The sequence below is a fragment of the Bacillus sp. YKCMOAS1 genome (assembly GCF_030268125.1).
Classification (GTDB): domain Bacteria; phylum Bacillota; class Bacilli; order Bacillales; family Bacillaceae; genus Bacillus; species Bacillus safensis.
The window spans coordinates 229,121-344,463 of record NZ_BSEI01000003.1; the positions used below are offsets into that span (position 1 = coordinate 229,121).

Annotated in this window: 118 protein-coding genes and 1 pseudogene (2 of these 119 running past the window's edge); 5 read left to right on the plus strand and 114 right to left on the minus strand. The window is 40.7% G+C overall.

Annotated features, from left to right (window positions below):
* Nucleotides 1-1,465 carry the 5' portion of an ABC transporter ATP-binding protein gene (locus QSJ46_RS10220; protein ID WP_285604691.1) on the minus strand. 305 nt of this gene lie to the left of the window's left edge, so 1,465 of the gene's 1,770 nt are visible here — the first part of the coding sequence; its start codon is at nt 1,463-1,465; the stop codon falls past the left edge of the window.
* 173 nt (nt 1,466-1,638) lie between these two features.
* Nucleotides 1,639-2,559, minus strand: a complete 921-nt coding sequence (locus tag QSJ46_RS10225) for an aminoglycoside phosphotransferase family protein (protein WP_269773510.1) — start codon at nt 2,557-2,559, stop codon at nt 1,639-1,641.
* 170 nt (nt 2,560-2,729) lie between these two features.
* On the opposite strand from QSJ46_RS10225, the gene QSJ46_RS10230 reads away from it, so the two are divergent.
* Entirely contained in the window at nt 2,730-2,993 is a 264-nt protein-coding gene (locus QSJ46_RS10230) for an acyl carrier protein (protein ID WP_048654556.1), read from the plus strand.
* 51 nt (nt 2,994-3,044) lie between these two features.
* Here the strand turns inward: QSJ46_RS10230 and QSJ46_RS10235 are convergent, their stop codons facing one another.
* The 19 genes from QSJ46_RS10235 to QSJ46_RS10325 form a co-directional block, all read right to left on the minus strand.
* A complete protein-coding gene (locus QSJ46_RS10235; protein ID WP_285604692.1) occupies nt 3,045-4,277 on the minus strand; it encodes a M16 family metallopeptidase in 1,233 nt (410 codons plus the stop codon).
* 33 nt (nt 4,278-4,310) lie between these two features.
* Complete coding sequence (locus QSJ46_RS10240; RefSeq protein ID WP_047202193.1) at nt 4,311-5,264, minus strand: polysaccharide deacetylase family protein; 954 nt, start codon at nt 5,262-5,264, stop codon at nt 4,311-4,313.
* Nucleotides 5,265-5,388: 124 nt separating this feature from the next.
* Complete coding sequence (gene pnp / locus QSJ46_RS10245; protein WP_024424134.1) at nt 5,389-7,506, minus strand: polyribonucleotide nucleotidyltransferase; 2,118 nt, start codon at nt 7,504-7,506, stop codon at nt 5,389-5,391.
* A gap of 181 nt (nt 7,507-7,687) precedes the next feature.
* Complete coding sequence (gene rpsO, locus QSJ46_RS10250) at nt 7,688-7,957, minus strand: 30S ribosomal protein S15 (RefSeq protein WP_008354438.1); 270 nt, start codon at nt 7,955-7,957, stop codon at nt 7,688-7,690.
* A gap of 140 nt (nt 7,958-8,097) precedes the next feature.
* Nucleotides 8,098-9,063: a bifunctional riboflavin kinase/FAD synthetase gene (ribF, locus tag QSJ46_RS10255; RefSeq protein WP_047202192.1), complete on the minus strand. Its 966-nt coding sequence runs from the start codon at nt 9,061-9,063 to the stop codon at nt 8,098-8,100.
* Nucleotides 9,064-9,080: 17 nt separating this feature from the next.
* Nucleotides 9,081-10,010 carry a tRNA pseudouridine(55) synthase TruB gene (truB, locus tag QSJ46_RS10260; protein WP_285604693.1) on the minus strand — a complete coding sequence of 310 codons (930 nt, stop codon included), beginning with the start codon at nt 10,008-10,010 and terminating at the stop codon, nt 9,081-9,083.
* A gap of 68 nt (nt 10,011-10,078) precedes the next feature.
* Nucleotides 10,079-10,429 carry a 30S ribosome-binding factor RbfA gene (gene rbfA / locus QSJ46_RS10265; protein ID WP_007499525.1) on the minus strand — a complete coding sequence of 117 codons (351 nt, stop codon included), beginning with the start codon at nt 10,427-10,429 and terminating at the stop codon, nt 10,079-10,081.
* Between the two features lie 17 nt (nt 10,430-10,446).
* Nucleotides 10,447-10,725, minus strand: a complete 279-nt coding sequence (locus QSJ46_RS10270; RefSeq protein ID WP_024424137.1) for a DUF503 domain-containing protein — start codon at nt 10,723-10,725, stop codon at nt 10,447-10,449.
* Nucleotides 10,722-12,842: a translation initiation factor IF-2 gene (infB, locus tag QSJ46_RS10275; RefSeq protein ID WP_047202190.1), complete on the minus strand. Its 2,121-nt coding sequence runs from the start codon at nt 12,840-12,842 to the stop codon at nt 10,722-10,724. The genes QSJ46_RS10270 and infB overlap by 4 nt, the downstream gene beginning before the upstream one ends.
* A gap of 19 nt (nt 12,843-12,861) precedes the next feature.
* The gene (locus QSJ46_RS10280) at nt 12,862-13,164 is read right to left on the minus strand and encodes a YlxQ family RNA-binding protein (RefSeq protein WP_039178647.1); all 303 of its coding nucleotides are present in this window, start codon (nt 13,162-13,164) and stop codon (nt 12,862-12,864) included.
* Nucleotides 13,157-13,441 (minus strand): RNase P modulator RnpM, encoded by a 285-nt coding sequence (gene rnpM, locus QSJ46_RS10285; RefSeq protein ID WP_024424139.1) that lies wholly within the window; start codon nt 13,439-13,441, stop codon nt 13,157-13,159. The genes QSJ46_RS10280 and rnpM overlap by 8 nt, the downstream gene beginning before the upstream one ends.
* A gap of 15 nt (nt 13,442-13,456) precedes the next feature.
* Nucleotides 13,457-14,572 carry a transcription termination factor NusA gene (gene nusA / locus QSJ46_RS10290; protein ID WP_024424140.1) on the minus strand — a complete coding sequence of 372 codons (1,116 nt, stop codon included), beginning with the start codon at nt 14,570-14,572 and terminating at the stop codon, nt 13,457-13,459.
* 32 nt (nt 14,573-14,604) lie between these two features.
* Nucleotides 14,605-15,078 (minus strand): ribosome maturation factor RimP, encoded by a 474-nt coding sequence (gene rimP, locus QSJ46_RS10295; RefSeq protein WP_003211398.1) that lies wholly within the window; start codon nt 15,076-15,078, stop codon nt 14,605-14,607.
* A 522-nt stretch (nt 15,079-15,600) separates the two neighbouring features.
* Nucleotides 15,601-16,407, minus strand: a complete 807-nt coding sequence (locus QSJ46_RS10300; protein ID WP_047202189.1) for a class I SAM-dependent methyltransferase — start codon at nt 16,405-16,407, stop codon at nt 15,601-15,603.
* A gap of 25 nt (nt 16,408-16,432) precedes the next feature.
* The gene (locus tag QSJ46_RS10305) at nt 16,433-17,098 is read right to left on the minus strand and encodes a CPBP family intramembrane glutamic endopeptidase (RefSeq protein ID WP_224928282.1); all 666 of its coding nucleotides are present in this window, start codon (nt 17,096-17,098) and stop codon (nt 16,433-16,435) included.
* 13 nt (nt 17,099-17,111) lie between these two features.
* Nucleotides 17,112-17,921 carry a SagB/ThcOx family dehydrogenase gene (locus QSJ46_RS10310; protein ID WP_285604694.1) on the minus strand — a complete coding sequence of 270 codons (810 nt, stop codon included), beginning with the start codon at nt 17,919-17,921 and terminating at the stop codon, nt 17,112-17,114.
* A gap of 24 nt (nt 17,922-17,945) precedes the next feature.
* Nucleotides 17,946-19,292, minus strand: a complete 1,347-nt coding sequence (locus tag QSJ46_RS10315; protein WP_047202186.1) for a YcaO-like family protein — start codon at nt 19,290-19,292, stop codon at nt 17,946-17,948.
* Nucleotides 19,293-19,294: 2 nt separating this feature from the next.
* The gene (locus tag QSJ46_RS10320; protein ID WP_212039824.1) at nt 19,295-20,281 is read right to left on the minus strand and encodes a TOMM precursor leader peptide-binding protein; all 987 of its coding nucleotides are present in this window, start codon (nt 20,279-20,281) and stop codon (nt 19,295-19,297) included.
* Between the two features lie 14 nt (nt 20,282-20,295).
* Nucleotides 20,296-21,003 (minus strand): Rossmann-fold NAD(P)-binding domain-containing protein, encoded by a 708-nt coding sequence (locus QSJ46_RS10325; RefSeq protein ID WP_285604695.1) that lies wholly within the window; start codon nt 21,001-21,003, stop codon nt 20,296-20,298.
* Between the two features lie 427 nt (nt 21,004-21,430).
* Here QSJ46_RS10325 and QSJ46_RS10330 point away from each other — a divergent pair, with 427 nt between their 5' ends.
* The gene (locus QSJ46_RS10330) at nt 21,431-21,556 is read left to right on the plus strand and encodes a plantazolicin family TOMM peptide (protein WP_080701195.1); all 126 of its coding nucleotides are present in this window, start codon (nt 21,431-21,433) and stop codon (nt 21,554-21,556) included.
* Nucleotides 21,557-21,786: 230 nt separating this feature from the next.
* Here the strand turns inward: QSJ46_RS10330 and QSJ46_RS10335 are convergent, their stop codons facing one another.
* From QSJ46_RS10335 to QSJ46_RS10645, 63 genes and pseudogenes are all read right to left on the minus strand, one after another.
* Nucleotides 21,787-22,506 carry a pentapeptide repeat-containing protein gene (locus QSJ46_RS10335; RefSeq protein ID WP_047202183.1) on the minus strand — a complete coding sequence of 240 codons (720 nt, stop codon included), beginning with the start codon at nt 22,504-22,506 and terminating at the stop codon, nt 21,787-21,789.
* Nucleotides 22,507-22,611: 105 nt separating this feature from the next.
* Entirely contained in the window at nt 22,612-23,397 is a 786-nt protein-coding gene (locus QSJ46_RS10340; protein ID WP_285604696.1) for an ABC transporter permease, read from the minus strand.
* 207 nt (nt 23,398-23,604) lie between these two features.
* Entirely contained in the window at nt 23,605-24,498 is an 894-nt protein-coding gene (locus QSJ46_RS10345) for an ABC transporter ATP-binding protein (protein WP_047202181.1), read from the minus strand.
* Nucleotides 24,499-24,519: 21 nt separating this feature from the next.
* Nucleotides 24,520-24,813, minus strand: a complete 294-nt coding sequence (locus QSJ46_RS10350) for a winged helix-turn-helix domain-containing protein (protein WP_047202180.1) — start codon at nt 24,811-24,813, stop codon at nt 24,520-24,522.
* On the minus strand, nt 24,806-25,399 hold the full coding sequence (locus tag QSJ46_RS10355; RefSeq protein ID WP_285604697.1) for a hypothetical protein: 594 nt from the start codon (nt 25,397-25,399) through the stop codon (nt 24,806-24,808). Before QSJ46_RS10355 ends, QSJ46_RS10350 begins: the two co-directional genes overlap by 8 nt.
* 306 nt (nt 25,400-25,705) lie before the next feature.
* Nucleotides 25,706-26,839, minus strand: coding sequence for a glycoside hydrolase 5 family protein (locus tag QSJ46_RS10360; RefSeq protein ID WP_224928269.1), 1,134 nt, complete (start codon nt 26,837-26,839; stop codon nt 25,706-25,708).
* A gap of 24 nt (nt 26,840-26,863) precedes the next feature.
* Nucleotides 26,864-28,093: an endo-1,4-beta-xylanase gene (locus QSJ46_RS10365; protein ID WP_285604698.1), complete on the minus strand. Its 1,230-nt coding sequence runs from the start codon at nt 28,091-28,093 to the stop codon at nt 26,864-26,866.
* Nucleotides 28,094-28,184: 91 nt separating this feature from the next.
* Nucleotides 28,185-30,290 (minus strand): glycoside hydrolase family 48 protein, encoded by a 2,106-nt coding sequence (locus QSJ46_RS10370; protein WP_260775935.1) that lies wholly within the window; start codon nt 30,288-30,290, stop codon nt 28,185-28,187.
* A gap of 32 nt (nt 30,291-30,322) precedes the next feature.
* On the minus strand, nt 30,323-32,173 hold the full coding sequence (locus tag QSJ46_RS10375; protein ID WP_285604699.1) for a glycoside hydrolase family 9 protein: 1,851 nt from the start codon (nt 32,171-32,173) through the stop codon (nt 30,323-30,325).
* 424 nt (nt 32,174-32,597) lie between these two features.
* Complete coding sequence (locus tag QSJ46_RS10380; RefSeq protein ID WP_483298733.1) at nt 32,598-36,911, minus strand: PolC-type DNA polymerase III; 4,314 nt, start codon at nt 36,909-36,911, stop codon at nt 32,598-32,600.
* A gap of 73 nt (nt 36,912-36,984) precedes the next feature.
* Nucleotides 36,985-38,682, minus strand: a complete 1,698-nt coding sequence (locus tag QSJ46_RS10385; RefSeq protein WP_107163670.1) for a proline--tRNA ligase — start codon at nt 38,680-38,682, stop codon at nt 36,985-36,987.
* Nucleotides 38,683-38,762: 80 nt separating this feature from the next.
* Entirely contained in the window at nt 38,763-40,028 is a 1,266-nt protein-coding gene (gene rseP / locus QSJ46_RS10390; protein ID WP_087975441.1) for an RIP metalloprotease RseP, read from the minus strand.
* Nucleotides 40,029-40,034: 6 nt separating this feature from the next.
* Entirely contained in the window at nt 40,035-41,186 is a 1,152-nt protein-coding gene (gene dxr / locus QSJ46_RS10395) for a 1-deoxy-D-xylulose-5-phosphate reductoisomerase (RefSeq protein ID WP_047202172.1), read from the minus strand.
* A 39-nt stretch (nt 41,187-41,225) separates the two neighbouring features.
* Nucleotides 41,226-42,020, minus strand: coding sequence for a phosphatidate cytidylyltransferase (locus tag QSJ46_RS10400; protein WP_024424148.1), 795 nt, complete (start codon nt 42,018-42,020; stop codon nt 41,226-41,228).
* 12 nt (nt 42,021-42,032) lie between these two features.
* Nucleotides 42,033-42,815 (minus strand): undecaprenyl pyrophosphate synthase, encoded by a 783-nt coding sequence (locus tag QSJ46_RS10405; protein WP_039178577.1) that lies wholly within the window; start codon nt 42,813-42,815, stop codon nt 42,033-42,035.
* Between the two features lie 129 nt (nt 42,816-42,944).
* Nucleotides 42,945-43,502 (minus strand): ribosome recycling factor, encoded by a 558-nt coding sequence (gene frr / locus QSJ46_RS10410; RefSeq protein ID WP_269773506.1) that lies wholly within the window; start codon nt 43,500-43,502, stop codon nt 42,945-42,947.
* A gap of 1 nt (nt 43,503) precedes the next feature.
* Complete coding sequence (gene pyrH, locus QSJ46_RS10415; RefSeq protein ID WP_008344767.1) at nt 43,504-44,226, minus strand: UMP kinase; 723 nt, start codon at nt 44,224-44,226, stop codon at nt 43,504-43,506.
* Nucleotides 44,227-44,361: 135 nt separating this feature from the next.
* Complete coding sequence (gene tsf, locus QSJ46_RS10420) at nt 44,362-45,243, minus strand: translation elongation factor Ts (RefSeq protein WP_034281801.1); 882 nt, start codon at nt 45,241-45,243, stop codon at nt 44,362-44,364.
* 91 nt (nt 45,244-45,334) lie between these two features.
* Entirely contained in the window at nt 45,335-46,069 is a 735-nt protein-coding gene (gene rpsB, locus QSJ46_RS10425) for a 30S ribosomal protein S2 (RefSeq protein ID WP_007499561.1), read from the minus strand.
* Nucleotides 46,070-46,224: 155 nt separating this feature from the next.
* Nucleotides 46,225-46,764, minus strand: a complete 540-nt coding sequence (locus tag QSJ46_RS10430; RefSeq protein ID WP_285604700.1) for a Swarming motility protein SwrB — start codon at nt 46,762-46,764, stop codon at nt 46,225-46,227.
* A gap of 21 nt (nt 46,765-46,785) precedes the next feature.
* Nucleotides 46,786-47,553 carry a FliA/WhiG family RNA polymerase sigma factor gene (locus QSJ46_RS10435; RefSeq protein ID WP_024424154.1) on the minus strand — a complete coding sequence of 256 codons (768 nt, stop codon included), beginning with the start codon at nt 47,551-47,553 and terminating at the stop codon, nt 46,786-46,788.
* Between the two features lie 24 nt (nt 47,554-47,577).
* On the minus strand, nt 47,578-48,078 hold the full coding sequence (locus QSJ46_RS10440; RefSeq protein ID WP_039178568.1) for a chemotaxis protein CheD: 501 nt from the start codon (nt 48,076-48,078) through the stop codon (nt 47,578-47,580).
* Nucleotides 48,078-48,704 (minus strand): chemotaxis protein CheC, encoded by a 627-nt coding sequence (locus QSJ46_RS10445; RefSeq protein ID WP_024424156.1) that lies wholly within the window; start codon nt 48,702-48,704, stop codon nt 48,078-48,080. Before QSJ46_RS10445 ends, QSJ46_RS10440 begins: the two co-directional genes overlap by 1 nt.
* Nucleotides 48,705-48,716: 12 nt before the next feature.
* Nucleotides 48,717-49,178, minus strand: coding sequence for a chemotaxis protein CheW (locus tag QSJ46_RS10450; protein ID WP_024424157.1), 462 nt, complete (start codon nt 49,176-49,178; stop codon nt 48,717-48,719).
* Nucleotides 49,179-49,202: 24 nt separating this feature from the next.
* Nucleotides 49,203-51,230 carry a chemotaxis protein CheA gene (locus QSJ46_RS10455; protein ID WP_039178565.1) on the minus strand — a complete coding sequence of 676 codons (2,028 nt, stop codon included), beginning with the start codon at nt 51,228-51,230 and terminating at the stop codon, nt 49,203-49,205.
* A 5-nt stretch (nt 51,231-51,235) separates the two neighbouring features.
* Nucleotides 51,236-52,309, minus strand: a complete 1,074-nt coding sequence (locus tag QSJ46_RS10460) for a protein-glutamate methylesterase/protein-glutamine glutaminase (RefSeq protein WP_107163666.1) — start codon at nt 52,307-52,309, stop codon at nt 51,236-51,238.
* Nucleotides 52,306-53,211, minus strand: coding sequence for a MinD/ParA family protein (locus tag QSJ46_RS10465; protein WP_212039931.1), 906 nt, complete (start codon nt 53,209-53,211; stop codon nt 52,306-52,308). The genes QSJ46_RS10460 and QSJ46_RS10465 overlap by 4 nt, the downstream gene beginning before the upstream one ends.
* Nucleotides 53,205-54,323, minus strand: a complete 1,119-nt coding sequence (flhF, locus tag QSJ46_RS10470; protein WP_285604701.1) for a flagellar biosynthesis GTPase FlhF — start codon at nt 54,321-54,323, stop codon at nt 53,205-53,207. Before flhF ends, QSJ46_RS10465 begins: the two co-directional genes overlap by 7 nt.
* Nucleotides 54,323-56,356: a flagellar biosynthesis protein FlhA gene (flhA, locus tag QSJ46_RS10475; protein WP_039178556.1), complete on the minus strand. Its 2,034-nt coding sequence runs from the start codon at nt 56,354-56,356 to the stop codon at nt 54,323-54,325. Before flhA ends, flhF begins: the two co-directional genes overlap by 1 nt.
* Before the next feature lie 29 nt (nt 56,357-56,385).
* Nucleotides 56,386-57,474, minus strand: a complete 1,089-nt coding sequence (gene flhB / locus QSJ46_RS10480; RefSeq protein ID WP_107163663.1) for a flagellar biosynthesis protein FlhB — start codon at nt 57,472-57,474, stop codon at nt 56,386-56,388.
* Entirely contained in the window at nt 57,471-58,250 is a 780-nt protein-coding gene (fliR, locus tag QSJ46_RS10485; protein WP_024426982.1) for a flagellar biosynthetic protein FliR, read from the minus strand. The genes flhB and fliR overlap by 4 nt, the downstream gene beginning before the upstream one ends.
* Nucleotides 58,251-58,256: 6 nt before the next feature.
* On the minus strand, nt 58,257-58,526 hold the full coding sequence (fliQ, locus tag QSJ46_RS10490) for a flagellar biosynthesis protein FliQ (protein ID WP_003211206.1): 270 nt from the start codon (nt 58,524-58,526) through the stop codon (nt 58,257-58,259).
* 16 nt (nt 58,527-58,542) lie between these two features.
* The gene (gene fliP, locus QSJ46_RS10495; RefSeq protein ID WP_008354479.1) at nt 58,543-59,208 is read right to left on the minus strand and encodes a flagellar type III secretion system pore protein FliP; all 666 of its coding nucleotides are present in this window, start codon (nt 59,206-59,208) and stop codon (nt 58,543-58,545) included.
* Nucleotides 59,201-59,860: a flagella biosynthesis regulatory protein FliZ gene (fliZ, locus tag QSJ46_RS10500; RefSeq protein ID WP_047202166.1), complete on the minus strand. Its 660-nt coding sequence runs from the start codon at nt 59,858-59,860 to the stop codon at nt 59,201-59,203. The genes fliP and fliZ overlap by 8 nt, the downstream gene beginning before the upstream one ends.
* 18 nt (nt 59,861-59,878) lie before the next feature.
* The gene (locus QSJ46_RS10505; protein WP_007499584.1) at nt 59,879-60,241 is read right to left on the minus strand and encodes a chemotaxis protein CheY; all 363 of its coding nucleotides are present in this window, start codon (nt 60,239-60,241) and stop codon (nt 59,879-59,881) included.
* A 27-nt stretch (nt 60,242-60,268) separates the two neighbouring features.
* On the minus strand, nt 60,269-61,387 hold the full coding sequence (gene fliY, locus QSJ46_RS10510) for a flagellar motor switch phosphatase FliY (protein WP_224928250.1): 1,119 nt from the start codon (nt 61,385-61,387) through the stop codon (nt 60,269-60,271).
* Complete coding sequence (fliM, locus tag QSJ46_RS10515) at nt 61,377-62,375, minus strand: flagellar motor switch protein FliM (RefSeq protein WP_024424167.1); 999 nt, start codon at nt 62,373-62,375, stop codon at nt 61,377-61,379. Before fliM ends, fliY begins: the two co-directional genes overlap by 11 nt.
* 32 nt (nt 62,376-62,407) lie before the next feature.
* Nucleotides 62,408-62,836, minus strand: coding sequence for a flagellar basal body-associated protein FliL (gene fliL / locus QSJ46_RS10520; RefSeq protein WP_107163661.1), 429 nt, complete (start codon nt 62,834-62,836; stop codon nt 62,408-62,410).
* Nucleotides 62,833-63,048, minus strand: coding sequence for a swarming motility protein SwrD (swrD, locus tag QSJ46_RS10525; protein WP_285604792.1), 216 nt, complete (start codon nt 63,046-63,048; stop codon nt 62,833-62,835). The genes fliL and swrD overlap by 4 nt, the downstream gene beginning before the upstream one ends.
* A gap of 37 nt (nt 63,049-63,085) precedes the next feature.
* Entirely contained in the window at nt 63,086-63,880 is a 795-nt protein-coding gene (gene flgG, locus QSJ46_RS10530) for a flagellar basal body rod protein FlgG (protein WP_107163660.1), read from the minus strand.
* Between the two features lie 17 nt (nt 63,881-63,897).
* A complete protein-coding gene (gene flgD / locus QSJ46_RS10535) occupies nt 63,898-64,344 on the minus strand; it encodes a flagellar hook assembly protein FlgD (RefSeq protein ID WP_039178531.1) in 447 nt (148 codons plus the stop codon).
* Nucleotides 64,344-65,684: a flagellar hook-length control protein FliK gene (locus QSJ46_RS10540; protein ID WP_285604702.1), complete on the minus strand. Its 1,341-nt coding sequence runs from the start codon at nt 65,682-65,684 to the stop codon at nt 64,344-64,346. Before QSJ46_RS10540 ends, flgD begins: the two co-directional genes overlap by 1 nt.
* Nucleotides 65,685-66,386, minus strand: coding sequence for a MotE family protein (locus tag QSJ46_RS10545; protein WP_058837704.1), 702 nt, complete (start codon nt 66,384-66,386; stop codon nt 65,685-65,687). It abuts the gene before it with no gap.
* A 12-nt stretch (nt 66,387-66,398) separates the two neighbouring features.
* A complete protein-coding gene (gene fliJ / locus QSJ46_RS10550) occupies nt 66,399-66,842 on the minus strand; it encodes a flagellar export protein FliJ (RefSeq protein ID WP_024424173.1) in 444 nt (147 codons plus the stop codon).
* An 8-nt stretch (nt 66,843-66,850) separates the two neighbouring features.
* Nucleotides 66,851-68,167 carry a flagellar protein export ATPase FliI gene (gene fliI, locus QSJ46_RS10555; protein ID WP_047202160.1) on the minus strand — a complete coding sequence of 439 codons (1,317 nt, stop codon included), beginning with the start codon at nt 68,165-68,167 and terminating at the stop codon, nt 66,851-66,853.
* Nucleotides 68,164-68,928, minus strand: a complete 765-nt coding sequence (gene fliH / locus QSJ46_RS10560; protein WP_047202159.1) for a flagellar assembly protein FliH — start codon at nt 68,926-68,928, stop codon at nt 68,164-68,166. The genes fliI and fliH overlap by 4 nt, the downstream gene beginning before the upstream one ends.
* Nucleotides 68,921-69,937, minus strand: a complete 1,017-nt coding sequence (gene fliG, locus QSJ46_RS10565; protein WP_107163657.1) for a flagellar motor switch protein FliG — start codon at nt 69,935-69,937, stop codon at nt 68,921-68,923. Before fliG ends, fliH begins: the two co-directional genes overlap by 8 nt.
* A gap of 11 nt (nt 69,938-69,948) precedes the next feature.
* Nucleotides 69,949-71,541, minus strand: coding sequence for a flagellar basal-body MS-ring/collar protein FliF (gene fliF, locus QSJ46_RS10570; RefSeq protein ID WP_039178517.1), 1,593 nt, complete (start codon nt 71,539-71,541; stop codon nt 69,949-69,951).
* 49 nt (nt 71,542-71,590) lie between these two features.
* On the minus strand, nt 71,591-71,908 hold the full coding sequence (gene fliE / locus QSJ46_RS10575) for a flagellar hook-basal body complex protein FliE (protein ID WP_039178515.1): 318 nt from the start codon (nt 71,906-71,908) through the stop codon (nt 71,591-71,593).
* 11 nt (nt 71,909-71,919) lie between these two features.
* A complete protein-coding gene (gene flgC / locus QSJ46_RS10580; RefSeq protein WP_024424179.1) occupies nt 71,920-72,372 on the minus strand; it encodes a flagellar basal body rod protein FlgC in 453 nt (150 codons plus the stop codon).
* Nucleotides 72,372-72,761: a flagellar basal body rod protein FlgB gene (flgB, locus tag QSJ46_RS10585; RefSeq protein WP_039178512.1), complete on the minus strand. Its 390-nt coding sequence runs from the start codon at nt 72,759-72,761 to the stop codon at nt 72,372-72,374. The genes flgC and flgB overlap by 1 nt, the downstream gene beginning before the upstream one ends.
* A gap of 288 nt (nt 72,762-73,049) precedes the next feature.
* Nucleotides 73,050-73,829, minus strand: coding sequence for a GTP-sensing pleiotropic transcriptional regulator CodY (codY, locus tag QSJ46_RS10590; protein WP_007499612.1), 780 nt, complete (start codon nt 73,827-73,829; stop codon nt 73,050-73,052).
* A 34-nt stretch (nt 73,830-73,863) separates the two neighbouring features.
* The gene (gene hslU, locus QSJ46_RS10595; protein WP_047202158.1) at nt 73,864-75,264 is read right to left on the minus strand and encodes an ATP-dependent protease ATPase subunit HslU; all 1,401 of its coding nucleotides are present in this window, start codon (nt 75,262-75,264) and stop codon (nt 73,864-73,866) included.
* Nucleotides 75,265-75,280: 16 nt separating this feature from the next.
* Nucleotides 75,281-75,826, minus strand: a complete 546-nt coding sequence (gene hslV, locus QSJ46_RS10600) for an ATP-dependent protease subunit HslV (protein ID WP_024424181.1) — start codon at nt 75,824-75,826, stop codon at nt 75,281-75,283.
* Nucleotides 75,827-75,840: 14 nt separating this feature from the next.
* Nucleotides 75,841-76,758, minus strand: a complete 918-nt coding sequence (xerC, locus tag QSJ46_RS10605; RefSeq protein ID WP_212042671.1) for a tyrosine recombinase XerC — start codon at nt 76,756-76,758, stop codon at nt 75,841-75,843.
* A gap of 62 nt (nt 76,759-76,820) precedes the next feature.
* Nucleotides 76,821-78,125, minus strand: coding sequence for an FADH(2)-oxidizing methylenetetrahydrofolate--tRNA-(uracil(54)-C(5))-methyltransferase TrmFO (trmFO, locus tag QSJ46_RS10610; RefSeq protein ID WP_034317774.1), 1,305 nt, complete (start codon nt 78,123-78,125; stop codon nt 76,821-76,823).
* Nucleotides 78,126-78,195: 70 nt separating this feature from the next.
* Nucleotides 78,196-80,271, minus strand: a complete 2,076-nt coding sequence (gene topA, locus QSJ46_RS10615; RefSeq protein ID WP_039178505.1) for a type I DNA topoisomerase — start codon at nt 80,269-80,271, stop codon at nt 78,196-78,198.
* A gap of 193 nt (nt 80,272-80,464) precedes the next feature.
* Nucleotides 80,465-81,367 carry a DNA-processing protein DprA gene (gene dprA, locus QSJ46_RS10620; protein ID WP_039178503.1) on the minus strand — a complete coding sequence of 301 codons (903 nt, stop codon included), beginning with the start codon at nt 81,365-81,367 and terminating at the stop codon, nt 80,465-80,467.
* 63 nt (nt 81,368-81,430) lie between these two features.
* On the minus strand, nt 81,431-82,333 hold the full coding sequence (sucD, locus tag QSJ46_RS10625) for a succinate--CoA ligase subunit alpha (RefSeq protein ID WP_007499624.1): 903 nt from the start codon (nt 82,331-82,333) through the stop codon (nt 81,431-81,433).
* Nucleotides 82,334-82,355: 22 nt separating this feature from the next.
* Nucleotides 82,356-83,516, minus strand: coding sequence for an ADP-forming succinate--CoA ligase subunit beta (gene sucC, locus QSJ46_RS10630; protein ID WP_024426972.1), 1,161 nt, complete (start codon nt 83,514-83,516; stop codon nt 82,356-82,358).
* A gap of 176 nt (nt 83,517-83,692) precedes the next feature.
* The gene (locus QSJ46_RS10635) at nt 83,693-83,968 is read right to left on the minus strand and encodes a FlhB-like flagellar biosynthesis protein (protein ID WP_003211418.1); all 276 of its coding nucleotides are present in this window, start codon (nt 83,966-83,968) and stop codon (nt 83,693-83,695) included.
* Entirely contained in the window at nt 83,965-85,704 is a 1,740-nt protein-coding gene (locus tag QSJ46_RS10640) for a glycosyltransferase (protein ID WP_285604703.1), read from the minus strand. Before QSJ46_RS10640 ends, QSJ46_RS10635 begins: the two co-directional genes overlap by 4 nt.
* A 26-nt stretch (nt 85,705-85,730) precedes the next feature.
* Nucleotides 85,731-86,259, minus strand: a pseudogene (locus QSJ46_RS10645) (ribonuclease HII); the annotation flags it as partial.
* Nucleotides 86,260-87,109: 850 nt separating this feature from the next.
* On the opposite strand from QSJ46_RS10645, the gene QSJ46_RS10650 reads away from it, so the two are divergent.
* Nucleotides 87,110-87,448 carry an ArsR/SmtB family transcription factor gene (locus tag QSJ46_RS10650; RefSeq protein ID WP_107163654.1) on the plus strand — a complete coding sequence of 113 codons (339 nt, stop codon included), beginning with the start codon at nt 87,110-87,112 and terminating at the stop codon, nt 87,446-87,448.
* Between the two features lie 17 nt (nt 87,449-87,465).
* Nucleotides 87,466-88,410, plus strand: a complete 945-nt coding sequence (locus QSJ46_RS10655; RefSeq protein ID WP_107163653.1) for a cation diffusion facilitator family transporter — start codon at nt 87,466-87,468, stop codon at nt 88,408-88,410.
* A gap of 338 nt (nt 88,411-88,748) precedes the next feature.
* Here QSJ46_RS10655 and QSJ46_RS10660 read toward each other — a convergent pair whose 3' ends face one another.
* The 25 genes from QSJ46_RS10660 to QSJ46_RS10780 all read right to left on the minus strand — a co-directional run bounded on the left by QSJ46_RS10660 (nt 88,749) and on the right by QSJ46_RS10780 (nt 111,354).
* Nucleotides 88,749-89,024, minus strand: coding sequence for a class I SAM-dependent methyltransferase (locus tag QSJ46_RS10660; RefSeq protein ID WP_285604704.1), 276 nt, complete (start codon nt 89,022-89,024; stop codon nt 88,749-88,751).
* 270 nt (nt 89,025-89,294) lie between these two features.
* Nucleotides 89,295-89,873, minus strand: coding sequence for a ribonuclease HII (gene rnhB / locus QSJ46_RS10665; protein ID WP_107163652.1), 579 nt, complete (start codon nt 89,871-89,873; stop codon nt 89,295-89,297).
* Between the two features lie 403 nt (nt 89,874-90,276).
* Nucleotides 90,277-90,525, minus strand: a complete 249-nt coding sequence (locus QSJ46_RS10670) for a hypothetical protein (protein WP_224928220.1) — start codon at nt 90,523-90,525, stop codon at nt 90,277-90,279.
* 76 nt (nt 90,526-90,601) lie between these two features.
* Nucleotides 90,602-91,450 (minus strand): ribosome biogenesis GTPase YlqF, encoded by an 849-nt coding sequence (gene ylqF / locus QSJ46_RS10675; protein WP_024424188.1) that lies wholly within the window; start codon nt 91,448-91,450, stop codon nt 90,602-90,604.
* Between the two features lie 90 nt (nt 91,451-91,540).
* Nucleotides 91,541-91,888, minus strand: coding sequence for a 50S ribosomal protein L19 (gene rplS / locus QSJ46_RS10680; protein WP_008354510.1), 348 nt, complete (start codon nt 91,886-91,888; stop codon nt 91,541-91,543).
* Between the two features lie 137 nt (nt 91,889-92,025).
* Nucleotides 92,026-92,760, minus strand: coding sequence for a tRNA (guanosine(37)-N1)-methyltransferase TrmD (gene trmD, locus QSJ46_RS10685; RefSeq protein WP_047202152.1), 735 nt, complete (start codon nt 92,758-92,760; stop codon nt 92,026-92,028).
* Nucleotides 92,757-93,281 (minus strand): ribosome maturation factor RimM, encoded by a 525-nt coding sequence (gene rimM, locus QSJ46_RS10690; protein ID WP_047202151.1) that lies wholly within the window; start codon nt 93,279-93,281, stop codon nt 92,757-92,759. Before rimM ends, trmD begins: the two co-directional genes overlap by 4 nt.
* A gap of 8 nt (nt 93,282-93,289) precedes the next feature.
* The gene (locus QSJ46_RS10695) at nt 93,290-93,676 is read right to left on the minus strand and encodes a YlqD family protein (RefSeq protein WP_024424191.1); all 387 of its coding nucleotides are present in this window, start codon (nt 93,674-93,676) and stop codon (nt 93,290-93,292) included.
* Between the two features lie 103 nt (nt 93,677-93,779).
* Nucleotides 93,780-94,025 carry a KH domain-containing protein gene (locus QSJ46_RS10700; RefSeq protein ID WP_024424192.1) on the minus strand — a complete coding sequence of 82 codons (246 nt, stop codon included), beginning with the start codon at nt 94,023-94,025 and terminating at the stop codon, nt 93,780-93,782.
* Entirely contained in the window at nt 94,025-94,297 is a 273-nt protein-coding gene (gene rpsP / locus QSJ46_RS10705) for a 30S ribosomal protein S16 (RefSeq protein WP_008344841.1), read from the minus strand. Before rpsP ends, QSJ46_RS10700 begins: the two co-directional genes overlap by 1 nt.
* A 105-nt stretch (nt 94,298-94,402) precedes the next feature.
* Nucleotides 94,403-95,743 (minus strand): signal recognition particle protein, encoded by a 1,341-nt coding sequence (gene ffh / locus QSJ46_RS10710; protein WP_024426967.1) that lies wholly within the window; start codon nt 95,741-95,743, stop codon nt 94,403-94,405.
* A 13-nt stretch (nt 95,744-95,756) separates the two neighbouring features.
* Nucleotides 95,757-96,089, minus strand: coding sequence for a putative DNA-binding protein (locus tag QSJ46_RS10715; RefSeq protein WP_012009935.1), 333 nt, complete (start codon nt 96,087-96,089; stop codon nt 95,757-95,759).
* Nucleotides 96,090-96,232: 143 nt separating this feature from the next.
* On the minus strand, nt 96,233-97,219 hold the full coding sequence (gene ftsY / locus QSJ46_RS10720) for a signal recognition particle-docking protein FtsY (protein WP_024424194.1): 987 nt from the start codon (nt 97,217-97,219) through the stop codon (nt 96,233-96,235).
* A 21-nt stretch (nt 97,220-97,240) separates the two neighbouring features.
* On the minus strand, nt 97,241-100,801 hold the full coding sequence (gene smc, locus QSJ46_RS10725; protein ID WP_285604705.1) for a chromosome segregation protein SMC: 3,561 nt from the start codon (nt 100,799-100,801) through the stop codon (nt 97,241-97,243).
* 105 nt (nt 100,802-100,906) lie between these two features.
* On the minus strand, nt 100,907-101,650 hold the full coding sequence (rnc, locus tag QSJ46_RS10730; protein WP_008344850.1) for a ribonuclease III: 744 nt from the start codon (nt 101,648-101,650) through the stop codon (nt 100,907-100,909).
* 181 nt (nt 101,651-101,831) lie between these two features.
* The gene (acpP, locus tag QSJ46_RS10735; protein ID WP_008344853.1) at nt 101,832-102,065 is read right to left on the minus strand and encodes an acyl carrier protein; all 234 of its coding nucleotides are present in this window, start codon (nt 102,063-102,065) and stop codon (nt 101,832-101,834) included.
* Nucleotides 102,066-102,146: 81 nt separating this feature from the next.
* On the minus strand, nt 102,147-102,890 hold the full coding sequence (fabG, locus tag QSJ46_RS10740; protein ID WP_024424196.1) for a 3-oxoacyl-[acyl-carrier-protein] reductase: 744 nt from the start codon (nt 102,888-102,890) through the stop codon (nt 102,147-102,149).
* Nucleotides 102,890-103,834, minus strand: a complete 945-nt coding sequence (gene fabD, locus QSJ46_RS10745) for an ACP S-malonyltransferase (RefSeq protein WP_107163649.1) — start codon at nt 103,832-103,834, stop codon at nt 102,890-102,892. Before fabD ends, fabG begins: the two co-directional genes overlap by 1 nt.
* A gap of 15 nt (nt 103,835-103,849) precedes the next feature.
* Nucleotides 103,850-104,848 (minus strand): phosphate acyltransferase PlsX, encoded by a 999-nt coding sequence (gene plsX, locus QSJ46_RS10750; protein ID WP_024426965.1) that lies wholly within the window; start codon nt 104,846-104,848, stop codon nt 103,850-103,852.
* A 15-nt stretch (nt 104,849-104,863) separates the two neighbouring features.
* Nucleotides 104,864-105,430 (minus strand): transcription factor FapR, encoded by a 567-nt coding sequence (fapR, locus tag QSJ46_RS10755; protein WP_024424199.1) that lies wholly within the window; start codon nt 105,428-105,430, stop codon nt 104,864-104,866.
* Nucleotides 105,431-105,542: 112 nt separating this feature from the next.
* Nucleotides 105,543-107,591 (minus strand): ATP-dependent DNA helicase RecG, encoded by a 2,049-nt coding sequence (gene recG, locus QSJ46_RS10760; RefSeq protein WP_041084874.1) that lies wholly within the window; start codon nt 107,589-107,591, stop codon nt 105,543-105,545.
* A complete protein-coding gene (sdaAA, locus tag QSJ46_RS10765) occupies nt 107,569-108,471 on the minus strand; it encodes an L-serine ammonia-lyase, iron-sulfur-dependent, subunit alpha (RefSeq protein WP_024424200.1) in 903 nt (300 codons plus the stop codon). The genes recG and sdaAA overlap by 23 nt, the downstream gene beginning before the upstream one ends.
* 20 nt (nt 108,472-108,491) lie before the next feature.
* On the minus strand, nt 108,492-109,154 hold the full coding sequence (sdaAB, locus tag QSJ46_RS10770; protein WP_024424201.1) for an L-serine ammonia-lyase, iron-sulfur-dependent subunit beta: 663 nt from the start codon (nt 109,152-109,154) through the stop codon (nt 108,492-108,494).
* 148 nt (nt 109,155-109,302) lie between these two features.
* A complete protein-coding gene (locus QSJ46_RS10775; protein ID WP_107163647.1) occupies nt 109,303-110,976 on the minus strand; it encodes a DAK2 domain-containing protein in 1,674 nt (557 codons plus the stop codon).
* 15 nt (nt 110,977-110,991) lie between these two features.
* Nucleotides 110,992-111,354 (minus strand): Asp23/Gls24 family envelope stress response protein, encoded by a 363-nt coding sequence (locus QSJ46_RS10780; protein ID WP_008344871.1) that lies wholly within the window; start codon nt 111,352-111,354, stop codon nt 110,992-110,994.
* Between the two features lie 271 nt (nt 111,355-111,625).
* Between QSJ46_RS10780 and rpmB the strand changes: the two genes are divergently transcribed.
* Entirely contained in the window at nt 111,626-111,814 is a 189-nt protein-coding gene (rpmB, locus tag QSJ46_RS10785) for a 50S ribosomal protein L28 (protein ID WP_003212514.1), read from the plus strand.
* A gap of 69 nt (nt 111,815-111,883) precedes the next feature.
* Here the strand turns inward: rpmB and spoVM are convergent, their stop codons facing one another.
* From spoVM to pknB, 5 genes are all read right to left on the minus strand, one after another.
* On the minus strand, nt 111,884-111,964 hold the full coding sequence (gene spoVM, locus QSJ46_RS10790; protein ID WP_008354550.1) for a stage V sporulation protein SpoVM: 81 nt from the start codon (nt 111,962-111,964) through the stop codon (nt 111,884-111,886).
* Between the two features lie 71 nt (nt 111,965-112,035).
* Nucleotides 112,036-112,680, minus strand: coding sequence for a thiamine diphosphokinase (locus QSJ46_RS10795; protein WP_047202145.1), 645 nt, complete (start codon nt 112,678-112,680; stop codon nt 112,036-112,038).
* Nucleotides 112,681-112,740: 60 nt separating this feature from the next.
* On the minus strand, nt 112,741-113,391 hold the full coding sequence (gene rpe / locus QSJ46_RS10800; protein ID WP_047202144.1) for a ribulose-phosphate 3-epimerase: 651 nt from the start codon (nt 113,389-113,391) through the stop codon (nt 112,741-112,743).
* A 3-nt stretch (nt 113,392-113,394) separates the two neighbouring features.
* Nucleotides 113,395-114,291 carry a ribosome small subunit-dependent GTPase A gene (rsgA, locus tag QSJ46_RS10805; protein ID WP_212039812.1) on the minus strand — a complete coding sequence of 299 codons (897 nt, stop codon included), beginning with the start codon at nt 114,289-114,291 and terminating at the stop codon, nt 113,395-113,397.
* Nucleotides 114,292-114,303: 12 nt separating this feature from the next.
* On the minus strand, nt 114,304-115,343 hold the 3' portion of the coding sequence (pknB, locus tag QSJ46_RS10810) for a Stk1 family PASTA domain-containing Ser/Thr kinase (protein ID WP_212039811.1). 916 nt of this gene lie beyond the right edge of the window; the window shows 1,040 of its 1,956 coding nt (coding positions 917-1,956); the start codon falls outside the window, past its right edge — the gene reads right to left on this strand; its stop codon occupies nt 114,304-114,306.

A 115,343-nucleotide genomic window follows, 5' to 3' on the forward strand; every position in this document is an offset into this window, starting at 1 on the left:
GTTTTTGCCCGCCGGAAAGTTTTAATCCCCTTTCCCCGAGTATGGTGTCGTATCCATCTTCTAATTCTTTTATAAATGAATCACAGTCTGCTTTTTTTGCGGCTTCAATGATCTGTTGATCTGAAAGACTTGTATCTCCAAAACGAATATTGTCCTTTACACTCATATTGAATAAGAACGTTTCTTGAAAAACAAATCCCATCGCACCTCTTATTTGACTAGTAGGTAAATGGCGCAAATCTACCCCATTCAGTGTAATCATCCCAGCTGAGGGATCATAAAAGCGTCCCATTAGCTTAAGAAGTGATGTTTTCCCTCCGCCGCTCGTACCGACAAGCGCTACTTTTTCACCCTTCCGAATATGTAGATTCATCCCTTTTAATAAAGGAGGATGATTTGGATAATGAAAACTGACGTCATGAAACTCGATATCGCCTTCTACATGATCAAGGTGCACCGGCTGCTGAGGCTCTCTAATATCAGGTGTTTTTTTCATAAAATGATATAAAGGCTCAATTTGAAAGGTTAATATCCGTTGTTCTGTTAAAAGTGTGACAATGGAAGTAAGCATATGCATCGCTGAAAAATAATATAGGATATATGCTACAAAACCACCTGTCGTCAGCTGTCCAGTCTTTACAAGGTGGATACCAATACCAAAAGTGGCAATAGCGCCAATATAATAAGTCAGCCTGCGATTGCTTCCTCGTAAATAGGCGAAAAACACATTTTTCTCATGATCTTGGCGCACTTTTTCATGCAGTCGTTGAATTCGTTCCATATCCCATTTCATATAGCCTAAAATTCTAAGCTCTTCCATCGAAGCAAGACTTTCGTATAATTTTGTTTGTAGCGTGCGAAAACCTTCTGCACTTTGTCTACCGTAGATTGTTGCCTTTTTTTCAAGCCATGGTCCAAAGACATAGTAGAGAATAAAACTTGGAATGATGATGAGTGTGAGAAAAATAGAAATGTTTATCATAAAGTAAAGTGAGATGGCGATAAATAATGTCTGATTGATAAATTGTGGGAAGTATCGTCTGTAAATTTCTTGTACAGCTCGTGTCTGTGTGTTAACAAAGGAGAGTGTTTCACTAACAGAATGTTGTTCGTAGTATGAGAAACCAAGTTGACGAATTTGCTGGAAGGCAGCAAATTGTGAATCTCTTGAGGCTTGTTCAATTAATTTTCTTTGCCATAAATTTCGTGCGGCGGTCAGTATAATGCCAAGTACAATTAAGCCAGTCAGTCCTAACAATAAACCATTCATTTTTGAAAAGTCTTTTGCTGGCAAAATGGTCTCAATAAAATATTGAATAAATTTAGGTATTATGAGCTCACTCAAAGTAATAACGAAACCACTCATAATAACTAGAATCACTTTACCTGTATAAGGCTTTAAGAATGAAAGTGTCCATAAATAAACACGCCATAACTGCTTTGAACCCTTGTCGATTTGTTTCAATCCATCACCAGCCTTTTGCTCTTTTTCAACAAAAAACGGAATTTTTTTACATCTTTTTCGATCCTTGTTTGGATTATATAAAATGTTTTTAGTCATGACAATGTGTAATTTGTATCATTATAACAAAAAAGACAGTGACTTCCATCACTGCCTAATCGTCCTATATTTCACTGTTATCTAGTGATACGCGTATACCACTCAGGCTCTATTTCATTAAAATAATGATGATCTTTTAGCACATTTTCTAGTCTTTCAATCATCTCATCCATTTGACCCGGATCGAATTTAATGACCCACATAATCGATGAAAAGATACTCATTGCGACATAAACAGAGTAAAGCAGCCAAAAGTCATCTGGAATGTTCCCATCAAAATATCCATTGATTTGACCAGCCGAAAAGGCTTCACTAGTTTCTCTGCTGAAAAGAGCTACTTTATAAAAATCGTGAATGGGATCTCCCCAATCAAAATTGTTAAAATCAATAACACCTGCATATTTATTATTGTTTACTATAATGTTCCCTAAATGAAAATCATCGTGCTGAAATTGATTAGGCCTGCCTTTCACAATATCTATGTGCTTTGCAATAAACTGAGCCACTTTTTCATCCCCTTCAAGGGAGATACCGCTTTCCCGATAAGCCGTTAAATATCGATGATGCTTTTTCATGACACGATCTTCCCAAGGTTCGATGTGTGATGGTGCCGGATATTTATGCATATTTCGTAAATCTTGACCTGCACTTACCCCGAGAGCATACTGCTTTTCTTCAGTTAACTGACTCATGATTTCTTTTGCTTCCTGGCCTTCTATAAACGATAAAATATAGTACACTTGCTGTTTTGCTTCTAGAACACCGATGTCCACTGGATCAGCACACTGAACACCGTGACGTCTTAATTCATATAGCAGTTCAAACTGCGTCTTTATTTTGTCATACTGGTCTTGATCTGTGAATCGAAGGACATATTTTTCACCTGATACCGTAGTCATGACCCATTTTTCATCCCGAGAATACCCTTTATCAATCTGGTCTATGCTGACCCCTTCTTTTAATAAGGGAATGTGCTGCATAAGGTCTGTTTTATTCATGGATTGATTCATCCTTCCCAGTCTCTTTTCTTCTCACTCTACCAAATATTTCATTTGAATAGAATGATCAACAATTCCTATTTATGTCGAAACTGCTTTACAATGTTTTTCCATTCTAATATAGTTAATTTATGTAAATGATAGAAAATTTGTAAAAGGGAGCGTTGCAGATGAAAGAAACGACGGATGTCCTTTCACTTTCAAGTCAAGTAAAAGATTTGGTTCTGCGTTCTTTGGATGATAGCAGCAAGGTTTCTATTGGTGCAGATGAAGAATTAACAAATCACGGTCTCGATTCGATTAAAGCAGTTTCACTCATTTTGGAATTAGAAGAGGTTTTTGATATTCAATTTGCAGATGAGGAATTACTAACAGAACACTTTTCGACAATCAATAAAATTGTTCATCAGCTGCAAAACAAGTTAGCTGATTAATCTTTTTTGCATGAAAAAAAGGCATCTCTTTAAAAGACATGCCTTTTTTGTTTAAGCAGAAGGTACATCACCCGTTGGACTAATAAGCGAGAGCGCATAATCTTCTGTAAAGATGCGTTTAGATAAATTATTCACGCCGTCTAATGTGACGTGGTTGATTTCGTCAATAATTTCATCGAGTGTCCGATGTTTACCAAGGAGCAGTTCATTTTTACCGTTTCTGCTCATCTTGCTGTTTGTGCTTTCAAGGCTGAGCATAAGGTTGCCTTTCATTTGCTCTTTAGAGTTCTCTAGTTCTTTCTGCGTGATTCCCTCACGCTTTAAGACGTCTAATGTTTGTAAGATGGTCTCAGAGAGCAGGTTTAGCTGCTTCGCTCCAGTTCCGCCATAAATCGTCAGCATTCCATTATCTGCAAACGAACTGTGATAGCTGAAGACGGAATAAGCAAGTCCTTTGTCCTCTCTTACATCTTGGAATAATCGGCTGCTCATGCTTCCGCCAAGAACATTATTTAAGACGATTAAGTCATAGATGCCTTTATCTCCCGCTGGAAGGCCATTAAAGCCCAGGCATAGGTGCGCTTGTTCCGTTTCCTTTTTGCGTGTGAGCTTGTCATAATGAAATGCTGGAGCTTCGACAGGCTGCTTTTTCCCTTTTCCTTCATAAGAGCCGAATAGCTTTTCAACCTCACGAATAAAGGTGTCATCTACGTTCCCTGCAACAGAGATCACGACGCGGTCCGGCGTGTAGAACTCATCCATATATTTTCTAAGTGAGTCTCCGTTAAAGGTAGAAAGTGTTTCCTCTGTTCCTAAAATCGGATATCCTAATGAATGTTCACCATAAATGGCTTTGCTTAATAAATCATGAACGATGTCATCAGGTGTATCCTCATACATTTTAATTTCTTCGTACACCACATTTTTTTCTTTTTTCAGCTCTTCTTCATCAAAAGCAGAGTGAAAGAACATGTCGCTTAATACATCGAGGGCGTAGCCAGCATGTGAATCAAGCACCTTTGCATAGTAGCAAGTGTATTCTTTTGATGTAAAGGCATTCACCTGACCACCAATGCGGTCAAAGGATTCTGCGATATCACGTGCAGATCTTGTCTTTGTCCCTTTAAAGAACATATGCTCTAAAAAGTGTGAGATCCCATTAATTTCAGGTGTCTCATGTCTAGAGCCTGTTCCAATCCAGACGCCAATTGCGACAGACCTTACAGTGGGATTGTTTTCGAGTACAATTCTTACTCCGTTTTGGCAAGTATACGTTTTGACCAAGTTTTGCTCCTCCTATTCAACAAACAGATCGCATCACGGATGTCTTTTTTCACTTAGGAGGTCAGAAACCGTCCCTAATTCATATCCTCTTTCCTTGATTTGAGTGATAAGTGCGTCAAGACTTTTCGCCGTTGCATCTGTTGGATGCATTAATATCATCGCCCCATTGTGAATTTTCCCAAGCACCCGCTTTTGTAAAACAGCCGGGGATGGTTTTTGCCAGTCGATGGTGTCTACTGTCCACATAATGGTTTCCATGCCTTCTTGTTTGGCAAGCTTGACTGTTTCATCTTTAAAGCTGCCGCTTGGAGGCGCAAACCATTTTGGTTTCTTCCCAAGGGATTCTTCAATTTGGCGATTTGTTTTCGTTATCTGCTCTAATGCTCGTTCTCTTGTCAGTGTGCGCATATCTGGGTGATTGTATGAATGATTTCCAATTTCATGGCCATCTGCCACGATTTTTTTAGCAAGCTCTGTGCTTTTTTTCACCCATTTGCCCTCTAAGAAAAAGGTCGCCTTTACTTGATGCTTTTCCAGCGTCTTTAACATGTTGATTAAATGCTCGTCACCCCAAGCTACGTTGATGAGGAATGCATTCATTTTTTTATCTGGATGGCCTTTATAAATTGGCTCAGCACCAAGTTCATGTAAATGAATAGATGGTTTTGTTTCATTCAAAACAAGCAGCTTTTCATCGAATGACCCCTGTTTCTTCATTTTTTCATAAGAGGCATCGATATCAACTGTCTGTCCATTTAAGCCAGGTATCTTTTTCCACACTTTATCAATCTTAGCATTTTGCGCCTTTACTTCATAGTCAGAAGACTTCGATTCAATCTCCTGATATAAAATATCTTTGGAAACAGATGCTACCTCGGCATGCTCTTTCATTGATTCAATATATGTAACAGCAGCCGGCTGCTTCATCGTTTGATATGACACGAGCAGTAAAAATACAAACACAATGAATGGTAACGTTTTTTTCAATGGTTGTCCCTCCCCTTTACCACAAATTATGATGGGGAGAAACAAGCTAGAACTATTGTTAGCGCAAGAAAAGAAAGAAGCCTGGCACGGATACCTGGCTTCTAACACATTTTATTTGATCTCATTAAGACTGCTTTTCTTCTTTTTCCTTTTCTTCACGTAAAACAGCTTTCCGAGAAAGGTTCACACGGCCTTGTTTATCGATTTCAGTGACTTTGACAAGTAATTCATCGCCAAGTTTCACAACATCTTCTACTTTGCCCACACGCTCAAGCGCAAGCTCAGAAATATGAACAAGCCCATCTTTTCCGCTGAAGATTTCAAGGAAGGCACCGAATTTTTCAATGCGTTTGACTTTACCTAGGTAAAGCTGTCCTACTTCAACTTCTCTCACAAGATCTTCAATGATTTTCTTCGCTTTTTGGTTCATATCTTCTTCTGTAGAAGAAATAAAGATTGTACCATCTTGTTCAATATCGATTTTTACACCGGTATCTTCAATGATTTTATTGATTTGTTTACCGCTTGGTCCAATAACATCGCGAATTTTATCTGGATTGATTGTCATCGTTAAGATTTTTGGTGCATAACGAGACAATTCTCCTCTAGAAGCAGGAATCGTTGACAACATGCTGTCTAGGATTTCCATTCTTCCTTTTTTTGCTTGTTGAAGAGCCTCTTCTAAGATGTCTTTTGATAGACCATCGATTTTGATGTCCATTTGAAGGGCTGTGACACCTTTTGATGTACCTGCAACTTTAAAGTCCATATCTCCAAGTGCATCTTCCATTCCTTGAATGTCTGTCAGTACTGTGTAATATTCCCCTGATTTCACAAGTCCCATTGCAATCCCTGCAACTGGTGCTTTAATTGGAACACCCGCATCCATCATCGCAAGTGTGCTTGCGCAAATACTTGCTTGTGAAGTAGACCCGTTTGATTCTAATACCTCTGAAACAAGGCGAACCGTATAAGGGAAATCTTTTTCGGATGGAATCACAGGTTCTAGTGCACGTTCACCTAGTGCGCCATGTCCAATTTCACGGCGGCCTGGACCACGCATTGGACCTGTCTCACCAACACTGAATTGCGGGAAGTTGTAATGGTGCATGAAGCGTTTTGATTCTTCAACACCTAGACCATCAAGAATTTGCACATCGCCAAGTGCACCTAATGTACAAATACTGAGCGCCTGTGTTTGTCCTCTTGTAAATAAGCCTGAACCGTGCGTTCTTGGCAGGAGTCCTACTTCTGAAGAAAGTGGACGGATTTGATCTACACCGCGTCCATCTGGACGTACTTTCTCTTCAGTGATCAGACGGCGAACTTCGTTTTTGACAAGCTTATTTAATACATCTTTCGCTTGTTTAATCGTTGCTTCGTCACGTTCTTCTGCTTCAAACTTCTCGACTACAGCTTTTTTCACAGCACTGATTGCATCCTCACGCGCATGCTTCTCATGTACTTGAATCGCTTTCAGCAGGTCTGCTTCAGCAAGGGCTTTTACTTCGTCTGCTAACGTTTGATCTACTTCATATAAAGGAATGTCGATTTTTTCTTTACCGACTGCCTTCACAATTTCTTCTTGGAATTCAATTAAGCGTTTGATTTCTTGGTGACCGTACATGATCGCTTCAAGCATTGTTTCTTCCGGTACTTCATCAGCACCAGCTTCTACCATGTTGATCGCATCTTTTGTTCCAGCAACTACAAGATTGATGTCACTTTGCTCAAGCTGCTCCACATTTGGGTTAATGATCAGCTTTCCATCCACTCGTCCTACTGTAACGCCGGCGATTGGTCCCTCAAATGGAATGTCAGACACACATAAAGCTAAAGATGAGCCAAACATTGCAGCCATTTCAGATGAGCAATCTTGATCCACACTCATGACGATGCTAATAACTTGTACTTCGTTTCTAAATCCATCTGCAAACAGCGGACGAATTGGTCTGTCAATTAAGCGGCTCGCAAGGATAGCCTTTTCACTTGGGCGGCCTTCTCTTTTAATGAAGCCGCCAGGAATTTTACCTACTGCGTATAGTCTTTCTTCGTAGTTCACAGTGAGCGGGAAGAAATCAAGTGGTTTTGGTTCTTTAGAAGCTGTTGCTGAGCTAAGCACAGCCGTATCTCCGTAGCGTACGAGGACCGCTCCGTTTGCTTGCTTTGCAAGCTGGCCAGTTTCAACAGTCAGTTGACGTCCAGCCCAGTCTATGGTGAAGACATGTTTCTCTTGTCCCATTCTGAGATAAACTCCTCTCTTATCGTAAAGTTTTAGTTAGTTCTTATTATGAACAAAATGATTTTCACATATCAATGTGAAAGCTGTATGTAGAAGGGTTTTTGCCATTCTTTCAACATTTTAACCATAAAATATTAGTGATTATACGATAAAAAAGCGGGAATCCTCCCGCTTTTTACGATTATCGACGTAAGCCTAGTTTGTTAATTAACTCACGGTAACGAGTTACGTCTTTATTACGTAGATACGTAAGAAGATTACGACGTCTACCTACCATTTTCAAAAGACCGCGACGTGAGTGGTGATCTTTCTTATGAGTACGTAAATGCTCGTTCAAGTTGTTAATTGATTCTGTTAGGACAGCGATCTGAACTTCTGGAGATCCAGTATCAGATTCGTGTGTTTTGAACTCATTAATTAATTGCGTTTTACGCTCTTGAGTAATTGCCATCCTGTTTCACCTCCAAATCATGTTAGCCCCATCTACCTCGCAACCGTCGGTGAAGTCGGTTTGCCAAGTAAGTGGTTTTAAAGCTACAGGAATAATCATACTAAAAATATGCTGAATTTGCAAATGGTAGAGCAGTTTTTCTATGATTTTTTTGTTTGTTTGAGCTGATCTTGAAAAAACTGAATCGCTTCTTCTTTATCTTGACTGATTTGAGCCGTCAGCTCCTGGATTCCGTTAAATTTTCGTTCACTGCGAATGCGCTTGAACCATTGTAATTTAATCGGCTGGCCATAGATTTCTTCGTTAAAATCAAAAAGATTTACTTCAATGGCAGGCTGATCAGGACGCTTTTCATAGAATGTTGGTTTATAGCCAACGTTGCAAACGCCGTCATATTCTTTGCCTTTCACTTCTGCTCTTACTGCATATACCCCTGTTGGCGGAATAATGTATTCAGCTGATAAGCCGACATTAGCTGTCGGAAAACCGATCGTCCGTCCGCGTTTGTCTCCATGGATGACAATACCGCGAAGCTGATAAGGTTTTCCTAATAGCTCGCTCACATATTCAACATCCCCATTTTTTAATGCGGAACGGATGAGAGTAGAGCTGACTTTTCGGTCTTGATTGGACAGCTTAGGTACAATAGTTGCCGTGATACGCCCTTTTCCGTATTCATCGAACGTTTCCATTGTGCCTGCACCAAAACGGCCAAACGTAAAATCAAACCCCGCTACTGCGTGCTTCACATTCAATTCATCCAAATATTGATCCACAAACTCTTGAGGAGATAGAGCTGCAAAGCTCTCGCTGAATTGTACGATGTATAAATAGTCAGCGCCCAGCTGCTTGATAAAATCAATTTTATCCTCAAGCGGTGTAATTAAGTCTTTTGGTTCCCGTGCCTTTTGCAAAACATGTGAAGGATGCGGATGGAATGTCATGACCGCTAAGGCCAATCCTTCTTTTTTCGCAATGCTTTTTGCTTCGTCAATGACTTTTTGATGCCCGAGGTGAACACCGTCAAAGTACCCTAAAGCCATGACAGATGGGACTTGATCCTTTTGATTCAATGTATGTGGGTGTGAAATATGTATAGTCTTCACGAGATGTCACCTTTTCTTTAAGATTGCTTGTCCTGAGATAAGATCTTCGCCGGCTTGATCAGGTTCTGTTTGGTCGGGTGCTTCATATATATCGCCAGACAACGACCTGAAGGAGCAAATACAGCGACACGATCCTCCTCTGCGAAATGAGCAAATTCATCAGGCATTGGCAGGACTGCACCGTTTTCCACTTTACTTGCTAATGTATCATTTATCTCCCATTTCGGCAAATGATTGAGCGCACGCTCGATCGGGACAAGGTGCTCATCTACAGTTCCTTCCTCGCTTATCTCTCGCAGCTCATCCAGCGTGATACATTCATCAAGTGTAAAATCACCAGATCCTGTACGAATGAGATGTGACATGTGGGCTGGAAACCCTAGTTTCTTACCGATATCAACCGCTAAAGTTCTCACATATGTTCCCTTTGAGCATAGTACGGTGAATCTAAATGACACCCTGCCATCCTCATATGTGACAGGTGTAGTCCGCTCGATACGGTGAATGGTAATTTCACGGCTTGGCCGTTCAATTTCAATGCCTTCTCTAGCATATTCATAGAGCTTTTTCCCGCCAATTTTCACAGCAGAAAACATGGGAGGAATTTGTTCAATGGTTCCTTCAAACTGCTTCAGCGCTGCATCAATGTCTTTTTCTGAGATCGGTTTTACCACTTTTTTTTCTTCTACGATCTCACCTGTCTGGTCTTCTGTTGTTGTAGAAAAACCAATCGTGATTTCTGCATCATATGTTTTCGATTTATCTGTTAAGTATTCTACAATCTTCGTTGCTCTTCCGATACAAATAGGCAGAACACCTGAAACCTCTGGGTCGAGGGTGCCTGTATGTCCTACTTTTTTTGTATGCAAAATTTTTCTTACCTTAAACACACAGTCGTGAGAGGTCATACCTCTTTCTTTATGTAATAAAAGAACACCATTTATCATCTGCGTTCTCTCCTTTCATAAACGATGAAAAAGGACAGACGATCATCGCCTATCCTTATTTCAACGTCTTATTCGTGATCTTTTGTGTTTAATTCAGCAATCAGGCTTTCAATCCGGTTTCCGTAATCCACGGATTCATCGAATTCAAAATGCAGTTCTGGTGTTTTGCGAAGTCTAATTCGATTGCCAATTTCAGAGCGGATGTACCCTTTAGCCTTTGCAAGGCCTTTTAAGGTTTCCTCTCTTTTCTTCTCGTCGCCAAGAACAGAAATGTAGACTTTGGCAATTTGCAAATCACCGGATACTTCGACATCGGTTACAGTCAAAAAGCCGATTCTTGGATCTTTTAGCTTTCTGCCTAGAATGTCGCCCAATTCTTTTTTCATTTGCTCACCCACACGGGTTGCTCTCATACTCATGATCTTATCACCTCTAATTAAAACCACTCAGTTTTCGTGATCGTTCGTTCAATTTCTGGAAAAGAATCGATAAAGCTTAATACACGCTGAAGTTCCTTTTCCACTTGAACCCGAGATGAGGAAATCACGGCGATTCCAATTGATGTACGCTGCCATGTATCCTGGTAATCCATTTCAGCAATGGTTACATTGAATTTATGACGCGTTCTTGTCAATATACGCTGAAGAACCGCACGTTTTTCCTTCAGTGAGGATGCATCATAGATCATGCACTCACATTCGGTATAACCGATCATTTTCTTTCGATTTCTTGCATAACGAATGATTCCATAACATCACCTTCACGGATATCATTGTATTTCTTAATGGTAATACCACATTCATAGCCTTGTGAAACTTCTTTCACATCATCTTTAAATCGTTTTAATACGTCAACTTCGCCTTCGAAAATAACGACGCCGTCACGGATTAAGCGGATTCCGCTATCTCTTGTAATCGTTCCTTCAGTTACATAGCCACCCGCAATTGTACCGATTTTAGATACTTTGAACGTTTGACGAACTTCAACTTGACCGATGACTTTTTCTTCATATTCAGGGTCAAGCATTCCTTTCATCGCTGCTTCAATTTCATCGATGACTTTATAGATAATACGGTGCAAGCGAATATCAACGTTTTCAGTCTCAGCTGTGCTCTTCGCATTTCCATCAGGACGTACGTTAAAGCCGATCACGATGGCATTAGAAGCACTTGCTAAAATGATATCTGATTCTGTAATCGCTCCAACACCCGTATGGATGATTTTCACTTTTACGCCTTCGACTTCAATTTTTTGTAGAGCTGCCGTTAATGCTTCAGCAGAGCCTTGCACGTCTGCTTTCACGATCAAGTTAATATCTTTTACGTCACCTTGTTTGATTTGCTCAAATAGGTCGTCTAGAGATAATTTTGCTTTGTCTGAACGCTGTTCGTCCAGCTGTTTAGAAGCACGCGCCTCACCAACTTGACGAGCTGTTTTTTCATCTTTGAATACGAGGAACTGATCCCCTGCATTCGGTACATCGTTTAAACCAGTGATTTCAACAGGTGTAGATGGTCCTGCTGTTTTCACACGGCGGCCGATATCATTGACCATTGCACGTACACGGCCAAATGTATTTCCGACAACGATTGGGTCACCTACTTGAAGGGTACCTGTTTGAACAAGAAGGGTTGCAACAGAACCTCTTCCTTTATCAAGCTCAGCCTCGATAACAGTCCCTTTTGCCGCACGATTTGGGTTGGCTTTCAATTCTGCTACTTCGCTGACAAGAAGGATCATTTCGATCAATTCGTCAATGCCTTCACCTGTTTTTGCAGATAGTGGCACGAAGATCGTTTCCCCGCCCCAAGCTTCTGGTACAAGACCATGCTCAGTTAATTCCTGCATCACGCGGTCAGGGTTTGCTGTTGGTTTGTCAATTTTATTGACAGCGACAATGATTGGCACTTCTGCCGCTTTCGCATGGTTAATCGCTTCAATTGTTTGCGGCATGACACCATCATCTGCTGCAACAACCAGAATTGTCGTATCGGTTACTTCGGCACCACGTGCACGCATCGTTGTAAATGCTGCGTGTCCAGGTGTATCAAGGAACGTAATTTTTTTGCCGTTTTCTTCGATTTGGTATGCACCGATATGCTGCGTAATTCCACCTGCTTCGCCTTCGACGACTTTTGTCTTACGAATGCTGTCAAGAAGAGTTGTTTTCCCGTGGTCAACGTGTCCCATGATCGTTACAACTGGAGGGCGTACTTGCATATCTTCTTCTTTATCTTCAACTTCATACTTTTCAAGTTCAGTTTCTTCTAAAATAATGACTTCCTCTACTGGAACACCATATTCAGAAGCGATTAATTCAACTGTATCTTTGTCAAGTTCTTGGTTGATCGTTGCCATAACACCAAGCATCATCAGCTTTTTGATGATTTCAGCTGTTTCTTTTCCAAGCTCATCAGCCAGCTGGCCGACGGTCATTGAATTTGTAAATTCAATTTTTTCAGGAAGCTCTTTTTTAGGCTTCACAGGTCTAGCTTGCTGATGCTGCGGTTTGTTATTTCCACCGCGTTTATTTTTGTTTTTATTTTGGTTGTTGTTTTTTTTGTTTTTATTAAATTGATTATTCTGCACGTCATTCTTCTTTCTATCATTGTTTTTGTTAGATGATTGTTTTTTTTGTTCTGCGGGTTTCTCGTTAGCTGTCTCTTTTGCTTTGGCTTTTTTATAGATAGCGTCTAGCTTTTTCACAGTGTCGTCTTCAAGCGTCGCCATGTGGTTGTTCACTTCCACATTCATATCCTTAAGCGCTGCTATAATATCTTTACTTGAAACATCTATGGCTTTTGCGTATTCATATACTCTCACTTTAGCCATTCGTTCACCCCCAAATAAATTAATCGAGCAAGCTTATGAGCTTCTTAGCGAAGCCTTGGTCAGTGACAGCGACAACTACGCGAGCTTCTTTCCCAATAGAACGTCCGAGAACGGAACGGTCTTCAACTTTTCTAACCGGAACATTATAAAATTTGCATTTGTCAGATACCTTTTTTTCTGTGTTAGGTGAGGCATCTGCTGCAAGAAGAACCAGCTTGGCACGCGCATGTCTAATTTCTTTGATCACCAGATCTTCTCCTGACACGACTTTACGAGCTCGATTTGCTAGACCAAGCAAAGGATACCATTCAGATTCATTCATTAGGTTTTTTCACCTTTTCAGCTAGTTCTAGTAATTCTTCAAATATGTGTTCGTCAATCTGTGTCTGAAATTGCTGCTGTAAACTGCGTTTGTTCTTTGCCGCAAGAATGGTTTCTTTATCGAGAGAAAGGTAAGCTCCGCGTCCGTTCATTTTTCCGGTAGCGTCAACAGACACTTCTCCTTCTTTCGAACGAACAACACGGATCAGTTCTTTCTTTGGTTTCATTTCTCCCGTCACGACGCATTTTCTAAGCGGGATTTTTTTTCGGCTTTTCACCTTTTATATCACCTCTTATTCGTCAGATTCCTCAGCTACTGGTTCAGCCTCTAAGAAAAGAGATTCAGAGTCTTCAGTTCTTGGGAAAATACCGAGTTCCCTTGCATCTGTTTCGCTTTTAATGTCAATTTTCCAGCTGGTCAGCTTTGCTGCAAGACGAGCATTTTGACCTCTTTTACCAATCGCTAATGACAGCTGATAATCAGGGACAATGACTGTTGTCGCCTTGTCTTCTTCATTCACAATGACATCAAGTACTTTTGATGGACTCAGCGCATTGGCAACAAATTCAACCGGGTCATTAGACCAATGGACAATGTCAATTTTTTCGCCTTTTAGCTCATTGACAATTGCTTGTACACGCTGACCTTTTGGTCCAACACAGGAGCCAACTGGATCAACATCAGGATCATCTGTACGAACAGATATTTTAGAACGGTCTCCAGCTTCTCTAGCAACCGATTTAAGCTCTACAGTACCATCATAAATTTCTGGTACTTCAATTTCAAATAAACGCTTTAAAAGACCTGGATGTGTTCTAGACACATAAATTTGTGGTCCTTTTGTTGTTTTTTCTACTTTTGTAATGAACACTTTAATGCGGTCATGCGGTTTGTATTCTTCATTTGGCATTTGTTCATTAACAGGAAGAAGGGCTTCGATTTTGCCAAGTGACACGTAAATAAATTTACTGTCAATTCGCTGAACGATTCCCGTCATGATGTCTTCCTCGCGGTCGATGAACTCAGTGTAGATCACACCACGCTCTGCTTCTCTCACTCGCTGCGTCACAACTTGTTTCGCTGTCTGAGCTGCAATGCGTCCGAAGTCTTTTGGTGTGACTTCAATCTCAACGACGTCACCCACCATGTAATTCGGGTTAATATTGGCTGCATCATCTACAGAGATTTCAAGGCGAGAATCATACACTTCATCTACAACATCTTTTCTTGCGAACACACGAATCGTTCCCGTTTCGCGGTTTAAATCAACACGAACATTTTGTGCTTGATTAAAATTACGCTTATATGCAGAAATGAGTGCAGCTTCTATCGCTTCAATTATAATTTCTTTACTAATACCCTTCTCTTTCTCAAGAACAGTCAGGGCATCTAACAACTCACTACTCATTTTTATGGTTCCCCCTTATATCAATGAAAAGGTTAATTGAACGAAACTGCTAATCTTGCGTTAGCTATTTTTTCGTATGGAATATTGATCTCTTTCTTTCTTGTCTTGATCTTCACTGTCACTGTTGCAATCTCACCATCAAAGCTTGTAAGCTCACCTTCAAATGCTTTTTCACCATCAATTGGTTCATATGTTTTCATGAAAACATTTTTTCCAAGTGCTTTTTCAAAATCAGCTTTTTTCTTTAATGGGCGCTCCGCTCCAGGAGAGGACACTTCAAGAAAGTAGTTTTGGCTAATCGGATCTGCCTCATCAAGCTTTTCGCTCAAGGCTTCGCTCACTTTGGCACACTCTTCGATATCGACACCTTTATCAGAGTCAATAAACACGCGAAGGAACCAGTTTTGACCCTCTTTGACAAATTCAACATCAACGAGTTCAAGCTGTAAGCCATCTAAAATTGGCTGCACCATTTCGCTTACGACATCCACTACTTTTTTGCTCATTCTCTTCCTCCTTGTGCTTTCGATAAACGCTCTTATCAATCATTCTGCATAAAAACCCTGCTTTATGTGAGCAGGGGGAGCAGAAAACGGATGAATAATGTCGAGACAAAAATTGCCTGTTCAATACAAAAGAGCGGGTTTCCCCACTCTTGTCTCGGTAATCGTTAGCATTTCCATAAAAACTATACCATATCCAATTTTTTTATGCAAATGAAGTTCCTCCTTATAATAGGTACTCGTTCATCGATTACTACAGCATGTTCACTACGATTAATACCTCTCTCTTCCTTTATATATGAATGGAAACCACTCTGAACAGAAGGGGCTGGTCATAATGTAGCTGTAAGCAGTGAGCGAAGAACAGAGCTCACTATGAAAGAAAGTAGCATCTACACTAAGTCATTTCTATTTCGAAAAAACATTTTGTATGACACAGAATGGTTATTCATATAGAAGAAAAGAGTATAGCAGTGAACGGATAACCTCCACGCGAAAGAAAAAACCATGTTTATATGACGTTATTTATCCAGACTGTTTAATAAGCCATGCATGTAAAAGTAATGGCGCTTTCTGTGCTGAACTGCTATATTGACCTGGAACCTGTCTTAACGTTTGTTGTAAATTTTCATTTCCTATTAACGATAAAAATTCCATACTAAATGGGCTAAATCCTCCAATTATAGAAGTACCAATCTTATACATCATATCTTTTCTAGTTTTGGTCATATAGGTGAGTAACTGCTCGAACTCAGATAATGTCAATGAGGCGTGATATTGATCATATAAATACAGCTCTTCTTCTTTGTTCTGAACTGAACTCAATCCACTTTCTATACTATCTCGATTTAAATCAACTATATAAATAATCGATTCATTTGATAAATAAGGTATTAACTGTTCTAATAATGCTAAAGGATCTTCAAATAGCCCAAAACACAGATGTATTAAAATTACATCATAACTTTTCGCATGTGATGAAAAATTTTTGATATCTGTACAAATAAAATTAGCTTTTATATTCAATTTATTTGCACAATGTATGGCTTCTTCAGATGAATCAATTCCAGTCAAATCAGCTAGAGGTAATTGCTTAGATACATACTCAAGCATCTGCCCTTGTCCACATCCTATATCTAAAATAGAGGCAGGTGTTTTTTTGAATGTTAGTTGATAATAAGAAATCAAAGTTTCAGCTGATAGACATCGAGTAAATGGTGTTTCTCGATTATCATAATTTGAACTTATTTTTCTTTTTTCTGGATCCAAAAACCATGACTGAGCCAGAGCTCTTTTTTCTTTAAGCTCTTTCATCTTTTCTTGTATTATCACAGGGTTTACCACCTTTATTAAAGCCTCACCAATCAGTTTCAGATAATACGGGAGGCTTCGTTTTGAAGTTCTTTATTTTGAGAGGTTGAAAAAAATGAATGAACAGATTATGTGAAATATGAAATGCTATTGCTGCTAGAATACCGAATGTTAAGTATGATATAACTGTGATTAATGTAAAAAGCGACATATAAGCAATAGACTTAACACCGCCTATTGGTATATGCAGCAAGATAAATCCTATTGAACTGATACAGAAAGATACTGCTGCAGATTCCACAAAATTTGTTATTAATAATAACGGAAGAAAGAACCGCCAAATCAATTCTTCTGATAGAGCAGTTAATGGAAGAAAAAAGATTGAATCAACATTGACAACATATCTGCCTCTAAATGCAACAACTTTGTTTTTTAATTTCCATATAACTGACGGTAATAGGATACCTAATAAAAAGAAGAATAAAATACCATATACATTTTGTTTATGAGAAATTTCAGCTAAGAGCTCTTGAGAAAATGCTCCACAGCATATAGAAGCTCCAATAATCGTGAATCCATCATAGCTCCTCTGAGGAGTGATATATGTTATTAACTTTCGATCGGATATTGGTTTATCTCTTTTGATTTTGATAACCATTTTTGAGCTTAAGGGACCCAAAAAGTGAATGAGGATCCCTAAAGCTGCTACCATTGAAATCATCTATTTAAGTACCCGCAATCAATGTATAAATTGGGGCATCATCTACTCCATTAAATCCACCAATCAGTTCCATTAACTCATCATCGATAAACCCTCCGAATGGTCGACTATTAAGCTTCTGTGCAGTAGATAGCAAAATCATATTTTGCATGACATGTCCTGCCTCCATAAAAACGAAGCGATAAGAACGATGTCCATATTTAAATCGAGAACGCCAAAAATTAGCTGAAATGACTACAGCAAATGCAAAATCTTGAACGGATTCTTCTTGTAGCATTATTTTCTCAAATTCTTTTTCAGAGTAATCACCCATTTTAGTCAATCCTTTTCTATACGGATCGAAATGATAAACACCTTTGTCTAAAGAATCCACTTTGTTGGCTACAATAAATAGATCTAGAGGATAGAGTGCCCCGCCAGATGGTATGGGGCGTCTAGGTCCTTCTTTACGCTCTACCAATCCATAACTCTTCTGTAAAACTGTTGAGAGTTGTTCTAATGAAACACTCCCCCCGCTAAAATAATCTGCACTTCTTCGTCCCTTAATGACATCGTCTAAAGAAATATTTGTATTTAATGGTTTAGGTAGTGAAATTAAAGGTAGATCATCAAACCTTTTACTTGCATGTGTAGCAATCTTTTGCAAAGTTTGAGATCGAAGCAGCCCTGCAACACCAGGTGCGTCCCATGCCATTGAGCCTCTATAGATTTTTGTTGCCTCAAACCAATTTTCAGAAGGATCATCAAACCGTAATGCTTCGTTTCCATACACAACATCAGCCAAATTAGTAGCATGTCTTTCAATACTATTCATATATTTAATCACCTTTCTACGATATTAAGGAAATGGATGCGGAATTGGATTCAGTTCTTCTAACTTAAAAGGTTTATCTACTAAACCTAAATGATAAGAATGTTTTAAAATTCGTTCTCCGCCCAACATTCTACCTCTATAAAGAACGTCAATCGGTTTATATCCAGGAATAATTGATTTTACGACATAGGCACCAGCATCTTTTATATCAGGGCTGGTTAAATCAAAAGTTGCCACATGATATCCTTGGTTTGATAAATGACTGACAAGGTTAGTCCATAAAATGTCTGGAGAACGATCATCAAACGGTGCATAGTCTTTAACGTCCACTAACTTCTCACTCGCTGTTAAAAAATCAGCTTCTTTCACAATAGCTGTTCCCGCATAGAGTTTAATATGATCTTCAAAACTGTTAATATCACGATAATAATCTACATCCACTAAGGCGTTCCCTAATCGTTGTTCTGTTTTCACCCAAGTTCTTGTATACATTCCCTCTATTGCAGCTTTTTCACATGCTCTTTCAATTGAATGAGCAGAGGCAGCGCCAATAGCAAATGGAGCTAAATCTGTATGAGGATTTCTTATTACTGCCAAAATAGTAGGAACACCAGAAAAAATGCTCATGTCTACTAAATGCAAATCAAGAGAAGTAGGTTTAATATATCTTTCATAGAAATGTTTTAATCTAGGGGAAGTATTAATATCAATCTTGGGTAAACTTAACTTATTGTACCAAGTGAGCATAAATGCATCTCTTTCAATTGTTTCAAATAAACCTGAGATTGCCGCTTCTTGATATGTAATACCACAAGCTAGTCCATTACTAGTTGCATGACCAATATTGGGGTCTCCTGGCCACTCAGTATAGTTTGCAATATGAATTAATTGAGCAGGCGTCCAAACTTCTTCATTATTTTCAGCAATATGACCTTTTCTCCACCATAATTTTGTATCTTCATTCCATCTATCATGAGGGAAATTCGGATCTTCATATTGAGTGACAGCATACATCTCCCACTTATCAAAACCAATTACTGATTTGCCTTCTTTGATTAAGTCCTTTTGGGTACCAAAACATACAACATCAGAGTTTAAAGGTAAATAAGCGGCACTATATCTTTCCACCGTTTCACCTATTGCTGCTAATCTGGCTGCAGCTGGATTAGCAGATCCTCCCCCATTATAAGAATTCGATGGGACCCCGAATAAAATATTACTGTCTGTACCATGCGCTCCATATGAATGACCCCATATATCATCAACGTCTCTGAGTTTTCTATACTCTCTACGGACTATCCCAACATAAGGATCTGCCAATTGGTCGAGTATTTCCCATGACTCTTCTAACGTTGTCCATTTATTAGCCATAATTAATTATTCACCTCTCCATGAAACCAAACTTGAGGAAAACCTGTATCTGCAGCTGGGGAACACTTTGGGCATCTAGGAACTCGATAAACACGATGATGATTACATGAAACACCTTTATCATCTAAATTAATTGTTGTAAATCCACCTGGTGTTGCACTTGGTGCGTAATCTTTTAGTGTGAGCCATTCTAAAATTAAATTACTTGCAATTCCGACTTGAACTAAATTAATCGGCATATGATAAACCGGTTTCTTTTCAGGATTTATAGGTTTTATTTTCATTAAGTCTGATCGTAATACTTCGTCAGAAAAGTTTGCTGATTTTCGAAGGTTATAGCAATGTAAACAAGCTGATTGATGTGGCAAGAAAAATGGACCTACCCAAGATGTCTGTCCATCATATGGCACAATGCTTAACCAAGGGATGTGGTCTTCTAATGCCAGATCATTTATTTCTTCAAAAATCGGGTCTAAATGAGAGTTGCCAATAGCAACCCTGATATCTGGCTGCTTATTTAATTCTCCTTTAAGTTCTACTTGTAGCCCTGCCTCTTGCAAATGACGAATGAATTCAGCAGCAACTGGATTATGATCTCGCGTAATAACTTCAACAACCCCGGTTTTTAAACGATCTAGTATATCTTCAACCAACACTTGTCCACCGGCTCTTTCATAAGACAAAAGCGCAGTTAAATCAAAGGTCATATCCGTCTTAACACACATTCCGTTCGCAACTAAAAATTCGAGGACATGTTTTAATTGATCACTCTCTACTTCGAAATTCTCCTCAAGCTCTTTAATCGAAACTCCATTATCTTCCGTAAGATAATCAGAAATTTCTTGAATAAATTCAATAATTCCGTTACCTTCAATTTTGGTGACAGTTTGCGCTTTTAAACCAATCAAACTGTCTTCTAGTTTACCTAGCGTAATGTGTGGTGCTAATTTATACCTCGGCATTTCTTGGTCTTTGTCTTTGACAAACATATATTATTCCTCCTTTAAGAATAATTAATTTGTATTTTAGATAATTGTGCCCGATTTGGGGGGTGACCAATTATTTGTTCTAGCGTGTTCGTAAATGGCTGTAAATGTTTTGAAGAAGAAGCTTCTTGAAATTCGACTAACCATTCTAATACGTCTAAAGGCATATTGTTCTGGGACAAAATTGATATGACCTCTTCTTTACTTTTACAATACAATTCAATTTTCATGTTTAAATCCTCTTCAAAAATATCCTTCAGCCTACTCATACTTACTAACTCTGGTCCTGTTAAATCATATGCCTTTCCAGCACGATTCCTAACATCCTTTTTAGGGATCAAACATGCCTTTACAACATCTTTTGTATTGATCCAATTAACTCCCTCGGGAGAAAATGCAGTTATTAATTTACCAGTAGCACCTGCCCATCCTCTATAGAGTTCTATATTAATATCAAGCGGTGAAGTCCTATAAAGTATGCTATTCTGATAGATTTTCAATAATTCACTTTCAAGAGAACCTAGTTCATCCTCGACAGTATGCCTTCTATTAGATAAAATAATCGTTTCCGTTTGAAAATCAGTATTATTTATAAAGTAGTCTTTGTCATAACTAACAGCTCCGCCCAAATCAATTATTTGAACAGGATAGTCTTCATACTCAACTTTCATCTTCTCTAAATAGACTTTTATTGGTTCTCTAATCCCGACATAATGAATACTCATAAACAGCCCCCCTCTTTTCTCTTTCCTGACTCACCAGTAGAATAAAAAGGTTAAAATCTAAGCTAATCAACTTATATAGAAATTTTATTTTCTATTAGAGTTCTTCATAACTAGTAATCTCAACATTTACATACATTTACCTAACTTAATATCTAAATACCCAAAATATTTAACCCAAATAAACGCCACCCTTCAAACAAAAAACAACATTGAGACCATATAAAACCTTTAAATACATAAAATTTTAAATATAGTATTATTTTCCATAGTCATATTAAACCACACTCTCTTGGTCTTATCAACGCACTTTTCAGAAAATATAAAACTTTCAAACTTAATCATTGACAAATAAAGACTTATGAACCATCATATGTAATATATCAACTACATATCTATGTTGATAAATTTTTAATAAGGAGGTCTAAAGATGACTAAAATTACAATCCCAACTGCTTTGGCTGCTAAGGTACATGGGGAAGGTCAACATTTATTCGAACCAATGGCTGCACGCTGCACTTGCACAACAATCATCTCAAGTTCTTCAACTTTCTAATCAACTTTAGTATTTTCGACATATCATTGAAAAGATCGCTCGCCACCTAGCGAAGCAGACTTAGCTAGGTGTGTGGGCATCTTTTATTAGAAAATAAAAATTTTCCACATTTATCTTGCTTAACGAAAACCTTGCATTAAACTCACACATCATGTTAATTGAGCAGCAAGAGATAATGAATAAAACAAAAATAAAAGGCTATTGAGATTTTCTCAATAGCCCCTGCTGTATTACATATCGATTACTTCCACACCGCTTAAATCTGCACCTTCTCCTTCTAAAATATGATAAGTCATTTTATCCATTGTCACTCCAATAAAATTTAATTTTTTAATCGTACATGATTTAAAATTAACATTTATTAATTTAGAATTCTCAAAAGAAATATTTTTAAAATAACAATTTTCAAATGAAACATTTATTAAAGATGATTCATCAATACTAACGTTGGGTAAATGACAGCCATATAAAGAGGAATTCGTTATCTCACAATGTTCAAAATGAGATTGAGTCAAATCACACTTTTTAAAGGTAGATGAGGACATTTTAGAATCGCTAATATTCACTTTTTTCAGATAGCACCCATTAAACTCTGAATGACTCATCACTTTTTGTACAATCGATAGCCCCTTAAAATCGCACAACTTATATTTAACATTTATAAATGTTAACCAATCTAAATCAGCATTAATAAATATTTTTTTCACATGCTCAACGCGGTTATGATCATCAATTACTAATGTAAGATTATCAATGCTTATTTCGCCTGATTTCAGCTTTTCAATAAGCATTTCTTGAACTTCTGCCTCTTTTAATCCATCATTTTCGAGTTTTAATTTAATGTTGTCAAGCAGCTCTAATAATTCTTTTTTCTTTTCTTCATATGTTTTGTCTTTTTTATATGGCCGAAAACAACTTTCAACATACAGTTCTAACTCTTCACTTAACATTGCCTCACTCCTTTTTTTACAGCCGGCATACTTGAAATTTAGATAAATCCTTAAAATCAACATTTAAAGTTTAGGTATAAAACATTTAACTGAAATTTTTAGAGCCTAGCCTCTGGCTCTTTTTATAAATTTTTTATAGCCAACCAATGAAAGAATAAATCCTAACAGTGTATAGCCTATAAGAATTACTGTTACTAAGATTAAATTTTCTCCCCCGGGTAGTGTTGATACTGATTGCACTAAGCCTTGATGCGCCCAATACTGCGGGAAGAGCATACCAATTATTTTGAGATAACTAGGTAATTGATCAAATGGAGTCCATAAACCACAAGCAACTGCTGTCCCTAAAGCAATCATGTTTGTCATTACTAAGCCTGTATTCTCAGTTTTAGCAAATGCGGCGATGGCAACTCCCCATGAAGTCACTTGCATTGATAATAGAACCACTACTAAGAAATACGAGCTGTATTGTGTTATTTCAATACCATATAAATAAATCCCTAAAATGGTTAACAGCAAAACTTGAAATAAAATGATGATAAAAAACGGAACGCACTTTCCAAGAAAAAAATGATGCGGCTGTAAAGGAGTACTTGCTAGCCTTGCCACAATCCCTTTCTCACGATCTTTTACAAAACTAATGACAATTGAAATAATGACAAATGTGGAGAAAAACACGCTCATCCCTGTCACTGATTGAGAAGCAACCAATGTTTTTTGCGTTTGAGAACTACCTGTTGTAAATAATTCTATTAAAAGAATAATTGAAGCAACTGGTAATAAAATGGTCCAGAACAACAATGATCGATCTTTCACCTGTTTTATAGATTCGATGCGGACTAGTGGCCACATAAAAATCACTCCCGTTATATTAATTTGATTCCCTTTCATCTATCACTCTTAAATAATCACATTTTTTATTAATTTTACCATTTGCGGATGTGATGAATTATAATTAGCCAAAAAATATTGACTAATTACTGATGGTTTTAAATCTACGGTACACACAAATTAATTCTGATTTTGATGCTCTTTCTACATCAGTAACTCTTATAAGTAATTGAAATACGAGAGTGGCTTTCATTCATAAAGACATTTTTATTGTAATTGATCACGTAAATCTGTTCCTGTTAATTGAAAAAAAACATCTTCAAGTCTCGGTCTGTACAAAGATAATTGTTGGGGAACCAGCGATTCCTTTTTACTTAGTTTAGCCAAATCTTCTAATGTATCTAATGGTTTTGTTGTTTTAACTAACACTCCACCTTGATAGGTTACAAAATCATACCCGAGACTAGTTAATGTTTTACTAGGAATCTTAGATTCAAAAAAGACAGATGTTTCTGCGTAACGATTCAAAAGCTCACCTATTTTTCCTTCTTCAACAATTTTCCCTTTATCAATGAAAGCCACATAATCACATAAACTCTCTATTTCCTCCATATAATGACTAACATAGATAATAGTTCTACCCTCTTCCTTCAATTTGTTAATGATATCGAAAATATAACGTCTTGATTGAGGATCTACCCCCACTGTCGGTTCATCTAAAAGAATTAACTGAGGAGCGTGCATTAGAGCGCAGCCAATATTCAAACGACGTTTCATTCCTCCTGAAAAGCTTTCAACTATATCATTTGCTCTTTCCCATAATCCTACATCTTTTAGTGTTTTTTCTACTCTTTCATCTAATGTTTTCCCCCTTAAACCATAAATTTGTCCAAAAAACTCCATATTTACTTTAGCTGTTAATTTTTCCTCTAAGCTGATGTCTTGCGGGATGTAGCCGAGCGCACTTTTAGACTCACCAACATGCTCAACTTTGCCTTCATATGATTTAATGATATGAGATATAATTTTCATCAAGGTTGATTTACCAGACCCGTTTGGACCTATTAATCCATAACAAACTCCTTCTGGAATCGTTAATGTAACACTATTTAATGCTTGGGAATTTCCATACTTTTTACTAACGTTTTCTATTTTCAACATTCGGCACCCTTTCCTTCCACCTCATTTATTTTTTAAAATAGCTTCAATAACACTCAAATATTCTTTGTAGGCGTGCTCTCCCAAATCCGTTATACTGACTATTGTTTTTGGTTTTTTATCCACAAAGGTTTTTGTAATTAGCACATAGCCTGCTTCTTCTAATTTTTTTAAATGCGAGCCCAAATTACCGTCTGTTACAGATAAAGAACTTTTTAAGAAGCTAAAATCACATTTTTCATAAATCATTAATAAACTCATAATACCTAACCGAACTTTTGGATGGATTAAATCATTTAAACTATTGACATTACTCATTTCCTTGTCCTTTTCTTTTTAAAATCACACCAGTTAATAACAAACTTCCTCCACCAATAAAAGCGAAGATAATGTTCATTAAACTAGGAAATAATAAAAATGTAGTTACACCTAAAACACTTAACCAGAACCCCATAATAAAGATCTCTTTAGCCAGAACAATACCTAAGAGTAAATACATAATAGAAACCAATAAAACAATATAAAAGGGTAAATTATTTAATGTATATGGTAATAAACCAACACATATTAAAAAAATAAAGATACCTAAAATGATTCCAAGACCAAGCCATGTGTATTGCAATTGAGTTCTTAAAAACAAGGGCATCGGTATCATTTTCTTTTGTTTAAAATATGTAGTTAAAGTGATAACCCAGCCTGCAATGCCTAAAATAAGCCAAAAGACACCTGTAGTTATTGAATTAGCAAAGAGTAAAGGGATTGAATATCCCATTATCCAAATAAGGCCCCAAATGATAAAATAAATACTTGTTTGTTTACAATACTCTGTTTTATAATTTGTAATCGTTTTGATATGAGATAAATTCTCTAATATTTCTGAATTATCATTTTTTTCATTAGACATAAATAAACTCCTCTTCCACAAAGAACTCTGTACTACAGAGTATAGAATTAAATTTCCATTTAGTCAAGTTATTGGAAATGTATTTTTTATGAATTAATATTAAAAATAAATAACCACCTCCTTCCTCAACGCAATCTCATAAATACCTCATGCTTGTTGATTCTTTCTGAAAACCTTGTTCATTGACTGGTCTCGTAACCGGTTCATATTTCAAAAAATTTAAATATAGTATTCTCATTCTCTATTTGGAAAGTGAACATACTAATTAAAGTTAGTTATATACACAGCTTTTTTCAGCAGGCATTGTCATCGGTTTTTTTCATTCATTCTTTTCGCATGTTCACTGATAAGTGCTGCCTCCCTGCTCCCTTTTATGATGCGGAATCCGTCATAATCCGGATAGAGCGAGTCATCGTCTTGAATGCTTGTTAAAATCCAAAATTGACTGCCAGCACCTCCAAGCCGCTCTACCGCTGACAGCCAGCTTTGATATACGTCGGGACGAGCTGATTGATTTTGGTAGCCAAACTCTTCTAACACAACTGGTTTTCCGATTGAATTTCCGCGAGTGATATGGTCTTCGATCCATTTCACTCCCCAGACAGCCGACTTGTTCCAGTGATCTGGGTACAAATGATAGGTTCCATAATCGATATTAGGAAGAGATGTTAGACGGTCCCAATCGACGCCTTCCCCTCCTCCGTAAAACCAATCTTCATGTCCTGGAATACGAAAGAATCCTTCATCTCCTACTGCAACAAGATGGTGACGATCAAGCGATTTGATCCATGTACTCATTTCATCTGCCCATTTGACTAGTACATTTCCCGTTGGATCTGACTGCATCCGCGGCTCGTTGGCTAATTCCCACGTCATAATAGCTGGATCGTCTTTATATTGAACACCTGTATACGTATTGGTTCTTTCTAATACATAGCGGACATAATTTTTGTAAGCCTTTTGAATACGAGGATCTGTATAAAAGGCATCATGCGATCCTGCCCCGAACCACTTCACATATTGATTCATACCGCCGAAGTCATCCCAATTATTCACTAGTGGGATGACAAGCTTTATTCCTTCCTGGCCTGCTTTATAAATCGCATAATCTAGTTTTTGAAAACCCGATTCTTCATAGACGCCTGGACTAGATTGTAAGACTGAGTTTTCTTGAGGGGCCCCGTCGTGAAAGCCCCAAATCCGTATGACCTTTAAATTCATTGCTTTCATATCATCGAACACAGCATCTACCATTTTTTTAGATTTGTAATGGAAATAGTAATTATTTGTGCCGGCGAAGTAAAATGGTTGATTGTTCAACGTAAATTGTGTACCAGACGTCTGCACATAAGCGGCCGCTTTAATCGTAAGAGAAAACCAGCCGGACCATATAGCGGCCACAAGTATGAAGCAAGACACTCTTTGAGCCCACTTTTTCATTTACATTCTCCTCACAATCTATCTCTATCCTTCTTGAGGTAGGATCACATCTAGTTGAAATGGAGTTTGTTCATTTGAATCAAGTTCTATCGTCTGCTGTTTCAACATTTTACTTTCTTTACCGATTCGAATCTCATATGTTCCATGAAATGCTGGGCATCTCACATGGCCATTAGCATCTGTTTTTTCAACTCTTTGGGTCGTCCACTCATTTAGAAGCTTTTCATAACGTCTTCCTGCTTCATTTAAAGACCAATCATAATTCACGATGGCTGCATTTTCCCCTCTCCAATGGGCACCTGCCCAAAATCCCCACATCAGCACTCCTTTTACGGCTGGATGACTAAATGCAACGCGATATAAAGCTTCCAGGTTATCCGCTCTTCTATTAGGGTCAGGGTGAACAGAGTCGTACTCTGTGACCCATATTGGAAGACCAAGCTCAGCAAGCACATCGAGTCTCTCTTTGACAATGACTGGATCAACCCGTTCTTCAAAATGGCCTTGAACTCCAATCGCCTCAATAGGTGCGCCTAACTGACGCAGTTCATTGATATGCGCTTTATAGGCATGGTGTTCACCATATGAGATGACATTATAATCATTTACAAACAATAGTGCTTGAGGGTCAATTTTTTTCGTTTCTTCATACATCCACTTCCAAATATTTTTCCCAAAGCGATCTTTAAAAAATGAACCATGCATCATTTCATTGTTTACATCCCAATGACGGAATTTTCCCTTAAAGTGATTGCCCGCATGCTCAAGCCGGTTTTTCATGGCTTCATATACTTCGTGATTTGGCAGTGACCTCAGCCAGTTTGGATTCGCATCCTCTACCTCCCAAAACAAAGCGTGCCCCCTCACTGGAAGCTGATGTCGATCTGCAAAATTCAGCATCGCATCTGCTTTTTCGTAGGTGATTCTCCCTCTTTGTGGCTCATTCGCATACCATTTCGCCTCATTTTCAAAAACAGCCCAATTAAAATACTTCACGAAAAAATCAGCATATTGTTGATTAAATAACACTTGGTCATTCATAGCTGAACCAAAAGCGAATTCATGCCTGATTTGCTTAATTTCAATCTCTATACCTGCTATTGGCTTTTTATCGCCGTTTGTTACGTTGATCACAAGATCTCTTTGTCTATGCTCTGAGATTCGATCATCCGCCTCTTTTTTCCACATCAGATTGTCCTGTCCATTTTCGCCTCTATTGAATGAATGATGAAGAAAACTTCTTTCTTTGACCATATAAACTCACCCTTATCTTCATTGGATTCTTGATATTTTCTATTCAAACTGCCGGCTAGAAGCCGACAGCTTGAATTTGACCTTTGATCTCTTAGTTGATCAGACGATGATATTCAGCATAGGCAGTGGCCATATCCACCTGAGACCAGAAGCGGTGATAAGTGAAAACTGGTGCGCCATTCTCCCATTTGCCTGTAGCTTCATTAAATGAAGACTGATATTTACTTTCGAGTGAAGACCACGCTGGATCTTGTTTAATCTTCGGACGAAGGTCAGCAAAACTCGTATAGACCCCATTCCCTCCTCGCTGCGGGTCAGAAGGAACGGTGCTGGCTCCAGGAATCTGATTTCCTTGACCAAATGTCCCGTTCCATCCATTTGGGAAATACACTTCTTTTCTAAAGAAACGGTCATAGTCTTCTCTATCTTCCTCGGTCACTATGCCGACGCCATCATTGTAATTCCATGCAACCTCTAGGAGCTGCGCGGCTGCATCTTTCGCTCTTGCACCAAGCGCTGTATAATCACCTGTTTCCAGCTTTGTGGCTGCAGCAAAGAATATTAAAGCTTTGGCTAGACTTCCTAATACGCCCGTATCCTGAGTCGGATCTTTAGTTACTGCTGTTAAATTTGGATTTCCTGTTGCAGACTGGAACCCATTCCAAGTATCCGGCTGTCCGCTCCAAGCAATATTTCCAGGAAGCCAAAACTCTCCAGGCGCACTTGTTGTAGCAACCGAAACATTTGTTCCTCCTAGAATTCTTTTTCCTTGCTCATCTAAGAAATAACCCTCTTCATCCGACACAGGACGGCTGCCGATAAAAATGTAATCTAATGCATAGTTGACCCATTTTGTTATGGCAGATTTGGCCATTTGGACATTTTCAGATGTTTTGTCGCCATCTTTGACAAAAATATAATAAAGCTCTGCTACGCGCTCCATTGGCCACGCCTGCATTCCAAACCAGTTATTTGATGGCGGATCAAGGTAAACTGGCGCATCTTCATATGCCATATCGTAAAAAGTACTTCTTCCCGCCGGATAAGCGCTATAGTCTCCATTCCAGCTATTGGTTGCGCCTCCTGCTATGGCTCCTTCTTTCGATTGAAGCCATACGTAAAATTCAAGCTGTCTCTTTAAAGTTTTTTCCCAATCGCTTGCTCCGGTAGCAGAAGATGGCTTTAAGCCTCCTTTATCTGAGGATAAAGCATAAGCGGCGACAGGATTTTGATATCCCTGATGACAATGGCTCGCTCCAATACGCCATGACCAGTTTGCATAATCCCCGAGTCCTCCGCCCCAAGAGGTATACCAAGCCATTAAGTAATGACAGGCACCCTTTCCGTTTCCAGGATATGGATTCCCCTGCTTCCCGCTTCCAATCGTTTGAAAATATTTATCGTACATACCGTAACGGAGGAAATCCCCCATTTTTTTCGCTTTATCAAGATAAGCTGTCTGATTATAGCCGAGCTCCTTCGCCCAATACATCGCTTGTATCGCACGTGCATCAGCATCTGTTGCATTCGTATAACGCCACTGAGCAGCTGGATCTTGATTTTCTTTTGTGAACAAGCTCATAAAGCCTTCATTCGGCTTACCAAAAGATTTATCGTCTTGTGATGGATGAGGGATGGACTCCCATACAGATTCCTGTGGACCACGCTGGAATGTGTTCACATATGCGGCTGTATGTGATGGGTTGAGCAAGTTCCCATAGCCATACCAGTTATCTACGTCAAGGAGCCAGTGCATTAAATACGTTTCATTCGATCCATAGGTTGATTTTAATTCACCATCAATTGGATCTTGACCAGCAGGACGGGCACCGGTTAATTGGCTTGGGTATTGATCCGGAAATGGTTTCTCTGCTGCGTATGTGGCTGGACTGGACGGATTATAAGCATTCATATGCGGCTGCTCATCATGCCCATCTTCATTGACTGGGATGATGTACTTCTCCATATTGTCCCAAGCTGCCTCTAATTTGCTCCAATCCCCTGTGTAATGTCCGTACAGCACCTCAAGCCATAGCCAATAGCTATACGCTTCTGAAGTTGTCATATGCCCGTAATCAGGCGCTTCACAAATGAGCGTTTCGATTGAATGATACGGAATTCCTTCTGGTGAAAAATATCCATTCGCATCGCTTTTGATTTGATGATAAAGCGTTAAAAACCGTTCTTTATTTGACAAGTCCTTCACCCTTTCAATAAAATCGTTGATTTTTATTTGTCTGGAAGTGTGCCAAATACTAAAGCACCATCGTCAAAGACAGGAATCTTCGTTGTTTTTTGCATAGTGGATGTTAATCCTTGATAGGAATAATCATTTGAGGCATCCCATATATTCGATCCATTTGGAGCAGATATTCGAAATTGTATTTCCTTCTTATGCTCAGATTCTCCTCTAGGAGAAATAGCTACTCCGGTAAAATCGATTTCTGCAAAATAGACGCGGGCTGATGCGTCATATACCTTTAAAGGCGATAAGGAAGCGCCTTCATTGTAGGCTGCTGTCACCTGAATATCCTTTTCAGTCAATCCCTTTGCAAAGACCTCGCTCAGATTAACGTAATATCTGAAGGAGAGTGTTTGACTGGTTCTTGCCGGCCAGCCGGACCTGTTGTACAGCACTGCTTTCACTTGAGTAGATGTTGTATCGTTATGCATCACAGCTGCCTCTACAAAAAACTCATCCTCCACCTGTTCTTTAGGCGGGAAATTTGGCAGCTTTGATTGGCCTTGACCAAAGAGCTGCACCATTTTGGCGATATTTCCAGTAAAGGCGGCATTATAATCAGTCGCCACTTCGTTAGATATATAATCAGAGATGTCATCGTCATATTGATCCTGTGCATTAGGGCCTCCAACAAGCGCTCCATAAAGTGTGTGCCGGTGATTTGGAGGGTTTGTCAGCTGGTTAGACCATGAGCCATGTGCAGTACGATGGTGCGGGTGCTTCGGCGGATTCTGGCCAAACCCAACGACGTAGCTTCTATTCAGCGGATTATCACCTAACATATAGTGAGTTTGCTTGATCGCAAACGATTGGTATCGATTCTTCTTGTCTTGATCAGATACCCAATCAGCATAAACAAAGGCTAAAAATGCTGCATTGGCGGCATAACGAAGTGAACCCCATTGATCTAGCCATGCCAAACCGCCAGGCGTATAGGTAATTCTTTCTACTTTTCCATTTTGAACAAGACCTGTGGTCCAGTAATCAAGATTGCGCTCAGTGGATTCTATAAATCTGTTCTCTTTCGTAATTCTTGCAAGTAAGATTTGTGAAGCAAAAAAAGTATTGTCCCATGACATGGTAAACGTATAATCCCAATCCTCCGGCCATTCCTCTACCGCTTTTAATGCTTGGTTTAAATAAGTTTCTTCATTTGTCGCCAAGTACAGCCAGATTCCGCCCCAAATAAGTTCGTCAACATAGCCGCTCCAGGAGTTGTAAAATGGCTGCGCATTGGTGACACAATCTGAATATTTGCCACGATACCTGTCAGCAAATGCATATAGCTGTTTGGCGTGCGTCAAAAGCTTTGCTGCATAGGACGCATCTGTTTCTTTAAAAATGATAGAGCCTGCTGCTAAAGCCGCCGCAGTTTGTGCAGCTACTTCTGTTCCAGGACAATGTTCATCAATTTTAAAAGCTGGCCGGTTCATCGGCATCACTTCTGCTGGCCCCCACCAAGCGTGATCAGCGTTTCCATCACCTACTTGCGCCCAAAATTCATTCGGTCCTGTATGTGCTTTCAAGAAATAATCCGTTGCCCACTTGATTTGATCTAGTATCTCATCAAGCAGCTCCGCCTCTTCATAAGCTTCCCGGTATTCATATACTGTCCATGCAAGCACGGCTGCTGAATAAGCCATCGGAAGTCCAAATTTCACATGATCTCCTGCATCATACCAGCCGCCAGTTAAGTCATACCCAACATCCTTCCCGTCCTCTAGTCCAGAATCTCCCCGCCAGTTAAGACGATTGTTTTCCGGAAGCCGGCCTGACCGCTGCGCTTCATAAAAAAGCATGGATTTTTGTAAAACCTCTACATAGTTGTAAGATGCCATTTCTCTATTGCTCACCCCTTCTTTTTAGTGAAACATTGATCAATAGACGCACCGCCTCCTTTTGATACTTCGTTTCGTGATCTGTACAGTTTTGAAAAGAATCAAATATGTTTCAAAAATAAGCATAGTAAACAGCAATCAGCCTTACGCTCATCGAAGTTTTCTCTTGATTCTCCTTCTGACTGTACCCAGAATGATCATATGTCGTTTGAGAACATTTCAGACGGCGAAATTCTCTTTTGAGCTCTATTTGGGTAGAAAGAATGACATACAATCTCTTCTCTTAAAACATCACGCTAAATCAAGATATATGAATGGATATGAAAATAATTCCATTTGGTGAAAAATCTTTATTAGTTAACATAATAATATTATTGTATATATAGAAAAGAACGCCCTTTTAAGGGCGCTCTTATTCATCACATTAGAATAAAGAAAGCTGATTTTGATCAGGAAGTGCTTCTAAACAGCCTTGACGATCTAAATATTCAAGAATAGTCTTTGAGACTTTTCCACGCTTTTGTAAATCTTCTTTTGAAAGGAATTCCCCATCTTGCCGCGCGCGGACAATATTTAACGCAACGTTTGTGCCGAGTCCAGGGATCGAGTTGAATGGAGGAATTAATCCGTCTCCATCTATGATAAACTCTGTTGCACTTGAGCGGTAGAGGTCAACTTTTTTGAAGTGGTAGCCTCTTTCACACATTTCAAGTGCAAGCTCTAGCACAGTTAATAGGTTCTTTTCTTTCGGTGATGCATCTAAACCTTTTGAATTAATATCATCCATAACGGCTCGAATTGCATTCGATCCTTTTGTCATCGTTTCAATATCAAAGTCATCCGCACGAACGGTAAAGTAAGCCGCATAGTACAGGAGTGCATGATGCACCTTGAAATAAGCAATACGAACAGCCATCAATACATATGCAGCAGCGTGGGCTTTAGGGAACATGTATTTGATCTTTTTACAAGAATCAATATACCAGTTTGGTACATTATTATTCTTCATTTCTTCTTCCCATTCAGGAGGAAGTCCCTTTCCTTTACGAACAGATTCCATGATTTTAAAGGCAAGTGACGGCTCTAATCCTTGATAGATGAGATAGACCATAATATCATCACGACACCCAATTACTTCACTTAGTTCACACGTTTTATTGTGAATGAGCTCTTGTGCGTTTCCGAGCCATACATCCGTACCGTGTGATAGCCCAGAAATCTGAACAAGCTCTGAAAAGGTCGTTGGTTTTGTATCCTCTAGCATTTGCCGAACAAATCTTGTTCCAAATTCCGGGATACCGAGTGTACCTGTTTTACAACCTATTTGCTCTTCTGTTACACCTAGCGGCTCTGTCCCTTGGAAAATCTTCATGACTTCAGGGTCATCTGTTGGAATCGTTTTTGGATCGATTCCGCTCAAATCTTGAAGCATACGAATGACCGTTGGATCATCGTGCCCAAGAATATCCAGCTTGAGCAAGTTATCGTGAATCGAATGGAAATCAAAATGTGTCGTCTTCCAATCAGAACCTGTCGCATCTGCTGGGTATTGAATAGGTGAGAAATCGTAAATATCCATATAATCCGGCACAACGATAATCCCGCCTGGATGCTGGCCCGTTGTCCGTTTTACCCCTGTACAGCCTTGTACAAGCCGGTCGATTTCAGCGCCTCTCATATGAAGGTTATGATCACCTGCATAGCCTTTCACGTAACCGTATGCTGTTTTTTCTGCAACGGTACCAATCGTCCCTGCTCGGTATACATACTCTTCTCCGAACAACTCTTTCGTATAGTTATGTGCTATCGGCTGATATTCGCCTGAGAAGTTCAAATCAATATCAGGAACTTTGTCTCCTTTAAAACCTAGGAACGTTTCAAACGGAATATCATGTCCGTCTTTTTTATACGGCGTTCCACATTCAGGACAGTCTTTATCTGGAAGGTCAAAGCCTGAACCAACAGATCCGTCATTAAAGAACTCAGAGTGCTTACAGTTTGGGCATACATAATGAGGTGCAAGTGGATTTACTTCAGTAATCTCTGTTAATGTCGCAACAAGAGATGATCCGACAGATCCCCTTGAACCAACAAGATATCCATCATCAAGTGATTTTTTTACGAGCTTATGAGAGATTAAGTAAATAACGGCGAAACCATGACCGATAATACTTTTTAATTCTTTCTCAATGCGGTCTTCTACGATTTTCGGCAGGTCATCTCCGTAGATACTGCGCGCCATTTGATAGCTCATTTCCCGTATTTCTTCATCTGCACCTTCAATTTTTGGTGTGTAAAGATCATCTTTGATAGGTTTAATGCTTTCGACCATCTCAGATACTTTTTGCGTATTTGTTACGACGATCTCTTTCGCTTTTTCGTCTCCTAGGAAGGAGAACGCTTCGAGCATTTCATCTGTCGTTCTAAAATGAACTTTTGGCAGTTCATGTCGGTTCAGCGGATTCGCTCCACCCTGTGATGAAATTAAGATTTTACGATAAATTTTGTCTTCTGGATGCAGGTAATGTACATTCCCAGTCGCCACAACTGGTTTATTCAGCTTTTCGCCAAGTTTGACAATGTTTGTGATGATTTCTTTTAACGCACGTTCATCTCGAACTAGCTCAAGCTGCAGCAGGTGCTGATACACTTCTGGCGGATGTACCTCTAAATAGTCATAAAATGCTGCAATGTCTTCCACCTCATCAGGTGACTTTTGCATCATTCCTTCAAATACCTCACCCTTATCACAAGCAGACCCAACAATTAAACCTTCTCGATATTTCTCAAGCTGTGAGCGCGGAATACGCGGAACCCGGTAGAAATAATGAATATGAGAAAGTGAAACAAGCTTAAATAAATTCTTAAGACCTGTCTCATTTTGAGCAATCAAAGTTGCATGGTAAGGACGTGAGCGCTGGTAAGCATTCGACTGCCCCATGTTTTCATTCAATTGATCGTGATAGGCAATCTCTTTTTCAGCCGCATCTTTTAGCATCTTCAGCATGAGATAGCCTGTCGCCTCTGCATCATAAATCGCCCGGTGATGCTGCGTTAGTTCTATATCAAACTTTTTACAGAGGGTGTTCAGCCGGTGATTTTTAAATTCTGGGTAAAGGAACCGGCCAAGTTCAAGTGTATCAATGACAGGGTTTGACGCTTTATCTGTTTTTAAGAGGCGTTTATACGCTGCATTTAAAAAGCCCATATCAAAGCTCGCATTGTGCGCAACAAGAATATCTTGTCCAATCCATTCTTTGAAATCCCGTACGACGTCGACGACATCTGGTGCATCTCTCACCATATCATCGGTGATACCTGTTAATTCGATGGTTGTCGCTGATAACGGGTGATGGGGATTTGCAAATGCCTCAAAGCGGTCAATGATTTCCCCGCCTTTGATTTTCACTGCTGCCAGCTCAATGATCGTGTCATAAACGGCTGAAAGTCCAGTTGTCTCTACGTCGAATACGACATATGTCGCATCCTCTAACAAGCGGTGCTCTGGATTATATGCAATCGGTACCCCGTCGTCTACTAAGTTGATTTCCACACCGTACATCATTTTGATGCCATGCTTTTTACTTGCTGCATACGCATCCGGGAAGGATTGTACAACGGCATGATCTGTCAGGGCAATGGCTTCATGTCCCCATTTTTTTGCTTGTTCAACAAGCCTGCCGATGCCAGTGACAGCATCCATTTGGCTCATAGGTGAATGTAAATGAAGCTCCACACGCTTTTCACCCTCAGGTGCTGTATCTTCTTTCAGCTGCGGTTTCATTTCATTGACATCATTAGCGATCATGACAAGATCTCTGACAAACGTATCATTTTGAATGCTTCCTCTTGCTTTCACCCACATGCCTTTTTTCAATGATTTCATCAGCTGAGCATCTTCTTTTTCTCTTGCAAACATTTTGATCAATATACTATTTGTATAATCAGTGATCTTAAAGATACAAAGCGTTCTCCCGCTTTTCAGCTCACGCGTTTCTGCATCGAATACGTAGCCTTGAACGGTGATTCTTCTTTCCTCGTCCATGATACTGTCAAGCGTACGAATTTCTTCATTGTCTTTGATTTGATAGCCAATCATGAGAGGGCCTGACGGAGCTTCATCCTGCTCCTCACTTTCTTTCTTCTCCATCTCAGTGAGGGCTTGCATGGCTCTTTCTTGATCTTCAGCAAGCTTTTGTTCTCTGAACTTCTGAATCTCTTGATCTGATACAAAAATTTCTGTATCGAATTGCAGCTCTGGAAAACCTACTTGTTTAAATGCGGACTGGAGCATCGGGCTGTACTTCTTCTTAATAGCGAGTGCCTCTGTTTCGCTTTTCGTTTTAATGATGATTTTATGACCAGACAGCGATGGCTTTTGCTGCTGAAGCAAACTGATGATTGGGGGAGAAATTCCTTGAAGTTCTTCCACACAATGTGACCAGTACGAGTGTACGAGTTCTTCAGAGATGTGCGGATCACTCACTTCAATCGTACAAGTAATTTGTGCAATATGAGAAAATGCATTTGTCAGTCTGCTGAGAAACATGGCGTATACTTTGTAAGGCAAAAGAGCCTTAAATTTAAAAAGGAAATGCCATGTTTTCGTCGCTTTGTGCACCGTCAATTTGACGATTTCCCCTTCTTCAAAGTAACGACTGAGGTCATCATCTGTCATTTGAATCTGATTGAGTAATATATGAAATTGCCGCCGTGTGATCGGTAATTGTTCATCCAAGACAGGACCCTCCTTTTGTCAATCAGAAAGGTACCTCTTTTCTACAGGAGGTACCTTCATTTTTTTGTTCGTTTTATGCTTGGCGTATAAATGAAATCAGATCATCAACAGATACTTCATGTGATTCACCTGATTTTCTAAACTTCACTTCAACAATACCTTCTTCTGAACGTTTACCGCAGCTAATGCGAATTGGCAGTCCAATTAAATCACTGTCTGCAAATTTCACTCCTGCACGCTCCTGGCGGTCATCGAAAAGTACGTCAAAGCCTTCATCTTCTAAGCGCTCGTACAACGTTTCAGCTAGTTCTTTTTGTGCATCGTTTTTCATATTTAATGCAAGGAGGTGAAGGTCATATGGTGCCACTGTTTCTGGCCAAATGATTCCTTTCTCATCGTGATGCTGTTCAACAATCGCTGAAAGAGTTCTAGAGATGCCGATGCCATAGCAGCCCATTATCATTGGCTGTGCACGTCCATTCTCATCAAGGTACGTTGCATCCATTGACTCAGAATAACGAGTGCCAAGTTTAAAGACTTGTCCTACTTCAATCCCTTTTGCAAACTGGATGGTGCCTTCCCCGTCTGGAGAAACATCTCCTTCTTGAATCAAGCGAAGATCTGTGAATTCTTTCACTGACACATCACGTGCAGGGTTGACATTGACATAGTGATAATCCGCTTCGTTTGCACCAGCGACTGCATTTGTCATTCCCTTCACAGCAAGGTCCGCATAAATATCGACTTCTGCTTCCAGTTTAACAGGTCCAACAAATCCAGGCTCAGTTCCAATGACTTCTAGCACTTCTTCGCGTGATGCTAGTTCGACAAGCTGTGCTCCTACTAAGTTTTTCACTTTCACATCATTTACTTCATGATCGCCTCTAGTAAGGATGAGAACATACGCATCATCTGCTTTAAACAAAACAGATTTAATGCATGCAGAAGGATCAACTTCTAAAAATCCAGCCACATCTTGAATTGTTTTCGCTTGCGGCGTGTGGACTTTTTCAAGCTCTTTGAAGTCCGCAGGATTTGCTTCATCTCCGTGATATACAGCCTCAGCCATTTCAATGTTCGCAGCATATGAGGAAGTATCAGAATAAGCGATGGTATCCTCTCCGACCTCTGAGAGTGCCATGAACTCATGTGTATCTTTTCCGCCCATTGCCCCAGAATCTGCAATGACTGGTCTAAAATTGAGACCTACTTTTGAGAACACATTAGAGTAAGCTGTAAACATTTTGTTGTATGTCTCGTCAAGGCTTTCTGGTGAAGAATGGAATGAGTATGCATCCTTCATAATAAATTCACGTCCGCGCAGCAGTCCAAAGCGTGGTCTCTGTTCATCACGGAATTTTGATTGAATTTGATATAGAGTTAAAGGTAGCTTCTTATACGATTTCACTTCGCTGCGTACTAGTGATGTAATCACTTCTTCGTGGGTTGGACCAAGCGCAAATTCGCGGCCATGGCGATCCTTCATACGCATCAGTTCTGGACCGTATGTATACCATCTTCCTGACTCTTGCCACATTTCTGCCTGCTGCAGCACTGGCATTAACAGTTCAGCTGCGCCTGCCTTTTCCATTTCCATGCGGACGATGGATTGAATATGCTGAATGACTTTATGCGCAAGCGGCAGATAATGATAGATTCCACTTGTATTTTGTCTAATAAATCCAGCTCTTACTAAGAGTTGATGACTTTTTGCCTCAGCATCTGCCGGCACCTCTCGAAGAGTTGGAATGAAAGTCAGGGATTGTCTCATGTCGTTACACCTCATTTATGAAATAGGACTTCTCACAAAAACTCTTGTTTCCCGGAATGAGAAACAAGAGAGAATGGTTTTTATAAAAATAACCGCTGAATGTCATTCCACGTTACCACTAACATTAACAGCATGAGGAAAGCAACACCGATAAAGACAACAAGTGCTTCTTTCTCACGATTAATTGGTTTACCGCGAATGGCTTCAACAAATAAGAATAGTAAACGTCCTCCGTCTAATGCAGGAATCGGTAACAAATTCACGATGCCTAGGTTGATACTGAGGAACGCCGCAAACTGCATTAATGTTAACACACCTTGTTTGGCTACTTCTCCTGTCATGTCATAAATTCCAACAGGCCCTGCTAGCATGTCTAGTGAAAATTGTCCTGTGACAATTTTTTGCAAGTTCGTTAAGATTAGACCTGCTGTTGATATGACAGTTGTTCCTGAAGAGGAAATGACTTTCAAGAATCCATTTTCCGTTGGTGGATATGATCCGAAACGGCCAATGCTTTTTCCGTCAGCTTTCACAGCTTCTGGTACAACCTGCACAGTGCTTTCTTTGCCGTCTCGATCAATGACGACATTCATTTTTTTCTCAGGGTTCTTTTGAACTGTTTGAACGACGTCTGTCCAAGAATTCATTTTCTCGCCGTTAATGGATACGATGTGATCTCCCTGCATGAGTCCAGCTTCCGCTGCTCGGCCGTCTTTCGTGAGCTTACCGAGTACAGGATCATCAACGGTTACCCCTTGAATAAAGCCTAAAGCAACCAAAATCACATACGCCAGGATAAAGTTCATAATTGGTCCAGCTGCGATGGCTTTAATTCGCTGCCATACCGTTTTTGAACCGAATTGACGATTGTATGGTGCGATTTGAATTTCTTCACCATCTGCAATATAGAAACTTGTTTGACTAACATTGTAGCCTGTCAAAATATCTTCATTTCCAGCTTCATATCCTGAGATTCTCATGGCATGATCTAAATCAATCTGCTCAACTTCGATGACAAGTGCATCAGGATATTTTTCTTTATCATTTAAAATGATCTTTTCTACTTCATTTTGCTCATTGAATAAGAGCCCCACTGTATGACCTGGTTTAATCTCTATGACTTCAGGGTCTTCTCCAGCCATTTTAACAAATCCGCCAATAGGGAGAAGTCTAATGGTATAAACGGTTTCTTTTCGTTTAAAGGAGAAAATCTTCGGCCCAAAACCAATTGCGAACTCGCGGCATAAAATCCCCGCGCGCTGCGCCATAATTAAATGGCCAAGCTCGTGGAAAAAAACGAGCGTTCCAAAAATAATAATAAACGCAATCACTGTATTCACGAACATACCACCTTATGTGAGGATTGATTGAACAAAGTCTCGTGTATCTTTGTCCACTTCATGGATATCTTGCAAACTAGGCGTTGAAATCACATGATGTCTAATTAGTGCCTTTTCAATCAATTCTTCAATTTGCAGGAACGTTACTTTGCCTTTCAGAAATGCATCGACTGCTATTTCATTTGCTGCATTAAGTACAGCAGGCATTGTCCCTCCTATTTTACCTGATTCATAAGCAAAATGTAAGCAGCGATACCTGTCAAAATCCGCTTTTTGGAAATTCAATTGTCCAATCTCCCAAAGGTTCAATGATTTCGCTTCTTGTAACGGCGCCCTGTCAGGGTATGTGAGTGCATATTGAATAGGCACTCTCATGTCAGGTGTCCCTAACTGAGCCATGACGCTTTTGTCGTGAAATTCCACCATCGAATGGATAATGCTCTCTTTATGTAGCAGCACATCAATTTGTTCATAAGGGATATCAAACAACCAATGTGCCTCAATCACCTCGAGCCCTTTATTCATCATCGTCGCTGAATCAATGGTGATTTTCGCTCCCATCGACCAGTTCGGGTGGTTCAGCGCTTCTTCAACCGTAACACCTTCAAGTTCAGTTCGTTTTTTATCTCGGAAACTACCACCTGAAGCTGTCACGATTAAGCGTTCAATATTTTTAGCTTGTTCACCTTGCAGGCATTGAAAAATAGCGGAATGCTCACTATCGACAGGAAGTAAAGGTACATCATATGTTTTAGCGTACTCTTTTACTATATGACCAGCTGTTACAAGTGTTTCCTTATTTGCGAGTGCAATCGTCTTTTTTTGTTCAATGGCCTTTAATGTTGGAACAAGTCCAACACTTCCTACAAGTGCATTTACCACTACGTCCACTGCATCATAGGTCGCTGCCTCAATGTTGGCTTCATCACCAGCAGCCAGCTTCACACCGTATGCAAATGAATGATTTTTTAGCATGTGATAGGTTTCTTCGTCTACACAGCCAACGAATTCAGGCTGAAAGCGCTCAATGATCGGAATCGCTTTTGATATATTTCTGCCAAAGGTCATGGCTTTCAGCTTAAATTTGTCCGGGTGCTGCCTGATCACATCTAACGTTTGTTCTCCAATTGATCCTGTTGCGCCTAATAGCGAAATATATTTCAAATTGCCACTCCTTCTCTCGTTCAATAAGTTTCTATGAGGTTAGCTGGCAAACGTTGCGAGCAGTAAGTATAAAAACGGCAGAACGAATAAAAAGCTGTCAAACCTGTCCAAAATTCCGCCATGGCCAGGGAGAATTGTCCCTGAATCCTTCACGTGATAATGACGCTTTAAAGCAGATTCCACTAGGTCGCCAAGCTGTCCAAAGATACTGAGTAAAAGAGTAATAAACATCACAAGCAGATATGATGGCAAAAATCCTGTAACCGCCTGAAACACAAGTGACAACACGACCGCTGTGACGATTCCGCCGATAAATCCTTCTACTGTTTTGTTTGGGCTGATTTCTGGCCAAAGCTTTCGTTTCCCCATAGATTTCCCAATAAAGTAGGCTCCTGAGTCAGTAGACCAAATAATCACTGCTGCGAAGAAAATCGCACTCATGCCATATAAGCCTCTAATTTGGATAAAATAATAGAAACTAACGCCAATATATAATGTGGCTAATACAACAAAAGCAACCTCATCGAATGTGAAAGAGTTTTTGCTCAAAACTGTATAAGTTAAAAGTATTAAGACTGCGAATAAAGCAATCTGCATTTTTGATGCGTCCACGTTTGGGAAGAAACTGTTGTCTCCGCCCATTAAAAGCCAAAGCAATATTAAGCTGACAATACCAGGAAAGCTGAAAATCGAGATTTTTTTCATTCTTAAAAGCTCAAAGAGAGCGACACTTCCCATTAAATAAATCAGCAGGGTAAATGGCATCTGTCCATATATAACAGCAAGTAAAAAGACTGCAGCTGCCAAAACACCCGTCAAAATTCTTTGTTTCATCTGCACCACCCTCTAAATTCCACCGAACCTCCGGCCGCGGCGCTGGTACTCTCCAATAGCGCCTATAAGGTGCTCATCAGAAAAGTCAGGCCAAAGCACATCCGTAAAGACAAACTCGCTGTAAGCAATTTGCCAAAGCATAAAGTTGCTTAATCTAATTTCTCCACTCGTGCGAATGAGCAAATCCGGATCTTGAAGAGATTCTGTCATTAAATAAGCTGAAAACATCTCTTCTGTGATGTCTTCTGCTTGAAGCTTACCTTCTTTGACCATTTCAGAAATTTGTCTGCATGCGGAGACGATTTCTGTGCGCCCCCCGTAGTTGAGCGCAAAATTCAAAACGAGTCCGTCGTTATTTGCCGTACTCTTTACTGCATTCTCTACCGCTTTTTTCGTATGCTGCGGGAGGCCGTCTGGATCACCTGTTAAACGCACACGGACATTTTCCTCGATGAGTTCAGGTAGGTAGATGTTTAAAAATTCTTCAGGAAGTTTCATTAAAAAGTCTACTTCTAGTTTTGGACGTTTCCAATTTTCCGTAGAGAAAGCATACAAAGTCAGCACTTTGACATTCAGCTCATTTGCAAGCTTTGTCATGCGCTTGACGACTTTCATTCCTTCATGATGACCTGCTACCCGTGGAAGAGCACGTTTTTTCGCCCATCTTCCGTTCCCATCCATGATAATGGCGATATGTTCAGGAATTTCTCCATTTAATATGTCTTCTTTTGTCAGGCTTTCTAAGTTGGAAGCTGCTGTTTGCTGATTCTTCCAATTTTTGAGTATATTGAGCATGAGATTCCTCCATCACCCAAAAAGGTTGCGTTCCCGCTAATAATATAGTCATCAACAGTATTAACAAAAAAACCCCCTGTAAACATGAAGAGGGTCTTTTCACTATTATCTATTGTACATAGTTTTTTCTTAAACTTCCATGATTTCTTTTTCTTTATCTTTCGTCACGTCATCAATTTTAGCGACATATTCATCTGTCAATTTTTGGACATCCTCTGTTGATGATCTTAATTCATCTTCAGTGATCTCCCCATTTTTCTCAAGCTTTTTCAAATCATCGTTTGCATCACGACGAACGTTACGAACAGCTACTTTTGCTTCTTCTGAGTATTTTTTTACTACTTTCACAAGCTCTTTACGTCTTTCTTCTGTCAGCGCAGGAATCGCAATGCGGATCACATTTCCGTCACTTGTTGGCGTGATGCCAAGATCAGACTTTTGGATCGCTTTTTCGATATCACCGATTGCTGTTTTATCGTAAGGTGTGATAATCAGCATACGTGCTTCTGGCACTGTGATTGACGCAATTTGGTTAAGAGGTGTTTGTGCACCGTAATAATCAACTGTCACTTTATCAAGCAGTGAAGCATTTGCGCGGCCTGCACGAACAGTTGCAAGCTCACGTCCGTATGCTTGTACAGCTTTATCCATTTTTTCTTTCGTTTGGTTCAACACTTCTTTTGACACGTTATTTCCCCCTCACGATCGTTCCGATTGATTCGCCATTTACGGCACGTTTAATATTTCCTTCTTCCATAATGGAGAAGACAATTAATGGAATGTCATTGTCCATACATAATGAGGACGCAGTAGAATCCATTACAGCAAGCCCTTCTTTAAGTACATCAAGATATGAAAGCTTATCATATTTTACTGCATCCGCATCTGTACGAGGATCAGCACTGTAGACACCATCTACATTATTTTTCGCCATTAAAATGACATCTGCTTCAATTTCTGCTGCTCGAAGTGCTGCCGTAGTATCTGTAGAGAAATAAGGGTTACCTGTTCCAGCAGCAAAAATGACGACACGTTTCTTCTCAAGATGACGGATCGCTTTTCTTCTTATGTATGGTTCTGCAACCTGTCTCATTTCGATAGAGGTTTGCACTCTAGACTGAATGCCAAGCGTTTCTAGGCTGTCCTGTAACGCCAGTGAGTTCATCACTGTTGCTAGCATCCCCATATAGTCTGCTGTTGCACGGTCCATTCCTAGATCACTGCCTGTCTTTCCGCGCCAAAGGTTTCCTCCGCCTACAACGACCGCAACTTCAACATCAAGCTCTGCAATTTCTTTTACTTGCTTAGCAATGGATTGAATGACAGTTGGGTTAATTCCATTTCCAGCATCACCCGCTAGTGCTTCGCCACTTAGCTTCAGTACAATGCGATTATATTTCGGTTTGCTCATGATAACCTCCAAGTGTAAACTATACCGTCTCTTATTATGCGTAAGAAACTGCCTTTTGTAAATCAATATCCTCTAAAAAATAGGGAACACAGTGCTTGTGCTCCCCTAAAAAAGCCCCAGAGAGCTTTTCAAACATTATTTTTTCACTTGGCTCATAACTTCTTCAGCAAAGTTGTCTTGACGTTTTTCGATACCTTCGCCCACTTCATAGCGAACATAAGTTTGAACAGTTGCGTTTTTCGCAGCTACAACTTGTTTCACTTTTTCATCTGGGTTTTTAACGAACGCTTGGTCAAGTAAGCAAATTTCTTCGAAGAATTTGTTTAGACGGCCTTCTACCATTTTAGCTACGATGTTTTCAGGCTTTCCTTCTTGAAGCGCTTGCTGAGTTAATACTTCACGCTCACGGTTTGCTTCTTCTTCTGACACTTGATCACGAGAAATGTATTTAGGGTTTACAGCTGCAACGTGCATTGCGATGTCTCTTGCAAGCTCTTCGTCAGTTGTTCCGTTAAGAACAGCTAACACACCGATACGTCCGCCCATGTGCAGGTAAGAACCGAATGCAGCATTATCTTCTTTTGTGATGACAGAGAAACGACGTAGAGTGATTTTCTCTCCGATTTTCGCAATTGCAGATGTGATATGCTCTTCAACTGTTGAACCGTTTTCCATTTTAGAAGCATGAGCTTCTTCAATTGTTGCAGGTTTAGCAGCTAGCAAATGATCAGCAAGTTCGTTAAGAAGTGCTTGGAATCCTTCGTTTTTCGCAACGAAATCAGTCTCAGAGTTCACTTCTAGGATGACGCCTGTGTTGCCGTCAGTTTTGATAAGAGTTAATCCTTCTGCCGCAATACGGTCTGCTTTTTTCGCAGCTTTTGCGATTCCTTTTTCTCTTAGAAGGTCGATTGCTTTCTCGATGTCACCATCAGTTTCTGTTAACGCTTTTTTACAGTCCATCATACCTGCACCAGTTTTTTGACGCAGTTCTTTAACTAATTGAGCAGTAATTGCCATTTTACATTTCCTCCTTCTATGTTAAAACACGGATTACTAGGTGAAAAAAAGGTGATAAAAGGCATTTCCCTCTTATCACCTTTTGAATAGGTTACGCAGTTGTTGTTTCAGTTTCTGTCGTTTCTTCTACAACAGCTTCTTCTTCGCCTTGTTTAGACTCAAGAATCGCATCTGCCATTTTAGCAGTTAGAAGTTTTACAGCACGGATTGCATCATCGTTTGCAGGGATCACAACATCAATTTCGTCTGGATCACAGTTTGTGTCAACGATACCGATGATTGGGATATTCAATTTACGAGCTTCTGCAACTGCAATACGCTCTTTACGAGGGTCGATAATGAAAAGTGCATCCGGAAGACCCTTCATGTCTTTGATTCCGCCTAGGAATTTTTCAAGACGTTCTAATTCTTTTTTCAGTTGAACGACTTCTTTCTTAGGAAGAACTTCGAAAGTACCGTTTTCTTGCATTTTTTCAATATCTTTTAAACGTTTGATACGTTTTTGGATTGTTTCAAAGTTTGTTAAAGTTCCACCAAGCCAGCGTTGGTTCACATAGAACATACCAGAACGGATTGCTTCTTCTTTCACTGAATCTTGTGCTTGCTTTTTCGTACCAACGAAAAGGATTTTTCCTCCGTCAGCAGCAAGGTTTTTCGTGAAGTTGTAAGCTTCCTCTACTTTTTTCACCGTTTTTTGAAGGTCGATGATGTAGATACCGTTACGCTCTGTAAAGATGTAACGCTTCATTTTTGGGTTCCAACGGCGAGTTTGGTGACCGAAGTGAACACCAGCTTCTAGCAATTGTTTCATAGAAATAACTGACATTTTGTTGCCTCCTAATATAATGGTTTTTTTTCCTCCGCTTAAGTCATGTTCACATAAAACTGCGCCACGGCAGCACCTTCATACGAATCATTAAGCGTGTGTATTTAACACCAAGAAATAATATAACACATGATGGACTGACAATCAAGAATCCTTTACAGCTTTCCGCTAAATTTTAATAAAAGCTCGATTTCTGTCTTGCCAGTTTTCATTTCTTTCGCTATTTCTTCTAGTGATCGCCCTTCATCATATAAGGTCTTCACTTGATCTTCGAATGTTTCTTCTATTTCACTTTTAGAAGGCAGAGAAGCCTCTGTTTCAAGTTGTGGAACGGGTTCGTTTACCTTCTCTTCCTGCACCTCAACTTCGCTAAGAAGAGCCGACAGGTGCTCTGGTACGGGTTCTTCACTTTCGACCGATTGCTGGGATTCAATTGGTGGTTGTGGCTGCTTTGGTGTCTGAAGATCCGATTTCAGCTCTTCAGCAGAAAAATCAGGGGAAGCGGCTGCCACTTTTGTTAGTTTGTCATTCTCTTCTTTGACTTCCATCAAAAATGCAGCCAGGGTATTTTCCGTTTCTTCTAGAAGTTCTCGCTGTTTTTGTTCTGTTGCCTTCAGCGAATTCATTCTCGTATATAAAATAATCACAAAATAAATAAGTGCAGCATGAAGCATGAAGCTAATCAGCCATAACATATTTTTTCACTCACTAACTCTTTAAGATTGAATGGCTTTATCAAGCAGATGCTTAAGCTTGAACAAGGCCTTTGAATGAATTTGCGAAATGCGCGAGGTAGATAAATTGAGCACCTGACCGATTTCCGTTAATGTCAGTTCTTCTTTATAGAAAAGACTGATCACAAGCTTTTCTTTTTCAGAAAGCTCAGTGATTTTTTCAGAAAGCTGTTCAATTAATTCATCTTTCAGCATTTTCTCTTCTGGAGTCACAGACTTCTCGTCGCGAATCATGACTTGGACGTTTTCTCCGTCTTCTTGATCATGCAGCTTCTCATCGATTGAGAGCAGATTTGCAAAGAATCCTTCATTCATCGTTGTGACAACATCTTGTTCACTCATGCCGAGTTCCTCAGCCACCTCTGTCGGCGTCACATTACGCAAATAACGCTGTTCAAGCTTTTCAATAGCCGCTTCTACTTTTTTTGTTTTTTCTCTTGATGTACGAGGCAGCCAGTCCTCTTTACGAAGACCGTCGATGATGGCCCCGCGGATTCTGAAGGATGCATATGTATCAAACTTCAGATCTCTTCCGGGATCAAATTTTTCAAGGGCATCATATAAACCGAGCATCCCTAGACTGATCAAGTCTTCTTTATGCACTGACTTCGGGAGACCGATGGAAATTCTTCCAACATGATATGTGACGAGCGGCATATAGCGGCGCATAAGATCATCTCCAGCAGCAGGGTCTTTCCACTCTTTCCATCTAGCCCATAGCGCCTGATCTTCGTAATTTAAGGATTGCATCTTTATCCCCCTATACTTCCTTAGTTATATCTTCATAATGCCTTGCTTCACAGTACGGATCTCAAGCTCTGCCGTAAGCGGATCGAATTCAATCGTACGGCCACTGTTTCCGCCTGTATCCTCACTAATAATCGGGATATGATGAAGAGACAGATGTTCTTTCACAGCTGAAACGTTTCTAGGTCCAATTCTCATAAGATCATTGGTTGACTTAAACTTAAACATTTCCGCCCCGCCAGCAAGTTTTGCCTTTAGCGCATGTTTGCGTGCGCCTGCTTTTAGGAGCAGATCAATTGTATGCTTGACACCTGTATCTGCATATTTAGCCAAGTTCTCCACCGTCCCTTTTGAAAGAGAGGAGTCTGGCAGCATAACATGGACAAGGCCTGCCAGCTTTTTCTCTTGATCAAACAAGACAAGCCCTACGCAAGAACCAAGACCGGATGTCCGAATGCGGTCCGGTGTTTTGACAAGCTGAACATCCGCAATACCAACCTTTACAACTGCCGGAATTTGCACGTTCATTATAGGTTACCTAATGCTTTGAATAGTTTTTCAAACGATTCAAAGTCTGGTAATAGAAACATATTTCCTTTCAGCTCTTGTTTATTTTGATCATCAAAAATAGATGTATCAATCACAATCGCCTGATCACCAAGAGGACTGAATTGCATTAACCCTTCACTAATGACAGCTCCGAACATATCGAGCGTGACATCTGGAACACTTGGGTAAAGCTGCAATTTTGTTAAATCGGCAAGGGCTGATAAATAAGAGCCCGCTAAAATATTTCCCAGTTCATGAAGTGCTGACGTCCCCATCTCATGTTCATGAATCGTATCAATATCAAATGCCGGATCCTGGACAAGCTCTCTTACAAATTGCTCCGCTTGCTCAAACGGCATAATGAAAAAGATTGACCCGGTTAAATCCCCTTCCATTCGCAGGAAAATGCTTGCAACGGGAAGGTCTGCACCGCCAAAGAAATCCATTAAATCTTCAAACGAGAGAACCTTGACAAAAGGAACAGCCATATCAATTTTGCGATCCAATAGGTTGGCAAGAGCAGACGCTGCGTGGCCTGCCCCGATATTCCCAACCTCTCCTAAAATATCTAGCTGTTCATCTTTAATTTCGTTGAAAATGCTCATTTCACATCCCCCTTAATGAACAGGTGCACCTTGAACGCTCTTGTCGAGGACAGCACCGGCATGAATGATATTGAAAAGACGCTGATCATGCTTAATAATACCTGTCACCCATGACTGTCCTTCTTTTTCAGCTGATTCAGGAGAAGATTCTACTTCTTCCTGATGGACGGTTATGACATCATTTGCTTCATCAACAATCCAGCCGACTTCAATGTCACCTACTTGTACAATGATCATTCTTGTTTCATCTGTAATCTCGTTGTCAGTAGAACCAAGTCTGACTCTCAGGTCAATGACAGGTGTCACGACACCGCGTAAATTAATAACACCGCATATATAAGGGGCAACGCCAGGAACTCTTGTCGGCTGCTGCCATTTTTCAATGGACTTTACTTCTGATACTGAAATGGCGTATTCTTTTTTGTTTACGATAAACACAATCATCTTTTCGCCAGTTTTGATATCTGTACTCATTTCAGACCGCTCCTCTATTGTTTTTTACTTGATCAGTGCATTACAGTCAACGATGAGTGCAACTTGACCGTCACCTAAGATCGTTGCGCCGGATATCGCAAATACGTTTGGCAGATAATCTCCTAGTGATTTCAATACAACCTCTTGCTGACCAATAAATGAATCGACCACAAATGCTGTCAGCTTGTCTCCTTTACGAACAACAATGATGTGCAGTTCTTCCTCTAATTCATTCGCATTTGGTACGTGGAATTGTTTCTTCAAGTACACGACCGGTACGATAAATCCGCGGAAATCAATCACTTCCCGATCATGCGTTTGCAAGATGTCACTTTTCTTAATGACAGCCGTTTCAATAATAGAAGAAATCGGAATCGCAAATGTTTCCTCTTCCAGTTTTACAAGAAGAACGGAAATAATCGATAGTGTCAGCGGAAGCTGGATCGAGAATAGTGAGCCCTGACCTTCTGTTGAGTTAATACTCACAGATCCGCCAAGTGATTCTAGTTTGTTTTTCACAACGTCAAGACCTACACCGCGGCCTGAGATGTCAGAAATCGTGTCAGCTGTAGAGAATCCAGCTGCAAAGATCAATGAATCAATTTGATGATCTTCAAGCGTTTCTGCTTCTCTTTCTGTAATAACCCCGCGCTCTAATGCTTTTTCAAGCACCTTTTTACGGTTAATCCCGCCTCCATCATCCTCTACTTCAATGAAGACATGGTTTCCGCTATGATACGCTTTTAATAGAACCGTACCTTTTTCCGGCTTGCCTTTTTTCACACGTTCTTCTGGTGATTCAATCCCGTGATCTAGACTGTTTCTAAGTAAGTGCAAGAGCGGATCTCCAATCTCGTCGATCACTGTTCGATCAAGCTCTGTCTCAGCACCCTCAATAATAAGTTCAATTTTCTTATTAAGCTCTTTCGTCAATTGACGAATCATACGCGGGAATCTATTAAAGACAGTTTCCACAGGTACCATTCTCATGTTCAGGATGATTGATTGCAGGTCTCCAGAAATACGTGTCATTCTTTCGACTGTGTCTGTCAGTTCGTTATTTTCTAATTCTTTAGCAATCTGTTCTAATCGGCCTCTATCAATCACAAGTTCTTCAAATAGATTCATTAGAGAATCTAGACGGTCGATGTTGACACGAATTGTTTTTGTTCCGCCGGCAGCTGCACCGTTATTGCCATTTGCTTTTGGTGCATCATTTGCTGGCGCTTTCGCAGCAGGAACGGAGACTTCTTCTTTTTTCTGTTCAGGCTGCGCCTCTTGTTTTTCAGCCGGAGCTGCTTCATCAAATGCGGAGACTTCAGAGATCTCAACCTTCTCAACCTCTGAGATCGCCGTGACGATTTTCTGCACTTCGTCCATCGGCAGTTTAGAAAGATAAGAAATGCTGAATTCTGATTCGAAATCTTCTGATTCTAACAGCTCTGCATTCGGAACGGTTTTGACAACCTCGCCTGCTTCATTTAGTCTTTCAAAAATCATATAGACACGAACGGCTTTTAGTAAGCACGCTTCGCTTAATGTCACGTTGAGTTCATAGCATTTGAAGCCTTGCTCTCTCGCTTCATCAAGAACCGTCCGTTCAAATTCGTTATAATCTAAGTCATTAGCAGCTGCTGATGCATCTGCTGTTTCAACGCTAGAAGCTGCCTCAGCATGGCTTCCTGTCACATCTAGCTTTTTACTAATCTCTGTGACATCACGTTTCCCGTCTCCTCCTTCTGCAATCGATTGAACCATTGCTTCAAGATGATCGAGTGCTTCGAACATCGTATCCATTGACTCAGGAGTGACAATCATTTGTTCATTACGGATAGCATCAAACATGTTTTCTAAATGATGCGTTAAGTGAGCCATATCATCAAAGCCCATCGTTGCACTCATGCCTTTCAATGTATGAGCTGCTCTGAATATATCATTCACTAGCTGCAAGTCGGTTGGGTTCTTTTCTAAATCAAGAAGTTTTTCATTACAAGTTTGTAAGTGTTCTCTGCTTTCATCTAAAAAGATATCTAAGTATTGGTTTACATCCAACGTGTTCACGCCCTCTCTTTTTTCATGGAGCTTATAATTGCATGTGCGATGTCATCCACATGCCTTGTCTCATGTGCAAGGCCTGCTTTAATGACTGATTTAGGCATTCCGAAAACAACACATGATTCTTCTTTTTCTGCAATGACTTTCGTATGACCGCTTGCGACCATTTTTTTGACACCTTCCGTACCGTCACTGCCCATTCCTGTCATAATGACAGCGATTTTCTCGTAACCCTTTATGCTGCTGATGGATTCAAATAAATAGTTAACAGACGGTTTGTGCCGGCTTTCCGTGTCTTCAGGGGACAGCCTGATAACAAGTGATCCCCCTTGGTCATGAAGTGACATATTCATTCCACCAGGAGCTATGTAAGCCACTCCATTTTTCGCGATGTCTCCATCTTGTGCTTCTTTAATCGTAATTTGTGATAAATGGTCTAACCTAGCAGCAAGTGATGCCGTAAATCCTGCCGGCATATGCTGCACAATCAATATAGGTGCCTCTATGTCCTTAGGCAGCTTCGTTACGACTCGTTGAAGTGCCCTTGGCCCTCCTGTAGATGTTCCAATAGAAATAATCTTTCGGAGTGAGGCGCCTTTTACTGTTTGCAGACGGGGTGCAGCCACTGGACTTGGCGGCTTTATCACCGGTTTAGGAGACATCTTCTCTTCAGTGCGTTTCCTTGACAGTCCTGCCGCAAGTACCCGCTCAACAATTTGCCCCCTCACTTTGTGCAAATCGAGCGAAATACTTCCCGAAGGTTTTGTCACAAAGTCGAAAGCACCGAGTTCTAAGCAATGGATGGTTAAATCTTTTCCTTGCTTTGTCTGGCTTGACACCATAATTACGGCAAGGTCGTGTTCAGCCAGAATTTGTTTTAATGCTTCTGTTCCATTTAAAACAGGCATTTCCACATCTAATGTGACAACATCTGGATTCAGTTCCTTGATCCGTTTTAAGGCATCTTCCCCATTTCGCGCCGTTCCGACGACTTCAATTTCTTGCTCAGCACTTAGAAAATCACTAATGAGTTTTCTCATAAAGGCCGAGTCATCTACTACTAGCACTCTAATCATGAGTCCACCTTCCTCCTTTTAAAAAAAGAGGACAACTTATCTATAAACGTATGCTGTTCTCTCCGTGCCTCTCTTATCTGCTGATGATATAGTGTTTCTGCCAGCATCTTAATGGTTTTACTCAGCCTTGAATGAGGCTGCTTCATATAAAATGGAATTTGTTCTGATACTGCTTTAGGAACCGCAGGATCATCGGGCACAGCGCCAGCAAATACAAGTTTTCTGTGAAGAAAAGATGTGACCACTCCTGCTAATTTCCGGTAGGTTTCAGACCCTTCTGACGGAGTTTTGCACCGGTTGACAATGATTTGCACAGACCGTTCAAACTGATGAATGGCTAAGTGTTTAATCGCGCTGTAGGCATCCATGATGGATGTCGGCTCTGGCGTAGTCACAACGACTACTTCCCCTGCTGATAAGACAAATGGCAGCTGATCTTTTGACAGGCCGGCACCCATATCAAAGAAAATACAATCGAAGCCCTGCATCATTTTTTCCATCTCTTCCAAAAAGAACGACCATTGATCTTTATCTAAAGAAAACAGCTGTTCAAGTCCACTTCCACCAGAAATGTAATATAGGTTATCCGTTCCTTTTGTCATAGCTGCTTGGAAGGATTTTTTTCTAACGAGAACATCTAATATAGAGCTAGCCGATGTTTTCCCTAGTAAAATATCAATATTCCCCATCCCAAAATCAAGATCGATCACTAACACTCTTTTGCCTGTGCTTGCGATAGACAGTGCCATATTCAGTGTCAAATTCGATTTACCTACCCCGCCTTTGCCGCTCATAACGGCAATGGTTTTTGCATGTCCGCTGACGTTAAGAGGAGCCGGTGTGATCATTTGACTCTGCTGAACTAGTTTTCTTAGCCCTTCTGCTTGGTCGGGCTTCATGATTGTAAAACCATCCTTGTAAGTTCACGAGGAGAACCTTCAAGAATATCTTCAGGCACATTTTGGCCATTTGTTAAAAAACCAAGTTTGATTTGAGAGTCAGCAATGATTTGAAAAATGGTTCCCATCGTGTCCGTTTCATCTACTTTTGTAAAAATGAATTGATCGATTGGAACGTGTTCAAAGCGCTTGACCATGGCTTTCATGTCTTGATACTTCGATGTAGCACTCATCACGAGAAAACTTTGAATGCTCTCATCAAATGGAATAATGTTGGTCAGCTCTTTGATATACGCTTCTTCTTTAAAGTTACGGCCTGCTGTATCGATGAAAATATGATCATACTCTTTAAAGGTCTCTTGAGCTTTTACAAAATCCTCTCTCGAATAACAAACCTCAAGAGGTGCATTCAGCAGTTCAGCATATGTTTTCAGCTGTTCGATCGCTGCAATCCGGTACGTATCGGTTGTAATAAAAGCGATCTTTTTTTGCTGCTGAATGGCCGTTTTAGCAGCCAGCTTTGCAATCGTTGTCGTTTTACCAGCTCCAGTTGAACCGAACAGTACAATGTATTTTGAAGAGATCATCGGCTCATCAGAGGTTTTAGCTGGCAGCATATCTGTCAGCAGTTGTTCAAGTTCTTTTTCTATGTGATCTTCTTTAACCGCGCCCTTTGTTAAAAGACCTTTCAGGCATTCGTCTCGAATGGCATCATCAAGACCTTGATCCTTTAGCTTTTGATCGATTGCTATGAGAGGTTCGGGTAGAATACCAGCATGCCGTTCATTCCTCACATATTCTAAAGGCTGAGTATGAGAAGTTGCTGGTTTCGCCGCTTTGGGAGCAAAGGATGGCTCTTCGGGCTGCTTTTGAACTTGTTCCTTTTTTGGTAACACTGGAAGAGGCGGCACAGGGCTTAACCCTTTACCAGCTCTTTCCTCGAAATCTTGATCCAGCACTGCAATCACTTCGACCATTTGCTGTTTCTTCAAACCGAACAGTTTGCGTTTAACAACGGTTTTGGAATTTAAAATAACGGCATCTTTTCCAAGCTGCTGCCTGATTTGAATCGTTGCCTCCTGCATAGAATTTGCTGTGATTTTTTTCATTTTCATTAGATATCCACCACTCCGATGCTCTGTACTTCCACATTCGCTTCTAGTTCGTTATAAGATAGTACCGGTAAATCTGGGAAATATCTTTCTAACAACTGCTTCACGTACATTCTTATAGGAGGTGAGCATAATAGAACCGGCGTTTCCTGACGAAGCGAAAGCTGTTCAATTTCTCTCGCCACTGATTGAATCACACTTTCAGAGGATTCTGGATCTAACGATAAGTAGTTGCCATGCTCTGTCTGCTGAACGCTGTCTGCAATCACTTTTTCTACTCGGCCTGAGCATGTCACGACTTTGAGTGATTCATCTTCTCTTGCATACTGTGCGGTAATCTGTCTTGCCAGCGCCTGTCTGACATACTCTGTTAATAAATCTGTATCAGTTGTTAATTTTCCGTAGTCTGCAAGCGTCTCAAAAATGGTGACAAGGTTTCGGATAGAGACCTTTTCTTTCAGCAGCTTCGCCAGTACTTTTTGAATATCACCGACTGCCAGCGGATTTGGCGTTACCTCATCCACTAAGACAGGATAACTTTCTTTCAGATGATCGATTAATTGCTTCGTTTCTTGGCGTCCGAGCAGTTCGTGTGTGTTTTGTCTAATCTTCTCTGTGATGTGAGTAGACACGACAGAGGCTGGATCCACAACCGTATAGCCTAGCATCTCAGCCTGATCTTTTTCTGCTTCGGATATCCATTTAGCCGGCAGTCCAAAGGATGGTTCGATTGTTTCAATACCTTCAATTGGATCATCATCAGGCGTTGGGGACATCGCTAAGTAGTGATCAAGCAGCAGCTCCCCTTTTGCTACTTCGTTCCCTTTAATTTTCAATCGGTATTCATTTGGGTTCAGTGCAATATTGTCCCGGATCCGGACGACTGGAATGACAAGACCCAGTTCGAGGGCAAGCTGCCTTCGGATCATCACAATTCGGTCTAACAGGTCACCACCCTGGTTTGCATCAGCGAGTGGGATGAGGCCGTAGCCAAATTCAAATTCAATGGCATCCATTTGCAGAAGATGAATAACGCTTTCTGGACTTTTCATCTCTTCTACCTCTGCCTGTTCCTCCAGTACCTCTTCAATTTCTTCTTGGTCTTGTTTGTTTTTCGACATCATGTATGCGCCAAGTGCAAGTAAACCTGCGATCGGTCCTGTCAAAAGTATGCCGATTGGCGTAAACAGCCCAAGAAGGAAGATGGTGCCCGCTGTCACATAAAGCATGGCCGGGAATGCGAAGAGCTGACCTGTAATGTCTGACCCAAGGTTTCCATTAGAAGCTGCTCTAGTCACAACAATCCCTGTGGCCGTTGAAATGAGGAGTGCCGGAATTTGCGAAACGATTCCGTCTCCTACCGTTAATAAGGTAAAGTGTGAGGCTGATTCTTGAATCGACATGCCTTGCTGAAGCATCCCGATAATGATTCCAAATATAATATTGATGATGACGATGATAATACCTGCGATGGCGTCCCCTTTTACGAACTTACTGGCACCATCCATCGCTCCATAAAAGTCTGCTTCTCTCGCTACTTTTTCACGGCGATTTCTTGCTTCACTTTCTGTCAGCATTCCTGCATTTAAATCTGCGTCAATACTCATTTGTTTACCTGGCATCGCATCGAGTGTAAATCTTGCCGCAACCTCTGATACACGCTCTGCCCCTTTTGTGATAACAATAAACTGAATGATGATCAGGATAAGGAAAACAACAAGACCAACGAGGATATTTCCTCCAACAACAAATGAACCGAACGTTTCGACAACTTTCCCAGCATCTCCTGTTGAAAGAATAGAACGTGTTGTAGAGATGTTAAGCCCTAAACGAAACAGCGTTAAGAGCAAAAGCAATGATGGAAAAATTGAAAATTGCAGTGGTTCTTGCATGTTCATTGTGGTGAGAAGCACGATAAGCGCAAGAGAAATATTAATAATGATTAAAATACTTAATAAAACGGGCGGAAACGGTATGACCAGCATCGCCACAATTAAAATAACACTGAATAAAACAGATAAATCTCTTGCTGACATGCCTGTTCTCTCCTTTTAAAACCAAAAATTCATAAAATCTTTTGTTTCGTTTTATAGACATAAGCTAAAATTTCTGCGATGGCCTTAAAGTATTCTTCTGGCACTGCTTGGTCGATGTCAACCTGATCATAAAGCGCGCGGGCAAGCGGCCTGTTCTCTACAGTCATGACATCATGTTCTTTCGCAATCGTTCTAATTTTCAAAGCCAAAATATCCGTTCCCTTTGCTACAACATAGGGCGCGTCCATTTTTTCTTCGTCATACTTTAAAGCAATGGCATAGTGGGTTGGGTTAGTAATGATGACGTCCGCTTTTGGGACTTCCTGCATCATCCGTCTCATGGCCATTTCCCGCTGACGCTGTTTAATCTTCGATTTGATGAGCGGGTCACCCTCTGATTTTTTATACTCATCTTTGATGTCTTGTTTAGACATCCGCAAGTTTTTTTCATAATCAAATTTCTGATACATATAATCAAGCCCTGCCAAGATCAGAAGAGCACCCGCAGCATACAGCCCCATAATCAAGGTCATATTTGCGACGAAATGAAGGGTTTCCTCTGCTGTTAATAAAGGAAGCCGCAGAATTTCATCAAAGTGCATCCAAAGAGCAATAAATGTCGCAAAGCCAACAAAGCCAATTTTCAAAATAGATTTTAATAGCTCTACGAGGGCTCGAATACTGTATATTCGTTTAAATCCTTTGATTGGGTCAAGCTTTTCTAATTTCGGTTGAATTACTTCTGTCGAAAAGAGAAAGCCGACTTGTAAATAGTTACTGATAACGCCCGCCAGCATGCCAACACCAAGGATTGGCATGAGGAGGAGCCCTGTTTCCTGAAGCAATTCCAAGAATAATTGATGAATATTAGATGTGCTAACCTTCATTAGCATGGTTGTTGAATAAAAACGTTCAATGAGCGCGATAATCCGCTCTTTCATAAAAGGCCCAATAAAAAAGAATGATAAAAAGATTAATAGAAATGAGATGGCTGTATTGACGTCGGTGCTTTTGGCAACCTGTCCTTTTTTACGTGAATCCCGTCTTTTTTTCGGCGTTGCTTTTTCTGTTTTTTCACCTGCAAAAAATTGCAAGTCTAGTCTAAGCCTTGTCATCATGACGAACCACCGACCAATGCTAAGAAATTCCTCATGGTGAGTACAATCGTTTCAAATGTATTTTGGACAACACCGAAGATGACGCCCATACAGATGATGATCATAATAAAACTCACACCCATTTTAATAGGAAGTCCAACCACAAATACGTTCATTTGTGGAACTGTACGTGCCACAATCCCCAGTGCCAAATCGACTAAAAACAGACTTGCCACTACAGGTGCCGAGATTTGAAAGGCAATGATAAACATTTGGTTGAAGCTCTTTGCGATAAAGTAAGCAAAGGATTCACTGCCGAAATTCAGCGCGTATTGATCAACTGCAATGTATTGAAAGCTGTAATAGATTCCATCAAGCAGCAGGTGATGTGCGTTTGTTGCCAGCATCAACAGCAATGTGACCGTATAAAAAAACTGTCCCATCAGCGGCGTCTGCGCCCCTGTTTGCGGATCGATAATATTGGCAATCGCAAAACCCATTTGAAAATCAATGAATGAGCCGGCAATTTGAACAGCGGACACCATGATGTATGCAATCAGCCCAAGCAGCAGACCGACCATTGCTTCTTTCACCGCAAGCATCATATAAAGACCGTCTATGTCGAGTGCTGGCGGTTCCTTTATGGTGCTAAAACTAATGACAGCTAAAAACAGTGAGAATCCAACTCTGTGTACAGCTGGGATCGTTCGATGCGCTAAAAGCGGTACTGTCACAAAAAAAGCGGTGATCCGAATAAAAACTAATAGAAAAGCAGGAAATAATTCTATGATTGACATCGCTGGTTAACCTGCAAATCGATCTAAATTCGAGAACAGCTCTGTCGTAAAGGACACGATTGTTGAAAGCATCCATGGACCAAACACAACAAGCCCAATGAGTACTGCAACAATCTTAGGAATAAACGCAAGCGTTTGTTCTTGAATTTGGGTTGTCGCCTGAAACACACTGACAATCAGTCCCACAATGAGCGCGAGCGCTAGAAGCGGCCCACTCACAAGCAATACTACATACACTGATCTTTCAGCCATCGTAATGACAAATTCTGAACTCATGTTTTAAGCACCTACTCTAAAAGCTTTGCAGCAAAGATTTAACTATCAAATACCATCCATCGACTAAAACAAATAACAATATTTTGAAAGGGAGTGATATCATAACCGGCGGAAGCATCATCATCCCCATTGACATCAGAACACTTGCGACCACCATGTCAATAATTAAAAATGGAATAAAGATCATAAAACCAATTTGAAATGCCGTCTTTAATTCTGAAATGGCAAAAGCGGGAACCATCGCCGTTAATGGAATATCTTTAATCGATTCAGGTGTATCCATTTTTGCGTAGCTAAGAAATAAAGCCAAATCTTTCTGTCTTGTATGTTTACTCATAAACTCTTTAATCGGCACTTCGGCTTTTTCATACGCCTGATTTAACGTGATGTCATCATTTAAAAGCGGCGTGAGCGCCTCTTTATTAATCTGTGAGAACGTGGGTGCCATGATAAAAAATGTGAGAAACAAAGCAAGTCCAACAAGCACTTGGTTTGGCGGCATTGAGTTGGTTGCAAGTGATGTTCTGACAAATGAAAGAACAATCACAATCCGTGTAAAACACGTCATTAAAATGAGAATGCCCGGTGCAACCGAAAATACAGTTAAAAGTAATAGAAGACGGACAGATGTGCTGATATTTCCTGCACCGCTGGAATTAAATAAATCGATAAACTCATTCATTTTGTTTCGGGCCTTTCTTTCTGACTTCTGATTGGGTCTTTTTCAATTCGGCTAGCTGCGCCTTTAAATTGGCTGAAAAAGAAGAAGTGGTCGGCAGATCATGTTTCTTTACCTGCGAGGTGAATTTTTTAACCATTTTTGGTAAATCGGTCTTACTCTCCATCGCTTCTTCATATTGTTTTACGATTGCTTCACATTCTTGTTCATCATCAATTTCTTTTAGCAGCTGGATTGAATCTGCTACGCCGACAACTAATACTCGTTTGCCCACCTTGATCAGCTGGACTGAACGGTTTTGTCCGACTGTCGTTCCCCCAATATTTTCAACATAGCGAAATGGTTTGAGTAAGCGGTTTTGCTTACCAACAAATCTCACCAATCCATAAATAAGCAGGATGACAAATAGTAAGGCACCAATCATTTTGACAAAATCCATAATGGAGACAGAAGAAGAGGGAACTTCTTCTGCCGGATTCGTTTGATTGTCAGTGGTTTTCTTCTCTGTATCCTTTTTGCTTTCTTTCTCATCTTTGATCCAGTCATTCACTGTGCCATTCTCAGGATCTTTCGTTTCAGCAAACAGTGAGGCAGGCTGCATCGTCAAGAAAAGCATAAAACTGATCATTGCTATACATATCAAACGTTTTTTCAACAAATCTTACACCCTTTTTTAGCCTAACGTTTTATTAATTGCTTCAAGTACACGGTCTGCCTGGAAGGGCTTCACGATAAAGTCTTTTGCGCCTGCTTGGATCGCGTCAATAACCATTGACTGCTGTCCCATTGCAGAACACATGATGATTTTTGCAGAAGCATCGATTTGTTTAATTTCTTTTAGTGCAGTGATTCCGTCCATTTCTGGCATTGTGATATCCATTGTGACAAGATCAGGAGATGTTTCTTTGTATTTTTCAACTGCTTGTGCGCCGTTTTCTGCTTCTCCTACTACATCAAATCCGTTTTTTACAAGAATATCCTTGATCATCATTCTCATGAATGCTGCATCATCTACGATTAATACCTTAGTAGCCATTTACTTATTCTCTCCCTGTATGTTTGTTTATTTTAAATTAGAAAGTCTTTCTGACTGGCTTAAAATGTCAGTCACACGAACACCAAAGTTCTCATCAATGACAACGACTTCCCCTTTGGCGACGATTCGTTTGTTAACTAGAATGTCTACTGGCTCACCAGCAAGTTTGTCCAGTTCAATGATACTTCCAGCTGAAAGCTCAAGAACTTCTTTCACACTGCGCTGAGTTCTTCCAAGTTCCACCGTAATGGAAAGCGGAATGTCCATCAGCATATCAAGATTTCCAAGCTGGCTTGTTGTATGCTGAGGCTCACTGAACGCTTCAAATTCGACTGGCGCCACATTTACAGGTGCTGCCGGCTTCGCCTGTCTTTTCGGCGGTGCTGCTTGTTGCGCTGGGGCAGACTGCGTTTGCGGTGCTGCCGGCTGAGGTTCAGGTATGCTCACTTGAGCTTCTTGAACAGGCTCTTCTTCATTCGCAGGGACTGTTAATTCTGCGATTAAATCCTTCGCAAATGTAATAGGATAAAGCTGCATAATATTTGAATCGATCAGTTCACCTATTGTTAATCTGAAGGATACTTTGACAAGCATTTCTTCAGCTGGAATGCGGTCTGTCCCTTCTCCTTCTTTCACATCAAGTAATTCGACGCGCGGCGGAGAAATATCAATCTTTTTATTAAAGACAGTCGACATAGACGTCGCAGCAGAACCCATCATTTGGTTCATCGCTTCTTGCACTGCACTTAAATGAATTTCGCTTAAAGAAGGGTCAGCATTTGTCCCGTCTCCACCCATCATTAAGTCCGCAATGACTGCTGCATCTGTTTGCTGAATAACAAGTAGGTTACTTGCGCTGAAGCCCTCCGTATAATTCACTTCAATAGCGACATACGGATGAGGAAATTCCTCATTCAGCTTACTTTTTTGAATTACTGTAACCGTTGGAGTTGTAATCTCCACTTTTTGATTTAATAGGGTTGAAAGTGCTGTTGCAGAGCTGCCAAATGAAATATTTCCGATTTCTCCAATGGCATCTTGCTCCATTGCAGAAAGGATTGTATCAGGCTCTATATCGTCATTGCTGCCTCCTTTAAGGAGCGCATCGATTTCGTCTTGTGATAATTTACTTCCGTTATTCTCCATCTTCTTCACCTCTTATGTCGTGATCTAGAATTTGAATCGCCTGTTTCCGATTCACGCGGCCGGCCTGTCCCAAGAATTTCGGTTTATTTCCGACCATAACAGTAAGAGGCGCATTTACTGGTTTGTCCAAGGCAATACAATCACCAATTTCCAAATTCAAAAACTCTTCCACCGTCATTTCCGATTGTCCCAGCTCTGCGACTACCGGTATTTTTGCCTTCATAATCCGTTTTTCAATGGCCTTTGTCTCTTGCTGTTTTGGTTCATTTCGTTCAGACTGCATCCAGTAGTGTACAGACAGCTTCGGAATAATAGGCTCTAATACAACGTGAGGAATACATAGGTTAATAACCCCGCTTACCTCGCCAATCTGTGTATTAAGAGAAATGACGACAACTGTTTCGTTTGGTGACACCATTTGAACAAACTGGGGATTTACCTCGAAATCTGCCATTTCAGGCTCGATGTCGGTTATGGACTGCCACGCTTCTCTGTAATTTTCCAAAGCTCCCTCAAACATGTTTGAGATAATCTTTGTTTCAATTTCTGTAAGTGATTCTGTCTTATTATGACTAATGCCAATCCCGCCCATCAGCCTGTCCATCATCGCATAGCCGATTGTTGGGTTCACTTCAAGCATGATTCTTCCTTCAAGCGGGCTGACATAAAATAAGTTTAATAATGTCATATTAGGAATCGAACGAATAAATTCTTCGTATGGTACTTGGTCAACCGAGCTGACAGTAATTTGAATATATGATCTTAGCTGCGCTGAAAAATGCGTGGTGAGCAGTCTAGCGAAGTTATCATGAATCCTTGTTAAACTTCGAATCTGGTCTTTTGAAAAGCGCAGTGCACGTTTAAAGTCGTACACTTTCACTTTTTTCGTCGTTTCTTCTTTTTTCAGCTCTTCTGCATCCATTTCGCCTGTTGAGATGGCGGATAATAATGCGTCGATCTCATTCTGGGAAAGCACTTCTCCTGACATTTCTTCACCTCCATCGCGTTAATTAATCGCCTCTATTGCAGATTAAAGGAGGTTATATATACTTCTTTCACCTTGCCATCTTGCAAATAGTTATTCACTTTGTTTTTGACTTGTGTTTTAAAATGTTCTCTGCCTTTTTTGCCATCAAGTTCATCTGCATTCGTGTCTGATAAAATGTCGATTACAGCATCTTTTACTTGGAAACTTCTTTTCTCAAGCTCTGATTTTGCTTTTTCAGAGTCCGTTTCAATATTCAGGACAAGTTTGACAGCATTTCCTTCAGACTTTAAATTGGTGATAATCTCAGGAATTTCAACAGAAGCTTTTACAACTTCATCTGCTGTTGGCTCTTTTTCAGCTTTTGCTTCTTCTGACCCATTCAGCAGAAAAACGATGCCTGCTCCAATTCCGACGATGGCAATAATCAAGATTAGCATTACTACGACTAATTTCTTCTTCATTCAAATTCCTCTATTCCTTGATTCAATGAAATGACTTGGATTTTTCTGTAGAAAGAAATGATTTTCTCTTGAAGCTGCTCTTCATCTTCTTTCACAACGAATTTCTTTCCATTGGCCAAAGTAATGGTCGTGTCTGGAAAACTTTCGATTTGCTCGATATGGAGAGCATTCAGCATAAATCTTTTGCCATTTAATCTTGTCACTTCAATCATATTGAGCAGAGAAGCGATCATCCGCTCCCCCTACCTCCTATCGTTTCAGATTCACAAGCTCTTGCAGAATTTCATCAGAAGTTGTGATCGTCTTTGCATTCGATTGGAATCCGCGCTGCGCGATAATCATTTCGGTAAACTCGTCTGTTAAATCAACGTTTGACATTTCAAGTTTACCTGTTTGAAGTTCACCTGTTCCTTGACTTCCAGGAGCGATGGCATTACTTGGCGCACCGGAACTGAGCGTTTGGCGGTATAGGTTATCCCCAATCTTATCTAATCCTCCTGCATTACTGAATGACACAAGTGATATTTGCCCAACAGTACGAGAAACGTTGTTCTCAACAACAGAAACGGTCCCATCTGGCCCTACACTAACACTTGACACATTGTCGCTTGGAACGTTGATTCTTTGCCCATCCATGCCAAGTAGATAGTTTCCATCAGGTGTTGCCAAATCCCCATTTGAATCAGGTTTGAAATTCCCTGTTCTTGTAAATAGGATTTCACCTTGCTTTTGAATACGGAAAAATCCATCTCCATTAATATAGAAATCAAATGGTTCGTCTGTATTTTGAGAAGAACCTGATTTCATGATTTTATCAATAGAAGATAAAGATGATCCTAAACCAATTTGTTTTGAGTTGATTGAGCCAGAGTTGTTCGTTGGTCCACCTGAGCTTGAAATGGTTTGACTGACCATATCTTTAAAAGTGATACGGCTTTTTTTGTATCCGTGTGTATTGACGTTGGCTACGTTGTTGGCTACCACATCTAATTTTGATTGGAAGTTTTTCATTCCGCTAATTCCTGAGTAAAGTGAGCGTAACATTTATTTTCCTCCTCGAATTACTTTGTTTTTTCTCCAACTGCTGTAACATCCCAAGGGCTGATTTTCGTTCCATCTTCCAAAATAAGCAAGTATTCATTGTCTATGTTTTTAACAGACTTCACAGTGCCCGATATCTCTTTATCATCCAGCTTGCCCGATACTTCTTTACCAATCCAGCCTACATACGTCGTAAACGGATCTTGGTGTGCAACAAATGTAGACATGAGCTGATTCAGCTTGGTGATCGAATCGTTCATATTGGTTTGCTGTTCTAAAGATGAAAAAGTGGCAAGCTGCGTGACAAACTCACGGTCATCAAGCGGATTTGTCGGATCTTGGTTTTGAAGCTGCGTGAGCAAAATCTTCAAGAATTGATCTTTGCCGAGCGTATCTGTTTTCTTTTCTGCTTTTGAAGAAGTGTCTGTTTGTGCGGCTGTTCTATTCGTAGCATCAACTGTTGCCATTAGATCTCCTCCTCTTCTTCATCTGACCCAACAAGAGCATCCAGAACATCTTGGAATTCTGCTTCCTGTTCATCAGTCTGCTGGAAATTCTGTCCTTTTGGCTGCTGCTGCTTGTTTTCTTCACTAAACTGTCCAAATAACGGCTGCTCATTTGATTGAAGCGGTATATGGAAACGGTCCACTTGAACCGACATATTCGGAAGCGCCTGCTTGAGCTGCGGAAGGTGATGCTCTAACAGCTCTTTTGCTGCTTGCGTTGAGGCTGTAATTTTACTCGCATACATACCGTTTTGTTTCGTTAGCTGAATGGTAATAAATCCAAGATTTTCAGGATTTAATCGAACGGTAAACCGTCCGCTTGAATTGCCAAACGGCGTGAATTTCATTTGCTTCCACGTGTTTAGAATTTGCTGATCAACTGTTCCTGGCTTTTCATCAGTCGTTTGTGTCTGCTGAACAGGAGCCGCTGACTGCAGTTGGAAAAGCTGCTTATGACCTGGCAGAAGCGAGTGGGTCATTATTTTTTCAGAAGCTGGCGCAGCAGTGCTTTGTCCTTTAACGACTTCTTTTTTGATGAGCCACTCAAGAGATGCATTCCCTTTTGCCGGAGAAGCGAGAGTAGATTCTTGTTTTGGAGAGACCAGATCCTTCAACTCTCCTAGTGAAATTTTCCACTCTTTGTCAGATCCTTTCGCACTCGCCATCATATGATCGATTAACTGATTAAAGTGCTTTAGCTCACTTTGAGTCATCGAATTCAGCTTTGGTGCTGAACCCTGCGAAAAGAACTGCTCTTTTACTTGTTGAATGAGTTTCTCATCTACCCCGTTTTTCGAAAGAAAGTGGATGAAGTCTTGACCTTTTCCTTCAATATCCTGCACAAGTTTCGCATCAAAACTGAGCGGCTGTTGATTGAGCAATTGATAGATGAAAAAGTGGACTTGTATGAGCTGTTCACTATGTTCAGAACCTGGCTTTTCAGCTTGATCACCGTAAATGGAAGATTCCATTTTTTGAAATAATTCTTCAAGTGACTTGAGATCAGTTGCTTCAAGCGTTTGACCTTGTAGTGTTTGACCTTGTAGTGTTTGAAGCGCATTTAGTAGATCTGCGCTCATTCCTTCTTCAGGTGATTGCATCCATTTTTCAATGATCTGCATCGCATCATTGATAGAAAGTGAGGCAGCAGCGGTTGTCTCAGCATGAACAGGACCGCTTTGGGCGCCTGCTCCGCTAAGTAATTGTCTAAACAAACCGCTGGCAGTTGCCGCGCCGCCTCCCTTTGTTCCCGAGAGACTTTGAGAAGATTGCTGTAAGGCTGCAATATCCAATAGCTTCACTTATTGTCCACCCCCATTTTCACGTTCTTCTTTTTTGGCAAGCTCTTTTGTAAACGTTGCTGCCTTCTGAGGTGTCAATTTTGCTAAAATGTCTGTCAGTTTATTTTTGCTCAGCTCTTCAAGGATTTTTAACGCCTCTTTATCACTTAGTTCTGATAAAATTTTGGCGGATTTCCCTGGGTCCATGCTTTCATAAATGCTGGCGATCTTTCCTTTTGTCTGCTGATTAGAGGATGCCGCTGCATCAGAGGACTCTGCTGCCGAGTTATTACCTGACGTATTATTTGATGAGCTGTTATTCGATGAACTGTCATTGGCTGGCGTATTCTTTGCATCATTTTCAGATGTTTTTTCAAGTGAGTTGATTTTTTGATTCAGTCTTTTAATCTCTTCATCACTTGTTTTCAAATCTTTTTGTGCAATTTCGAGTTCATTTTTTTGCTCTTTAATGGTCTTTTTCAGTTCTTTCAACTCTGCATCGCTTTGATCATTAGGTGAAGATGACGTTTTTGAGGTGTCATCTGAACCAACTAAGCTGCTGATCACCGGAATGTTTTGGAGCGGTTTCTTTAGATCAAAACCTGCCATATAAAGGATCGTGCCAGTGACAATCACAAGCACAATCAATGGGATGATGACAATAAACAAGATCCATTGAAATTTCCCGCCGCCTGATTCCTTCGTTTTTTCCTTCTTAGGCATTCTTCTCGACTCCTAATGTCCTTGAAACATGAATTGGCTGATAGAGATATCATCCATTTCTTTCATTTCAATTGCCTTATGTTCAAGGGAAAACTTTTCAAATTGCTTTTCTTTCATTTTTTCAAACTTTTTAAACTCAATGTTTTTTTCAGTTAAATCAGATTGTTTTTCATTCATTTGATGACGTTTCATGATCACAAGCTGCTGATAATGCTGAATGGTGTTATCTAAGTTGGTCACAAATTGCTGGTAATGACGCATTTCTTGAACACTCATTCCACTTCTCAGCTTTTCTTCTTTGCTTTTTTCCATTAGCTCTTTTTTACTCATATTTTCATAGAGTTTTTCAGCGACTTGCTCAAATGCCGAAACGGATTGTTGGTACGCTGCAAGTGACTTGTCTTTTTCACTTTCTTTCAGTTCTAAGAGCTTTTGAAATTTGTATTGATATCTCACTGTTTTTGTCAATCCTCTCTATTCATCAAACTGAGCAATAAACTCACACTGTCTTCAATAGATACAGCCTCATCTACATCCTGCTTCAAAAATGAAATCAGATGAGGGTAAGCCTGCATGGCCTCATCAATATCTTTGGAGGATCCTTTTTTATACGCTCCAATATTAATGAGGTCTTCAGCGTTTTGATAAGTGGATAAAAGCTGGCGGAACCGGTTAGCCGCTTCCTTGTGATCATGACTTGCGATATTGCTCATGACACGGCTGATACTTTTCAAAATATTAACAGCGGGAAATTGTCCTTTGTTGGCTAAAGCACGATCAAGGACAATGTGGCCGTCCAGGATCCCCCTCACCGTATCAGCAATCGGTTCATTCATATCGTCCCCATCAACAAGAACTGTGTAAAACGCTGTGATGGAACCAAGCTGATTTGTCCCAGTTCGTTCGAGCAATTTTGGCAGTATAGCGAACACTGATGGTGTATATCCTTTTGTTGTTGGCGGCTCGCCAGTTGCAAGACCTATTTCCCTTTGCGCCATGGCAACCCTCGTAACAGAATCCATCATGAACATGACATTTTTGCCTCTGTCTCTGAAATATTCCGCAATGGCTGTTGCAGTATAAGCAGCTTTCAGTCTCGTCAGTGCAGGCTGGTCAGAAGTTGCGACGACAACAATTGATCGCTTCAGTCCTTCAGCACCTAAATCCTTTTCAATAAACTCACGAACTTCACGGCCACGCTCTCCAACAAGGGCAATCACATTGAGGTCTGCTTCTGTCTGCTTTGCAATCATCCCCATTAAGGTACTTTTTCCAACACCACTTCCGGCAAAAATCCCGATCCTTTGACCAGTGCCAACTGTGAGCAGACTATCAATGACTCTAACGCCGACACCCATCTTTTCTCGAATAGGCGGTCTGTCCATCGGATTTGGGGGTGATTGATCTGTCGAAACAGGTGCAAGTCCTTTCGGAAGCATACTGCCATCAAGCGGATCACCGAAGGCATCAACGACTTCACCAATTAATCCAGTCCCTACTTTGACCTTCAGCGACTCACCCGTCGCTTCCACAAGACTTCCTGGTGAAATATTGGATGCTTCTACATAAGGCATGAGCAGAATGTTTTCATCTCTAAACCCTACGACCTCTGCTTTTATCGGATGGTGCTTGCTCCCTTTTTTATGAATGAGGCACACGTCACCGATCGAACTCTCCGGCCCCTTAGATTCAATCATCAGCCCAACCACTCGGTTGACTTTTCCAAATCGTTTATAAGGATCAGCGGTTTCAATCGTTTCTTTTAACACATCCATTTTCATTTGTGATCACCTGAATCAATGACTTCTAATAATTTTTCTTTCAGCTGATTCAATTGGGTATCAACACTCGCTTCCACTTTTCCAAAACTTGTTTCTACGTAACAAGTTCCTTTTGGCGCTTTTTCATCCGAGTAAATGGCAAGATGTGTATCCTTTTGAAGGATTCTAATCAATTCGTCTTTATATTCCATCACATGCTCGTAATGTTCAGGGTCAACATAGATGGAAATATCGTTATATTCTTTCACTTCTGAAATGACCTGCTTCACAAGAGCCAAAAATTGATCTTTCGTCTCCTCAGCTGCATTCCAAACGCGTTTAGCGAGTTCAAAAGCAAGTTCCACAATTTGCTCAGCAGAGCTTTCAATTTTTTCTTCGTAGTCCTGCCTTGCAAGACCGACGATGTCATTTGCTTGATCAAGAATAGCTTGGTACTGCAAATTCGCATCTGCTTCGCCCTTTTGAAAGCCGTCTTGATAACCTGCTTGTTTCGCTTCTTCAATGAGCTGTATTCTTTCTTCTTCAAAATCAGTTCTGCGCTGATTGATTTCAGCCATTGTTTTTTCCAGCTCACTGTTTGCTTGTTCTAATATGCGGCTCGCTTGATCTTCTGCATCACTAAGTACAAGCTGCGATGCTTCGGTTTCATTGACAAGCTCTTCTTCGTGATGTTCTCTTTTAAACTCCACTTGCTGTAAAGGAATCGTTTGCCGTCCTTGTTCAGGAATAACAGATGTTTCATGTTTGATAATCCTAGACAATGATATCGTCTCCTCCGCCTCGAGCTATGACGATTTCTCCAGCTTCCTCAAGTCGTCTTACGATGCTGACAATACGGGTTTGTGCTTCCTCGACATCTCTAAGCCGGACAGGCCCCATAAACTCCATTTCTTCTTTGAATGTTTCGACCATCCGCTGTGACATGTTGCGGAAGACAATTTCTTTGACCTCTTCGCTTGCCACTTTGAGTGCGAGCAATAAGTCATCATTTTCAACATCTCTGATGACGCGCTGAATCGCTCTGCTGTCAAGAGTGACAATATCTTCAAAGACAAACATACGTTTCTTAATTTCATCAGCAAGTTCAGGATCTTGAATTTCAAGTGTGTCTAAAATGGTCTTCTCCGTAGCACGGTCTACACCATTTAGCACTTCCACAACCGCTTCGACTCCGCCTGTTTGCGTGTAGTCCTGCGTAAAGGTTGAAGACAGCTTTTGTTCAAGAATGCGTTCCACCTCATTGATGATCTCTGGAGATGTGCGATCCATTAAGGCAATACGTCTTGCAACCTCAGTTTGTACTTCCTCGCCTAATTCAGATAAAATTTGCCCAGCCTGCACTGGATCCAGGTAGGAAAGGATGAGCGCAATCGTTTGTGGATGCTCATGCTGGATAAAGTTCAAAATTTGTTCTGGTTCAGCCTTTCGAGCAAAATCAAATGGTTTGACTTGAAGAGAGGATGTTAACCGGTTTAAGATGCTGTCCGCTTTTTCCTCACCAAGCGCTTTTTCAAGCACTTGTCTTGCGTACATAAGACCGCCCTGCGATATGTAGTCCTGCGCGATGGCAATGCTGTGAAACTCTTCGATGATTTCATCTTTTTTAGCAGTATCTACACTTCGTACATTGGAAATTTCTAATGTTAATTTTTCTATTTCGTCTTCAGACAGATGTTTGTATACAGATGCTGACACGTCTAGCCCTAAGGAAATCATTAGGATTGCTGCTTTTTGTCTGCCTGTTAGTCGATTTGGATCTTTTCTCGACATGTGTATTCCTCCTAATCCTCGGACAGCCAGCTGCGTAGCAATTTAGCAAAGTCTTCTGGTTTTTCTTTTGCCATTTTTTCAAGCTGATTTTTTCTCACCATTTCTTCTGTTTCTGGTTCAGTGTCGATATCAGGAACATCGATTGGTGTACGTTCATCAAACTCAAACTCTTCTTCCTCATCTCTTCTACGCTTGCGTACAAGAAGAATGATAAGAGCGATAATTGCAAGTAGGAGCACACCGCCTACAATATAAACCCAGATTGGAATATTGTTTGAAGGGTTATCTGCCGCAGTTTGCTGTTTACCGTCTAATTTTGATACAGATAAAACGATTTTGTTATCTAAGTCTGCTTGAGTGAGCGCTTGACCATTTGTGTATTCTTTATCAATCGATGTGCTAATGATCGTTGAAAGAATCTTTTTGATATCATCTTGTCTTTCAGCTGTTAAAGAGTTTGCATCGTTTGCAGTTGGTGGTTCGACCAACGCTTGAATGCCAACATCTCTAATTTTATAAGGGCTTTCTTTGATATCTTTATGAATGCGGTTGACTTCATAATTGATACGATCTTCACTCTTTTCGTAATCTCCGCTTCCATTCGCTCCATCGGCACCTTGATAATTTGTGACATCATCGTCACCTGTTCCAGCGGTGCCTCCAGCTGCTGCTCCATTGCCTGAATATGTTTCAGCAATCTTTTCAGCGCTGACAGCAATCCCCTGCATGTTTTCTTTATCAACAGGTTCTACAAGGTCTTCTTTTCTTTTTTCTTCAGTAAAATCAATGTCTGTTGTGACCGATACAGCCACTTTATCTTGACCCATCATTGTTCCGAGCAGCTGCTGAATTTTTCTTTGAAGATTCTTTTCGATTTCCTCTTTTTTCTGCTGCTGTGCATCCATTCCACTTGCATAAGAATCGGAACTGGTGTTTAAGTCGTAGTAGTTGGAATCTTGGTCCATAATGACAATGTTTTCTGTTTTTAAATTCGGCACACTTTTTGAAATAAGATGATAAAGGCCTTTTACTTGCTGCGGCGTAAGCGTGTAGCCAGGCTCAACTTGCAGCACAATGGATGCTGATGCATTACTTTGCTCTTCTCCAACAAAAACGGAATCTTTTGGCAGGTTAATCATCACTTTTGAATCTTTAATCCCATCAATTGTATTGATCAGATTGGATAGTTCTGTCTGAGTTGCGTCTACTTTCAGAACATCAAATTCATTATCTGTTAAACCGAAGCCTGAATTGTTTGCAAAGAAGGAATAATCAATGTTGCCTGTCTTAGGAAGCCCTTCAGATGCGAGTGTTACTTTTAAAGAGTCTGCTTGCTTTTCTGGAACGAGAATCGTTGTTCCATTGTTTGCAAGTTCCGATTTAACGTTTTTGCCATCTAGTTCCTGTTTGATTTGTCCAGCTTCTGCCTCAGACAAGTCTCTAAAGAGCGGAACCATTTTTTCAGAAGAAGCAAAGATGCTAACAACCGTAATAATGATTGCTAGGGCAGCAACGCCGCCAATCATGAGTATTTTTTGTAATTTTGATCGATTTCGCCAAAACTCAACTGTTTTTGTTCTTAATTGCATTAAAGTACGATTCATCTTAACCCCCGGTCATTCCATTCAGTCTTTTTTTGTCCACCAGCACCTCCTACATCTGCATTCTCATAATCTCTTGGTACGCTTCGACTGCTTTATTTCGAAACTCTGTCGCAGCTGTGAGTGTGACACTCGCTTTTTGTGAAGCAATCATGACTTCATCGAGATTGACATCTTTTCCTTGTGCAAGCGCATTTGTATACTGGTCTGATTTCAGCTGTGATTGATTTAATGCCTCAATGGAATTCTTCAGCACATCAGAGAAATTCGTTTGACTTTTAGGTGCAGCCGCCTGCAAGGACGATGCATTCGTCAATTCACTTGCTTGCTGAGCGGTTTGAAGCTGGAAAGGAGATATTGCATTAACCAATTGTTTTCACCTTACTTTCCTATTTCTAAAGCTTTCATCAGCATGCTTTTGTTCGCATTTAGAGCAGTCACGTTTGCTTCATATGATCTTGAGCTGCTGATGAGGTCGACCATTTCTTTTAATGGATCGACATTTGGTGTTTGAACATATCCATTTTCATTGGCATCGGGATTTGTAGGATCATATTGAAGGTTGAATGGAGTTTCGTCTTCTGTAATCTTTGTTACTTTGACGCCGTTTCCTAATTTGCCGCTCGAATTCATACTTGAGTTCAATATAGATGAAAATGATTCACCTGACGGCTGTAATGTGACAAGTTTACGTCTATAAGGCTCCCAGTTGCCATCAACCTGTTTAGCTCTTGTTGTATCCATATTTGCAAGGTTTGAGGATACAACGTCCATTCTGAGCCTCTGTGCCGTTAATGCTGAGGCCGAAGCGTTCACTCCTGAAAAAATCGACATCACTTACCTCCTGTCAAAACTGTTTTAAGAGAATTAAATTTCCCGCTCATTCTTTCCACCAAAGCATTATACTGAATTTGGTTTTTAGCGAGTTCACTCATCTCTTGATCAATATCGACATTATTTCCGTTTTCTTGATATGAAGTACGGTTGCTAGAAACAACTGAATAATTAGACCCTGTTTTTGAAAAATCAATGTGACCTTGGTATGTTTTTTTAGCATCTAATTTGTTCGATGCGTCATTTAGCATGTCATGGAATGCGACGTTTTTCGACTTGTAGTTCGGTGTGTCTATATTCGCGATATTATTGCTTATGACTTTTTGCTTAACATTCGCTCTGCCTAAGGCATTCTCAAGGTTGCTTATCGTTCCAGAAAATATATCCAAAACCATATACCTCCAATCATATGTATTTCATTCCATTTAATCATGTCGAGATTTGTAAAACCATATGTTCATTGTAAGAAATAATAGGATTAAAGTCTATGATGTATATGTAAAAAAAACTCGTAATATATATCTATTTTACGAATAGGTATAAAGGCCTAGATTCAAAGCACTACAGATTTGTAAGGGGTTTCTTGGAAAAAAGAGTGACATTTTTCGGACAAATCCTCATTTTTTCTCATAAAAAAACCCTTTTCAGCATTTATTTCGGCCAAAAAGGGTTTTTGATTAATGAGATTTTAAATTTTCGAGTTCAATTAAAAATTTGTTATTTAACACTTTGATGTACGTTCCCTTCATTCCAAGAGAACGAGATTCGATTACGCCTGCACTTTCTAACTTACGTAAGGCGTTTACGATCACTGAACGAGTGATCCCTACACGGTCTGCAATTTTACTTGCGACAAGAAGACCTTCGTTTCCATCAAGCTCTTCAAAAATGTGTTCAATCGCTTCAAGCTCACTGTATGAAAGAGAGCTAATCGCCATTTGGACAACCGCTTTACTTCTTGCTTCTTCTTCGATTTCCTCTGCTTTCTCGCGAAGAATCTCCATTCCAACAACTGTTGCCCCGTATTCAGCAAGAATTAAATCATCATCTGTGAATGTATCTTGTAAGCGGGACAGGATTAACGTACCTAAACGATCTCCTCCGCCGATAATTGGAACAATTGTTGTTAAACCTGATTGGAATAAGTCACGGTTCTCAATCGGGAAAGCTGTATATTCACTGTTAATATCAAGGTTTGAAGACGTTTCTGGGACATTGAATAGACTCTTTGTATATTCTTCAGGGAACTGACGATCTTCAAGCATTTTTTTCATACGTGCATTTTCGATCTGTTGATTAATGGAGTAACCAAGAAGCTTTCCCCTTCTGCTTAATACGAAAATGTTTGAATCAATGACATCTCTCAGTGTTTCTGCCATTTCTTTGAAATTAACTGGTTTCCCCGCTGCATCTTGCAGCATTGAGTTAATAATCCTTGTTTTTTGTAGTAACGCCATAATAATGATCCTCCTAGATTACTTTATTCATTTGTTAAAGTATAAATTGACTTAAATCTTTGTTATTTGCAATCTTTCCTAGCTTCTCTTCGACATACTGAGGGGTAATGGTCACTTTCTCCATCGTAATATCAGGCGCCTCAAATGAAAGCTCTTCAAGCAGCTTCTCAAGTATGGTATGAAGCCTTCTTGCACCGATGTTATCTGTCTCCTGATTGACATGATAAGCCACTTCGGCAATCTTATGAATAGCATCGTCAGAAAATTCAAGAGATATACCTTCTGTTTCAAGTAAAGCTTTATATTGCTTTAATAATGCATTATCTGGTTCCGTTAAGATTTTCACAAAGTCTTCTATACTTAATTTATCTAATTCTACACGAATTGGGAAGCGCCCCTGAAGCTCGGGAATCAAATCTGATGGCTTTGCCATATGAAATGCACCTGCTGCAACAAAAAGCACATGATCAGTTTTAACGGCACCATATTTCGTCATCACAGTTGAACCTTCTACAATCGGTAAAATATCACGCTGAACCCCTTCACGAGAAACATCTGCAGATGATGCACCGCCGCTTTTGGCGATTTTGTCGATTTCATCGATAAAAATAATTCCTTGCTGCTCTGCTTTGTAGACTGCTTCCTGACTGACTTCATCCATATCAATCAGTTTTGAAGCTTCCTCAGCCGTTAACGCCTTTCTTGCTTCTCTGACAGTCAGCTTTCTGCGTTTTTTCTTTTTAGGCATGAGATTGCCGAGCGCATCCTGCATGTTCATACCCATTTGCTCCATACCCGAGCCTTGAAGCATATCAAACATGGAAGGCTGCTGTTCTTCTACTTCGATCGTGACGTAATGATCTTCAAGTTCTCCCATCGCCAGCTGATGAGCAATTCGCTTTCTTGTCGATTCGAGTTCCACTTCTTCATTTGAATGATCTCGATCACGGTCATCTTCATCTGAACCGCCAAACAGCATCTCAAAAGGATTTTTTACAGACTGGCTTTTTTTCTTACCAGGAACAAGTAAATGAACAAGACGTTTATTTGCTTGTTTTTCTGCTTCTTCTTGAACATCTTTCATTTTTTCTTCTTTGACGAGTCTAATCGCTGTTTCAACTAAATCTCTCACCATTGACTCTACGTCACGGCCAACATAACCCACTTCAGTAAATTTCGTCGCTTCGACTTTAATAAAAGGCGCACCAGAAATTCGAGCAATTCTGCGGGCAATTTCTGTTTTCCCCACACCTGTAGGGCCGATCATTAAAATATTTTTAGGAACGACTTCATCCTTTAGCTTATCATGTAAAAGACTTCTTCTGTAACGGTTTCTTAAAGCCACCGCCACTGCTTTTTTCGCATCAAGCTGACCAATGATGTATTGATCGAGCTTTTCAACTATCTCTCTTGGGGTGAACGGCTTTTTCTCCATACGTCTCATGTCCTTTCTATTCAAGCTCTTCTAAAGTGATTTGATCGTTCGTGTAGACACAGATTTCTCCGGCCGTTTCAAGAGCGGCCTTTGCAATTTCTCTCGCTGAGAGATGATCGCCTGCATGGGTTTTGAGTGCTCTCCCGGCGCTAAGCGCATAGTTTCCGCCTGAGCCAATTGCCAAAATCCCATCATCTGGTTCGATGACCTCTCCAGTTCCAGAGACGAGCAGGATGCTTTCTTTGTTCATGACGATGAGCATGGCCTCAAGCTGCCTTAGCATCTTATCACTTCGCCATTCCTTCGCTAGTTCTACGGCTGCCCGCTTTAAGTTGCCACCATATTCTTCAAGCTTTGTTTCAAACTTTTCAAAGAGTGTAAAAGCATCTGCTACTGAACCTGCAAAACCTGCAAGCACCTTGCCTCCGAAAAGACGGCGCACTTTTTTTGCTGTGTGTTTCATCACGACAGCCTGCCCGAAAGTAACTTGACCGTCGCCAGCCATTGCACTTTTTCCTTTATGTTGAACGGCAAAGATGGTTGTTGCATGAAATGATGACATGAAAAAACCTCCTTTTAGGATCGTTTAAAAGCCCTTGGGTGATGAGACATGTACGTGTTTCTTAAAGAATCTTTTGATACATGCGTGTACACCTGTGTAGATGATAAATTTGAATGACCGAGAAGTTCTTGAACACTTCTCAAATCCGCCCCCTCGTTTAAGAGATGCGTGGCAAAGGTGTGCCTTAACATGTGAGGATGGATATGTAATGTACCTGACGCCTTTTTCATTAATTCAGTGAGAATGAATCGAACACCTCGGTCTGTAAGAGGCGTCCCGCGCTGATTCAAAAACACATGTGCATCAGCGCGGTCTTTCCCCTTAGATTTCAGCTTCTGCCTTCCATCCTCTAAATAAGTAATGAGCGCTTCATGAGCATATGACCCGAAAGGAACATACCGCTGCTTACTGCCTTTCCCATGAACAAGCACTGTATCCATCGATAAATCAAGATCAGATTCTTTTAATGAACATAACTCACTGACCCTCATACCTGTTGCATAAAGAAGTTCTAAAATGGCTTGATTTCTTTGCCCAAGCGGTGTGCTGACATCAGAAACTGTAAAAAGCTCTTTTAGTTCCTCCTCATACAAAAATGAAGGAATCCGCTTATCCTGTTTTGGTAAGCTAACGAGTAAAAAAGGATTTTCTTTCACAAGCTGTTCTCTTAATAAAAATTTATAAAAGCTGCGAAGCGCAGAGACTTTCTTACTAATCGTTCTTCTTGTCAGGCCTTTTTCATAAGCTTCTGTTAAATAAATTCTCGTATCTTGATAGGATACCTCTTCAAAACCGTCTATTCCTTGAATGTTCATAAATCTGACAAACTCTTCAATGGCTTCTGTATATCCTGAGATCGTTAAAGCTGAATAGTTTTTTTCAATTTGCAGATATTCAATGAATAAGTGGACAAGACGCTGTTTATTCGTCATTTTTACACCTCTTTAAGGCTTTTAAATGGTATCACATATCTTGCTTTCCGTGCAATGTTTTACTACAGAGATTTCGAAATAGTTTGAATAGTTTCGATTGCGCGCTTAGCGTACTCTGCATAACGTTCTTGTTTGTTTTTAATTCGAACACCTAGATCTTTCAGCAAACCAAAATTCGCATTCATCGGCTGGAAGCTTTTCTTGTTTGTCGATGTGATGTAATAAGCCATACTGCCAATCGCCGTTTCCTCAGGAAGTGTCACAAGCTCTTCTCCTTTGACAAAACGAGCGGCGTTAATGCCAGCCACAAGTCCGGAAGCTGCAGACTCGACATACCCTTCAACGCCTGTCATTTGTCCGGCAAAGAATAGATCATCTCTATTTTTAAACTGATAAGTCGGTCTTAAAAGGCTTGGCGAGTTAATAAATGTATTACGGTGCATCACCCCGTAACGAACAATCTCTGCTTCTTCAAGGCCTGGAATCAAACGGAATACTTCCTTTTGATCGCCCCACTTCAGATGTGTCTGGAAGCCAACGATGTTATATAAAGTACCTGCTGCATCATCCTGTCTTAATTGAACAACAGCGTAAGGTCTTTTTCCTGTTTTCGGATCTTCCAGTCCTACTGGCTTCATCGGGCCAAACAGCATCGTTTTCTTTCCTCTTTTCGCCATGACTTCAATTGGCATGCAGCCTTCAAAGAAGATTTCTTTTTCAAATTCTTTTAATGGCACAGTTTCAGCAGAAATGAGCGCCTCATAAAAACGATCGAATTCTTCTTCTGTCATTGGACAGTTTAAATAAGCGGCTTCTCCTTTGTCATAGCGTGATTTCAAATACACCTTATCCATATCAATGCTATCTTTCTCTAGAATAGGTGCCGCTGCATCGTAGAAATAGAGATATTCTTCTCCTGTTAACGATTTTAATTCTTTTGAAAGTGCTTCTGATGTCAGCGGGCCAGTTGCGATAATTGTCGGACCTTCTGGAATGCTTTGCACTTCTTCTTGAAAGACCGTAACATTCGGATGATTTTTCACGCGATCTGTCACGTTTGCTGCAAATTCATGACGATCTACTGCAAGCGCGCCGCCCGCAGGAACTGAGCTTTCATCTGCCGCTGCGATAATGGCTGAATCTAAATGACGCATTTCTTCCTTTAATACACCTACTGCATTCGTCAAAGCGTTCGCACGCAGTGAGTTGCTGCATACAAGCTCCGCAAATTTATCTGTGTGGTGAGCCGGCGTTTGTTTCACAGGTCTCATTTCATATAAATTGACTTTAATTCCTCGTTTAGCGATTTGCCATGCAGCTTCACTTCCAGCTAAACCGGCTCCGATCACATTTACAAATTGACTCATTGGACAACTCTCCTATTTCGTAAGTTCTGTTTGATGACATAAAAAAGCAGGTGAACAAGGTTGCTCACCGCTATTTTTGTTGTTCCTCTTTATAATCACAGTTCACACATTGAACTTGAACGCCTTTTTTCAGCTTTTTCTCTACAAGCATATTTTCGCATTTTGGACACTTTCTTTCAATTGGTTTGTCCCAAGAAACGAATTCACACTCTGGAAAACGATCACAGCCGTAAAAAATGCGGCGTTTCTTCGATTTTCGTTCAACAATGTTTCCTTCATGACATGACGGGCATTTGACACCGATATCTTTGACAATTGGTTTTGTGTTACGGCAGTCAGGAAAGTTCGAGCACGCCATGAACTTGCCGTATCTACCCATTTTGTACACCATCGGATGTCCGCACTCTTCACAATCAACACCTGCGTATTCCGGCTCAATCTCAACTTCTTGCATTTCTGCTTCAGCTTTTTCTACCCGTTTTGCAAAGTCTTGATAGAAGCTGTCGATAATACGAACCCATTCGATCGTACCTTCTTCAACACTATCAAGTTCCTTTTCCATTTTCGCTGTAAATTCAACGTTAATGATTTCAGGAAAGAATTCGATGATTAAGTTGAGTACAATCTCTCCAAGCTCTGTCGGAGTAAATCGTTTATTATCAAGTGCGACATAACCGCGCTTTTGAATCGTATCTAATGTTGGTGCATACGTAGATGGACGGCCTATACCGAGCTCTTCAAGTGTTTTGACCAATCTTGCCTCTGTGTAGCGAGGAGGCGGCTGTGTGAAGTGCTGTTCAGGTTCGATATCTTTTGAAAGAACTGTATCCCCTTCTTTCAGATCAGGAAGCATTTTGTCCTTTTCCTCGAGCTGGTCGTCCTTTCCTTCTACATAAACCTTCATAAACCCAGGGAATTTCACTTTACTTCCATTCGCACGGAAAGTAAGACCATTATGATCAAGATCCACACTCATTGTATCAAGAACAGCCGGCGCCATTTGGCTTGCCACGAATCGTTCCCAAATCAATTTGTACAGGCGAAGCTGATCACGGCTTAGCACATGCTTGACATCTGCCGGTTTTCTTAACGTAGAAGTCGGACGGATGGCTTCGTGAGCATCTTGGGCGTTTTCATTCTTTTTAGCCGTTCGTTTTGTTGTATTTAAGAAATTCTTACCGTACGTCTGATCAATAAAAGCAGATACTTCTTCAATCGCCGTATTTGAAATACGTGTTGAGTCCGTTCTCATATAAGTGATGAGACCGACTGTACCTTCTTTACCAAGATCAATTCCTTCATATAATTGCTGTGCAATCATCATCGTCTTTTTCGCACGGAAGTTTAATTTTCTTGCAGCCTCCTGCTGTAAAGTAGAAGTCGTAAACGGAACAGCTGGATTACGCTTTCGCTCTTTTTTCGTTACTTTCTCTACAGAGAATTTGCTTCCCTTTAATTTCGAAAGGATTTCTTTTACATCTTCTTTTGTTTTCAGTGGATGCTTTTTCCCGTTGAGGCCAAAGAAACTTGCTTCGAAGCTTTCTTTTCCTTTGAGGAATGTACCGTCAATTGTCCAGTATTCTTCTGGTTTAAATTCATTAATTTCATTCTCGCGATCAATAATGAGTCGGAGTGCAACTGATTGAACACGGCCGGCACTTAAACCCTTTTTCACTTTCTTCCATAAAATCGGACTGATTTTATACCCAACGAGACGATCTAAAATTCGTCTTGCCTGCTGTGCATCAACTAAGTCCATATCGATCATACGAGGATGCTTAAAGGAATCTTTAATCGCATCTTTTGTAATCTCGTTAAAAACAACACGGCAGTCAGAAGAGAGGTCAAGGTCAAGGCTATGTGCTAAATGCCAAGCAATCGCTTCTCCCTCTCTATCGGGGTCAGCCGCGAGAAAGACTTTCTTTGCTTTTTTCGCCGCTGTTTTTAATTCCTTTAGAACTGGGCCTTTCCCGCGAATCGTAATATATCTCGGTTCGAAGTCATGATCAGTGTCAACACCGAGCTGACTTTTCGGTAAATCCCTGACGTGTCCCATTGAAGCCTTTACTTTATACTTTTTTCCTAAATAACGCTCAATCGTTTTCGCCTTTGCTGGCGACTCAACGATGACTAAATAATCAGCCATACTCAAAATCCCCCTTAAGAGGTGTTCTCTCTTTATACATTTCACAATTCATATTTATGTTAATTGCACCTATCTAACAGGCAATCATTAAAAATTCTTTATGATGAACATCATTATAAACACGAAAAACAAAGTGTAAACTTAAATCCTCACTATTATTAAATATTCCGATGTCTTTTGTCAAACGATATTTTTATGAGAGTTCAGTATATTGAACGCTGCGGAAGGAGAATTCCTCTAAAATATCCTTTGTGGAATGAACAAGCTTTGCCCCCTGCTGAATGAGTCTTGCCGGCCCTGTGGAATTAGGATCAAAGATGGATCCAGCAACCGCAAATACTTCTTTTCCTTGCTCAAGTGCTTGATAGGCTGTAATAAGAGAACCGCTCTTTTCTTTGCACTGAATCACAATGGTTCCTCTCGTCAACGCACTAATTAAACGATTTCTCATTGGAAAATGCCACTTTTCTGGTTTGACATAAGGCGGATGCTCTGACAAAAGCAAATGATGCTCGCCCATGTATTGAGCCATTTGCGCATGCTCTTTTGGGTATAAATGCTGAAAGCCGCCGGCTATAATGCCAATCGTTTTCCCTTTTTTCCTGATGCACTCTTTATGTGCAAGTCCATCGATTCCTTTAGCTAGCCCACTAACAATCATCCACTCTTCTTTGACAAGCTCACCAACAATTTTTTTCACACATGCTTCTCCATAAGACGATGGAAGTCGCGTGCCGACTACACCTAAACTTTTTTCTTCATTTAAATATGATACGTTTCCTTTTAGGAATAACACAGGGGGAGGATCATAAATATTTTTTAGTGTGCTTGGATATAAGGGAGATGTGATGGGAATCATGTGAATGTTTTGCTTTAAATAGGCTTGAACGATGTGTTGAAAAATGGGGAATTCATTTTCTTCAGCTTGTTTTAAGCGGGTAAAGTCGATCGTTTGTAATGCTCGATCCTGTTTAAAATGATGTGTTTCTTCATTTATATATAGCTCAGGATCGACTTTCCACCATTTTGTAAGTAATGAGGGTGAGATGAGGCCTTTTAAGCGGTGAAAAATCATTCTTTCGGACACGTTGTACATACCATTCCTCCAGTTTAAGATAGAAAGAAGAAGACTTGTCAAAGAACAAGTCTTCTTGTGTCATTAATGCGTTTTACAAGCTTCGAATAGATTCTTCTCTTTTAATACTTTAATCAACGTTTCTCCCATGACAGATGGTGTTTCTGCCACTTCAATTCCACATTCACGCATTGTCTTTACCTTTTCATCAGCTGTTCCTTTACCACCAGAAATAATGGCACCAGCATGTCCCATACGTTTTCCTGGAGGCGCCGTTTTACCGCCAATAAAGCCTACGACTGGTTTAGTCATATTTGCTTTTACCCATTCAGCTGCTTCTTCTTCAGCCGTACCGCCGATTTCACCGATCATAATCACAGCATGCGTTTCAGGATCTTCATTGAATGCTTTTAACACATCAATAAAGTTTGTCCCATTTACCGGGTCCCCCCCGATTCCTACAGCTGTCGATTGACCAACGCCAGCTTCTGAAAGCTGATGTACCGCTTCATATGTAAGCGTTCCAGAACGAGAAACAACACCCACATGACCTTTTTTATGAATGTAGCCAGGCATGATACCAATTTTACATTCTTCAGGTGTGATGACACCTGGGCAGTTTGGTCCAACAAGTCTTGTTTTCTTACCTTCCATGTAACGCTTCACTTTGACCATGTCCAGAACTGGAATATGTTCTGTGATACAAATGACGAGATCGACTTCTGCGTCAACAGCCTCTAAAATGGCATCTGCCGCAAATGGTGCTGGTACATAGATAACAGAAGCGTTCGCTCCAGTTGTCTGAACTGCTTCAGATACAGTATTAAATACAGGAACTCCTTCTACTTCAGTTCCACCTTTGCCAGGTGTGACACCGCCAACAATATTTGTTCCGTACTCAATCATTTGTTTTGTATGGAACAATGCGGTTGAACCGGTAATCCCCTGAACAATTACTCTCGTATTTTTATTAATAAATACACTCATTTAGGTTCCCTGCCTTTCTGCTCTACTTGACTAAAGATACAATCTTTTCTGCCCCGTCAGCCATAGACTCAGCAGAAGTGATATTTAAGCCTGAATCACTCAGGATTTTCTTCCCTAATTCAACGTTTGTTCCTTCCAGACGTACAACAAGTGGTAATGTTAAGCCGACTTGTTTCGTCGCTTCAACAACACCTTCTGCAATGACATCACATTTCATGATGCCGCCAAAAATGTTCACGAAAATCCCTTTTACATTTTGATCAGATAAGATGATTTTAAATGCTTCCGTTACTTTTTCAGCTGTTGCACCGCCGCCAACATCTAGGAAGTTTGCAGGGTCCCCGCCGTAATGCTTGATGATATCCATTGTAGACATCGCAAGACCTGCTCCATTGACCATACAGCCAATATTTCCATCTAGAGAAATGTAGCTTAAGTCATATTTAGATGCTTCAATTTCTTTTGGATCCTCTTCATCAAGGTCACGGTATTCTAATATATCTTTTTGTCTATATAAGGCATTGCTATCAAAGTTTAATTTTGCATCAAGTGCCATGACTTTTCCATCGCCTGTTACAACCAGTGGATTAATCTCAGCAATTGAACAATCTTTTTCAATAAACGCATTGTAAAGGCTTGTCATAAACTTAACAGCTTGGCCAACTAATTTTGTTGGAATATTAATTTTAAATGCTACTTCTCTCGCCTGATAGCCTTGCAAGCCAATCGCTGGATCGATAACAACTTTCACGATTTTTTCTGGCGTTTTTTCTGCTACTTCTTCAATTTCAGTACCGCCTTCTTCAGATGCCATCAATACAATTCTTGATGTCGCTCTGTCCAAAACTAGACCAACATAGTATTCCTTTTGAATATCGCAGCCTTCTTCAATAAGTAAGCGTTTTATTTCGCGCCCTTCAGGCCCTGTTTGATGTGTGACAAGTGTCTTGCCAAGCAATTCCTCTGCAAACCCTTTCACTTCATCTTTCGTTTTTGCAATTTTTACCCCGCCTGCTTTACCACGGCCGCCTGCATGAATCTGTGCTTTTACGACATATACAGAGCTCCCTAGCTCTTCTGATGCTTTCACTGCTTCATCAGGTGTAAATGCTACTTTACCATTTGGAACTGAAACCCCATATTTTCTTAGGATTTCTTTTCCTTGGTACTCATGGATATTCATTTCCCATCCTCCCAACATATGTAGAAACAAAAATTATAAAATAGACTGCGCTTTCATTTTAAAGAATAAAAAAGAGAATGTCTAGGGTTCTATGTAAAATCGTAAAATCCTTCTAAACATTCAAACTTTTATTTTATTAAAAATATAAATTTTTCAGTCAAATCACTTATTTTACCTTATTTTTTCATTTTTTGATCTAACCTGTAGATAAACGAAAAAATTTCTGCTACAGTATCGTATAACGCTTCAGGGATCTCCTCATCTAATGTTAAGTGGCGCATGAGTTCGACTAAATTACGGTCTTCCTGGATAGGGACTCCCGACTTTTTTGCTTCTTCAATAATATGATCTGCCACATAGCCGCTGCCTGTTGCAACGACTTTTGGCGCCTTTTGTTTTTCTTCATCGTAATGCAGAGCGACCGCTCTTCTAAGCGGTTTTGAATCCTTCATACTCGTAAGTCCAGCCCTTTCTCGCTGATTTTATGAAAGTGTTCATCTAGAAATTGAGACGGATCTACTGGCTCTTGTCTCTTTTTTGCTGTAATTCCCGTTAAACTGTATCCTAGAGCATTTAAATTCTCCCGAACAGCCGGAATCATCGGATTAATGGTTCCTTGCAGTTCATGGGCTGTCTCGACAGTAATTGACATGACCTTTTGCTGAATCGTACAGTCTATTAAGGTTTCTTCAAGGTTTTCCATGTTTAAGTAAAACATGAGGCGGCACTGAGAAATATCAATGGAGCCATCCTTTTTCTTATGTCCTTTTAGAATAAAGGTTAAATCTTGAACACTATGTTTTGAGAAAAGCGGATAGGAAACCATCATTTGACTGACGGTTTGGTTCTCCTGCTGCACAAATAACTGTCCATTCAATCTATGAAACAATTGATCCACTTCTTTTTTAACGTGCTCTGGTAAATCCGCCTGCCTCACATCATTTAAGGTGAGCTTTAATTGGTGCAGCTCCTGACTTTTGACATCCTGGCTTCCTTTTTCTAGCAGTTTCAGCATACCGATTTCATCACGTACACCTATTGCCTTTTTCATCGTCATAACTAAATCGAGCACATCAGTTTTATTGCTTAATGTTGGTTCAGTCTGCTGCACTACCTGGGCCAAAGCTTTTGCCTCTGCTTTTGACAGGAAGGGAAACTCTTTTTGAAGCACAGCTGCTTTTGCGTCAGGCTGAGATCCTGCCTGCTGGAGCCCGTGCAGCAATGCTGTGAGCTGTTTTAAGTTAGGTTCTTGCTGCCCGTCTGCACCTTGTTTCATCAAGCTGGCCAGTATCCGCTCAATTTGCTGAAGCGGGATTTGCAGCTCTTCTTTTGGACTTGTTGACTGCTGCACGTTTGTCTGAGGAGCTTGGGACGGCTGACGCTCTTGAACGATTGCGGCATGGCTATTTTCTTTTTGCTGAGACGGATTGAGCTGAGTCGTTACTGGTGAATTGCCGCCTTGCCTCGCCTCGCCTTCTCTCGCTGCTAGAAGGACCGATAAGAGCTTTTCTGCATGGACGGCTGTCTCTGCATCTACAACTGACCGAATGGCTTGTGTTAGGGTCTGTGTGGCGTCTGTGTGCTTCGGCAGCTGTGTTAATTGATTTAATAGCGCTGTTATATCCTGATGAAGGGCAGAGGATGATTTTACGGCTAAAATAGATTGAAGCACCCCTTGCTGGATCGGTAAATCTTTCTTTAAAGCAAAAAGAAGTGACTGGAGCCCTTTCTTCACATCAGCTCCTTGAAGCTGTTCGATCCACTTCACTGCCGTTTTTAACTCTCCTTCGTTGATGACGGACTTTTCCTTTAAAAAAGCTGTAGCTGTCAGCATGTTTTCAAGCCCATTTTTCAGTGAGAGACCTTCTAATAGTTTGACTGCTGCATCCTTTAATGTCTTAGGATCTTGATCAAATTGCTGAACGGGTCTTAGTTTATTGAGGCTGCCTCCACCCTCTTGTTCAAATTGGAACCAATAAAACGCATCTGCTTTAAGCTGAGCCGCCAGCTGCGCTTTTATTTTCGTTGAGCCTATTTGAACAAGGGCTGTATCATCTCCAAGCATTTTTAGTACTTTGCCGAGAATCAGCCGATGAACATTATCCTTCCCTTCGGTGTTTAATGGAACCGATTCGGCTGTATTCAGCCGGCTATTCAGTGCTGTATGTATGTCCTCAACTCTTGTCATCACAGGCAGCCTCCTTAGACTAAAATTTATGATATAACAGATTTCACCGGCGCAAACGATAATCGGTGGATTGGGGCAGCACCATGTGTTTGAATCGCAGCCAGGTGCTCTTTCGTTCCGTACCCTTTATGTTTTTCAAATTGATACTCAGGATACTTACGCCCGTACTCTTCCATCATCTGATCCCTTGTCACCTTCGCAATACATGCACCTGCTGCAATGGATGCACTTTTTGCATCTCCTTTGATGATATTCTCTTGGTGAGTTGAAAGCGGGAGTGTCATGGCATCTATGAGCAGATCAATCAGGTGTATGAGTTAACTGCTCCACAGCTCTCACCATCGCCAGTCTTGATGCTTCATAAATATTGATTTCATCAATCGTAGCCGCATCAACAATGCCGATTCCGATATCAAGTGCTTCTTTTTGAATGAGGTCATAATAAGCCAATCTTTTTTTCTCAGATAATTGCTTTGAGTCGTTTAAACCGAGCAGGACTGTATCTTCCTTTAAGATAACGGCTGCTGCGACAACTGGGCCGGCCAGCGGTCCTCTGCTTATTTTAATACATATATCGGGTGACTGGACAAAAACATTAGACACCATAAGATTTCTGCTTAACTATCTAATAAATTTTGTCTGGGTACGTTAGCTCGAATTTGTCTAAGTATAACAAAGTAAACTCAGGTAATATTAAACCGTTTTTATACTGATTATGTATGACTTTTTTTAAAATACATTGAAGAGAATGTTTATTCAACTTTATGATTTGGTCACATAAAACTCTATATTATTATCGGCTAAATCAACTTCATTTTTTATACACTCAATACAATTTTCAGTAACTTCGCTTGTGGGTAGCTCAGTGTAAAACAGCTATCTCTAAAAAACTTCTCGAATGGACTTATTTTCATTTGGATTACTTGCTTCATTTATATTTTTATTTCCTTCTATTCTATATAACTATTTCTGATTACAGCCAAAGAAATTTGCAACTACTGTCATCTTTTTTACCAATTGAACAGATTTTTTAATTTGAAAATAATAATAGATCAGAAAATCTTTTTAGGCGTTTTCCTTTCAATTTTTAAGATTAATTTTATCACCTCATATTAATCCTCATTAATAAATAAGCAGACTATTTTAACTTTTCAGTTAACAATTACAACAATCGGGCCCAGCCATTCACAATCTTTAAGATGTTATTCAAGAAAATGACCCTTAAATTGAGAAACGTATATAGAAAAAGGACTGCTATGACAGTTCTCTTCTACTCCGTAATCGGCCCGATTGCTGGTTAAATGAAATGAAATAAATTTTTCTGATTGACATTTCAATGAAGATTATAATAATATATGAACATATAATCATATATTGAAACTAATTGTATTATGGGGGTGTAAAAATGGTGAGTGAAGAGCAGAAACATGAAGAGAATTTTAATGAAGGAGCGCAGCATTTGGATGAAGAGACGCTGTTTGTCGTTTCGCAAACGTTCAAAGCGTTAAGCGACCCAACTAGAATTCGTATTTTGAATTTATTATGTACAGGGGAGCATTCCGTCAATGATATTGCGGAAACGTTAAATTTAAGCCAGTCGAGTATCTCCCACCAATTGCGTTTCTTGAAAAATTTAAGATTAGTCAAATATCGAAGAGCAGGGACAACTTTGTATTATTTGGAAGATGACGTTCACGTTATGAATTTACTGAATCAGTCAATTGAGCATGCTACACATCATTAATTTAGGGGGAATCTAAAATGGGACACGATCATGGACATGACCATACACATGGTGCAAATAAAAAGACGTTAATGATAAGTTTTATTATTATTACAGGTTATATGATTATTGAAGCAATTGGAGGATTCATTACCAACAGCCTTGCGTTATTATCTGATGCAGGACATATGTTAAGTGACTCGATATCTCTTGCAGTTGCATTATTGGCCTTTACATTTGGGGGAAAAGTCGCTAACTATAGTAAAACATATGGATATAAACGATTTGAAATATTAGCAGCTGTTCTAAACGGGGTGACACTCGTATTAATTGCAATTTATATTTTTTATGAAGCAATTCAGCGTTTTCTAAATCCACCCGAAGTTGCTTCAACTGGAATGTTAATCATCGCTACAATTGGTTTACTAGTCAATATTCTTGTTGCGTGGATTATGATGCGCGGCGGGGATGTAGAAGAGAACCTGAATATGCGTGGAGCATACTTACATGTAATGAGCGATATGCTTGGTTCCATTGGCGCCATTATTGCTGCACTGCTCATGATATTCTTCAACTGGGGCTGGGCAGACCCACTAGCAAGTGTCATTGTTGCCGCACTCGTATTACGCAGCGGTTACTATGTTACGAAATCCGGACTCCATGTCCTGATGGAAGGGACACCACAAAATGTTGATGTGGACGATGTAATTCAAACAATTCAAAATAAAAAAGGAATTCATAGTGTTCACGACTTTCACGTTTGGTCGATTACAAGCGGATTAAATGCGCTATCCTGTCATGCAGTTGTAGATAAACAAATGTCCATTGCTGAAAGTGAACGATTGCTCCATCAAATCGAACATGACCTTGAACACAAAAACATTCACCATATGACGATTCAATTAGAAACGACTTCTCATGAGCATGATAGTACCATTTTGTGTAACGTAAAGGCTAATTCATCTGGCCATCATCATCACTGATGGGCAATTAAATGAACGAAACACTTAATACAAAATAAAGGTTAGAAACGGTTTAGGATAAATGACACTTTGACTAAATAATTTACATGTATTTTAAAACTTTCTACATTCAACCCGGATACACTTTTATATGTGAAAGTGTATCCGGGTTTTTTAATTCTTGGTTTATATCCCAAAAACCTTTCTTAGTACTCTTTAACAGAATAAGATTACTTACTATATTTGTTCAATACTATTTTTCTGTACAACTAGTCTGTCTTCTTTTACATTTAATTCTTTACTATGTTTTTTATACAATTCTTTGAAGTTTAATCCAATGTCTGTTCCTAGAACTTTAATCAGAGGTCTGATAATTTTTTTGGAAGCGATAGCTTATTTTCTTTAGAAGTAAACTTGTCGAATAAAATCATTTCCCCATCATGTTTTAGTACCCTTTCCATTTCCTGAAAACATTTATCCGCGTTAGGTACTACTGATAGATTTTGACTGCCGATAGCCAAGTCCAACTGATGATTGTCAAAACTCATATCTTGAGCATCCTTTTCTAAAAACTTAATAGTGGAAGTTTTGAATTTCTCTCTTGCATTCCTCAAGTACAAGGTTGGTACTTTCATCAGATATATAATGATCGATAGATCCTACGTCATTATGACTTAGGTCTTCACCTTATGGACTAATTCATAGATATCAACTTTTTTGGTAACCTCTTTTCCTCTGTCCTATACTAAATAATCATTTACATATGATACAGTAGGCAAATACTCTCTTGCAGCAGCCCTTGAAAAGAATGAACTCTTCAGAAAGATCCAGTGTTAGAGAGCTGACATTCAATGGTTCTTCAGACTGCTTTACCACCGTTTTCTTTAACGTCACTTTTTTTGCCATTAAAACAACTCCAATTGTTTCTCTAATAACTTGCGAATGGGAGCATATGTTTTTCGATGGATAGGGCAAGGTCCATATTTCTGTAATGCCAACATATGATCTTTTGTTAGATAACCTTTGTGCTTGTCAAAACCATATTGGGGATAAATTTGATGTAACTCTCTTATTACTTTATCCCGTTCGACTTTAGCTAAAATAGAAGCTGCACTGATAGCTGGGATCAAATCATCACCCTTCACAATGGCCTCTGCTGGAATATCGATGTTAGGTAATTTATTCCCATCGACAAGTACTTTATTAGGTTTTATATGCAATCCTTCTATGGCCCTTTTCATGCCAAGAAGTGTTGCGTTCAGGACATTAAGTGTTTCTACTTCCTCAAGGGATGCTATTTCGATCCTCCAGCTAAGAGCTTTATGTTTAATTTCTTCAGCAAGCTCTTCCCGTCGTTTAGCGGAAAGTTTCTTCGAGTCTCTTAAACCCTCAATAGGTTTGTTGGGATCAAGAATACACGCTGAAACCCATACCCCTGAAATTGCCGATCCTCTACCTGTTTCATCCACTCCACATACGAACATCACTAATAACTCCTCTTTTAACAGCTTAACTAAAACTTGCTTTATATCCAATATGAATTTATGGATTTATTCTCTGTAGACTCTTTGATTTATCCAGTTATAACTTTCTATCTTTACTAATTACAAAACCACATTTCTTTCTAAGTTACTTTATTGCAGAAGGTACTAGGTAAGATCTACTCTTCTCCAATAAATAATAATGAATATATACAGAATCTACATCCTTCACTAATAATAGAACTTAGTTCTATTCCCCAGAACCCAATACTCCCCCACTAAATAACCCCAAAAAAAAATCACCTCTTCAGGTGATATATAACTATATTCATTCTAGATAATAACCCATAGTTAGTCAAACAAATTATTGGTAATATATTTTTGAGTTAGACACTCTTCTCTAAAGTCATATAACTCTTCCCGCTTCGTCTATTCCCGCAATACATGTGTATCCCTGCGCCTTTGCTTTGTTTTCAAATTGCAGCATGTCATCCCATGCCACGCGAAGTGCTTGCTGCTTTTCTCTCTCTTTGTGCCACTTTTCTATGAGTTTTTGGACACTTTTTCTCGTATCATCTTTCACAAGCTCACGAATGTATGACTCATCGCCTGCATGCTTTTCAATTAGTTCTTTTATTTGTTTCACCGTGTACATAGGCTTTTTCGCAGCCTCCTTCTTTATATCGGCAGTTTTTCGCAAAAAATAAAGACCCGCATGAGCTGCGTGTCTTTTAGCTTTCAGGCTTCTCAAAAGTGAGGGGACCAAATTTTTCTGTTCGAATATCCCGAATAATGATTTCGGTGGTTTTGTCATAGTTTATGAATCCCCCGCTCATTAGACAGCCGCGCTTAGTGCCAATTGCATCAAACAGTTCAACCGTATCTTCAGGTATCTCCGCTAGGTCATAGCGTTTTTTTAATCGCTCTGGGTAGTTTTCTTCTAGAAAACGAAGTGCATACACAGCGACATCCTGTAAGTTGATGATCGAATCTTTGATCGCTCCAGTCACCGCAAGTCTAAGTCCTACTTGCTCATCTTCAAACTTCGGCCAGAGGATTCCAGGGGTATCGAGCAGTTCTAGTTCTTTCCCTACCTTTACCCATTGCTGTGATGTCGTAATACCAGGACGGTCTCCTGTTTTGGCAATATTCTTTTTCGCTAAACGATTGATTAAGGTCGATTTTCCGACATTGGGAATCCCGATAATCAGTGCTCGAATGGCACGTGGTTTGACGCCTTTTGCTTTCATGCGGTCGAACTTTTCTTTTAAAATTTCTTTTGAAGTTGTGATGATCTGATTTAACCCTTGTCCATCAACAGAGTTAATAGCCAGTGACCGAACGCCTTGCTGCTCAAAATGCGCCTGCCACTCCTTTGTCATACGAGGATCTGCTTTATCAGCTTTGTTTAATAGCATGATTTTGGGTTTATTTTGAAGGATTTCTTCGATCATTGGGTTTCTAGAGGACATCGGAATTCTTGCATCGGTTAATTCAAATACGATGTCGATGAGCTTTAATTTTTCTGTGACTTCACGTCTTGCTTTTGCCATATGGCCTGGAAACCATTGAATCGTCATATGTGCACCTTCTCTCTTCTACCTGTTATCTTTATACATTGTACAAAAAAAGAGCCTGTTACAGGTAACAAGCTCTTTCCTTTGATATCATTATCGTCTGATTTCTTTGATACGAGCCGCTTTACCGCGAAGTTCACGTAGGTAGTAAAGTTTCGCACGACGTACCTTACCGTGACGTACAACTTCGATCTTAGCGATTTTTGGTGTGTGTACAGGGAATGTACGCTCAACGCCTACACCGTAAGAGATCTTACGAACTGTGAAAGTTTCGCTGATTCCACCACCACGACGCTTAATTACAACACCTTCAAAGATCTGGATACGCTCACGAGTACCCTCGACAACTTTAACGTGTACACGTAAAGTGTCACCAGGACGGAACGCAGGAAGATCAGTGCGTAATTGTTCTTTTGTGATTTCTTCAATCAAATGTTGCATCGTTTTCAACTCCTTCCAACAGATGCTCATGTCCTCTTTCTTCATTGCAGCGGAACATCGTTTTCAAACTTGGATCAGCAAGCCGTCCAAGTCACAAGTAGTATCATACCATACCTCTATGCCGTGTGCAATACAATCTAGTCATTATGAAGCTGCCAAAGCCATCTTTTTTCTTCATTCGTTAACGTTTTGCAAGAATCGATCAAATCTGGCCGTCTTGTATAGGTTCGTTTCAATGATTCTTTGCGCCGCCACTCTTCTATTTTGGCATGATTTCCAGAGAGGAGCACATCCGGCACTTTTAGTCCTTTATAATCCGCTGGCCTTGTATAGTGCGGGTGCTCAAGCAAACCTGTACTGAATGAATCTTCGATGTGAGACGCTTCTTTTCCAAGCACATGAGGCAAAAGCCTGACCACACTGTCTGCAATCATCATCGCTGGCAGCTCTCCGCCTGTGAGGACGAAATCTCCGATTGAGATCTCATCTGTGACAAGATGCTCCCTGATGCGCTCATCGTAGCCTTCATAGTGGCCGCAAATGAACATAAGATGCTCTTCTTTTGCAAGTTCTTCTGCCTTCTTTTGTGTATATCTTTCCCCTTGAGGACAGACAAGAATAACTCGGGGCTTCGTGCTTGCTTTCTTCGTTAAATCTTCTACCGCATCAAATACGGGCTGTGCTTTCAGTACCATACCAGCACCGCCGCCATACGGATAGTCATCCACTGTTTTATGCTTATGATCTGAATACTCTCTAAAATTGACGACTTGAAATGAGACGGCATCTTTCTCCTGTGCTTTTTTTAAGATGGATGAGTGAAGCACACCTTCGAACATTTCAGGAAAAAGAGTTAAGAAATCAATTTTCATTCGTCAATGAGTCCTTCCATCACTTCTATGTGTACGGTTTTGGATGAGATATCGATGTTTTTGACGACAGATGGAATATATGGAATGAGGGCATCTTTTTTGCCTTTTCTTCCAATCACCCAAACATCATTTGCCCCTGGCGTAAGAATTTCTTTAATTTGACCGATCAGCTTGTCCTCTTCATCGTATACTTCACAGCCAATAATTTGGTGAAAATAAAATTCTCCTTCGTCTAATGACCCAAGATGTTCTTTTTCTACCTTTAAGATTGACTCTTTCAGAAGCTCTGCTTCATTTAATGAGTTGATTTCTTCAAATGTGAGCAAATCAAATTGTTTGTGCTGGCGGTGTGATGCGACAGTCACTTTCAGCGGCTCTTTTTGACCCTGTTTAAAAATATAGAGCACGCTTCCCTTTTTGTAACGCTCTTCTGGGAAATCCGTCTTTGACACGACGCGTACTTCTCCGCGCACTCCGTGTGTATTGACGATCTTTCCAACATTCAACCATTCTAGCTCCATGTTCTCAATCACCCCTGACGTATTTCCACAATGGTGCCGTCTTTCACGACGATGACATTATCTTGCATTTTGTCATCCCATTTATCACCTATTTTTACTTCAACCAGTGCATCCACTTCTGTTTCTTTCATCTCACTTCCAAGCGGCAAAATATGAAGCTGCTCTACTTGAAAATCAATCTGCCTGATCTTCTCTTGCCTTTTATCGATCGCTTTTTGAAATTGAGGGATGGCTTCTTGCTGATGTGGTTCTTTTTCATGTTTTTTTAGTTGAAAATATAATTGATTGCATTCACGTTCTAGTCTTTCTTTTTTCTCCAAAAAAGTCGTTAACAGTTTGTCCTTACTGCTTTCAGTTAATACTTGCATCACGGTGACATGTTGAATGATCTGCATCTTCCTTTTTGTCCCCCTATCCGAAGGCATTTGTCCTCTACAGTATAACGAAAAATAGATTTAAACGTGTAAAAAAAGGGGAGGTCCTAAGCCCTCTCCCTTTTTAGTCAGCAATCTCAAGTTGAACTTTCTTAGAAGACTCTGCACTTGCTGCAAAAATGACTGTTCGTATCGCTTTTGCTGTACGTCCCTGCTTTCCGATCACTTTTCCGGTATCTTCAGCATTGACAGACAGTGTGTAAATCACCTGCTCATCTTTTTCTAATGAAGATACGTGAATATCTTCAGGGAAATCAACAAGTGGCTCGACGATGGACACAATCAATTCTTCCAAGGACAGCTCATTCATTATTTGCTGTTTTTCGCATTATGAAATTTTTCAAGAATTCCTTGGCTTGAGAAAAGGTTGCGAACTGTATCAGATGGTTTCGCACCATTTTGAAGCCATTTAAGCGCTAATTCTTCGTTGATTTTCACCTCAGCTGGTGATACCACTGGGTTGTAAGTTCCAACTGTTTCGATGAAACGACCGTCACGTGGTGAACGAGAATCTGCTACAACAATACGATAGAAAGGAGATTTTTTTGCTCCCATACGTTTTAAACGAATTTTTACTGCCATTTTACTAGCACCTCCGAAAATATTTCAACAAGATAGTATATTAACAATGATAAAAGGGTTTGTAAAGTGTTTTTTCTTAACAACGGTTTTATCATGTATAACCAATTACATAAATGGTAATTTAAAGCCCTTTTTCTTTCCTTTGGACATGTTGGTCATTTGCTTCATCATCTTTTTCATTTCATCAAATTGCTTTAAAAGGCGATTGACTTCCTGTACAGATGTTCCGCTTCCTTTTGCAATCCGTTTTCTTCGGCTTGCATTGATGACCTCTGGCTGTTCTTTTTCCTGAGTCGTCATTGATTTAATGATCGCTTCAATGTGATTGAGCTGCTTTTCGTCCACTTGGACGTTTTTGAGCCCTTTCATTTTACCGGCTCCCGGCATCATTTGGATCAGTTCATCAAGAGGACCCATATTTCGAACTTGGCCAAGCTGCTCGAGGAAATCATCGAGCGTGAAGCTCATTGTCCGCATTTTTTGCTCAAGCTCTTTCGCTTTATCTTGGTCGACGTTTGCCTGTGCTTTTTCAATCAGCGTGAGCACATCTCCCATGCCAAGAATTCTTGATGCCATCCGCTCCGGATGGAATGGTTCAATCGCATCAAGCTTTTCTCCTAGTGCAGCGAATTTAATCGGCGTATTGGTAACAGCTCGAATAGAAAGTGCTGCACCGCCTCTTGTATCACCGTCTAGTTTTGTGAGAACGACACCTGTTAAACCAAGCTGTTCATTAAAGCTTTTTGCGACATTGACCGCATCTTGACCTGTCATAGAGTCAACAACTAGGAAAATTTCTTCTGGATTCGCTACTTCTTTTACTTTCTGAAGTTCATCCATTAATTCTTCATCGATATGAAGACGTCCTGCTGTATCTAAAATGACATAATCATGGTGTTCTTCTTTCGCTTTTTCAATTGCCTGTTTTGCAATTTCGACAGGGCTGACTTGGTCACCTAATGAAAACACCGGCATATCAAGCTGTTTCCCAAGCGTTTGAAGCTGCTGGATCGCTGCTGGTCTGTAAATATCAGCAGCCACCATCATCGGCTTGCGATTATGTTTTTTGCGAAGTAAATTGGCAAGCTTCCCAGTTGTGGTTGTTTTACCTGCCCCTTGAAGACCAACCATCATAATGACTGTTGGAGATTTTTTCGCTACAGCGATCTTACTCTCTTCTCCGCCCATTAATTCAGTGAGTTCTTCTTTTACAACTTTAATGACCTGTTGTCCAGGGGTAAGGCTTTTCATGACCTCTTGTCCAACTGCCCGCTCACTTACTTTTTTCACAAAGTCTTTGACTACTTTAAAATTGACGTCAGCTTCAAGAAGGGCAAGGCGTACCTCGCGCATCATTTCTTTTACATCTTGCTCTGACACTTTTCCTTTGCCGCGGATTTTTGAAATCGTCTGCTGCAGTCGGTCGGCTAATCCTTCAAATGCCATACTGTGCCGCCTCCTAATCTAATTTCTCAAGCGATTCAATTAAAGCTTCTGCTTCTTCCGTTTGCGCAGAATCAGCTACAAGCTCTCTCATTTTTTTGAGAAGTTCTTTACGCTCTTTAAATTTCTTAAACAAGAGCAGCTTTTCTTCATATTGTTCAAGCATCGCTTCAGTCCGTTTAATATTATCATAAACAGCCTGCCTTGATACTTCATATTCATCCGCAATTTCACCGAGGGAAAAATCGTCTAGGTAGTAAAGCGACATGTAGCTCTTTTGCTTTGCGGTCAACAACGATTGATAGAAGTCAAACAAGTAATTCATTCTCGTTGTTTTTTCAAGCGTCATGGGCTCTCTCCCCTTTGTTAAGTTCATTCCCTTTACATCAACTAAGTTTACACGGTTCTCTTCTGTGTGTCAAGTTTTTATCTTGTCACTTCATGAAGCTACGTATAAATAAAAATGCCAGCAGTTTTGCCGGCATTTTTTTGTTAGTCTTGTTGATCAATTACGTCTGAGAATAATCCATACACATACGATTCTGCATCAAACTCTTGCAGATCGTCCACCTTTTCACCTAAACCGACAAGCTTTACTGGGATGTTCAGCTCATTTCGAATCGCAAGAACAATTCCGCCTTTTGCAGTACCGTCAAGCTTTGTTAAAGCAATCCCTGTCACATTTGTCGCTTTAGAAAATTCCTTGGCTTGTGCCATGGCGTTTTGACCTGTTGTCGCATCAAGAGCGAGCAATACTTCATGAGGTGCATCTGGAACCTCGCGCTCAATGACTCTCTTGACTTTCTCCAGCTCTTTCATCAAGTTGACTTTGTTTTGAAGTCTTCCTGCTGTATCGCAGATGAGGACATCTGCATTTTTCGCTTTTGCTGATTGAACGGCATCATAGATCACCGCTGCTGGATCAGAGCCTGCTGTTTGTTTGACGACAGGAACACCTGAACGCTCTCCCCAAACTTCAAGCTGCTCGATCGCACCGGCACGGAACGTATCACCTGCTGCTAAAATGACGGATTTCCCTTCATTTTTCAGCTTGTTTGCAAGCTTGCCGATCGTCGTTGTTTTCCCAACACCGTTGACGCCTACAAACAAAATGATATTCAAACGCCCGTCTTCAATGTTCAGCGCAGAGATTTGTTCCTCTCCGCTATTGTAGATGTCAACCAGTTTTTCAGAAATCACCGCTTGTACTTCACTTGGGTCTTGAATGTTTCTTAATTTCACTTCTTTTTTCAGCTCATCAATCAGTTCCATCACAGTTGTGAAACCGACATCAGCACCGATTAGAACCTCTTCCAGCTCTTCAAAAAAGTCTTCATCGACTTTGCGGTAGCGAGAAATCAGTTCATTTACTTTTCCTTGGAAGGAGTTTCTCGTTTTTTCGAGTCCATCTTTAAACTTTTCTGATACTGAATCGGTTTGCTGCGTAAATTTTTCTTTTAATTTCTTAAAAAAGCTCATTGGTTCAAAAACCTCCTTTAATTACTGGACAAGCTCTTTCGTTTCTTCTAGTTTGACAGATACAAGCTTAGAAACACCTGATTCCTGCATGGTCACACCGTAGAGCACATCGGCTTCTTCCATTGTTCCCTTGCGGTGCGTAATGACAATGAACTGTGTTTCCTCGCTGTATTTCTTTAAATATTGCGCAAAACGGAAAACATTTGCTTCATCAAGCGCCGCTTCTACCTCATCTAATACGCAGAATGGAACAGGTCTCACTTTTAAAATAGAGAATAGTAAAGCGATCGCTGTTAAGGCTCTCTCCCCGCCTGAAAGCAGGCTTAAGTTTTGCAGTTTTTTCCCTGGCGGCTGCGCGACAATATCAACGCCAGAGTTGAGCAAATCATTTGGATCTGTCAGCTTAAGATCAGCTCTTCCGCCGCCAAATAATGCTTGGAATACAGATTCAAAGTGCCCGCGAATTTGAGAGAATGTCTCAGAGAAGCGCTTTGTCATCTCTTGATCCATTTCTTCGATGACTTGGAATAATGTATTTTTCGCTTCTGTCAGATCATTTCGCTGCTCTGTTAAGAAGAGATAGCGTTCATTGACACGTTCATACTCGTCAATGCTGCCTAAGTTTACTGTTCCAAGCTCTTCAATCGCTAGTTTGATCAGCTTCACTCGTTTTCTCGCTTCATCTGGCGATAACGTCAACTGATACATCTCTTTTGCTCCTTCAAACGAAAGAGCATATTCATCGTTCAAATAAGCAATCAGGTTATCGAGCTCGACTTCCATACGGCCTAGCTTAATCTCTTCATCTTTTAAGCTTGTAGTGAGCTGCTTGTATAAACGCTTTTGTTCTTTAAGTTCACGTTCAGCGAATTCTAATGTTTCAGAAAGAGCAAGACGCTGCTTACGCCGCTCTGAAATGAGTGCGGTTGTTTTGTTTTTGTTTTCCAGCTTCTCTTTCGCCGCTTCTTCCAGTTGTTCGGCTCCGCTTGAACTAGATGACATTTCACTTGTTAAGAGTGACAGATCTTCTTTTGTTTCCATCAGCGTCTGTTCAGCCTCTTCTAATTCAGCCATTAAGCTCGAAAGCTTTTCTTGTTCATTGGCTAAGGACTGATCTTTTTTGGCAAGCGAGATTTTCAGCTCTGTTAATTCGGCAGAAATGGTTTCTTTCGTTGAGCTTTGCGTCTGCTTACGCTTTGTTAATGTATTGATTTCTTGATCAAGAGCCGTCAATTTTTCACCTATAGAGGCTTCAAGAGCGACCTGCTTTTTGTCCTTATCCGCAAGTTCAGTAGAACGCTGCTGCAATTCTTCTTTTTCTTGATCATAGAGTTCAAGATGAGCATTGATATTTTTTTCTGCGACTTGCAGTTCGTATAGCTTTCCTTTGAGTTCTTGCTGCTTTTCACGAAGCGTTTCGCCGCGCTGGCGCAGTTCGTTTAATTGGCCTTCGTTTGCTCCGATCAATTGCTTCGTTTCTTTTGTTTCTTTTTCAAGGATCGTTGTTTTCTCTTCCATTTCAACGAGCTGCTTTGTTAACGTTTCGATCTCCCGGTTTCTTGAAAGAAGAGAGTTGTTCTTTTTCTTTACGCCGCCACCGGTCATTGAACCGCCGGGGTTTACGACATCTCCATCAAGGGTCACGATACGGTAACGATGTCCTAGCATTTTTGCCAATTCATTGGCGCCTTTTAAGTCTCTAACGATCAGCACAGTTCCAAGTAAATTCTGAATCACCTTTTGATACTTTTCGTCAAAGGAAACGAGGTGACTCGCTACACCGATAAATGCAGCGTGCTGCTCTGCTGTTTGGACATCTCTGAGCTGAATGGTTCTTTCTTTGATGACGTTCATTGGCAGGAAGGTTGCACGTCCAAAGGAATGCTGCTTTAAGTATCCAATCGCTTGTCTCGCAGCAGCTTCATTTTCTGTGACGACGTGCTGCGTGGCTGCACCTAGCGCAATTTCAATCGCTGTCTCATACTGCTGATCCGTTTGAATCAGCTCTGCAATGGCACCGTGAATACCGCCTAACCGTTCTTTTGCCTTTAAAACCTCTTTCACTCCTTGGAAAAAGCCTGAGAAGTCTTCCTGCATGGATTCAAGCATCTCTTTTTTGGATTTTGCCTGCTGTACGTATTGATAGGCTTGGTAAAGAGCCGTTTCTTTTTTCTCGTATTGACGTTTCATTTGCTCAAGCTTTTGTTCTGCTTCTCTAAAACGTTTGACTTGAGCCAGAATGTCATCTTCCAGTGCTGAAAGCTGCTGCTCAGCCTCTGTTTTCTTTTCTTTGACAGACACTCGTTCTTCGATATGTTTTTGGTTATTTTGCGTCAGTCGCTCTAGCTGCATCGCCGCTTGGCGCTGCTGTTCTTCTAGTAATTTACGTTCATTACGGATGGAAGCCTGTTCATTGAGCAGATCAAAATAATCGCTTTTCAGCTGTTCAATTTGACCTTCCACATCTTCGCTATGAAGCGACAGTTGATGCTGCTTTGTGTTCACTTCATCTTTTAGCTGCTGCACTTCTTTTTGCAAGCTGTCCCGCGTAATTTTCTGCTGTTCAATCTTTTCGGTTAACAGTGCCTGCTTTTCAGTTAAGCGAACGAGCGTTTCTTCTAGCTGCCCTTGGTTTGCGGCGGCATTTTTTTTTCGTTCTTTTAGCACTTCTTTTTTTCCTTCAAGCTTTTCTAATTCTTCACTTGTGAAAAGAAGAACTTCTTGCAGGTCATTAATTGATTCATCAAGCGCTTGAATGCGGTCTCTCGATTCTTCAATTTTGGCTTCTTTTGCTTGGATATCTGTAGACTGCTTCATTTCATCTTGTTTGAAGCGCTCGACTGCTTCACCAAGTGTTGTCCATTTTTCATGAAGTGCTTCGATGTCATGGACAGTGAGGGCGATTTCGACATTTTCAAGCTCTTCTTTTTTTTGCAAATAGTCTTTTGCAATAGAGGCTTGCATTCTTAATGGTTCTACTTGATCTTCTAGCTCATGCAGAATATCTTCTACTCGGTTTAAGTTGTCCTGCGTTTCAAACAGTTTATTCTCGGCTTTTTTCTTTCTTGTTTTATATTTCAAAACACCAGCCGCTTCTTCAAAGATGCTTCTTCTCTCTTCTGCCTTACTTGATAGAATTTCTTCTACCTTTCCTTGGCTGATGATTGAAAAAGCTTCTTTTCCAAGACCTGAATCCATGAAAAGATCAATAATATCCTTTAAGCGGACAGATTGATTGTTTATGAGAAATTCACTTTCGCCTGACCGATAAACCCTTCTTGTCACACTGACTTCGTGAAAATCGATCGGTAAAAAGTGGTCTTCGTTATCTAATGTTAAAGTCACTTCAGCTAGATTGACTCTTTTCCTTGAGTCACTGCCTGCAAAAATGATATCTTCCATTTTTCCTCCGCGGAGGCTTTTCGCTGATTGTTCTCCAAGTACCCAGCGGATGGCATCGGTAATATTGCTTTTGCCGCTTCCGTTTGGTCCAACAACAGCTGTGACCCCTTTGACAAAGTCCACGGTCACTCGCTGTGCAAATGATTTGAATCCTATCACGTCTAAACGTTTGAGGAACATGAGAGTGATCCTCCTTATGTATTTAAAGTACTATCATCTTACCATATGAAGTGTAAAAAGATGATGGAAAACAGAGTGAAATCCCCCTGAATAACGAGGGGGATTTTATTGGTTCATATGATGTTTCTGCAATTTAGCAAGTGCTTCCTGTGCAGCGTGCTGTTCTGCTTCTTTTTTAGAGCGTCCATTTCCGATTCCGAGCACTTCACCTCGAAGGGATACATTTGCTTCAAATTCCCGGTTATGTGCAGGCCCTTTTTCATGCAGGATGCGGTATTCAAGCACACCTTTTCCATCGCGCTGCACAAATTCTTGCAGTTGGCTTTTAAAGTCCATGACGTGCGAGAACGCTCCATCATTAATTTTCGGATAAACGTACGCTTCTAGGAACCGTTCAACTGGTTCCAGCCCCTGATCTAAATAAAGTGCACCGATAAACGCCTCGAATACGTCCGCTAAGAGTGCTGGGCGTTTTCTGCCGCCTGTCATTTCTTCGCCTTTTCCTAAGAGAACAAGGTCACCGAAGGACAGCTCATGTGCTAGTGATACAAGTGACGGTTCACATACGATCGCCGCTCTTAGTTTCGTTAAATCTCCCTCGCTCATCGCTGGATATTTTGCAAATAAGAATTGAGAGATGGTCAATTCTAAAACAGCATCTCCTAAAAATTCAAGTCTTTCATTGTCCTCGTATGGCTTTTTCCGGTGTTCATTCACATAAGAGGAATGGGTAAAAGCTTGATATAGAAGCTTTTCATTTTTGAAGTGTACAGAAATGCGCTGCTGGAATTCTCTAAATTGCTCTAGTTTTTTGCTCTGTTTCTGTTTGTCTTTATATTGTTTTGGCATAGCAACCTCCAGGTAGGCGTAATCGCCTTTAAGGATACTGATTATATGGAGTCTCTCTTTCTACATGCAGGGAAACAGTGCTCCCAGCATCTGAAAAAGGCTGACAATTGATCAGCTGAATGTGTTGAAACTAACATAAATTTTCAAAGTCCCGTCAAAAGTAGACGGGACTTTGTTACGCTTATTGCTGGTTATTTATGTAGTTCACAGCGTCACCGACTGTTGCAATTTTTTCAGCATCTTCGTCAGAAATTTCCATATCGAACTCATCTTCAAGTTCCATAACTAGCTCAACTACATCAAGGGAATCAGCGCCTAAATCTTCTTTAAATGAAGCTTCCATTTTCACGTCAGCCTCATCAACGCCAAGGCGGTCTACAATAATTTTTGATACACGCTCTAATACGTCTGCCATTGCCTTTCACCTCCCCTCAAAGTATTATAGTTGAATTGTTTTTAAAAAACTAGAGAAAACCTAATGAAATTTTGATATTTCTTAGGACATGACCATTCCGCCATCTACTTGGATGGTTTGGCCTGTAATATAACCTGCTCCTTCTGAAGCTAAAAAGACAACGACGTTGCTAATATCTTCAGGTGCACCAAAGCGTGCGAGCGGAATTTGCTTGAGCATTTCCGTCTGTACATTTTCATCAAGCTTGTCTGTCATATCTGTTGAAATAAAGCCTGGTGCTACTGCATTAACTGTAATATGACGGGTTGCCAGCTCTTTTGCTGTTGTTTTCGTTAATCCAATGACGCCAGCTTTTGCTGCAACATAGTTTGCTTGTCCAGGGTTTCCACACACACCAACGACTGAAGCCAAATTAATGATTCTTCCGCTTCTTTGCTTCATCATTTGACGTGTCACGGCTTTTGTACAGTTAAAGACACCCTTTAAGTTTATGTTAATGACATCATCCCATTCATTCTCTTTCATTCTCATGAGCAGGTTGTCCTTTGTGATGCCTGCATTATTCACAAGAATGTCAATTGAACCAAAGGTATCAATCGCTTGTTTCATCATAGCTTGTACTTCTTCAGCATTTGAGACATCAGCTTTCACAGCAAATGCCTGCTGGCCGAGTGCTTTGATTTCATCTACGACTTCATTTGCTTTTGCTTCGTTTCCAGAATAGTTCACGACAACATTTGCACCACTTTTCGCTAGATCGATCGCGATGGAACGGCCAATCCCGCGTGATGCTCCTGTTACAACGGCTGTTTTATTTGTAAGCATCAAGAATCCCCCTTGAGTGTTTGAATGGCTGCTTCAACTGTTTCTTGATCTGATACGGAAATCGTCGTCAGGCGGCGATTCACTTTTTTCACAAGACCTGAAAGCACTTTGCCAGGACCAATTTCAATAAATGTTGTGACGCCTAAATCAATAAGGCGTTCCACACTTTCTTCAAAACGAACTGGAGAATACAGTTGTTCAATGAGCTTTGTCTCAATGTCATCACGAGATGTCACGATGTCTGCTGTTACATTTGAGATGACCGGAGTTTTGGCATCCGCAATATCCAGCTTTGACAAAACATCTGTAAATTTTTCAGCGGCTGGTTTCATTAATGCAGAATGGAAAGGTCCACTTACTTCAAGGGCAATTGCACGTTTTGCGCCTTTTTCTTTGGCTTTCTCTGAAGCAAGTTCTACCCCTTTTGCTGTACCAGAGATGACGATTTGACCAGGACAGTTTAAGTTAGCGAGCTCTACAAGGTGACCGCTTTCTGTCACTTCTTTTGTCACTTCGACAAGTGCCGCTTTGTCTAAGCCGAGAATCGCTGCCATGGCGCCTTCTCCTGCTGGAACAGCTTCATTCATTAATTCTCCGCGCTTTCTGACTGCATAAACAGCATCTTTAAACGAAAGTGCACCTGCTGCAACGAGGGCCGTGTATTCGCCAAGACTGTGTCCTGCTGCATAATCGGCTTTGATTCCGCTCTCTTCAAATTTCTTTAAGATGGCGATACTTGTCGTTAAAAGAGCTGGCTGCGCGTTATAAGTGAGCGTCAGTTCTTCTGCATCCCCTTCAAAAATCATAGAAGATAAATCAAACCCGAGGGTATTGTCTGCTTCTTCAAATACAGCTTTAGATACTGCTTCTTGGTCAAATAAATCTTTTCCCATGCCAATTTTTTGAGAGCCTTGGCCAGGGAATAAAAATGCAATTTTAGTCATGCTGCTTTACCTCCATTAAGACTCTTTCGTCGTTTCTTTTTGGACTTCTTGATGAATGATAGCTGAAACGTCTTTTTCTACGATATCACGCGCCTGACGAATTGCATGGAAAATGGCATTTTCATCAGAGGAGCCGTGCGCTTTAATAACAGGTGCCTTTAAACCAAATAAAGCGGCACCGCCATATTCGGAGTAATCCATTTTAGATTTCATCTGCATCAATTTCGGCTTCATCATGCCTGCTGCTATTTTTGCTGTAAAACTAGATGTTAATGTTTCTTTCAGCATTTTAAAGACAGAAAGGGCTGTGCCTTCAATTGTTTTAAGCGCAATATTTCCTGTAAAACCATCTGTGACAACAACGTCAGCAACACCTTCTAATAAGTCACGGGACTCTACATTTCCTACAAAATTCAAGTCTGATGCTTTTAATAATTCAAAGGTTTTTTTCGTTAAATCGTTGCCTTTTTTATCTTCTGTTCCTACATTTAACAGTCCAACACGCGGATTGCTCTTTGGGAAGACACGCTCTGCGTAGATGGATCCCATCATGGCATATTGCACGAGATGCTCTGGTTTTGCATCAACGTTGGCACCAACATCTAGTAATAAGAAGCCGCTGCCATCCAGTGTTGGCAAAGTTGGGGCAAGGGCTGGTCTGTCAATACCGTCAATTCTGCCTACGATAAACAGCCCAGCTGTCATGAGGGCACCGGTATTTCCTGCTGAGATGCAGGCATCGGCTCGTCCCTCGGAGACTTCCTGCGCCATTTTCACCATAGATGAATCCTTTTTACGTCTGACTGCACGCACTGGTTCATCCGTCGGTTCAATGACTTCTTTTGCATCTAAAATCGTGATGCGATCGTTGTTTGTTATGTATGGTTTGATTTTGTTTTCATCGCCGACAAGTGTAATCTCGATATCTGAAAATGCTGTTAAGCTTTTTTGCACACCGTCAATAATGGCTTTAGGGGCATGATCTCCCCCCATTGCATCGACTGCAATTCTCATATTACGTGCCACCTTTTACTTTTGTTTTGAGCGATACATGACGAAGTCACCTGAGAAGACAACTTCCTCACCAACATAGCTGTTTACTTCAACTACGGTTCTTCCTTTTTCTTTATCATGTGAGGCTACTTTGGCTTTAGAGACGACTCTTTCGCCTTGTTTCACCTGCCTTGTAAACCTGATATTCGCTTTTGCTGTCAAAGCCAGTTCATCGTCGATGACGGCAACTGCCAGCGAATTTGCCTGGGCGAAGAGATGATGTCCCCTGGCAATTTGGTTTCGGCTGAATACATGCTCTTTTCTCACTTCTAAAATGGAAATGGCTTGGTCATCAAGTTCTACATCAATCATTTCTCCAATCACTTCATCCAGTGGAAGTGATTTTACTTCATCCTCTAATGTCTTTTCGGCCACATGCTTAATTCTTTCGCGTAATTCAGGGATCGACAGCTCTAAACGATCAAGACGAACCGTTTGTATGCTGACACCGAATTTACTTGCCAATTCTTCATCAGTAATGAATGGAGTCGAGCTGATCGTTTGCTGGAGGAGCTTTTGACGTTCTTTTTTATTTAGTTTCATATGCAGACACCATCCGTACATTTATGACTAGGTACTAATAGTAGTATATAATCTCATAGATGATAAATCAATCCTTGTTTCAAAAAGACAAGAAAATTCCTCCAGCGTTTAATCAGCTTAATTTATCTCCTCCCAGCACACCGCTGTCTATCAGCGTTTGCCGGAGTTCTTTGTATTCGGGATCAGTCCAAAAGACGTCCGATTGGACAAGGTCTGCCGCATCTTTTCTAGCCGTTTCCAGTGCTCTATAGTCGTGAACCATATCTGCTACCTTAAATTCGGGCATCCCGCTTTGTTTTTTACCGAAGAAGTCGCCGGGTCCTCTTAGTTCTAAGTCCTTTTCAGACAGCTCAAAGCCATCGGTTGTTTCGGACATGATCCGCATCCGCTCTTTTCCCGTTTCTGACTTTGGATCAGCCATTAAAATACAAAATGATTGATGCTCTCCTCGGCCGACCCGGCCTCTTAGCTGATGAAGCTGAGACAATCCGAAGCGGTCTGCATCATAAATAACCATGATGGTTGCATTCGGCACGTTGACCCCGACTTCAACGACTGTGGTTGAAACGAGAATTTGCACTTCATTTGCGGTAAAGGCTCTCATGACCTGATCTTTTTCATCACTTGCCAGTTTCCCATGCATTAAACCGATTGACCATTTGCCGCGGTATGCTTCAGTCAGCATGCTATGGACATCAAGCGCATTTTGGACATCAAGCTTGTCTGATTCTTCAATGAGCGGACAAATAATATATGCCTGTCTGCCTTTTCTCAGCTCTTTATCCACAAAAGCAAGAATTCTCTCAAGCATGTCATGCTTCACCCAATACGTTTCGATTTGTTTTCTGCCAGCTGGCAATTCATCAATGACGGATACGTCCATTTCTCCAAAGACAGTAATCGCAAGTGTTCGCGGAATAGGTGTGGCAGTCATAAACAAGACATCCGGGTCCTGCCCTTTACTTCGCAGTTTTTTCCGCTGCTCTACGCCAAACCGGTGCTGCTCATCTGTGATGACAAGACCGAGCTGCTGAAATTCGACTTCGTCTTGGATGAGTGCGTGGGTACCGACTAAAATGTCAATCTCACCTTCTTTTAGACGTTCCAGCAATTCTCTGCGGCGCTTTCCTTTCACAGAGCTTGTCAAAAGGGCGATATTCAGTCCCCATTTTTCAAACAGCTGGTAAAGCGAATCCGCATGCTGTTCTGCCAAAATTTCTGTTGGGACCATTAATGCACCTTGAAAACCTGATAAATGAGCGGCATAAAGCGCAATGGCTGCAACAGCTGTTTTCCCTGAACCTACATCTCCTTGGAGAAGCCGGTTCATTCGATATGGAGACGCCATGTCTGACATGATTTCATCAAGCACTCTTGATTGTGCCTTTGTCAGTGGAAATGGCAGACTGTGAACAAACTCAAAAACAGCTTCTTTGGAAAACGGATGCTGGATGCCTGATGTTCTCTCTCGTTCTTTCTTTCTAATCGCCTGCATCTTCAGCTGAAAGATGAGAAATTCCTCGTACACAAAACGTCGTCTTGCTTGCTTGAGCGAGTCTCTTGTCTCTGGGAGATGAATGGTTTTTAACGCTTCCTGATAGGACATGAGCTTATAAGCAGAGACAAGCTGCTTTGGCAATGGATCTTCAGCTTTGTCTGCATAAAGTGACAAAGCTTGTTTCACAAAGCGTCTCATCATTTTCACGGTCACATTTTCTTTTACTGAATAAACGGGTTCTATACTGCCATCTTGCTCGTGCGTCCCTTTTTTAAATTCCTGTACCATGATAGATTGGCGGTTTTTATCCCATTTTCCTGTGACAGAAACTGTATCACCTAACACAAGGCTTCGTTTTAAATATGGACGATTGAAACAAATCGCTGTAATGAGAAAACGCCCGACAAGCAGCCTGAATGTCAGCCTGCTTCGTTTTTTTCCATAATAGGTGAGAACGGGCTCACTATGTACTTTCCCTTCTACTGTGACACGTTCGTCATGCCTTACTTCTTCTAAGTTACGAAGCTCATAGTCGTCATATCGATAAGGAAAGTAGCCGAGTAAATCGGCTACTGTGTAGATTCCAAGTTCATTGAGTGTTTTTTCGGTTTCCTCTCCAATCCCCTTCAGGACAGAGACATTATCTTGCAGTTTCTGTATCACGAGATGAGGTCACACCTCCGAAAATCTTCTTTTCAAGCTCTCTTGCTGTCGGTGTCGCAGCGAGTCCGCCTTGGGCTGTTTCACGAAGAGCTGTTGGCATCGTTTGACCGATTTTGTACATCGCATCAATGACTTCATCACAAGGAATGCGGCTAGTGATGCCGGCAAGTGCCATGTCTGCTGCGATCATAGCGTTAGATGCACCCATTGCATTTCGTTTCACGCACGGCACTTCTACAAGTCCTGCTACTGGATCGCAAACAAGTCCAAGCATATTTTTGAGTGTAATCGCCATCGCTTCTGCAGATTGCTGCGGTGTACCGCCTGCCATTTCGACAATTGCTGCTGCTGCCATACCTGATGCAGAACCTACCTCTGCCTGACAGCCGCCTGCTGCACCAGAAATGCTGGCGTTATTCGCCACAACAAAACCAAATGCACCAGAAGTAAACAGGAATCTGACCATTTGTTCCTTTGTTGGCTTTAATGTTTCTTTTACTGCAAATAACGTACCTGGTACAACACCTGCTGAGCCTGCTGTAGGCGTTGCACAAATGGTTCCCATTGCAGCATTGACTTCATTTGTTGCAACAGCCTTACTAACAGCATCTAATATCGTATGACCAGACAGCGTTTTGCCTGATGCGATATAGGCTTGAAGTTTGACTGCATCTCCACCTGTTAACCCTGATAATGATTTCACACCCTTCAGCCCGTTTTCAACAGCCTGCTCCATCACTTCTAGGTTGCGGTACATCTGGGAGAAAATTTCTTCACGTGACTTCCCTGTCACTTCCATTTCTTGCACAATCATAATTTCTGAAATGGAGGTATTCCGTTCTTCTGTTAGCTGCACGAGTTCTTTGACGTTTTTAAACATCATTCATAACCTCCTTGTTGTTACTCTGCAATTTGTGTGACTTGAATAATGTTTGGCAGTGTTTCAAGCTCTGATAGGACCGCTGGGTCAATATTTTGATCTACTTCAATCGTCATCAGTGCCTCTTGCCCGACATCTTTACGTGCCACTTCCATATGACCGATGTTGATGGCGAATTTCGCTAAGACATTGGCAACTGCCGCAATCGTCCCGTAGCGATCGTTATGAACCACAAGAATGGCAGGATGATTCCCTGAAAGCCTGAGCTCAAAGCCATTTAATTCTGTGATTTCAATTTTACCTCCGCCGATGGAAATGCCAATTAATTCAAGGCTTCCGTTCGCATCTGAAATCTCTACTTTTGCTGTATTTGGATGCGCCGGCACTGCCTCTTCTTCTTTAAATTCAATATCGATCTCTTTGCTTTTAGCAATATCGATCGCTGTTTTGATTCGTTCATCAAATGTATCAAAATCAAGAACACCGCCGATAATGGCGACATCTGTACCGTGTCCTTTATACGTATCTTTAAAGGAACCATAAAATGAAACGACAATTCGTTTCGGCTCTCTTCCAAATAAGCTGCGAGCTACTCTCCCGATACGAGCCGCACCCGCTGTGTGCGAACTTGATGGCCCAATCATGACAGGTCCAATAATATCAAACACACTTCTAAATTTCATAGGTCTTCCCCTCTCATAACCACTCACGAATGGTTTGGTTCTTTCTTTAGACTAATGGATTCATTCGTTTCCCGCAACTCATTTCACCGTGGAATGGCTAGTAAAAAATTGCAAAAGAAGAAGAAGGGCTTTATTTGCCCTTCTTTCGTTATTCAACCGCCAAAATATATGAATAAAGCGGCTGTTTTCCATCGTGGACTTCAACTTCTACATCTTCAAATGTTTCTTCAATAAAGGCTTGTAACGCATCCAGCTCATCAGTTGATGCATCTTCCCCTTTAATGATGGTGACAATCTCATCATCTTCTGTCACCATTTTGGCGAGAAGTTCTTTTGCTGCATCTAATTGATTTTTCGATGTTAAGGTGATTTTCCCGTTGAACAGACCCATATAGTCACCTTTCGCAATGTCGATTCCATCAATTTGAGTATCTCTCACTGCAAAGGTAATTTGCCCGCTTTTCACATGGTCAATCGCTTCTAGCATCGCTCTTTCGTTATCTTCATTTGAAGCTGCTTCATTGAGAGAAAGAAGTGCCGACATTCCTTGAGGAACAGTCTTCGTCGGAATGACAACGACCTCACGGTTTGAGACAGTTGCCGCCTGTTTAGCTGCCATGACAATATTAGAATTATTAGGTAAGATAAAGACGGTTTCGGCATGTACGCTTTCTATTGCTGTGACAATGTCTTCTGTGCTCGGATTCATCGTCTGCCCGCCTTCAATGACGACGGAAGCTCCGATGCTTTTGAACAAGTCAGCAATTCCTTCTCCCATTGCGACACTTACGACGCCAAAGCGCTGTTTTTCAGCAGCAGGTGCTTTTGGTGCAGCAGGTGCATGTTCTCTTTCTTCGTTTACGATTGAGCTATGCTGCTCTCTCATGTTTTCAATTTTCATATTAATCAAGCTGCCGTAGCGCTGTGCATATGATAAAACATCTCCCGGCTGCTCTGCATGAATATGAACTTTCGCAAGTGTATCGTCAGACACCACAAGAAGTGAATCTCCGAATTCACTTAAATCTTCTCTGAAGGCATTCTCATCAAAGGACTGTTTGTCTTCTTCAAATTTCACCATAAATTCAGTACAGTAGCCAAATTCGATATCTTCTGTGTTCATATGGCTTTGCGCACTTTTATGATGCTCTGCACTGACAAGTTCTTTTAGCGTCGGTAAAGAAGCAGCTCTAGGAGGAAGCTCTTCTCCTCTTAATGAAGCAAGGAAACCTTCATATACGCATAGAAGTCCTTTACCTCCACTATCGACAACACCCACTTCTTTTAAGACAGGAAGCAGATCTGGCGTTCGATCAAGTGATGCTCTTGCTTCCTCAATCGTCAACTCTAGAACGCGGTCAATTTGATCTTCTGCCGCTGAAACAGCAACCGCTTTCTTTGCTGCATCCTTTGCAACCGTTAAGATGGTTCCTTCAATCGGTTTCATCACGGCTTTATATGCTGTATCAACACCCGCCTGTAAGGCAAGAGCAAATTCTTTTGCATCAATCGTTTCTTTTTGTTCAATATGTTTACTGAAACCTCTAAAGAGCTGTGACAGGATCACGCCTGAGTTTCCTCTTGCGCCCATCAATAACCCTTTCGAGAGAGCCACGCCGACCTTCCCAATATGATCGGTATTTGTTTCTTCAACTGCTTTTGCCCCTGAAGTCATCGACAAATTCATATTTGTCCCCGTGTCTCCGTCTGGCACTGGAAAAACATTTAACGCATCCACAATTTGTGCGTTTTGAGAAAGATGGTGAGCACCTGCAAGAATCATTTTTGCAAATGAGCGGCCATCAAGATTTCTAATAGACAATATATTTCCTCCTTACTACGGGTTCGTAACTTTTACTCCTTGTACATAAATGTTGACCGAGTCAACAGAAAGTCCAATTGTGTGATGAATCGTGTATTTGACTTTCGTTTGAACATTATGTGCGACTTCTGATATTTTTGTACCGTAGCTGACGATGATGTACATATCAATATGAATGCGGTCTTCTTTTTGACGCACAAGAACACCCCGGCTGAAGTTCTCTTTGCGGAGAATATCCGTCAAACCGTCCTTGATTTGATTTTTGGACGCCATGCCAACAATACCATAGCAATCGATCGCAGCGCCTCCTGCCACCATTGCAATGACTTCATTTGATATATCAATTTGTCCGTATTTCGTTCTAAGTTCAATGGACACATTGGTTCCCCCTTTTTGAGAAATTGCCCTGAGTTATCACTATTTTACTATAAGACCCTTCTTTTTAAAAGAAATCATTCAATCCGACCCAATCCTACTTATACTATAGCCTTGATTTTTTATCAAGATGTCAAGGTATTTTTCTTGAAAGAGGAGTAAACAATCCTTGCAAACCCCTTGAAGCTGTGGTAAATTATTAAAGTATCTTGAGGCATCTCTAAGTACGTATATGAAGAATATGATGATGTTTTCGCAGTTAGGAGGGAAACAAATGGCACGTAAATGCGTTATTACAGGCAGAAAAACAAAAGCTGGGAACAACCGTTCTCACGCAATGAACTCTACAAAACGTACATGGGGCGCGAACCTTCAAAAAGTTCGTATTCTAGTGGACGGTAAGCCTAAAAGAGTATATGTATCAGCTCGAGCTTTGAAATCTGGTAAAGTTGAGCGTGTATAAGCAAGAGTAAACGCCTGCTACAGTTTATTGTAGCAGGCGTTTTTATGTGGAAATAAAGGAGATTACTCATTAATCTTTTTTAAATGAACCAAGCATCGCACGGACAATGCCGCCAAGAAATCTAGGCAGTTTGATTGTATAAAATTTCATTTTGTCCCCCTCCTAAAAGTACCGCTTGCAGCACAATTGAGCTTAATCAGCCATCCACATTGATAGGTTGGTCAATCTTTGCTTCTTACCATTATTAATATGCCTTCATGAAAAGAAAAAGTACCATTTGAGTGGATGAGTTCGTTACTAATACATAGTGTGGAACCAGGCTCAATATGACAATTTTTCAGAGGATATTTGAAACCTTTTAATGTCAGCTTTTCAACCGATGTACCAAAGGGCAGAAACGACACATATTTTTTATCCGGGTCTTCTTTTATTTCGTATGTACCAGGCCCAAACATTTGAATGATATTTTGTTTATCTACAAGAGTAATGTTTTGCTTGTGCTGAATGCCTTGATATAGAAGGTGAATATTTCCTAGAAAATGATCAGCCCTTCCTCCTGTAATGCCGTAGATGTGAATATGCGCTGGGTGCTGGCGCATGGCCCAGTTCAGCGCAAGCTCTAAATCGGTTTCATCCTTTTCAGCCTGAAATACATTCAGGGCAGGCAATTTCTTTTTCAGCTCGCAAAGCTCTTCTTCTGTCACACTGTCAAAATCACCAAAAGCCTTGGCAGGCATGATGCCGCGCTCTAGTAAAAAAAGCGTCCCCCGGTCTACACCAACCCAGAGAATATCATCCTGTGATGCTTCATGTTCAAGGGGCGGAATGTATTCAAAAGGACCGCCGGCTACGATATGTATGTGCATGATATACGCTCCTCTCCATGTAAAAAGAACCAAAGATCACAATGACTTTGGTTCCTTTTTTTACGCTTCTCGAATGGCCTGAATGGCTGCTGCGCGGTTGTCTTTACCGTATACCGCTGAACCGGCCACAAGTAAGTTAGCGCCTGCTTCTTTACAGCTTTTTGCAGTCTCTACATTGACACCGCCGTCTATTTCTATGAGTAAGTCTGATAAGCCCTTTTGTTCACTAAGGGACTTCACTTCTTTTACCTTCGTGAGGACAGATGGAATAAACGCCTGTCCGCCAAAACCAGGATTCACCGTCATGAATAAGACAAGGTCTACATCCTCTAATACATGCTCAATGTGGGAAACAGGTGTGTGCGGGTTTAAGACGATACCTGCTTTTACACCTTGTTCTTTTATGTGCTGTATCGTTCGGTGCAAGTGTGGACAAGCCTCTACATGGACAGAAATAATGTCAGCACCTGCTTTGGCGAATGCAGAGATATACCGGTCTGGCTGCTCAATCATTAAGTGAACATCGAGCGGCAGCTTTGTATGCGGTCTGATTGCTTCCACAACATTCGGCCCAAATGTGATATTCGGTACAAAATGGCCGTCCATCACATCGATATGGATGTAATCCGCTCCGCCTTGTTCCACATCACGGATATCTTTCTCCAAATTGGCGAAATCTGCTGATAAAATGGAAGGGGCAATATAAACCATGATTTAGTACCTCGGCTTTCTGTCTTTGATTTCAGTTAAAAACTCTAAATAATGCTGATAGCGATACTCTCTGATTTGCTCTTGTTCGACCGCATCTTTTACCGCACAGTCTGGCTCTTTCACGTGCAGGCAGCCTCTAAACTTACAATCCGCACTCCGCTCTTTGATTTCTAAAAAGTAAAGACCTAAATCTTCCGCTTCGATGCCGGTAAATTCGAGTGAGCTAAAGCCAGGTGTATCTGCAATAAGCCCTTCTGCTGTACGAATGAGCTCGACATGTCTTGTCGTATGCTTCCCTCTTCCAAGATGGGAGGAAATATCGTTGGTTTTCAGCGCCAGGTCAGGACTCATCGCATTTAAAAGGGAGGACTTGCCTACACCAGACTGACCAGCAAATACAGTGATCTTATTGTGAAAATGCGGGGTCAGCTTTTCAATTCCGTCCCCCTCGATCGTGGATGTTAAATGAACATCATATCCAATTTGCCGATAGTCCTCTGCATAACCTTGAATACTTTCACGCTCTTCATCTGTTTTCAATAAGTCCACTTTTGTGATACAGATAATCGGCTCAATATCATTTGCTTCTACAAGCACTAGAAATCTGTCTAAAAGCGATGTGCTAAAGGTTGGTTCTGTCGCAGAGAAAACGAGCACCGCTTGATCGACGTTACTAATAGGCGGACGAACAAGTTCGTTTGTCCGCTCTTTTACTTCTAATAAGTAGCCTTCTTTATCGTTGTCTGCTTGATACACGACATAATCTCCAACAAGAGGTGTGATTTTGTTTTTACGAAAAATACCTCTCGCTCTGCACTGAATCACTTTTCCAGTTTCTAAAGACTCATCGAGCACATAATAAAATCCGCTTAATGCTTTAATAATTTTGCCCTCAGGCATAAAGTCCCTCCTTTATTCATCTTCAGGGTATTCGATCGTTTTAGAGCTTACGACTTTATCATCAACCGTCACTTGATAGTATCCTTTTTGACCTGGTTCAATCTTAAATTTAATGGTCCGTTCAGTTGGTGCAGTGATGTTAAAGGTTTCATATGAATCAGAAATGCTATGCTCAGCATCGTCAATGGAAATCTGAACGGTCATCTCTTGCCCTTCTGTTACTGGTTCATACGGGATGGCAATCTTCTCAGTCACTGTTTTAGCCGGTTTTTTCTTCGGTCCGAGTGAGAAGGTGATCTTAACCGTATCACCTGGTTTCACAGCAGTACCAGCTCCTGGCTCCTGTTTCATCACTTCACCTTTTGGCACATCATCAGAATACGCTTCTTTTTCATCAAGCTTTAATCCGTTATCCTCTAAATAATTCGATGCAGCCTGTTTACTATATGTCGTTAAATCCCGCAAAGTAATATCGGCAGGACCTATGCTGACCGTCAACGTCACTTCTTCATCTGCTGCCACAAGCTCAGTACTCGCTGAAGGTTTCTGTTCCATGACAATCCCAGATTCGGTGTCATTATCATTTACTTCCTCCACAACAACTTGCTTAAACCCTTTTTTCTCTAATAATTCTTTTGCTTTATCGACCTTTTCACCTGTTACATCGGGTAATTCGGTCTTTTCCTTGCCCGTACTTTGGTAAAGCTGAATTTCGGTTCCTTCTTTTACCTTTGTGCCGATTTTAGGGTCTGTTTTGACGACAAGCCCTTTTTCAATTTTTTCATCAGCGATCTCAATTGGATCAGAGGCGACGGTAAAGCCGGCTTTCTTCAAGGTGTCCTCGGCTTTGTCAATCGTCATGCCAGATACATCAGTGACCTCCACATCTTTTGGAAAAAGCAGTCCCGGAAACACAGTGATGGCTAAAATGGTCGCAGCAGTCAGAATAAATAGGATGGATGCCACAATCCAAGGCCATTTTTTCCGTTTCTTTTTCGGCTTTTGTTTCTCTTTTTTCTTCGGTTTTAGCACTGGATGGACAGCTGTTTTTT

Coding starts and splice junctions, on each gene's coding strand:
- QSJ46_RS10440 (WP_039178568.1), bottom strand. CDS start 48,078: ATGAACGTGCAAATTCCGGCAGTTGTAAAGGTTGGTATTGCGGATGTT.
- rpsB (WP_007499561.1), bottom strand. CDS start 46,069: ATGTCAGTTATTTCTATGAAACAATTGCTAGAAGCTGGTGTTCACTTC.
- rimP (WP_003211398.1), bottom strand. CDS start 15,078: ATGAGCAAAAAAGTAGTGGATGTCGTAAGCGAAATGGTGCAGCCAATT.
- trmD (WP_047202152.1), bottom strand. CDS start 92,760: ATGAAAATTGATTTCTTAACTCTTTTTCCTGAAATGTTCGAAGGTGTG.
- sdaAB (WP_024424201.1), bottom strand. CDS start 109,154: ATGAAATTTAGAAGTGTGTTTGATATTATTGGACCTGTCATGATTGGG.
- trmFO (WP_034317774.1), bottom strand. CDS start 78,125: ATGAGTCAATTTGTAAATGTGATCGGAGCCGGTTTAGCTGGAAGTGAA.
- acpP (WP_008344853.1), bottom strand. CDS start 102,065: ATGGCAGACGTATTAGAGCGTGTATCAAAAATTATTGTAGACCGCCTT.
- topA (WP_039178505.1), bottom strand. CDS start 80,271: ATGGCTGATTATTTAGTCATCGTTGAGTCGCCAGCAAAGGCGAAAACG.
- flhF (WP_285604701.1), bottom strand. CDS start 54,323: ATGAAAATGAAAAAAATCACAGCAAATTCTATGCAGGAGGCAACGATT.
- QSJ46_RS10310 (WP_285604694.1), bottom strand. CDS start 17,921: ATGAATAGTATTGAAAGACATGCTACTAATTTGGCTGATGTTGTGTAT.
- fliG (WP_107163657.1), bottom strand. CDS start 69,937: ATGTCGAGAAAAGATCCAAATCGACTAACAGGCAGACAAAAAGCAGCA.
- QSJ46_RS10320 (WP_212039824.1), bottom strand. CDS start 20,281: ATGTTTGTCAAAGACAAAGACCAAGAAATGCCGAGGTATAAATTAGCA.
- codY (WP_007499612.1), bottom strand. CDS start 73,829: ATGGCGTTACTACAAAAAACAAGGATTATTAACTCAATGCTGCAAGAT.
- rpe (WP_047202144.1), bottom strand. CDS start 113,391: ATGGTTTATATTGCCCCTTCCATTTTATCAGCAGATTTCGCCAATTTG.
- fliI (WP_047202160.1), bottom strand. CDS start 68,167: ATGAAAATGGATGTGTTAAAAGAAACGATTGAAACCGCTGATCCTTAT.
- rnc (WP_008344850.1), bottom strand. CDS start 101,650: ATGCCAAAACAATATAAAGACAAACAGAAACAGAGCAAAAAACTAGAG.
- QSJ46_RS10460 (WP_107163666.1), bottom strand. CDS start 52,309: ATGATTAGAGTGCTAGTAGTAGATGACTCGGCCTTTATGAGAAAACTC.
- fliM (WP_024424167.1), bottom strand. CDS start 62,375: ATGTCAGGAGAAGTGCTTTCCCAGAATGAGATCGACGCATTATTATCC.
- rbfA (WP_007499525.1), bottom strand. CDS start 10,429: ATGAGTATGAGAGCAACCCGTGTGGGTGAGCAAATGAAAAAAGAATTG.
- fliF (WP_039178517.1), bottom strand. CDS start 71,541: ATGAATCGTACTTTAATGCAATTAAGAACAAAAACAGTTGAGTTTTGG.
- QSJ46_RS10430 (WP_285604700.1), bottom strand. CDS start 46,764: ATGTTATGGCTGATTAGCTTCATGCTTCATGCTGCACTTATTTATTTT.
- hslV (WP_024424181.1), bottom strand. CDS start 75,826: ATGTCATCATTTCATGCAACAACCATCTTTGCCGTTCAACATAAAGGA.
- fabG (WP_024424196.1), bottom strand. CDS start 102,890: ATGCTTACAAATAAAACAGCCGTTGTAACAGGAGCATCACGCGGGATT.
- pnp (WP_024424134.1), bottom strand. CDS start 7,506: ATGGGACAAGAGAAACATGTCTTCACCATAGACTGGGCTGGACGTCAA.
- fabD (WP_107163649.1), bottom strand. CDS start 103,834: ATGACTAAAATTGCATTTTTATTCCCTGGCCAAGGCTCTCAAAAAATT.
- fliP (WP_008354479.1), bottom strand. CDS start 59,208: ATGAATGAGTTTATCGATTTATTTAATTCCAGCGGTGCAGGAAATATC.
- QSJ46_RS10340 (WP_285604696.1), bottom strand. CDS start 23,397: ATGAAAGGGAATCAAATTAATATAACGGGAGTGATTTTTATGTGGCCA.
- QSJ46_RS10650 (WP_107163654.1), top strand. CDS start 87,110: ATGGTGAGTGAAGAGCAGAAACATGAAGAGAATTTTAATGAAGGAGCG.
- spoVM (WP_008354550.1), bottom strand. CDS start 111,964: ATGAAATTTTATACAATCAAACTGCCTAGATTTCTTGGCGGCATTGTC.
- rnhB (WP_107163652.1), bottom strand. CDS start 89,873: ATGTTCGTATGTGGAGTGGATGAAACAGGTAGAGGATCGGCAATTTCA.
- QSJ46_RS10225 (WP_269773510.1), bottom strand. CDS start 2,559: ATGAATAAAACAGACCTTATGCAGCACATTCCCTTATTAAAAGAAGGG.
- QSJ46_RS10385 (WP_107163670.1), bottom strand. CDS start 38,682: ATGAGACAATCCCTGACTTTCATTCCAACTCTTCGAGAGGTGCCGGCA.
- flgD (WP_039178531.1), bottom strand. CDS start 64,344: ATGGCAACAGTTGATGCTACGAATAGAACAGCCGCACAAACAGACACT.
- tsf (WP_034281801.1), bottom strand. CDS start 45,243: ATGGCAATTACTGCTCAATTAGTTAAAGAACTGCGTCAAAAAACTGGT.
- plsX (WP_024426965.1), bottom strand. CDS start 104,848: ATGAGAATTGCAGTCGATGCAATGGGGGGAGATCATGCCCCTAAAGCC.
- QSJ46_RS10445 (WP_024424156.1), bottom strand. CDS start 48,704: ATGAGCATTTTCAACGAAATTAAAGATGAACAGCTAGATATTTTAGGA.
- QSJ46_RS10715 (WP_012009935.1), bottom strand. CDS start 96,089: ATGACGCTTGAAAAAACAACGAGAATGAATTACTTGTTTGACTTCTAT.
- QSJ46_RS10450 (WP_024424157.1), bottom strand. CDS start 49,178: ATGAGTACAGATATCAAAACTGGCGAAAAGATGATTGTGTTTATCGTA.
- QSJ46_RS10695 (WP_024424191.1), bottom strand. CDS start 93,676: ATGCAGATCATTCAACATGTCACCGTGATGCAAGTATTAACTGAAAGC.
- rplS (WP_008354510.1), bottom strand. CDS start 91,888: ATGCAACATTTGATTGAAGAAATCACAAAAGAACAATTACGCACTGAT.
- QSJ46_RS10435 (WP_024424154.1), bottom strand. CDS start 47,553: ATGCAATCCTTAAATTACGAAGATCAGGCGCTATGGGCTAGATGGAAA.
- sucD (WP_007499624.1), bottom strand. CDS start 82,333: ATGAGTGTATTTATTAATAAAAATACGAGAGTAATTGTTCAGGGGATT.
- flgC (WP_024424179.1), bottom strand. CDS start 72,372: ATGTCGATTTTTTCAGGAGTGAACGCTTCGGCCTCAGCATTAACGGCA.
- QSJ46_RS10345 (WP_047202181.1), bottom strand. CDS start 24,498: ATGTTGAAAATAGAAAACGTTAGTAAAAAGTATGGAAATTCCCAAGCA.
- QSJ46_RS10640 (WP_285604703.1), bottom strand. CDS start 85,704: ATGACAAGAGTTGAGGACATACATACAGCACTGAATAGCCGGCTGAAT.
- QSJ46_RS10660 (WP_285604704.1), bottom strand. CDS start 89,024: ATGAAAGTACCAACCTTGTACTTGAGGAATGCAAGAGAGAAATTCAAA.
- QSJ46_RS10505 (WP_007499584.1), bottom strand. CDS start 60,241: ATGGCTACTAAGGTATTAATCGTAGATGATGCAGCATTCATGAGAATG.
- fapR (WP_024424199.1), bottom strand. CDS start 105,430: ATGAAACTAAATAAAAAAGAACGTCAAAAGCTCCTCCAGCAAACGATC.
- flgG (WP_107163660.1), bottom strand. CDS start 63,880: ATGTTACGCTCACTTTACTCAGGAATTAGCGGAATGAAAAACTTCCAA.
- rimM (WP_047202151.1), bottom strand. CDS start 93,281: ATGGAGCTAGAATGGTTGAATGTTGGAAAGATCGTCAATACACACGGA.
- QSJ46_RS10795 (WP_047202145.1), bottom strand. CDS start 112,680: ATGCACATACATATCGTAGCCGGCGGTCCTTTTGAATACATTCCGCCC.
- QSJ46_RS10400 (WP_024424148.1), bottom strand. CDS start 42,020: ATGAAACAAAGAATTTTGACGGGTGTTTTGGCAGCTGCAGTCTTTTTA.
- truB (WP_285604693.1), bottom strand. CDS start 10,010: ATGATAAATGGTGTTCTTTTATTACATAAAGAAAGAGGTATGACCTCT.
- sdaAA (WP_024424200.1), bottom strand. CDS start 108,471: ATGTTTAAAAACGTCAAAGAACTCGTGCAGCTAACAGAAGAACGGAAT.
- fliR (WP_024426982.1), bottom strand. CDS start 58,250: ATGTCAATCATAGAATTATTTCCTGCTTTTCTATTAGTTTTTATTCGG.
- flhA (WP_039178556.1), bottom strand. CDS start 56,356: ATGTCAGCAAGAGATTTATCTGTTTTATTCAGTGTTATTTTAATTGTG.
- QSJ46_RS10375 (WP_285604699.1), bottom strand. CDS start 32,173: ATGGCATCTTACAACTATGTAGAGGTTTTACAAAAATCCATGCTTTTT.
- QSJ46_RS10360 (WP_224928269.1), bottom strand. CDS start 26,839: ATGAAAAAGTGGGCTCAAAGAGTGTCTTGCTTCATACTTGTGGCCGCT.
- QSJ46_RS10305 (WP_224928282.1), bottom strand. CDS start 17,098: ATGGTAGCAGCTTTAGGGATCCTCATTCACTTTTTGGGTCCCTTAAGC.
- rsgA (WP_212039812.1), bottom strand. CDS start 114,291: ATGCCTGAGGGCAAAATTATTAAAGCATTAAGCGGATTTTATTATGTG.
- rseP (WP_087975441.1), bottom strand. CDS start 40,028: ATGTTCGTGAATACAGTGATTGCGTTTATTATTATTTTTGGAACGCTC.
- QSJ46_RS10655 (WP_107163653.1), top strand. CDS start 87,466: ATGGGACACGATCATGGACATGACCATACACATGGTGCAAATAAAAAG.
- pyrH (WP_008344767.1), bottom strand. CDS start 44,226: ATGAGCAAACCGAAATATAATCGCATTGTACTGAAGCTAAGTGGCGAA.
- ylqF (WP_024424188.1), bottom strand. CDS start 91,450: ATGACGATTCAATGGTTTCCAGGCCATATGGCAAAAGCAAGACGTGAA.
- QSJ46_RS10330 (WP_080701195.1), top strand. CDS start 21,431: ATGACTAAAATTACAATCCCAACTGCTTTGGCTGCTAAGGTACATGGG.
- QSJ46_RS10335 (WP_047202183.1), bottom strand. CDS start 22,506: ATGTTAAGTGAAGAGTTAGAACTGTATGTTGAAAGTTGTTTTCGGCCA.
- fliY (WP_224928250.1), bottom strand. CDS start 61,387: ATGGAGAATAACGGAAGTAAATTATCACAAGACGAAATCGATGCGCTC.
- fliL (WP_107163661.1), bottom strand. CDS start 62,836: ATGAAGAAGAAATTAGTCGTAGTAATGCTAATCTTGATTATTGCCATC.
- QSJ46_RS10350 (WP_047202180.1), bottom strand. CDS start 24,813: ATGAGTAATGTCAATAGTTTAAATGATTTAATCCATCCAAAAGTTCGG.
- rpmB (WP_003212514.1), top strand. CDS start 111,626: ATGGCACGTAAATGCGTTATTACAGGCAGAAAAACAAAAGCTGGGAAC.
- ffh (WP_024426967.1), bottom strand. CDS start 95,743: ATGGCATTTGAAGGATTAGCCGACCGACTGCAGCAGACGATTTCAAAA.
- swrD (WP_285604792.1), bottom strand. CDS start 63,048: ATGATTGAAGTGACAAGATTAAATGGCAAAAGATTTATGCTGAATGCT.
- QSJ46_RS10270 (WP_024424137.1), bottom strand. CDS start 10,725: ATGATCGGTTATACCGAATGTGAGTGCATGATCTATGATGCATCCTCA.
- QSJ46_RS10405 (WP_039178577.1), bottom strand. CDS start 42,815: ATGCTCAATATACTCAAAAATTGGAAGAATCAGCAAACAGCAGCTTCC.
- dprA (WP_039178503.1), bottom strand. CDS start 81,367: ATGTACAACGTGTCCGAAAGAATGATTTTTCACCGCTTAAAAGGCCTC.
- QSJ46_RS10365 (WP_285604698.1), bottom strand. CDS start 28,093: ATGGTCAAAGAAAGAAGTTTTCTTCATCATTCATTCAATAGAGGCGAA.
- rpsP (WP_008344841.1), bottom strand. CDS start 94,297: ATGGCAGTAAAAATTCGTTTAAAACGTATGGGAGCAAAAAAATCTCCT.
- QSJ46_RS10280 (WP_039178647.1), bottom strand. CDS start 13,164: ATGAATGAATCTGAATGGTATCCTTTGCTTGGTCTAGCAAATCGAGCT.
- flhB (WP_107163663.1), bottom strand. CDS start 57,474: ATGATGACAAGGCTTAGACTAGACTTGCAATTTTTTGCAGGTGAAAAA.
- hslU (WP_047202158.1), bottom strand. CDS start 75,264: ATGGAGAAAAAGCCGTTCACCCCAAGAGAGATAGTTGAAAAGCTCGAT.
- smc (WP_285604705.1), bottom strand. CDS start 100,801: ATGTTCCTCAAACGTTTAGACGTGATAGGATTCAAATCATTTGCACAG.
- ftsY (WP_024424194.1), bottom strand. CDS start 97,219: ATGAGCTTTTTTAAGAAATTAAAAGAAAAATTTACGCAGCAAACCGAT.
- rpsO (WP_008354438.1), bottom strand. CDS start 7,957: ATGGCAATTACTCAAGAGCGTAAAACGCAATTAATTAATGAGTTCAAA.
- QSJ46_RS10635 (WP_003211418.1), bottom strand. CDS start 83,968: ATGAAGGATTCAAAACCGCTTAGAAGAGCGGTCGCTCTGCATTACGAT.
- nusA (WP_024424140.1), bottom strand. CDS start 14,572: ATGAGTAGTGAGTTGTTAGATGCCCTGACTGTTCTTGAGAAAGAGAAG.
- QSJ46_RS10670 (WP_224928220.1), bottom strand. CDS start 90,525: ATGTACACGGTGAAACAAATAAAAGAACTAATTGAAAAGCATGCAGGC.
- sucC (WP_024426972.1), bottom strand. CDS start 83,516: ATGAATATCCATGAGTACCAAGGAAAAGAAATCCTAAGAAAATATGGG.
- QSJ46_RS10355 (WP_285604697.1), bottom strand. CDS start 25,399: ATGTCTAATGAAAAAAATGATAATTCAGAAATATTAGAGAATTTATCT.
- xerC (WP_212042671.1), bottom strand. CDS start 76,758: ATGACGAATAAACAGCGTCTTGTCCACTTATTCATTGAATATCTGCAA.
- QSJ46_RS10230 (WP_048654556.1), top strand. CDS start 2,730: ATGAAAGAAACGACGGATGTCCTTTCACTTTCAAGTCAAGTAAAAGAT.
- QSJ46_RS10325 (WP_285604695.1), bottom strand. CDS start 21,003: ATGAGTATTCATTATGTCGGGATTAGAGAACCAATAAAAGTCTATTTA.
- QSJ46_RS10545 (WP_058837704.1), bottom strand. CDS start 66,386: ATGCCTAAGAAGGAAAAAACGAAGGAATCAGGCGGCGGGAAATTTCAA.
- infB (WP_047202190.1), bottom strand. CDS start 12,842: ATGGCTAAAGTGAGAGTATATGAATACGCAAAAGCCATAGATGTTTCA.
- QSJ46_RS10315 (WP_047202186.1), bottom strand. CDS start 19,292: ATGGCTAATAAATGGACAACGTTAGAAGAGTCATGGGAAATACTCGAC.
- QSJ46_RS10700 (WP_024424192.1), bottom strand. CDS start 94,025: ATGAATGAGCTGTCCTTGGAAGAATTGATTGTGTCCATCGTCGAGCCA.
- fliQ (WP_003211206.1), bottom strand. CDS start 58,526: ATGAGTTCAGAATTTGTCATTACGATGGCTGAAAGATCAGTGTATGTA.